At 44.6% G+C, this 115343-nt stretch carries 102 protein-coding genes, 3 pseudogenes, 1 riboswitch and 1 other annotated feature (2 of these 107 cut by a window edge); of the genes and pseudogenes, 89 read left to right on the top strand and 16 right to left on the bottom strand.

The genetic code is table 11. From position 1 onward, the window contains the following. The 8 genes from NFR88_RS04210 to NFR88_RS04175 all read left to right on the top strand — a co-directional run. A protein-coding gene (locus NFR88_RS04210) for a TIGR03943 family putative permease subunit (RefSeq protein ID WP_161907670.1) crosses the window boundary here: on the top strand, positions 1-481 show its 3' portion. The gene continues 461 nt to the left of window position 1, outside the view; the window shows 481 of its 942 coding nt (coding positions 462-942); the start codon falls outside the window, past its left edge; it ends in the stop codon at positions 479-481. A 175-nt stretch (positions 482-656) separates the two neighbouring features. Beyond that, entirely contained in the window at positions 657-1169 is a 513-nt protein-coding gene (locus NFR88_RS04205; protein ID WP_160201544.1) for a CarD family transcriptional regulator, read from the top strand. 195 nt (positions 1170-1364) lie between these two features. Beyond that, a complete protein-coding gene (locus NFR88_RS04200; protein ID WP_160201545.1) occupies positions 1365-1898 on the top strand; it encodes a helix-turn-helix domain-containing protein in 534 nt (177 codons plus the stop codon). A gap of 21 nt (positions 1899-1919) precedes the next feature. Next, positions 1920-2993: an ABC transporter ATP-binding protein gene (locus tag NFR88_RS04195; RefSeq protein WP_161907669.1), complete on the top strand. Its 1074-nt coding sequence runs from the start codon at positions 1920-1922 to the stop codon at positions 2991-2993. Continuing rightward, positions 2986-3798 (top strand): ABC transporter permease, encoded by an 813-nt coding sequence (locus tag NFR88_RS04190; protein ID WP_251613713.1) that lies wholly within the window; start codon positions 2986-2988, stop codon positions 3796-3798. Before NFR88_RS04195 ends, NFR88_RS04190 begins: the two co-directional genes overlap by 8 nt. Beyond that, positions 3795-5630 (top strand): extracellular solute-binding protein, encoded by a 1836-nt coding sequence (locus NFR88_RS04185; protein ID WP_251613711.1) that lies wholly within the window; start codon positions 3795-3797, stop codon positions 5628-5630. Before NFR88_RS04190 ends, NFR88_RS04185 begins: the two co-directional genes overlap by 4 nt. A gap of 158 nt (positions 5631-5788) precedes the next feature. Next, positions 5789-6658 carry a hypothetical protein gene (locus NFR88_RS04180; RefSeq protein ID WP_251613709.1) on the top strand — a complete coding sequence of 290 codons (870 nt, stop codon included), beginning with the start codon at positions 5789-5791 and terminating at the stop codon, positions 6656-6658. Next, positions 6648-8354, top strand: a complete 1707-nt coding sequence (locus NFR88_RS04175; protein WP_251613707.1) for an AMP-binding protein — start codon at positions 6648-6650, stop codon at positions 8352-8354. The genes NFR88_RS04180 and NFR88_RS04175 overlap by 11 nt, the downstream gene beginning before the upstream one ends. Before the next feature lie 104 nt (positions 8355-8458). Here NFR88_RS04175 and NFR88_RS04170 read toward each other — a convergent pair whose 3' ends face one another. Next, positions 8459-10678: a GH25 family lysozyme gene (locus NFR88_RS04170; RefSeq protein WP_251613705.1), complete on the bottom strand. Its 2220-nt coding sequence runs from the start codon at positions 10676-10678 to the stop codon at positions 8459-8461. 109 nt (positions 10679-10787) lie between these two features. Between NFR88_RS04170 and NFR88_RS04165 the strand changes: the two genes are divergently transcribed. Then, positions 10788-11678, top strand: a complete 891-nt coding sequence (locus tag NFR88_RS04165) for a DUF5685 family protein (protein WP_251613704.1) — start codon at positions 10788-10790, stop codon at positions 11676-11678. Next, on the top strand, positions 11662-12282 hold the full coding sequence (locus NFR88_RS04160) for a J domain-containing protein (RefSeq protein WP_251613701.1): 621 nt from the start codon (positions 11662-11664) through the stop codon (positions 12280-12282). The genes NFR88_RS04165 and NFR88_RS04160 overlap by 17 nt, the downstream gene beginning before the upstream one ends. Before the next feature lie 312 nt (positions 12283-12594). Here the strand turns inward: NFR88_RS04160 and NFR88_RS04155 are convergent, their stop codons facing one another. Further along, a complete protein-coding gene (locus NFR88_RS04155; RefSeq protein WP_251613699.1) occupies positions 12595-13620 on the bottom strand; it encodes a 1-aminocyclopropane-1-carboxylate deaminase/D-cysteine desulfhydrase in 1026 nt (341 codons plus the stop codon). A 149-nt stretch (positions 13621-13769) separates the two neighbouring features. On the opposite strand from NFR88_RS04155, the gene argH reads away from it, so the two are divergent. Next, positions 13770-15152: an argininosuccinate lyase gene (gene argH, locus NFR88_RS04150; RefSeq protein ID WP_251613696.1), complete on the top strand. Its 1383-nt coding sequence runs from the start codon at positions 13770-13772 to the stop codon at positions 15150-15152. 76 nt (positions 15153-15228) lie between these two features. Here argH and NFR88_RS04145 read toward each other — a convergent pair whose 3' ends face one another. The 5 genes from NFR88_RS04145 to NFR88_RS04125 all read right to left on the bottom strand — a co-directional run bounded on the left by NFR88_RS04145 (position 15229) and on the right by NFR88_RS04125 (position 20237). Continuing rightward, complete coding sequence (locus NFR88_RS04145) at positions 15229-15951, bottom strand: hypothetical protein (RefSeq protein ID WP_251613693.1); 723 nt, start codon at positions 15949-15951, stop codon at positions 15229-15231. A gap of 268 nt (positions 15952-16219) precedes the next feature. Further along, positions 16220-17002, bottom strand: a complete 783-nt coding sequence (locus NFR88_RS04140; protein ID WP_160200615.1) for a CorA family divalent cation transporter — start codon at positions 17000-17002, stop codon at positions 16220-16222. A gap of 70 nt (positions 17003-17072) precedes the next feature. Further along, positions 17073-18206, bottom strand: coding sequence for an alanine racemase (alr, locus tag NFR88_RS04135; protein ID WP_251613690.1), 1134 nt, complete (start codon positions 18204-18206; stop codon positions 17073-17075). A gap of 12 nt (positions 18207-18218) precedes the next feature. After that, positions 18219-19061: a uroporphyrinogen decarboxylase family protein gene (locus NFR88_RS04130; RefSeq protein ID WP_251613687.1), complete on the bottom strand. Its 843-nt coding sequence runs from the start codon at positions 19059-19061 to the stop codon at positions 18219-18221. A gap of 84 nt (positions 19062-19145) precedes the next feature. Then, positions 19146-20237 (bottom strand): alanine/ornithine racemase family PLP-dependent enzyme, encoded by a 1092-nt coding sequence (locus tag NFR88_RS04125; RefSeq protein WP_251613684.1) that lies wholly within the window; start codon positions 20235-20237, stop codon positions 19146-19148. Positions 20238-20580: 343 nt separating this feature from the next. On the opposite strand from NFR88_RS04125, the gene NFR88_RS04120 reads away from it, so the two are divergent. The 5 genes from NFR88_RS04120 (at position 20581) to NFR88_RS04100 (ending at position 26080) form a co-directional block, all read left to right on the top strand. Beyond that, positions 20581-22080 (top strand): trimethylamine methyltransferase family protein, encoded by a 1500-nt coding sequence (locus NFR88_RS04120; RefSeq protein WP_160200611.1) that lies wholly within the window; start codon positions 20581-20583, stop codon positions 22078-22080. 121 nt (positions 22081-22201) lie between these two features. After that, positions 22202-23671 (top strand): Na+/H+ antiporter NhaC, encoded by a 1470-nt coding sequence (gene nhaC, locus NFR88_RS04115; protein WP_160200610.1) that lies wholly within the window; start codon positions 22202-22204, stop codon positions 23669-23671. A 165-nt stretch (positions 23672-23836) separates the two neighbouring features. Continuing rightward, on the top strand, positions 23837-24631 hold the full coding sequence (locus tag NFR88_RS04110) for a transporter substrate-binding domain-containing protein (protein WP_160200609.1): 795 nt from the start codon (positions 23837-23839) through the stop codon (positions 24629-24631). 18 nt (positions 24632-24649) lie between these two features. Beyond that, complete coding sequence (locus tag NFR88_RS04105) at positions 24650-25309, top strand: amino acid ABC transporter permease (RefSeq protein WP_160200608.1); 660 nt, start codon at positions 24650-24652, stop codon at positions 25307-25309. An 18-nt stretch (positions 25310-25327) separates the two neighbouring features. Continuing rightward, the gene (locus NFR88_RS04100; protein ID WP_251613897.1) at positions 25328-26080 is read left to right on the top strand and encodes an amino acid ABC transporter ATP-binding protein; all 753 of its coding nucleotides are present in this window, start codon (positions 25328-25330) and stop codon (positions 26078-26080) included. A gap of 390 nt (positions 26081-26470) precedes the next feature. On the opposite strand, the gene NFR88_RS04095 is transcribed toward NFR88_RS04100, so the two are convergent. Continuing rightward, positions 26471-27760 carry an AraC family transcriptional regulator gene (locus NFR88_RS04095; protein WP_161909207.1) on the bottom strand — a complete coding sequence of 430 codons (1290 nt, stop codon included), beginning with the start codon at positions 27758-27760 and terminating at the stop codon, positions 26471-26473. Positions 27761-28046: 286 nt separating this feature from the next. On the opposite strand from NFR88_RS04095, the gene NFR88_RS04090 reads away from it, so the two are divergent. The 18 genes and pseudogenes from NFR88_RS04090 to NFR88_RS04005 all read left to right on the top strand — a co-directional run bounded on the left by NFR88_RS04090 (position 28047) and on the right by NFR88_RS04005 (position 47339). Continuing rightward, a complete protein-coding gene (locus tag NFR88_RS04090) occupies positions 28047-28694 on the top strand; it encodes a cobalamin B12-binding domain-containing protein (protein WP_160200605.1) in 648 nt (215 codons plus the stop codon). Between the two features lie 51 nt (positions 28695-28745). Continuing rightward, positions 28746-30230, top strand: a pseudogene (gene mttB / locus NFR88_RS04085) ([trimethylamine--corrinoid protein] Co-methyltransferase). Between the two features lie 23 nt (positions 30231-30253). Further along, positions 30254-31690 (top strand): annotated as a pseudogene (gene mtbB, locus NFR88_RS04080) ([dimethylamine--corrinoid protein] Co-methyltransferase). A gap of 356 nt (positions 31691-32046) precedes the next feature. Beyond that, positions 32047-32724 (top strand): cobalamin B12-binding domain-containing protein, encoded by a 678-nt coding sequence (locus NFR88_RS04075; RefSeq protein WP_251613681.1) that lies wholly within the window; start codon positions 32047-32049, stop codon positions 32722-32724. 17 nt (positions 32725-32741) lie between these two features. Next, complete coding sequence (locus NFR88_RS04070) at positions 32742-34109, top strand: uroporphyrinogen decarboxylase family protein (protein ID WP_160200600.1); 1368 nt, start codon at positions 32742-32744, stop codon at positions 34107-34109. Between the two features lie 73 nt (positions 34110-34182). After that, positions 34183-34893, top strand: a complete 711-nt coding sequence (locus tag NFR88_RS04065) for a hypothetical protein (protein WP_251613678.1) — start codon at positions 34183-34185, stop codon at positions 34891-34893. Between the two features lie 12 nt (positions 34894-34905). Next, complete coding sequence (locus NFR88_RS04060) at positions 34906-36723, top strand: ASKHA domain-containing protein (protein WP_161909205.1); 1818 nt, start codon at positions 34906-34908, stop codon at positions 36721-36723. 49 nt (positions 36724-36772) lie between these two features. Further along, a complete protein-coding gene (gene pylB / locus NFR88_RS04055) occupies positions 36773-37795 on the top strand; it encodes a methylornithine synthase PylB (RefSeq protein WP_251613676.1) in 1023 nt (340 codons plus the stop codon). After that, positions 37792-38910 carry a 3-methylornithine--L-lysine ligase PylC gene (gene pylC / locus NFR88_RS04050; protein WP_251613674.1) on the top strand — a complete coding sequence of 373 codons (1119 nt, stop codon included), beginning with the start codon at positions 37792-37794 and terminating at the stop codon, positions 38908-38910. The genes pylB and pylC overlap by 4 nt, the downstream gene beginning before the upstream one ends. Positions 38911-38998: 88 nt before the next feature. Next, complete coding sequence (gene pylSc / locus NFR88_RS04045; protein ID WP_161909202.1) at positions 38999-39841, top strand: pyrrolysine--tRNA(Pyl) ligase large subunit; 843 nt, start codon at positions 38999-39001, stop codon at positions 39839-39841. Positions 39842-39868: 27 nt separating this feature from the next. Continuing rightward, positions 39869-40684, top strand: a complete 816-nt coding sequence (pylD, locus tag NFR88_RS04040; RefSeq protein ID WP_160200594.1) for a 3-methylornithyl-N6-L-lysine dehydrogenase PylD — start codon at positions 39869-39871, stop codon at positions 40682-40684. 611 nt (positions 40685-41295) lie between these two features. Beyond that, complete coding sequence (locus tag NFR88_RS04035) at positions 41296-42213, top strand: CobW family GTP-binding protein (RefSeq protein WP_161909200.1); 918 nt, start codon at positions 41296-41298, stop codon at positions 42211-42213. Further along, positions 42213-42539 (top strand): pyrrolysine--tRNA(Pyl) ligase small subunit, encoded by a 327-nt coding sequence (gene pylSn / locus NFR88_RS04030; RefSeq protein WP_160200592.1) that lies wholly within the window; start codon positions 42213-42215, stop codon positions 42537-42539. Before NFR88_RS04035 ends, pylSn begins: the two co-directional genes overlap by 1 nt. A gap of 9 nt (positions 42540-42548) precedes the next feature. Then, complete coding sequence (locus NFR88_RS04025; RefSeq protein WP_160200591.1) at positions 42549-42923, top strand: PadR family transcriptional regulator; 375 nt, start codon at positions 42549-42551, stop codon at positions 42921-42923. Positions 42924-42996: 73 nt separating this feature from the next. After that, complete coding sequence (locus tag NFR88_RS04020) at positions 42997-43995, top strand: LysO family transporter (protein ID WP_251613672.1); 999 nt, start codon at positions 42997-42999, stop codon at positions 43993-43995. A 35-nt stretch (positions 43996-44030) separates the two neighbouring features. Then, the gene (locus NFR88_RS04015) at positions 44031-44855 is read left to right on the top strand and encodes an AAA family ATPase (protein WP_251613671.1); all 825 of its coding nucleotides are present in this window, start codon (positions 44031-44033) and stop codon (positions 44853-44855) included. Continuing rightward, positions 44845-46035 (top strand): vWA domain-containing protein, encoded by a 1191-nt coding sequence (locus NFR88_RS04010; RefSeq protein ID WP_251613669.1) that lies wholly within the window; start codon positions 44845-44847, stop codon positions 46033-46035. Before NFR88_RS04015 ends, NFR88_RS04010 begins: the two co-directional genes overlap by 11 nt. Positions 46036-46118: 83 nt before the next feature. Then, on the top strand, positions 46119-47339 hold the full coding sequence (locus tag NFR88_RS04005; RefSeq protein ID WP_251613667.1) for an ATP-binding protein: 1221 nt from the start codon (positions 46119-46121) through the stop codon (positions 47337-47339). 69 nt (positions 47340-47408) lie between these two features. Here NFR88_RS04005 and NFR88_RS04000 read toward each other — a convergent pair whose 3' ends face one another. Next, positions 47409-48782, bottom strand: coding sequence for an MFS transporter (locus NFR88_RS04000; protein ID WP_161909195.1), 1374 nt, complete (start codon positions 48780-48782; stop codon positions 47409-47411). A 246-nt stretch (positions 48783-49028) separates the two neighbouring features. Next, a complete protein-coding gene (gene lexA / locus NFR88_RS03995) occupies positions 49029-49691 on the bottom strand; it encodes a transcriptional repressor LexA (protein ID WP_160200585.1) in 663 nt (220 codons plus the stop codon). Between the two features lie 188 nt (positions 49692-49879). Here lexA and NFR88_RS03990 point away from each other — a divergent pair, with 188 nt between their 5' ends. Next, positions 49880-50797: an AEC family transporter gene (locus NFR88_RS03990; protein WP_160200584.1), complete on the top strand. Its 918-nt coding sequence runs from the start codon at positions 49880-49882 to the stop codon at positions 50795-50797. A 4-nt stretch (positions 50798-50801) separates the two neighbouring features. Here the strand turns inward: NFR88_RS03990 and NFR88_RS03985 are convergent, their stop codons facing one another. Next, the gene (locus tag NFR88_RS03985) at positions 50802-52166 is read right to left on the bottom strand and encodes a sigma-54 interaction domain-containing protein (protein ID WP_160200583.1); all 1365 of its coding nucleotides are present in this window, start codon (positions 52164-52166) and stop codon (positions 50802-50804) included. Positions 52167-52344: 178 nt separating this feature from the next. On the opposite strand from NFR88_RS03985, the gene NFR88_RS03980 reads away from it, so the two are divergent. From NFR88_RS03980 to citC, 27 genes and pseudogenes are all read left to right on the top strand, one after another. Beyond that, the gene (locus tag NFR88_RS03980) at positions 52345-53277 is read left to right on the top strand and encodes an MBL fold metallo-hydrolase (RefSeq protein ID WP_160200582.1); all 933 of its coding nucleotides are present in this window, start codon (positions 52345-52347) and stop codon (positions 53275-53277) included. Further along, a complete protein-coding gene (locus tag NFR88_RS03975) occupies positions 53274-54659 on the top strand; it encodes a YfcC family protein (RefSeq protein WP_160200581.1) in 1386 nt (461 codons plus the stop codon). The genes NFR88_RS03980 and NFR88_RS03975 overlap by 4 nt, the downstream gene beginning before the upstream one ends. A gap of 15 nt (positions 54660-54674) precedes the next feature. Then, positions 54675-55847: a M20/M25/M40 family metallo-hydrolase gene (locus NFR88_RS03970; RefSeq protein ID WP_251613665.1), complete on the top strand. Its 1173-nt coding sequence runs from the start codon at positions 54675-54677 to the stop codon at positions 55845-55847. Between the two features lie 76 nt (positions 55848-55923). After that, positions 55924-56052: a sequence feature (ribosomal protein L20 leader region), on the top strand. A gap of 14 nt (positions 56053-56066) precedes the next feature. Then, complete coding sequence (infC, locus tag NFR88_RS03965; protein WP_160200579.1) at positions 56067-56591, top strand: translation initiation factor IF-3; 525 nt, start codon at positions 56067-56069, stop codon at positions 56589-56591. A gap of 33 nt (positions 56592-56624) precedes the next feature. Then, the gene (gene rpmI / locus NFR88_RS03960) at positions 56625-56825 is read left to right on the top strand and encodes a 50S ribosomal protein L35 (RefSeq protein WP_160200578.1); all 201 of its coding nucleotides are present in this window, start codon (positions 56625-56627) and stop codon (positions 56823-56825) included. A 19-nt stretch (positions 56826-56844) separates the two neighbouring features. Continuing rightward, positions 56845-57204 (top strand): 50S ribosomal protein L20, encoded by a 360-nt coding sequence (gene rplT / locus NFR88_RS03955; protein ID WP_160200577.1) that lies wholly within the window; start codon positions 56845-56847, stop codon positions 57202-57204. Positions 57205-57727: 523 nt separating this feature from the next. Then, on the top strand, positions 57728-58588 hold the full coding sequence (locus NFR88_RS03950) for an alanine-tRNA synthetase second additional domain-containing protein (protein WP_243150974.1): 861 nt from the start codon (positions 57728-57730) through the stop codon (positions 58586-58588). A 14-nt stretch (positions 58589-58602) separates the two neighbouring features. Then, entirely contained in the window at positions 58603-59442 is an 840-nt protein-coding gene (locus NFR88_RS03945) for a fumarate hydratase (protein ID WP_251613662.1), read from the top strand. 18 nt (positions 59443-59460) lie between these two features. Beyond that, a complete protein-coding gene (locus NFR88_RS03940; RefSeq protein WP_251613659.1) occupies positions 59461-60018 on the top strand; it encodes a Fe-S-containing hydro-lyase in 558 nt (185 codons plus the stop codon). Positions 60019-60020: 2 nt separating this feature from the next. After that, positions 60021-61010, top strand: coding sequence for a GntR family transcriptional regulator (locus tag NFR88_RS03935; protein WP_251613657.1), 990 nt, complete (start codon positions 60021-60023; stop codon positions 61008-61010). Between the two features lie 507 nt (positions 61011-61517). Continuing rightward, complete coding sequence (locus tag NFR88_RS03930) at positions 61518-62117, top strand: TetR/AcrR family transcriptional regulator (RefSeq protein WP_371874436.1); 600 nt, start codon at positions 61518-61520, stop codon at positions 62115-62117. A gap of 4 nt (positions 62118-62121) precedes the next feature. Continuing rightward, positions 62122-63003, top strand: coding sequence for an ABC transporter ATP-binding protein (locus tag NFR88_RS03925; RefSeq protein ID WP_251613651.1), 882 nt, complete (start codon positions 62122-62124; stop codon positions 63001-63003). Continuing rightward, positions 63000-63785, top strand: a complete 786-nt coding sequence (locus NFR88_RS03920; RefSeq protein WP_251613646.1) for an ABC transporter permease subunit — start codon at positions 63000-63002, stop codon at positions 63783-63785. Before NFR88_RS03925 ends, NFR88_RS03920 begins: the two co-directional genes overlap by 4 nt. Continuing rightward, a riboswitch (cobalamin riboswitch) is annotated at positions 63772-63963 on the top strand. It overlaps the preceding gene by 14 nt. A 134-nt stretch (positions 63964-64097) precedes the next feature. Further along, a complete protein-coding gene (locus NFR88_RS03915; protein WP_330588332.1) occupies positions 64098-65468 on the top strand; it encodes a radical SAM/SPASM domain-containing protein in 1371 nt (456 codons plus the stop codon). 132 nt (positions 65469-65600) lie between these two features. Further along, positions 65601-66200 carry a TetR/AcrR family transcriptional regulator gene (locus tag NFR88_RS03910; RefSeq protein ID WP_160200547.1) on the top strand — a complete coding sequence of 200 codons (600 nt, stop codon included), beginning with the start codon at positions 65601-65603 and terminating at the stop codon, positions 66198-66200. Between the two features lie 23 nt (positions 66201-66223). Beyond that, on the top strand, positions 66224-67342 hold the full coding sequence (locus NFR88_RS03905) for an aldo/keto reductase (RefSeq protein WP_160200546.1): 1119 nt from the start codon (positions 66224-66226) through the stop codon (positions 67340-67342). Positions 67343-67452: 110 nt separating this feature from the next. After that, positions 67453-67788, top strand: a complete 336-nt coding sequence (locus tag NFR88_RS03900) for a nucleotidyltransferase family protein (RefSeq protein WP_160200545.1) — start codon at positions 67453-67455, stop codon at positions 67786-67788. A gap of 79 nt (positions 67789-67867) precedes the next feature. Further along, positions 67868-68181, top strand: a pseudogene (locus tag NFR88_RS15160) (HEPN domain-containing protein). A 175-nt stretch (positions 68182-68356) separates the two neighbouring features. Next, positions 68357-68773, top strand: coding sequence for a methylaspartate mutase subunit S (gene glmS / locus NFR88_RS03890; protein WP_160200542.1), 417 nt, complete (start codon positions 68357-68359; stop codon positions 68771-68773). A 15-nt stretch (positions 68774-68788) separates the two neighbouring features. Then, positions 68789-70183 carry a methylaspartate mutase accessory protein GlmL gene (glmL, locus tag NFR88_RS03885; protein WP_160200541.1) on the top strand — a complete coding sequence of 465 codons (1395 nt, stop codon included), beginning with the start codon at positions 68789-68791 and terminating at the stop codon, positions 70181-70183. Further along, positions 70167-71621 carry a methylaspartate mutase subunit E gene (locus NFR88_RS03880; RefSeq protein WP_251613643.1) on the top strand — a complete coding sequence of 485 codons (1455 nt, stop codon included), beginning with the start codon at positions 70167-70169 and terminating at the stop codon, positions 71619-71621. The genes glmL and NFR88_RS03880 overlap by 17 nt, the downstream gene beginning before the upstream one ends. A 300-nt stretch (positions 71622-71921) precedes the next feature. Next, a complete protein-coding gene (locus tag NFR88_RS03875; RefSeq protein WP_251613642.1) occupies positions 71922-73169 on the top strand; it encodes a methylaspartate ammonia-lyase in 1248 nt (415 codons plus the stop codon). Then, entirely contained in the window at positions 73162-74133 is a 972-nt protein-coding gene (locus NFR88_RS03870; protein WP_251613640.1) for a triphosphoribosyl-dephospho-CoA synthase, read from the top strand. Before NFR88_RS03875 ends, NFR88_RS03870 begins: the two co-directional genes overlap by 8 nt. Then, positions 74130-74402: a citrate lyase acyl carrier protein gene (gene citD / locus NFR88_RS03865; protein ID WP_201759497.1), complete on the top strand. Its 273-nt coding sequence runs from the start codon at positions 74130-74132 to the stop codon at positions 74400-74402. Before NFR88_RS03870 ends, citD begins: the two co-directional genes overlap by 4 nt. Next, a complete protein-coding gene (locus NFR88_RS03860) occupies positions 74403-75275 on the top strand; it encodes an HpcH/HpaI aldolase/citrate lyase family protein (RefSeq protein ID WP_202620424.1) in 873 nt (290 codons plus the stop codon). Further along, a complete protein-coding gene (gene citF, locus NFR88_RS03855) occupies positions 75272-76684 on the top strand; it encodes a citrate lyase subunit alpha (RefSeq protein ID WP_160200537.1) in 1413 nt (470 codons plus the stop codon). Before NFR88_RS03860 ends, citF begins: the two co-directional genes overlap by 4 nt. Positions 76685-77221: 537 nt before the next feature. After that, the gene (gene citC / locus NFR88_RS03850) at positions 77222-78238 is read left to right on the top strand and encodes a [citrate (pro-3S)-lyase] ligase (protein WP_160200536.1); all 1017 of its coding nucleotides are present in this window, start codon (positions 77222-77224) and stop codon (positions 78236-78238) included. A gap of 32 nt (positions 78239-78270) precedes the next feature. On the opposite strand, the gene NFR88_RS03845 is transcribed toward citC, so the two are convergent. Beyond that, positions 78271-79290: an aldo/keto reductase gene (locus NFR88_RS03845; protein ID WP_251613638.1), complete on the bottom strand. Its 1020-nt coding sequence runs from the start codon at positions 79288-79290 to the stop codon at positions 78271-78273. Positions 79291-79595: 305 nt separating this feature from the next. On the opposite strand from NFR88_RS03845, the gene NFR88_RS03840 reads away from it, so the two are divergent. The 8 genes from NFR88_RS03840 to NFR88_RS03805 all read left to right on the top strand — a co-directional run bounded on the left by NFR88_RS03840 (position 79596) and on the right by NFR88_RS03805 (position 89536). Continuing rightward, entirely contained in the window at positions 79596-80267 is a 672-nt protein-coding gene (locus tag NFR88_RS03840) for a response regulator transcription factor (protein WP_161908995.1), read from the top strand. Between the two features lie 2 nt (positions 80268-80269). Then, positions 80270-81265, top strand: coding sequence for a sensor histidine kinase (locus tag NFR88_RS03835; protein ID WP_251613636.1), 996 nt, complete (start codon positions 80270-80272; stop codon positions 81263-81265). 80 nt (positions 81266-81345) lie between these two features. Continuing rightward, the gene (locus tag NFR88_RS03830; protein WP_160200532.1) at positions 81346-82113 is read left to right on the top strand and encodes an ABC transporter ATP-binding protein; all 768 of its coding nucleotides are present in this window, start codon (positions 81346-81348) and stop codon (positions 82111-82113) included. Beyond that, the gene (locus NFR88_RS03825; protein WP_251613634.1) at positions 82106-84085 is read left to right on the top strand and encodes an ABC transporter permease; all 1980 of its coding nucleotides are present in this window, start codon (positions 82106-82108) and stop codon (positions 84083-84085) included. Before NFR88_RS03830 ends, NFR88_RS03825 begins: the two co-directional genes overlap by 8 nt. A gap of 50 nt (positions 84086-84135) precedes the next feature. Beyond that, positions 84136-84909, top strand: a complete 774-nt coding sequence (locus NFR88_RS03820) for an acyl-[acyl-carrier-protein] thioesterase (RefSeq protein WP_160200530.1) — start codon at positions 84136-84138, stop codon at positions 84907-84909. Positions 84910-85218: 309 nt separating this feature from the next. After that, positions 85219-85527 carry a metal-sensing transcriptional repressor gene (locus tag NFR88_RS03815; RefSeq protein ID WP_160200529.1) on the top strand — a complete coding sequence of 103 codons (309 nt, stop codon included), beginning with the start codon at positions 85219-85221 and terminating at the stop codon, positions 85525-85527. A 5-nt stretch (positions 85528-85532) separates the two neighbouring features. Continuing rightward, positions 85533-88076, top strand: a complete 2544-nt coding sequence (locus NFR88_RS03810; RefSeq protein ID WP_251613632.1) for a heavy metal translocating P-type ATPase — start codon at positions 85533-85535, stop codon at positions 88074-88076. Positions 88077-88336: 260 nt separating this feature from the next. Then, a complete protein-coding gene (locus tag NFR88_RS03805) occupies positions 88337-89536 on the top strand; it encodes an AI-2E family transporter (RefSeq protein WP_161908991.1) in 1200 nt (399 codons plus the stop codon). Here the strand turns inward: NFR88_RS03805 and NFR88_RS03800 are convergent. After that, the gene (locus NFR88_RS03800) at positions 89533-90324 is read right to left on the bottom strand and encodes a hypothetical protein (RefSeq protein WP_251613630.1); all 792 of its coding nucleotides are present in this window, start codon (positions 90322-90324) and stop codon (positions 89533-89535) included. The two genes, NFR88_RS03805 and NFR88_RS03800, sit on opposite strands and share 4 nt — an antisense overlap. A 129-nt stretch (positions 90325-90453) precedes the next feature. Here NFR88_RS03800 and NFR88_RS03795 point away from each other — a divergent pair, with 129 nt between their 5' ends. Both NFR88_RS03795 and NFR88_RS03790 read left to right on the top strand, forming a co-directional pair. Next, positions 90454-90705, top strand: a complete 252-nt coding sequence (locus NFR88_RS03795; protein WP_160200525.1) for a GIY-YIG nuclease family protein — start codon at positions 90454-90456, stop codon at positions 90703-90705. A gap of 43 nt (positions 90706-90748) precedes the next feature. Next, a complete protein-coding gene (locus tag NFR88_RS03790) occupies positions 90749-92686 on the top strand; it encodes a bifunctional metallophosphatase/5'-nucleotidase (protein WP_251613628.1) in 1938 nt (645 codons plus the stop codon). A 127-nt stretch (positions 92687-92813) separates the two neighbouring features. Here the strand turns inward: NFR88_RS03790 and NFR88_RS03785 are convergent, their stop codons facing one another. The 3 genes from NFR88_RS03785 to NFR88_RS03775 all read right to left on the bottom strand — a co-directional run bounded on the left by NFR88_RS03785 (position 92814) and on the right by NFR88_RS03775 (position 95311). Then, a complete protein-coding gene (locus NFR88_RS03785) occupies positions 92814-93071 on the bottom strand; it encodes a DUF1653 domain-containing protein (protein ID WP_160200523.1) in 258 nt (85 codons plus the stop codon). Between the two features lie 30 nt (positions 93072-93101). Continuing rightward, positions 93102-93947 carry a hypothetical protein gene (locus NFR88_RS03780; protein ID WP_160200522.1) on the bottom strand — a complete coding sequence of 282 codons (846 nt, stop codon included), beginning with the start codon at positions 93945-93947 and terminating at the stop codon, positions 93102-93104. Between the two features lie 302 nt (positions 93948-94249). Beyond that, positions 94250-95311, bottom strand: a complete 1062-nt coding sequence (locus tag NFR88_RS03775; protein ID WP_251613626.1) for a hypothetical protein — start codon at positions 95309-95311, stop codon at positions 94250-94252. A gap of 304 nt (positions 95312-95615) precedes the next feature. On the opposite strand from NFR88_RS03775, the gene mraZ reads away from it, so the two are divergent. The 17 genes from mraZ to NFR88_RS03690 form a co-directional block, all read left to right on the top strand. Continuing rightward, positions 95616-96047, top strand: coding sequence for a division/cell wall cluster transcriptional repressor MraZ (gene mraZ / locus NFR88_RS03770; protein WP_160200521.1), 432 nt, complete (start codon positions 95616-95618; stop codon positions 96045-96047). An 8-nt stretch (positions 96048-96055) separates the two neighbouring features. Further along, positions 96056-96991 carry a 16S rRNA (cytosine(1402)-N(4))-methyltransferase RsmH gene (gene rsmH, locus NFR88_RS03765; RefSeq protein WP_160200520.1) on the top strand — a complete coding sequence of 312 codons (936 nt, stop codon included), beginning with the start codon at positions 96056-96058 and terminating at the stop codon, positions 96989-96991. Positions 96992-97003: 12 nt separating this feature from the next. Continuing rightward, positions 97004-97330: an FtsB family cell division protein gene (locus NFR88_RS03760; RefSeq protein ID WP_160200519.1), complete on the top strand. Its 327-nt coding sequence runs from the start codon at positions 97004-97006 to the stop codon at positions 97328-97330. 126 nt (positions 97331-97456) lie between these two features. Then, on the top strand, positions 97457-99457 hold the full coding sequence (locus tag NFR88_RS03755) for a penicillin-binding transpeptidase domain-containing protein (RefSeq protein ID WP_160200518.1): 2001 nt from the start codon (positions 97457-97459) through the stop codon (positions 99455-99457). A 30-nt stretch (positions 99458-99487) separates the two neighbouring features. After that, positions 99488-100975 carry a UDP-N-acetylmuramoyl-L-alanyl-D-glutamate--2,6-diaminopimelate ligase gene (locus NFR88_RS03750; RefSeq protein WP_307726231.1) on the top strand — a complete coding sequence of 496 codons (1488 nt, stop codon included), beginning with the start codon at positions 99488-99490 and terminating at the stop codon, positions 100973-100975. Next, positions 100947-102326, top strand: coding sequence for a UDP-N-acetylmuramoyl-tripeptide--D-alanyl-D-alanine ligase (locus NFR88_RS03745; protein WP_251613622.1), 1380 nt, complete (start codon positions 100947-100949; stop codon positions 102324-102326). The genes NFR88_RS03750 and NFR88_RS03745 overlap by 29 nt, the downstream gene beginning before the upstream one ends. A gap of 5 nt (positions 102327-102331) precedes the next feature. Continuing rightward, on the top strand, positions 102332-103297 hold the full coding sequence (mraY, locus tag NFR88_RS03740) for a phospho-N-acetylmuramoyl-pentapeptide-transferase (protein WP_160200515.1): 966 nt from the start codon (positions 102332-102334) through the stop codon (positions 103295-103297). A gap of 84 nt (positions 103298-103381) precedes the next feature. Continuing rightward, complete coding sequence (gene murD / locus NFR88_RS03735; RefSeq protein WP_251613620.1) at positions 103382-104758, top strand: UDP-N-acetylmuramoyl-L-alanine--D-glutamate ligase; 1377 nt, start codon at positions 103382-103384, stop codon at positions 104756-104758. Continuing rightward, positions 104758-105915, top strand: a complete 1158-nt coding sequence (locus NFR88_RS03730; protein ID WP_161908984.1) for an FtsW/RodA/SpoVE family cell cycle protein — start codon at positions 104758-104760, stop codon at positions 105913-105915. Before murD ends, NFR88_RS03730 begins: the two co-directional genes overlap by 1 nt. A 31-nt stretch (positions 105916-105946) precedes the next feature. Beyond that, entirely contained in the window at positions 105947-107053 is a 1107-nt protein-coding gene (murG, locus tag NFR88_RS03725) for an undecaprenyldiphospho-muramoylpentapeptide beta-N-acetylglucosaminyltransferase (RefSeq protein WP_161908983.1), read from the top strand. After that, complete coding sequence (locus NFR88_RS03720; protein ID WP_160200511.1) at positions 107040-107813, top strand: cell division protein FtsQ/DivIB; 774 nt, start codon at positions 107040-107042, stop codon at positions 107811-107813. Before murG ends, NFR88_RS03720 begins: the two co-directional genes overlap by 14 nt. A gap of 71 nt (positions 107814-107884) precedes the next feature. Then, positions 107885-109021 (top strand): cell division protein FtsZ, encoded by a 1137-nt coding sequence (gene ftsZ / locus NFR88_RS03715; protein ID WP_160200510.1) that lies wholly within the window; start codon positions 107885-107887, stop codon positions 109019-109021. A gap of 12 nt (positions 109022-109033) precedes the next feature. Beyond that, a complete protein-coding gene (locus tag NFR88_RS03710; protein ID WP_251613618.1) occupies positions 109034-109858 on the top strand; it encodes a TrmH family RNA methyltransferase in 825 nt (274 codons plus the stop codon). Positions 109859-109905: 47 nt separating this feature from the next. Next, positions 109906-110928 carry a phenylalanine--tRNA ligase subunit alpha gene (gene pheS, locus NFR88_RS03705; RefSeq protein WP_160200508.1) on the top strand — a complete coding sequence of 341 codons (1023 nt, stop codon included), beginning with the start codon at positions 109906-109908 and terminating at the stop codon, positions 110926-110928. A gap of 13 nt (positions 110929-110941) precedes the next feature. Next, complete coding sequence (pheT, locus tag NFR88_RS03700) at positions 110942-113389, top strand: phenylalanine--tRNA ligase subunit beta (RefSeq protein ID WP_251613616.1); 2448 nt, start codon at positions 110942-110944, stop codon at positions 113387-113389. A 305-nt stretch (positions 113390-113694) separates the two neighbouring features. Then, on the top strand, positions 113695-114159 hold the full coding sequence (locus tag NFR88_RS03695; protein WP_160200506.1) for a cell division protein ZapA: 465 nt from the start codon (positions 113695-113697) through the stop codon (positions 114157-114159). 10 nt (positions 114160-114169) lie between these two features. Next, a protein-coding gene (locus tag NFR88_RS03690) for an endonuclease MutS2 (RefSeq protein WP_251613614.1) crosses the window boundary here: on the top strand, positions 114170-115343 show its 5' end (the start). It continues 1208 nt past the right edge of the window; the window shows 1174 of its 2382 coding nt (coding positions 1-1174); the start codon lies at positions 114170-114172; its stop codon lies off the right edge, out of view.

Genomic DNA, 115343 nt, shown 5'->3' with positions numbered 1-115343 from the left:
ATTTCATAAAATTGTTCGCGGAGTTAACCGAAAGAGCCAGATTCTTTATGAATATGATAAAGACGATGTGGAGCTGGATCAGATTCCGGATCCTTTGCCTTTTGATCTCAATGCGCCGCTCATTGAGATTGCAGACAATGCCTATGCGGAGTGGTATAGAGATATCAACGAGGAGCAGGACAAGTATGACGGCAAGGTGATTACTGTAAAGGGTCGCAGCGTTCTTGGCGGCGGTATGCCGGACGACAAATTTGTCTTTGGTCGTCATGTGATGACATGCTGTGTAGAGGATATTCAGTTTGCAGGACTTGTATGCAGATGGGAAAATGCAGCAAATTTGCTGGAACACGGCGGCTGGGTAACGATTATAGCTAAAGTGAAAGTAGAAGAAGATGAAACTTATGGTGAGGTGGGACCTGTGCTCTACTGCACAAAAGTGGAAGAGACAGAAGAAGCCGATCCTGAAGTAGCACAATTTTAAACTGGCAAGAATTTAGGGAACAGACGCATTTGTGCTGTTCCCTTTTGGTTGCAAAAAATGGTATGATAAAAATATTTTGGAATTGTATACAAAAAACTTACATTTTCTTTCAAAAACGTGTTATAATAATAAATGAGATAGAAATAATGGAAGAAGAAAGGAGATGTGAGCCGAAATGTATAACATTGATGACCTGATTATGTATGGCACGACAGGCGTTTGCAAAGTATCGGATATTCGTAAGTCGGATTTTGCTGGTGGAGATGAGGACAGGCTGTATTATGTGCTGGAGCCTCTTTATCAAAGCGGCGTCATTTATGCACCAGTAGATAATCAGAAAGTGTTTATGCGTGCGGTAATCTCCGAAGATGAAGCGAAAGATCTGATTGACAATATTCCGCAGATTCACACGGAAATTTACAAAAACAGTAGCATGCAACAGCTTACGAAGTATTATCAGTCAGTCATTGACAGCCATAAATGTATAGACTTGCTTAAACTGACCAAGTCCATACATCAAAAAAAGCTGGATGCACTTGCTCAGAATCGCCACCTTGGGCAGATTGACAAAAAATTTATGAAACGTGCAGAAGACCTTCTTTTCGGAGAGTTCGCAGCAGCGCTGGGAATTTCCAGAGATGATGTACAGGATTATATCCGAAACAGGCTAGGTGATGAGGAGCTGTAAGTAAATATAAGAAATAGATCGGAATACCAGACAATGCAAATTGTTTTGACATCCGATCTTTTTTTGACAAAAAATTTGTAAAAGTTAAATCACCTATTGACATGTTATCAAAAACGAGTATAATAATCTTGCACTACAGTTTAGAAATACTAAACTTGAAGTTTAATGTTTGTGACACAGTAAGGGAGTAGGAATATGGAGATTGGTTCCAAGATTAAAGCCCTGCGCATTGTCAATGGACTGACGCAGGAGGAACTAGCTGACAGGGCGGAGCTTTCTAAGGGCTTCATTTCTCAGCTGGAACGAGATTTGACATCTCCATCTATTGCAACACTTTCAGACATATTGCAGTGCCTGGGAGTATCTGTTTCAGAGTTTTTTGCAGAGGACAGCGATGAACAGATTGTATTTGCAGATGAAGATTATTTTGAGAAAATAGACCTTGAATTAAAGAATAAAATAGAGTGGATTATTCCAAGTGCGCAAAAGAACGTTATGGAGCCTATTCGCCTGAGCCTTGAGGCGGGCGGCCAGACATATCCTGACAATCCGCACGAGGGAGAAGAGTTTGGATTTGTACTGAAAGGTGAGATTACCATTCATATAGGAAAGAAAATCCATCAGGCAAAGGCCGGCGATTCATTTTATTATACACCGGCAAGAAAACATTATATTTCGTCGAAAGCAGGCGCAGAACTGATATGGGTAAGTTCGCCGCCAAGCTTTTAAGATGTAAAGAAAGGAACTTAAATGACATCATCACTCATCGAATTAAAGCATATTTACAAGTCTTTTGAAGATACACAGGTGCTGGATGACTTCAATTTAACGGTAAATGAGAACGAATTTATCACACTGTTGGGACCTTCTGGATGTGGAAAGACTACAACGCTTCGTATTGTAGGCGGTTTTGAAAAGCCTGATGCAGGGCAGGTGTTCTTTGAAGGAAAGGATATTACCGATGTGCCGCCGAATCAGCGCCATCTGAATACTGTATTTCAGAAGTACGCGCTTTTTCCACATATGAATGTGGGACAGAATATCGCCTTTGGCCTTAAGATTAGCGGGAAGAGCGAATCGTATATTAAAGATAAAGTTGAATATGCGCTGAAACTTGTCAATCTGGACGGCTATGAGAAACGAAAAATCGATCAGCTTTCCGGCGGTCAGCAGCAGAGAATTGCTATGGCAAGAGCTATTGTCAATGAACCGAAGGTGCTTTTGCTTGATGAACCTTTGGGAGCATTGGATTTGAAATTGCGCCAGGATATGCAGTATGAGTTGATTCGCCTGAAGAATGAACTTGGCATCACCTTTATTTACGTTACTCACGATCAGGAGGAAGCCCTGACTATGAGCGATAAAGTAGTGGTAATGAACGGTGGATATATTCAGCAGATGGGTACGCCGGAAGAGATTTACAACGAGCCGGAAAATGCTTTCGTTGCAGATTTTATCGGTGACAGCAATATTATTGATGGCACAATGATGGAAGATTTTTATGTGAAGATCTGTGGTACAGTATTTCCTTGTATTGACGACGGCTTTGGCAGAAATAAGCCAGTCGACGTTGTAATCAGACCGGAGGATCTGATTATTGGAAAACCGGGTGCAGGCAGGCTAGATGGTGAAGTGACTCACAATGTATTCATTGGTGTACACTATGAAATGGAAATTGAAGCAGGCGGATTCACCTGGCTTGCACAGAATACCACCAGCTATCCGGTAGGAACTAAGGTTAGTCTGGATGTGATTCCGGAAAATATTCAAATTATGCATAAACCACAGTCCAAGGAAGAGGAGGCGATAGAAATCGATGTCTAAAAAAAGTTTTGCAACGCCATTTCTCTTGTGGATTATCTGCGGTACTGTGATTCCTTTGGCAGTTGTTGCTTATTATGGTTTTACAGACAGAAGCGGCACATTTACTTTTGCTAATTTGATTGCAATGCTGAGCGCAGAGCATGCGCAGGCGCTTTTACTGTCTCTTTTGCTGTCATTAATCAGTACTGTGATTTGCTTTGTGATCGCTTTTCCGCTGGCGCTGATTTTAAAAGGGAGCAAGCTTGGACGGCAGGGCTTTATGGTGTTCATTTTTATCTTGCCGATGTGGATGAACTTTTTACTGCGAACGATGGCGTGGCAGGTAATTCTGGAAAAGGGCGGATTGATCAACGGTCTGCTGGGACTTTTACATCTGCCGCCTCTTGCGCTGATCAATACACCGGCAGCAATTGTACTGGGAATGGTTTATGATTTTCTGCCTTTTATGGTACTGCCGATCTATAATACACTGATGAAGATAGATGATCATATTATAGAAGCTGCTTACGATCTTGGAGCGACCAAGCGGAAGGTACTGACAGATATCCTGCTGCCTCTCAGCATTCCGGGTATTGCCAGCGGTGTTACCATGGTGTTTGTACCGTCCCTGACCACTTTTGTAATCTCCAACATGCTGGGCGGAGGGAAAATCAATCTGATTGGAAATATCATCGAGCAGGAATTTACGACAAGTTCCAACTGGAATCTGGGCTCGGGCCTGTCTCTTGTCATGATGGTATTTATTGTTATCAGCATGGCAGCGCTCTCTAAATTAGACAAAAATGGGGAGGGGACGCTGATATGAAAAAACTTGGAAAAAGCATTTATCTGATCCTCGTTCTGCTGTTTTTGTATCTGCCAATTCTGATCCTGATGTTTTTTTCCTTCAACGAGAGCAAGTCTATGTCTCTGTGGACGGGCTTTTCTTTGAAATGGTACAAGGAAATGCTGTCAAATACCATGATTATGGAAGCAATCTGGAACACATTCACGATTGCGCTGGCAGCTGCCGCCATAGCAACCCTCATCGGGACTGCTGCATGTATCGGGATTATGGCGATGAAAAAGCGCTCTGAAAATGTAATCATGGCGCTGAACAATATTCCTCTGCTCAATGCAGATATTGTTACAGGTATTTCTCTGATGATGGCATTTATTGCCTTCGGTATTTCACTGAGCTGGGGTACAGTACTGCTTGCGCATATCACTTTCAGCATTCCTTATGTGATTCTGTCGGTGATGCCAAAATTTAAACAGATTTCTGGAAATACTTATGAAGCTGCACTGGATCTTGGAGCAACGCCGCTTTATGCGTTTTATAAAGTCGTTCTTCCTGATATTAGACCGGGCATTGTCAGCGGATTTCTGCTGGCGTTCACCATGTCTGTAGATGATTTTGTAATTACACACTTTACAAGAGGCGCTGGCATTAATACGATTTCGACTTTGATTTATAGCCAGGTGAAAGTAGGAATCAGACCGACACTTTTTGCACTGTCTACAGTTATTTTTGTTACCGTGCTGCTGGTTTTGACTACTTCCAATGTTGCGTCGGCCAAGGCAGGCGGAAAGACGAAAAAGCGTATTATGGCAGTGCTGACAGCGCTGGTGATTTGTTTGCTTTGCGGAACTCTTTATCTCAGCGGTTCCACAGGAGGCAACACCGGAAAGGAAGTCCATGTCTATGCTTTTGGAGATTATATTGATCCTGCGCTCATTAAAGAATTTGAACAGGAAACAGGGATATCTGTGGTCATGGACACTTTTGACACAGCAGAGGAAATGTATCCTGTCATAAAAAATGGTTCGGTTAATTACGATGTGATTTGTGTTTCCGATTATATGATTGAAAAACTTATCAGCGAGGATTTGCTTGCAGAAGTAGATTATTCTTCGATTCCAAATATCTCTAATTTGGAGAAAAAATATCTGCAGCTTGCGGAGTCTTTCGATTCGGGAAATAAATATGCGGTTCCTCATACATGGGGCACGCTGGGAATTTTATACGATACGGATAAAATTCCTGAAGGAGAGATCACTTCCTGGAATGATCTTTGGAAGACGGAATATGCGGGCAGAATTGTTATGCCTGATAGTATGCGTGACACTATGGGAATTGCGTTGAAAGCAAAGGGATATTCGTTAAATACTGTCAGCGAGGCGGAACTTTCTGAAGCAGCAGCTTATCTGACAGAGCAAAAATCTCTGGTATACAAATATGCCAATGATTCGGCGAGGGATATGATTCTCGGCGGATCTGCGGATATTGCAGTCATCTGGAATGGTGAAGTTTTGTATTGTCGCGAAGAAAAAGAAAATTTAGCTTATGTCGTTCCAAAAGAAGGCAGTGAGTATTTTACCGATGCCTGGGCGATTCCGAAAGCTGCGAAAAATCGGGATAGTGCCCACGCCTGGATCAATTTTATGCTGGAAAAGGAAACGGCGATGATAAACTTCGATTATTTGACATACTCAATTCCAAATATCAGTGTTATAGATAGTGTTAAGGGTGATTCGGTCAAGATGGATATCCTGTTTCCGGATGAAATAGTGCTGAAACAGTGTGAGTCTCTTAGAAATCTTGGCGCAGAAGCGGACGATTTGTTCACCAAATACTGGAAGAAATTTAAGTCGTAGGATTTCCTCCCTGCGCCTTAGAAAAAACCGCAGATCAGAAGGTCTCAGAAATTCCTGAGTCTTCCGGTTTGCGGTTTTTATTAAGAGGGCAGGATTTGACTTTTTTCCTCAAAAAAAGTACAATATAATGCAAAGTAATTTTTGAAAAGAGGACGAGGATGTCTAAGAATTATAAAAAGAAACGCGGTGACCGCAAGGATGGAAGATGGCTGAGAGAGCTGGATTCCCTTCATGGTATCATGCCATATATCTATCCCAATCGTGCGGATAACGAGGCTTACATCTGTGAGCGAATTGATTTAACCAATGTGAATGCCTATATGGAAAAGAAAAACGCCGAGAACCCTGAAATGAAGTATAAACTATTTCAGGTTCTTATTGCTGCTTTTGTCAAGACTGTAACGCTCAGACCGAACATGAATCGCTTCATCAAGGGCGGCAGAATTTTTCAGAGAGATGATTTGACGGCTGCTTTTGTGGTAAAGAAGGAGTTTTCTGACGACGGCGGGGAAGCCCTCGCTTATCTGTCTTTTGATGAGGATACCACCATTGAAATTGTTAGAGAAAAGGTCTATGATATTATTAATCGATACAGAGGAAGCAGTGAAAAAGCGGCGGAAACCGATAATACGACAGGCGCTATGGATATGCTGATGAAACTGCCAAGACCTGTACTTCGCTTTGTCATGTGGATTTTGCACAAGTTGGATTACTATGGGAAAGTGCCTGATGCGCTGATCAAGGAAGACCCCAATTTTGCGACGGTTTTTATGACGAATCTGGGGTCTATTGGACTGAAGTCAGGCTACCATCACCTGTCAAACTGGGGTACCAATTCCATTTTCGTGGTGCTGGGTGAGAAAAAGATAGTAGATGGCAGGGAGATCATTGATATTGGTTTAACTTTGGATGAGCGAATCGCTGATGGCTACTACTATTCTAAAACTGTGAAACTGCTGAAATATTTATTGCAGAATCCGGAGCTTCTGGAGACTGCAGCAAGGGAGGAAGTAGATTATGACAACTGAGTTAAAAGCGCCTTGGATTAAAAATTTAGGCGGTGTGCCGGCAAGCTTGACCTATCGCCAGTGTTCCATGTACGAAATGGTGGAAGCTGTTGCCGAGAAGTATCCGGATTACATTGCCTATGATTTTATGGGAAGCAAGACTACATATAAAACTTTTATCAAGGAAATCAATGATTGTGCAAGAGCTTTGAAAGCCATTGGTGTGCAGGAGGGAGAGTCCGTTACAATTTGTATGCCTAATGCGCCTCAAACCATGATAATGTTCTATGCGGTAAATCTGGTAGGCGCTATCGCCAACATGGTACATCCTCTTTCCAGCGAAAAGGAAATTGAATTTACCATTAGAGAATCAGGAAGTGCAGTCTGCCTAACACTGGATCAGATGTACGGTAAGTTTGCAAACATCAGACAGAATGTACCGCTGCGCAGTCTGATTATCACCAGTGTAAAGGATGTGCTCAGCCCGATTAAAAAGAAGGGCTATTATCTTATGGAAGGTCGCAAAATCAAAGTGCCTAAGGATGCTGTGATTATCTGGTGGGAGAATTTTTTGAAAAACGGTAAGGGCTACAAGGCGCCGTATGAACGGCAGCGCGTGGGAGAAGATCCTGCGGTTATTCTTTATAGCGGCGGCACCACTGGCATTATGAAGGGAATTCTCTTATCCAATCTGAATTTTAATGCTTTGGCGGCACAGATTTTGGCAACCAATAAAATGTTTAAGCCTGGTGACAAGATGCTGGCAGTTATGCCGATGTTTCACGGTTTTGGTCTTGGTGTAAGCATCCACTCTATGGTAGCTAACGGCGGCAGATGCATTCTGATTCCGCGATTTACACCGGAGAGTTACGCCAAGCTGATTAAAAAGCACCAGCCTAATTTCATTGCAGGAGTGCCTACCCTCTATGAGGCGCTGCTTCGCCTGCCGACTTTAGATAAGGTGAATCTGGCATGCCTGAAAGGCGTGTTCAGCGGCGGAGATTCTCTGTCGGTAGAGTTGAAAAAGCGGTTTGACGCATTTTTAAAATCTCATGGTGCCCATATCGTTGTCAGAGAAGGCTATGGCACTACTGAATGTGTCACTGCAAGCTGTCTGACGCCGGTACATATGGAAAAAGAGGGAAGCATTGGCTTGCCGTTTCCGGATACCTACTATAAGATTGTTAAAGTGGGAACGACGGAGGAAGTGCCTTACGGAGAAGAAGGTGAAATCTGCCTTTGCGGACCTACGGTTATGATGGAATATATCAACCACCCGGAGGAGACAGCAGATACGCTGAAGACCCATGAGGATGGTCACACGTGGCTGCATACGGGGGATTTGGGTTTGATGGATGAAGACGGATTTGTGTATTTCCGTCAGAGAATTAAGCGCATGATTGTTACCAGTGGATACAATGTATATCCGTCTCAAATCGAAAATGTGCTGGACGCTCATGATGCGGTACATATGAGCTGCGTTATCGGTGTGCCTGACCCGCTGAAAATGCAGAAAGTAATCGCTTTTGTTATGCTGAAACCGGGTTTTTCGCCGAGTGAAGAAACCAAGATCAGCATTATGAAGCACCTTGAAAAAAATGTAGCAAAATACGCCATGCCAAAACATATCGAATTTCGGGATATGCTGCCGACGACATTGGTTGGAAAAGTAGCATATCGGAAATTAGAAGAAGAAATGGCAGGAAAAGAAATATAAGAACGTTTATATACGATATATATAAGGGCAAAGGGCAGTCTCAAAAGAAATCATTTCTTTGAGACTGCCCTTCGCGTTTATAGAAAGCGTTAGTTAATTGCTCGTTAATTGTAAGTTCTGTATGCCTGATTAGACCATTTGGAATAATAAGTGATACCATCAATGGTACGCACGCCGCGAATTCTGAAATAGTAGCGGGTGCCTTTTGTTAGGCTTTTGGTATTTTTGTAAGTCAGTACAGTACCGCTGGCTGTCTTAAAGAAAGGGGTACTGTCATAGGTCCCCGACTTTGTGGATCTATAGATTTCGTAATAGTCCATCTTGTATCCTGCAGATTTTTCCCAGTTGATGCGGATAAAACCGCTGCCCAATTCAGATTTTGCTGTTATCGTGGTTGCTTGAACCCCCGCAATCAGCTTCTCGTTTGAATTCGTATTTGCCGGAGCTTGATAGGTCCTGTATGCTTGATTGGACCACTGCGTGTAGTATTTTTTACCATCGATGGTGCGTACACCTCGGATCCTATAGTAATACTTGGTACCATTAGTCAAGCTTTTTGTATTCTTGTAAGTGACAGCAGTACCAGACGTAGTAATGTAGAAAGGTGTGTTGCTGTAGCTTCCGGATGCTGTGCTTCTATATACTTCGTAGTAATCCACCTTATAGCCTGCGGATTTGGTCCAGTTTAGCTGGATAAATCCACTGCCTAAAGCAGAACTTGCTTTGATTGTCGTATTTTCGACGCCTGCAATTGTGCCATTTGCAGCAGGAGGCTGCGGTGTAACCGGATCTTCTGGCTGAGCGGCAGCGGTTACTTTTATATTGACCTGCCTGGTTGCTTTTTCGTAGTTGTTGGTTTCCGCGGAGGTTACGGTAATGACCGCTGTACCGGTGCCTCCTTTTAGGGAAACTTTACCTGTATTGCTGACTGTAGCGATGGAAGTATCACTGGATTTGTAGGTCAGCTTTCCATCGCTGTCGCACTTGGTGTTGATGGTGAAATCATCTCTGTCAGTGGTCCGGTTATAGGTGGTGTATCCGGTAAACTTTGGAGTTGCTTTTTTGATTTTAAAGGTCTTGGTTAAAGTGCCGTGATAATTTCTTTTTCCTGTAATTTTCACTGTTGCTGTACCTGCGTTCTTGTTGTTGGAATAGGAAACGGAGTAATCACAGGTTTTAAGCGTAGTGCCTTTGTACTGAACTTTTACAGTCGGCTTTTTTGCGCTGCCGCTGTAGGTTACATCGGCAATACTGCCGACAGTGCCGCCGTCTGCAATATCGGTGGTAGTAATGGTAAATGGAACCATTTTTACGTTGGAATACTTGCCGATACCTTCAATGCGTGCATAAGCAGTGCCAGCCAATACGTTTTTGATGTAATTGACTTTATAGTCGACGCCTTTCGTCAATTTTGTGCCGTTGTAGGTAACGGAGACTGAAGGGTATTTTCTGTATTTTGTATATTCGTAGGACGTTTTTCCGAGAGAAACGGAAGCGTTTTTTATGGATTTCGTGCCAGATTTTGTTTCTTCGGCATTATTATCATAGTACCAGAAGTTGCAGTCCACCCGACCGCTGATACCGGTGATGCTTCCGCTGGAAGTGTACTGCCAATATTCGTAAGGTCTTTCGTAGCTATTGTCAGTGGAGTACTGTGCCAGCCATACCTTGAATTTATTGTCAATTAGATTCATGTTTATTTTGTTGCTGCTGGGATTTCCGTAGGGGGAGGTGATGGCGCGATAAGAGTAAAACATGGACTCATAGTCGGAGTTCTTTTTTATGTAGTTTAGAAAAGCAAGGGAGTTGGTCGCAGCCTTGTCCTTTCTGGTGGAAGAGGACCAGCTGTTATATGCACTGGTGAGTCTGCTGCCAGAAGGCATCTCAAAGTCATAAGCAACTGGTAAATCCAATTCTCTGCCGTCCAGCACATCCAGCACATACTTGGCTTCCTTCTGTGCTTCTGTCGGGGAAGTTGCTGTGGAATAGTAGTATACGCCGACCATGATATCGTTGGCACGGGCTTCTTTATAGTTGTATTCAAAATATGAGTCAGTGTTAGTGCGGTGAGGTGAGGCAAGATAAGAAAAACCGACGCGAATGTAGGCGTAGTCGATACCTTGTCTTTTCACCTTGGCCCAGTCAATCTGCTGCTGATACTCGGATACATCAATGCCGTCGATGACCAGGGTGTTTCCGAATTTGGAAGCATGGGAATAACCGCCGGAATCCACAACGGCGCTGCTGGCAGAGGCGACTATGCAGGTGGCAAAGAGAGCGGCAATGGATAAAACCGCAGTTAATAGTAGTTTTTTTGTATTCATTTCATCTCTCCTAAAATTATAATTTTACTATGCCCTTCTATCTTAACAAATTTGTCCGAATTTGTCGACAGCATGAGTAGAATTTTCACATAGACTTCTTGAAAACTTCATGAAAATGGTTTATTATCAAGATATTATGTTGGGTTATGTTACCATAGAGAAAAATGAATTGAAGGTGCGGGATTATACCTTGTACCAGGGCTATTACTGCGGTATCTGTAAATCCATAGCCAGAAGAATTGGCCAGATTCCAAGGCTTGGGCTCAGCTATGACGCAGTATTTCTTGCACTGGTTTTGGCGGGCTTTGAAGATACAAAAGATACGCTGAAACTGGAGCATTGTATCACTCACCCCATAGAGAAAAAACCTGTGATTTACGATAATGCTGCTATTGACTATGGAGCGGACGTTATGGTAATTTTAACGTATCATAAATTTTTAGACGACTGGAAAGACGAAAAAAGTGTTGCAGGCTTTGCGGGAAAAACCGCTTTGCGCCATGCCTACAAGAAACTAGAAAAGCGTTATCAGAACCTTTGTACAAACGTTGAGAAAGCACTGACAAAGCTATCTTTGTTGGAGGAGGGAAAGTCAACCTCTGTAGACCAGACCGCGGAGGCTTTTTCTGATTTGATGGAAGTGCTGTTTACCGGATTTTTGGAGGGAAGTTCTCTATCCGCGAAAGAAGAGAAGCAGACCAGAGTGCTTGCCCAGCTGGGTCGTGCGCTGGGGCGGTGGATTTATATCATAGATGCATTGGATGACTATGAAAAGGATATGGAAAAAGGCTGCTATAATCCTCTAATTTACAGAAAAAATCACCTTGAGGGCATGGACACTTTGCTATATCAATGTCTGGGGGAAATTGCGATGACATATGACTTACTGGAACTAAAGCAAAATACAGAGATTGTCGAAAATATTATTTTTATGGGACTGCGCGCATGCACAGACCAGATTCTTAGAGAAAGGATAGATACAGATGAGCAATCCATATGAAGTACTGGGCGTTTCACAGAACGCTTCAGATGAAGAAATCAAAGCGGCGTATAAAGCGCTTGTAAAAAAATATCATCCGGATAAATATCAGAACAATCCCCTTGCAGATTTAGCAGAGGAGAAGCTGCAGGAGATTAATGAGGCGTATGATGTGCTGATGAAGGGAAGAGCCGGCGGTGGCTCTGGTAGCTGGTCCGGCACATGGGCTTCAGATTCTGGCAGGGGGTATGCAGGTGGCTCAAATAGCCGTGCTTCTGGCAGCAGTGATTATTATGCAGTTCGCCAGGCCATTGACCGAGGTGATTTTATAGGAGCGGAACAAATGCTGATTCATGCACCTATGCGAGATGCTGAGTGGTTTTTCTTAAGTGGAGTGCTATCTTATCGGAAAGGCTGGATTGATGATGGAATCAGCAATTTGCGCCAGGCTATTGATATGGATCCAAATAATTTTGAATATCAGAGAGTTTATCAGCAGATGATAGCGCAGGGAAGTATGTATAAAAACCGTTCTGACGGGCAGGGATATAATCGAAGTGATGACTGCTGCGCAAATTGCTGCACATTTTATTGCCTTACGACCTGGTGCTCACCTTGCTGGTAAAAAATGGAATTTTATTAAGCCTTAAGAGAACATTTACAGGGGTTATTTTCCAGTATTTTTAGCCATTTGTAAGGGGAAGAATCTAAATTGCAGAACTTTGAGGATCTCACCCCAAGAGACTGGTAGACAGTATAATTGTGTGCTATGATGAAGTCACCAATTTAGCAGACGAGAAAATGGCGCCAATCTATAATCGTCTCAACCAAATTGAAGAGCGTCTTGTTAGAATATAAACCTAAAAAGCTGACTTGCTGAAGAAGGCGCCTTGCGGCATACCTTTCCGGCAGATCAGCTTTTTCGTTTATTAGGCGATTAAATAATATGAATATAATCTTTCAGTTCTTTTTCCATCTCAACACGGTGGTGTGCAGTGTAAATACCAGGAATGCCACCGGTATGCAGCATGATGACATTTTCGCCATGCGCGATTGTGCCTTTTTTTATCATATCCAAAATGCCTGCAAAGGTTTTTCCAGTATAGCAAGGATCTAAGATTACGGCTTCTTTGCGCCCCATGTAATAAATGGCTTCGCGCACTTCCTTAACCGGGTTATTGTAAGCACCGCAGTCGTATTCAGTCGTGATATCAAAATCAGATTTGTTCATTTCCTTTGGCAGATTGAAAAGAGTTTTCATACGATCATAGTAATTAGCCGCCATGGCGTAGATATCTTTCTTTGGAGAAATGCTGATACCAGTTAGCCGAAGGGGCAATCCTTCGTTTTTGATGGCACAGGCAAGACCCATGTAAGTACCCATGCTACCTACAGTAGAAATCAGACGAACGTCAGAAAGCTGCATTTCTTCTACCTGTGCAGCCAGCTCTAAAGCACAGTCATAGTAACCTAACGCACCGATTTCGTTAGAGCCGCCAACCGGAATAAAGTAGACTTTTTCACCCTTTGCCTCCCACTCTTCTGTCACTTTTTTAACTGTTGCTGCCTCAAGCTCGTCTGCGGTATGTACGCCGTCGTCCTGCACCAGATAAACAGGACAGCCCATGATACCGTCAAGAAGAAGATTAGCTGATATTTCGCCTGGATAAGGGTCAACGGCTACGATGGCAGCTTTAAGACCGTATTTTGCAGCGACAGCAGCAGTTAGTCTGCCGTGATTGGTCTGTGCGCCGCCGACGGTCAGCAGCATAGTCGCATCCTGGTCCAATGCATCTTTTACCAGATATTCCAGCTTACGTAGCTTATTGCCGCCGGTACCGAAATTGGTCAAATCGTCTCTTTTCAGATAAAAATTGACGCCTAGTTCTTTTGAAATATTTTCGAGATAGGTAATCGGGGTTGGTGAATTGAGAAAATGTAATTTCTCACGTCCTAAAGTCATATAAAATCCTCCTGTTCATTTACTGAAAGATATTGTACCACATATTTGAAAGAAAAAACAGGGGGAAAAGGTTGTATATTTATGAATTATCTAGTATAATAATGAGAATCGAGCAACAGTGCGTATAAGAAATGAAGGAGGAATACAATATGGCGAGCTTATGGGGTGGCAGATTTGAAAAGGAAATGGATGAAATTGTAAAGGTGTTCAATGCATCTATCGGATTTGATCAAAGAATGTATAACGAAGATATAGACGGCAGTATTGCGCATGTAACAATGCTTGCGGCGCAGGGGATTGTCACAAAAGAAGAGAGTGGGAAAATTATCGCAGGTCTTGAAACCATACGTGAAAAAATTAGAAGCGGTGAAATTATATTTAACGTAGAAGATGAAGATATTCATATGGGAATTGAAAGCCGGCTGATTGCTGAGATTGGCGATGTGGGTAAGAAACTGCACACAGCTAGAAGCAGAAATGACCAGTGCCAAGTCGATGGCAGAATGTATCTAAAGAAAGAAATTGGAGAGATTCTGGACAGACTCTATTATCTGGAAGAAGTAATTTTGGAAAAAGCTGAGAAATATGCGGATTGTTTGACCGTGGGATTTACCCATATTCAGCATGCGCAGCCAATTACCTTAGGATTTGTGTTCATGGCGTATTTCCAGATGTTTAAAAGAGATATCGAAAGGCTTCATGATACTTACCACAGAATGAACTTATGTCCTTTAGGAGCAGGTGCTCTTGCAGGGACGACTCTTCCCATTGACAGGCATAAAACCGCGAAGCTTTTGGGTTTTGCAGCGCCAACAGAAAATGCCATGGACAGTGTCAGCGATCGGGACTACAGTATTGAATTTTTAAGCGATGCGTCCATTTCCATGATGCATCTATCCAGATGGGCGGAAGAGTTTGTATGGTGGAACTCTCAGGAGTTCAGTTTTATTGATATCGATGACAGTTACTGTACAGGCAGCAGCATTATGCCGCAGAAAAAGAACCCGGATATGGCGGAACTGCTTCGCGGAAAAGTGGGCAGAGTCTATGGAGATTTGATGCAGCTTCTGACCGTGATGAAGGGGACGCCTCTTGCCTATAACAAGGATTTTCAGGAGGATAAGGAAAGCCTCTTTGACGCGGTAGACACATGGAAGGCCAGCATTACCATCTTTGCTAATATGCTGGAAAAGACGGAGTTCAGATTGGATCAGATTGAGGCGCAGATGGCAAAGGGATTCCTAAACGCTACCGATATTGCGGAGCATTTCGTTAAGCAAAACATTCCATTCAGAGAAGCACACGAAATTGTTGGGCGCATGGTGAAAGTCTGTGAGGTTAATGGTTGTCAGCTTGAGGATTTAACCGATGAACAGCTCAGCGAAATCGACGGCAGAATTTCGAAGAAATCCCTTGGCGATATCAGTATTAAGGCCTGCGTCGACGCCAGAATTTCTTTTGGTGGGACAGCGCCGTCAGAGGTCAGAAGACAGATTGCAGCGGGAAGGGCATTCCTTGAAAGTTTAAAATAAGTAGTAATAGATAAAAAAAGGTTTAAAAGAACGAGAATTTGGGAAATCTCGTTCTTTTGCACGTTTTGAGAGAGGATTACAACAGATATAGTTTTATAATGCGGTCAATATAATCGGCATTCAGACTGCCGTCAGCTAGATCAAAGGTAATAATCAGATTATCCCAAAGGTTAATGCCTGCATTGTGGTAGTCCTGCAGCTTAAAAAATATCTTGCGCACATATTCTTCATCGTCGATTTTTCCAAAATGTTCCCAGAGGAATATTTTTTTATCGCGGGGACGCTCTATGAGAAAATCAGGATAATATTTAAAACCGTTTACTGTGTATTCAACCTCATATTTGAAACGAAATTGGTAAGAGGTCAGTATGGAAGCAATAAGTGTCTCGGATTTAGAGCGGTAATAGACACCCTGATAAAGATGTTTTTTATCCTGCTTCCAGCCAGTATTCTGCTCAGCGGCAAAGTTGTGCCAGTCGTTCTCAAGAGGGATAATTGGCTGGTAAGTATTTAACAATTTTTTTAACAGGGGAATATCAATTTGTAGAGAGCGAAGTTGCTGCAGGAGTGCTTTTTTACTTTTGTATTGCTGGTATAATTCAGGGCTGTTTTTCAAACTGACAAGTGCAGTGCCGGTATCTATGTAATAGTATTCTTTTCCCTTGCTGCTTTTCTTTACTAGATTTCCCATAGGAAGGTCAGATAATTGATTTTTACAGTATTGTTGCTGTCTTTTTAAAAAATCAAGTTGTGCGGTAGCTGTATCGACGAAATTCATTTTTGAATCATCTCCTTTCATGTGCAGGTATGTCGTGTAATTGTCTTCCAGTTTTCAGCTTTTTAGAAGAAGGTTTTCAAAAGTGCCCAAAAAGGTTTCTTTTTGCGAATGAAATCGGGATTTTGAAAACCGATTGGAGAAAATCTGAAAACTGGTAAAAAACGGTTTCAAACTGGAACGGACATACCGTAATTTAATCCGATTATACCATGAATAAAATGTAAAATACAATAAAAATTTACAAATAATAGAAATTAATACAAAAAATAGAATTAAATTGCCGGAATCCTCAAAACCATTTCTTCTTTCGAAAGAAAATCAAAAGACCTACGACCAGTCCTAATGATAGAGAAACCACAAAAGGGTAGCCATAGGACCACTGATATTCGGGCAGAGAGAAGTTCATACCGTACCAAGCAGCAATCAGGGAAAGAGGAAGGAAAATTGACGTGACTACAGTGAAAACTTTCATGATGTTATTCTGCTCAATATCGATTTGGGACTGATAGGCCTCCCGCACCGATTCCAAATAAGTCTGCAGATGAAAGGTGAACTCCAAAAGACGGTCAAATTTTTTGTCAATATAGGCAAAGCTGGAATCTACCGCACATAGCGCATCTGTGAGAAATTCCATCTGTTCATAATAGCGCTTAACCTTGATTAAATCCTTGCGGACTTTGACGATGTCGGAAATGCCATCCTTTCCTGGTGTGCTATCCATGAGCAGCTTATCCTCAAGGGAAATGATCAGGTTTTCCAGAGATTCCAGCTTGTGTACATCGCTTGCAGTCATTTCCAGCAGAAATTCGTGAAGCTGCAAAACTCCGTCAAAAGGGGTATCTATGTTTTGTGCAAATTCACAAATGGCAGTGCTGTCGCTGGCAATGAGCAGATGATTTTTGTCCGCGAAGATGGTGACCTTCTTTCCATCCATCCAGTAGAAGGTCAGAAAATATGTCCGTTCTGAAAGTACTGTAAAAAAACTGCGGCTATCATCTAAACGGCGGATGATGTCATCATTCACATATTCTTTTAACGTTGAGACATCCTTTTCTTCTAAAATTTTAATCATCGTGCACCTCTTTCAGTATAAAAGACGGCAGAGTTTAGAATCTGCCGTCAATAGTATGTGCAACTTTTCTTTATTTATAAATTCTTGCGACTCTGTGTCCCAGCGTGCCGTACAAAAATTCAAAGGTATTTTCACAGAATTGTTCCATCTCCCACGTTGTAATCTGCTCATCGCCATCGCGTCCCACCATGATTACTTTATCCCCGATCTCACAAGGAATACCTGTTACATCGATAAAAGCTTGATCCATACAGCAGCCGAGGAATCGTGTGCGGCGACCATTTACCAGGACAGGTCCTTGTTTTCTCATCCAGCCAGGATAAAATCCATCGGCGAATCCTACTGAAAGTGTAGCAATTTTCATCGGTTCGCTGGCAATGAATGCGCGGCTGTAACCTACACTGTCGCCCGTATCAATCTGGTGTACGTTGGTGATATAGGTGCCGATTTCTACAGGTTCTGTAAGTCCTAGAGGCTCTCTGCCGTCTTCCATGGCCATATGCCCTAGAATCGAAGTACAGGAACGGACATGGGTGCTGTAGTCTATAGCTTCCCTGTACCATGAAGTAGCAGCGGAATTGCAGCAATGCACGTACTGCAGCGAAAAGCCAGCCGCCTTTATTTGAGAAACGCCTTCCTGAAAGCGTGCAAACTGTTCCAACGTGAAGGGATCATAATAATCGGCAGTCGAAGATACAAAGTGGGTATAAGCGCCGACTACTTCAATGTTGTCAAAAGATTTTACCAAATTCAAAAGATTTTCCAAATTTTGACCAGGTTTTACGCCAAGCCGGTTCATGCCAGTGTTAATTTTGATATGGACTTTGGTCTTTTTTCTTGCTTCGCCAGAAAGAGCATTGAGCCGGCGGGCGGTGACTTCTTCAAAGAGTGGAATCTGCAAATCGTATTCGATTGCACCGTGGAGAAGATGCTGTGGGATGCCGCCAACGATGAGAATCTCGCAGGAAAGACCTGCATGTCTGAGCTCTACAGACTCGTGCATCGCTGAGTTTGCAATCAGTTTAGCACCGCAGCGCTCTACAAAAAGTTTTGCCATAGGTACAAGACCAAAACCGTAGCAGTTGCCTTTGACGACAGGGATAATATCCGTATCAGGACCGATGTGTTTTTTTACAATCTTATAATTGTTCACAACAGTGTCCATATCTACTTTAAAGTAGGAGTTATAGTAGTTGTTTTCCATAAGGATGCCTCCTTATTCGTTCAGATGCAGATAATTGATATGGGAAACGGTAATATTGTCTGCTTTGCGACAGCGCTGCCCCAGAATGCGAACCTTTCCCAAAGCAAATAAACATGCGTCCTTGTATGGCATCTTTTCGTCAAGCTCAAACTTTCGCCACTGCGCTTTTTCAAAGCCGGTCAGAAGGAATGAAGTCTTGGGGCAGAGATGTACGATGCAGTCTGCCGGAAGCGTTTCATCCAGTTTTCTCAAGAACGGAACAGTGAAGTTTTCTGTGATTTGCTTTGCAAATTTTGGACCGAGTATATTCAGACTTCCCGGAGAATCGGTATAGTAGATGATGCGGCAGCCGGCATCGTAAGCCGCCAGCGCAAAATCTACAAGTCCATCAGAAACTTTCGTGAAGAACTGATCCATGACTTCCGGCTTTTTTCGCCAGCCCATAAGTATTTTCATTAGATCACTGACGCCGTTGATGATGGTAACTGGTCCGTGAAGCTCCACCGTTGCATTGCCGCCGGCTTCATTGATCGCTTTGACTGCTTTCAGGGTTTCGCTGATTCGTCTGCTGGTAATGTCCATAGGAGAAAGGTTTGCAAGCTCATCGATTTTTGTGACAATATCGGTGTCCTTGCGGGGGCCCAGTGGGGAATCGTCAAACTTAATTTTTGCGCCCATGCTTTCAGCCTCAAGAACTGGGTCAAAGGGCAGCACTGCATTTTCGCCTGCCAGGGCGGCGATTGCTTCTGCGCTAAAATATGCCTCAGGAAGAGAAAGTCCCTTTGCTGCAGCTTCTTCCTTTGACATGCCGATGTACTCTGCGTATTTACAGCTGTAATCGATTAGTTTTGCCATTGCTTGTTACCTCCTTTATAAAAATCCCGGCAAACAAGGCTTTCTTGCCGGCCGGGGATTTTATGCGTCGTGGATAAGAATATTTTATACGAATACAATCTGTACGTTTTTACAGTTGGTCAGATATACGATAGAAGCGTAGTTGATGCCGAAGGATACGATATCACCAGGCTTCAGATCTCTTTCGGCATCTTCGATATCTAAGATAGTGTGGTCGGAGGAAGCGCCAATGACCTCAACACCTTTATCTTTCGGGAAGATTTCGTCGATACTGCCGTAATCCACCTTACCGATACCAAGAAGGGCTCTCTTTCTGATGCCTCTGTCAACATATTCAGGTGTGTGTCCAAAAGCATCAATAGAAATTTTGCCAACCGGGTGGGACGGTTTGTCCTTGACTTCGATGACTTCAGCTTTCAGCGTATAAGTGTCCTGGTGCATCCAGCTCATGTCATAACCGTAAAATACATCTAAATCTCTTGCGAGAAGAATACCTTCGCCGACTCTGAGCAGATTGATTCTCTTTGGCATGTCGTGATTGATAATTCTAGGCAGGCTTGTAGTAGCGCCACCGGAGATGTATTCCAGCTGTCTGCCGATTTTGCCTTCGATTCTTTCTGCGATAGCAACCAGTTCGTCCAGTTTGTCAGCTGTTGCTTCGATGGAGCCGTAGCAGCCCAGATTGGTGCCGACGCCACCTAGTTCCAGATTCTTAAGCTCATTTTCTACCATGACAGCAACATCAACCATTTCGTCCTTGTCCCAGAATCCTTCACGAAGGTCTCCAAGGTCAGCCATCAGAATGACTTTGTGTACCTTGTTCTGCTTTGCAGCTTCTTCGTTCAAAGCTTTCAGTACGGAGACCTCACTGTTTAAGCTGACATCGCAAAGTCTTACAACTTCTGGAAGTTCGCTGAGCATAGGAACACGCAGCAGCAGCATTGGAAGATCAATACCGCAGTCAATAGCGTCTTCAATCTGCTCCAGTCTGGAGGAAGCGATTAGCTTTGCACCGCCTTCAGCAAACATTTTAGCACATTCAGGAATACCTGTTGTTCCTTTGATAACGCCGGCAATGTCAATACCAAAAGGTTTGCACTTTTCAACGACTGCGGCTACATTTTCTTTTAGATACTGTAAGTTGATTTCAACTCTCGGATAAATTTGTTTTACCATGGTGTTCTCCTTTTTTATAAGCGCGTATCTTCATTTTCTATTCTAATGGATCTATTTTACCATGGGAGAAGCAGGGAAGTCCATATAGAAAGATTATTTCCTTTGGTATTTTTTTGAGGAAAAATTAAGTATAAGACAGGAAAATAGACTTTGTCTAATAATTGACAATGTGTGATAAATGTTGATAAATCAGGGAGGAAGGACATGCAGAAGCACTGTATAAAAAGGCTATATTGAAATGGCAATTTTTTTTCTAAAATATCTGAAAAAAGACCTAAAATGATATTCAGAAATTATGTATAATTTAATAGATAAACAAAGTATGAAAGGTGAAGGAAAAAGAATGAACAAATTTACATTTGACAACATGCCCCAGCTTAGAGTACTGAGCAACGAGCAGGTAAAAGAAATGCATGAAAAGGCATTATATGTGTTGGAAAATTTAGGAATCATTTTTGCTTATGACGAGGCACTTGATTTACTTGAGGGAGCAGGCTGCGAAGTAGACAGAACAACGCAGAAAGTTAAGTTCCCGAGAGAAGTAGTCGAGAATGCAATCAAATCTGCGCCGAGCACTTTTGATTTATATGACAGAAACGGCGAATTTTACTGCACATTCGGCGATGGCAAGACCCGTTTTAATCCGGGAAGCAGTGCCGGCAACGTACTGGAAAGCGACGGCGAGACTGTTAGACTATCCGGCGTAAAGGATCTGAAACTTTTGACGAAAGTTGCACAGAGCCTGCCGCACATCGACTTTGTATCTTCTTCCATCGTTTGTGAGGAGGCGCCGGGAGAGCTTGGATCTCAGTATCTGTATTACACCGAAATGCAGAATTCTATCAAACCGATTATCGGCGGTTCTACTGATGCAGAAGGCGTACCTAGAACCTTCAAGCTGTTAAAGGCTGTTTTAGGGTCGGAAGAAGCAGTCAGAACCAAACCGTATACACTCTTCGATATCTGCGTGACATCTCCGCTGAAGTGGTCCCATATCGGAGCAAGAAATATCATCGACTGTGTCAGAATGGATATCCCTATTAATCTGATTTCTGCACAGATTGCGGGCGCAACTGGTCCAATTACCCTGGCAGGCTGCATCCTGAACCACACCGTAGAAATTCTGGCAGGTCTGGTACTTGCACAGGTTACGAAACCGGGACATCCTGTTTCCTACGGCGGTGCACCTTGCATCTTCAACATGAAGACCATGTACACCCCGATGGAATCCATGGAATGCAGCATGGTAATGGCAGGCTATGCGCAGATGGGTCACTACTACGGACTTCCGGTACATACTTATGCTGCAATGTCTGACGCAAAGATTGTAGATTATCAGGCAGGCAGTGAATCTGCAAGATCCGGTCTCATGGCTATGATGGCAGGCGTATCCAACGTATCCGGTCCGGGCGGACTCAACGTAATCGCAGAAATGTCCATCGAAAAGCTGGTTATCGACAACGACTATATCGGTACATTGAAGCACTTGCAGAAAGGCATTCGCTTTGATGATGAAGCGCTGGCTGCAGATCTGCTTTTGGAAGTTGGTTCCGGCGGAAATTTCATGACTCAGAAACACACATTAAAGAATTATAAAAAGGAACAGAACTACAGCAATATCACCATGAACTATCAGGAAAGAGCTGCTTGGATCAAAGAAGGCAAGAAGTCCATCATGGACAAGGCGAGAGAGTATGTACAGGAAATCGACAAACAGACTATCTGCCCGCTGTCCGATGAACAGAGAAAAGCCCTCGATGCTGCTTTCATTGAAGTTTGTGCTGACGCTGGACTTTCCGAAGAGGTCGCAAAGGACCTGATTAAAAAGTATGATGAAGCTTAATCGCTAGTAGGGTAGACGTTTAGGTTTTTGTCATAAAAGAAATTATACTTTACTTAAATTATAAGAAAGGAAAAGTACGACTTAGAAGCCCCTATCTTCTATGTTGCACTAAGGTAAACTTATGGGTAGACGAGTTCCTATGTGGCAAGTGTTACTATGCGTGGTATTTACGCTAGGCGTAATTTGTTACTCCATCTTCCTTACACCGGATTATGGTGAAGCACATATGCCGATGATTCTGGCAGCTGCTTTCGTAGCGATTGTTGGCGCCCTCAATGGCTGGAAATGGAGTGTCATGGAAAAAGGTATGGTTCAGGGTATCAGCCGCTCTATGCAGGCAAACCTGATTCTGCTGACAGTAGGTATCCTGGTATCCACCTGGAAAGCAGGCGGCATCATTCCTTCCATGATTTACTATGGACTGGACATCATCAGTCCTGCACTGTTCTTAGTAACTGCGGCTCTGCTGTGTACGATTATTTCTTTCGTAATCGGATCTTCTTACACCACTGCAGGTACCATCGGCGTAGCGATGATTGGTATTGCAGTTGGTCTTGGCATCAATCCGGCGCTGGCTGCAGGCGCAGTCGTATCCGGCGCATACACCGGTGACAAGATGTCTCCGATGTCCGATACTACAAACATGGCACCGGCTGTATCCGGTTCTAACATTTTCGATCACATTAAGCACATGGTGTGGACTGTAACACCATCTTATGTCATCGCACTGGTTCTGTGGTTCATCTTAGGAAGAAGTGCAGCGCCGAGCGGCGGAATTCAGATGGAAATGAAGGATATCCTCCAGGATGCAATTCAGAATGAATTTACAGTAAGTCCATTCCTGATGCTGCCGGTTCTGTTCCTGCTTGCAGCAGTAGTGCTTAAGATTCCTGCACTGCCGGCAATGTTTGTTGGCGTAGTTATGGGTATCTTCTGCATGGGTGTTGTGCAGGGAATTGATGCGGATCAGTGGTTCTCCATCATGCACTACGGCTATAAATCCTCCAGTGCTGACATCGTTCTGACTGAAGAATATTCCGTAGCTGACGTAGTCGGCGGCGGCGGATTTGACGGCATGCTGTGGACTGTATCCATCGTACTTTGCTCTATGTCTTTCGCGGGCGTACTGGAAGCAACAGGTATGCTGGGACAGCTGGTAGAAAAGATTCTGAAGGTTGCAAAGACCAACGGACTTCTGATTATGACTACCGTACTGACTTGTCTGTTCATCAACCTGCTCTGCGCAGACCAGTACTTGGCAATCATTCTGCCGGGCAGAATGTACAAGACTGCTTTCGAAGACAGAAAGCTGAAGAACAAGAACCTGTCCAGATGTCTGGAAGACTCCGGTACACTGACTTCACCACTGATTCCTTGGAATGTGTGTGGCGCAACGATGACAGGCTTCTTGGGACAGCCGACAATCGCATATGCACCATATGCCTTTGTTAACTATCTGTGTCCGATTATTTCTATCATCTACGGATTCACCGGATTTACCATCGAAAAGATGACCGACGAAGAATACGAAAAGATGTTAGAAGCTAGAAGAGCAGAAGAAGAAGCGACAAAGAGAGAATTAGAAGCATAATCTTAGCTATTTGAGCTGATATAAATACTTCTTTCAAAAGGAAAGGAGCCAGCCTGCGGGCTGGTTCCTTTCCTTTTTTGCATATTTTTGAAAAAAGTACTTTACTACTTTACTAAAGTAGAGTATTATAGTAATGCTACGTTTTTAAGAAAGGAAATTTACGACATGAAAAATTTTAAGAAAGTATTTATTTTAATGATGGCATTGGTGATGACTTTTGTCATGGCAGCATGCGGCGCAGACGATGCCCAGTCCGATATGGAGTATGTAAAGGAAAAGGGCACGCTGGTTGTCGGCATTACAGAATATGAACCGATGGATTACAAAGCTGAAAACGGCGACTGGATCGGTTTTGATGCAGATATGGCAAAAGCCTTTGCGGAGAGCCTGGGCGTAGATGTGGAATTCACTGTCATCGACTGGGACAACAAGATTGCTGAGATTAAAGGCAAGAGCATTGACGTGGTTTGGAACGGCATGACCCTTATAGACGAAGTAACTTCTGCCCTGGGCACTACCAATCCTTACTGCAAGAATGGTCAGGTAGTAGTTGTTAAGAAAGAGAAAGCAGATCAGATTCAGTCTGAAGAAGATTTGCAGGGTCTGACCTTTGCTGCAGAAGCAGGTTCTGCAGGAGAAAAGACGCTGAAAGGCATGGACTTTGAGGTGACTGCCGTGCAGACACAGGCTGACGCTCTCATGGAAGTATCTGCAGGCACATCTGATGCTTGCGTTATCGACCTGATCATGGCAGGAGCTATGATTGGCGAAGGCACCAGCTACGAAGATTTGACTTACACTGTACAGCTGAATAACGAAGAATATGGCGTGGCATTCCGTCCGGAATCCGACCTTGTGGAAGCTTTAAATCAGTTCTTTAAGGACAGCTATGCTGACGGCACTATGATGGAAATCGCTAAGAAGTACGGTGTACAGGAATCTATCATCGAACAGAAATAAAGGAAGTTTATAGAAATTATGATGCAGGAAGTAATGCTGGCGCTGTCCAGTGGATTTTTAGTCACAATTAAATTATTTGTGCTGACGCTGATTGGGTCGCTTCCTCTGGGACTTTTGATTGCTTTTACCTCTATGAGCAGAATCAAGGTAATCAAGGTGCTTTCCAGAACGGTTGTCTGGATTGTCAGAGGAACGCCGCTTTTGCTGCAGCTGATTGTAATTTATTACGGTCCGGGTCTGATGTTTGGAAATAACCTCTGGGGCGGCAGCAATGCAGGCAGATTCATTGCTGCGCTGGTTGCTTTCATCTTTAACTATGCCTGCTACTTTTCTGAGATTTACAGAGGCGGCATCGAAAGTATTTCCAAGGGACAGTACGAGGCAGGTCAGGTGCTTGGTCTTACCAAACGGCAGATTTTCTTTAAAATCGTGCTGCTGCAGGTAATCAAGAGAATCATACCGCCTATGGGGAACGAACTGATTAACCTTGTTAAAGATACTTCCCTGGCCCGCGTCATTGCGGTTTACGAGCTGATTTGGGCAGGACAGGCATTTATCAAGAGCAGCGGTATCATTTGGCCGCTTCTGATGACCGGTGTATTTTATCTGGTATTCAGCGGCATTCTGGTGCTGGCATTTAACGCTCTGGAAAAGAAACTGAGCTATTTTGAAAGTTAAGGAGGAAAGGATATGTCGATTTTAGAAGTCAAGAATCTGAAAAAGAGCTTTGGCAAAGTCAGTGTTCTCAAAGGCATCGATTTTTCTCTGGAAAAGGGCGAGGTTTTGGCAATTATCGGCTCTTCCGGCGGCGGAAAGACTACGCTGCTTCGCTGTTTGAACTTCCTTGAGTATGCAGATGAGGGAACTATTTCCGTTGGCGGAGAGGTGATTTATGAGGGCGGCGTGACCAATCGTTATAACGAAGCCGAAATCAGAAAGAACCGGCTTCACTTCGGTTTGGTATTTCAGTCTTTCAACCTGTTTCCGCAGTATAACGTGCTGCGCAACGTAACCTTGGCGCCGGAACTTTTGAAGATCAGCACGGCGGCAGACATTAAAGAACATGCGCTCAAAACCATTGAACGGGTCGGTTTGACCGATAAGCTGGAAAACTATCCTTGCCAGCTCTCTGGCGGACAGCAGCAGCGTGTGGCAATTGCTCGCGCTCTGGTGATGGATCCAGATATTTTGTGTTTCGACGAGCCGACGTCGGCGCTGGACCCGGAACTGACTGGCGAGGTACTGAAAGTAATCAAAGGACTCAAAGGCAGTGACAGCACTATGATTGTTGTTACCCACGAGATGGAGTTTGCCAGAAGCGTGGCGGATAAAGTCATCTTTATGGCGGATGGACTCATTGAAGAAATGGGCACGCCAGAGGAAGTCTTTGATCATCCAAAGTCTGCGCGCACCCGCGCGTTCCTGCAAAAGTCGCAGGAAAAAATTTAATACATATTTAAAATGAGCCGCCGGTGGTTATGCCGGCGGCTTTTGGACTTTTGCAGATGGGCGCCGTGGGGCGTCCGCGGAACTCTTTGTTGTGAGAGAACGTGCATATTTTTAGTGATTTTGCCGGTAATATGCACAATCGTGTGCATATTTTTGTAGGAAACACTTCTTATATGCATAATGACATCGCAAAAACGGAGAAAGCTGGCAAAGAAACAGAAAAATCGTCCTTTTCCAGCTTTAAATGTACATATTTTAAGGATTTTTTCAAAATATATGCAGAGCGCTGTGCATATTTTGGGGGATTTTTGCAAATATATGCATTTCCGCTAACTATGACCGCCCCATGCTCAGTTGCTCCGGTTGTAACTAGCTGTTAGTTGCCAGCCCTTAAATTTCTTCCACTATGCCGTGGGCGGCACGATAAGCTTTCGGTGTCATGCCCTTGGCTTTTTTAAATACTTTGGTGAAATAGCTCTGGTCATCAAAACCTGTGGACAAGGAAACATCGATAATGCTTAAATTGGTATTTGCCAAAAGATTGCATGCATGTTCTATCTTTAAGGTGTTAAGATAATCAGTAAAGGTCACACCCATTTCTTGTTTGAACAAGGTGGAAAAGTAAGAAGAGTTGACATGGAGATTGGTCTCGATGTCCTTTAGGGAAATTTTCTCCTTGTAGTTTTTGTTGATGAACTGCAGTGCTTTGGTTACTATCTGGGAACGTCCATTATAAATAGAAGTCAGCATGTTCTTTGTAATCATCTCGATTAGAGACTCTGATACAGAAAGCAGCTCATTGTAGCTGTCAGTTTCGCTGAGTCTGTTGATGATGTCAAGGTCGGTGTCGATGACCTGATTGAGATTGCTGTCGCTTTCGCTGGCGATTCGGATAATGATGGCAAAGAGCCAGAGAACTTTTGCCTTGATTCCTTCCATATTGCCCGCTTCCAAAATGGAGAAGGTGCTGAGCAGTTTGGCTACATTTTCTTTTGCGGCAGCAACCTGTCCGTTGCTGACATTGTCGATTAGGACTTTTTCTAAGTCGTAAGGGTATTCTACAGTGAGATGCTCTTTTTTATAGTGTTGAATGTCGATATTAATCTTATTCTGCTCACTGTATTGGTTGCGCAGTGCACTGTAATCGTCGCTGCCAGATACTGATGTGATGATACAATTGTAAAACAGCAGTGCAATTTGTGAAATCTGACTAGGATGATATACTTTCATCTTGCCTGCGAACATCTTTGCCATAGCGGCAGCCTGCTCGTCCAGCGCATTGAGGTTGGCGAAGCTAGATGCAGTGCTGTTTCGGAGTTCCCCCATGATAACAGGACCTGCAACGAAATAACCGGCGAATACTTCGTCGATAATCAGTGAAATTGCGATGTTAGCAAGACCGGCTTTGCAAAGAAAGATATAGGGTTCTCCGAGACGAGAGGCAAATTGTCCGGCGGAAGCTAGGTTCTTTCGACATGGACTGTCTTCTTTTTTATAAATACTGAAGATATTACAAATTTTATCTTCAGTTTTGAATTCTTTTATAATTTGGTCGTGGTTGTTAAAATAGGTAACAGGTATGTCTGTAATATCTGAAAAAGCTTCTAAAGAAGTATTCAAGTACTCTGACAAAGTTTCTGCATTGGGTGTGTCAAGGCTTGGAATTACAAAGTTTTTCATAACAAATACACTCCCTTTCGTCGGTTTCACATTATGTAAAAAATATACAATTTTTTATAAAAATTTTCATTCACATTATAGCACAGGCAGAAAGTAAAAACAATTCCAATTTATATAAGGCGGCAAAGAAATATAAAAATATTACTTTTTTGAGGGTGACAAAAATAGTACTAAAATTTCTAAAAAGTTCTATATACCGCACTCGTTTAAAACCTGTACAATGAGAGTATAAAAAGCATAGTCTTTATTATTTTAGTTTTTAATTAATAATTTGGAGGTAACAAGAATGAGCAAAGAAGCAATCATGGAAAAAGCAAAGCAGTCAATCGTTGAAGCTGACGAAGATATCGCTATGGAAGCCCTGGCTGAAGCTGAAGCTGAAGGTGTAGATCTGGTTGAATTACTGAGCGACGGATATTCCGCAGGTATGAAGGAATTAGGCGACCTGTTCGGAATGGGAGAAATCTTCCTGCCAGAACTGATCTTCGCAACAGAAGTTATGAAGGCAGTAAGTGCTGAAATCGAAGGCAAGATGGACATGTCCGAAGTTAAATCCGCTGGTACTTTAGTAATCGGTACTGTAGAAGGAGACGTACACGACATCGGTAAAGGTATCGTTGCATCCCTGGTTAAGACCAATGGTGTAGAAGTGATTGACCTAGGAAGAGAAGTTCCTGCACAGAACTTTGTTGATGCTGCAATCGAGCACAACGCTGAATTTGTAGGAAGCTCTGCTCTTTTAACTACTACAATGACAGTACAGAAGGACATCGAAGATGCGCTGAAAGAAGCTGGCATCAGAGATAAAGTTAAGACTATGGTAGGCGGCGCTCCTGTAACCAATCGTTGGGCAGAAAAAATCGGTGCTGACGCTTATTGCGAAGACGCTTCCGATACAGTAAACTTCATCATGGACTGGATTGCAAAACTGTAAGCCGGACAACCGTAACTGATAGTAACTGAATAAATATTGGAGGTAAGTGAGATGGGTAAATTTATCCACGAAACTGACATCACAGGATATAACATTTTATCCAATGATGATTTAGACGCACTTCACGAAGCGACCCTCCAGCTGATGGAAGACTACGGCCTTCAGATGCATGGAAAAGAAGCGTTAGACATCTTAGCCGGCGCTGGCTGTGAAGTTGATTATGAAAACGACAGAGTAAAATTCCCTAGAAATCTGGTAAACGATGCAATCGAAAAATGTCCTGCAGAGTTCACTCTTTGCGGTAGAACTCCTGACAAAGATACTTTGATCGGTGGTAAGAAAGTTGCATACAAGAACTTTGGTACAGGCGTATTCATCTTTGACCCTTACACAGGAGAACTGAGAGAATCCACCAAAGAAGACCTGGGGAATGTAGCAAGATTTATTGACGCGATTCCAGAAATCGACGTATTCTCTATCGCTGTAACCGCAGGTGATGTAAACCAGAAGGTTCGTTCCCTGCACGAAGCAGAAGTTGTATTCAACAACCTGACCAAGAACTTTGCACACGACCTTGAGGGTGTAAAGAATACACAGAGATTTATCGACATGGCTGCAGCCATTCAGGGCGGTTATGATAAGCTGAGAGAAAGACCGATCGTTGCGATGGGCGCTTGCCCGAACAGCCCGCTGGAAATCAATGAAAATGAAACCAGCATCATCATTCTGTCCGCTAGACACGGTCTGCCAATCGACATTCTGTCCATGGGGCTTTGCGGTGCTACCACACCGGCAACTCTTGCAGGTACACTGGTTTGCACCAACGCAGAAATCCTGGGAGGTATCGTACTTGCACAGATCGTAAATCCAGGAAACAAGATTCTCTACGGATCTTCCACGACTATCATGGATATGAAGACTGCACAGTCTCCAGTCGGTGCGCCTGAGCACGCAATGTGTTCTGCAGCAGTAGGACAGCTGGGTCACTACTACGGCATTCCTACCAATGTAGGCGGCACGTAGGCTGACGGTAAGTGCTTCGACGTTCAGTTAGGACATGAAAAGACCATGACTAACATGCTGCCTGCACTGACAGGAAGCAACGTCATCTATGGTATGGGTATGATGGAAATGGGTATGACCATGAGCTATGAGCAGCTGTTGACTGATGCAGAAATCGTAAGAATGACCAGAAGAATTCTGCAGGGAATTCCTGTAAATCAGGATACAATGGCGCTTGACGTAATTAAAGCAGTAGGACCTGCTAACAATTACTTAGCACATAAGCATACCAGAAAGTACATGAGACAGGAACTGTCTACGACACAGTACATCGACCGTACACAGAGAGAAACCTGGGAAAAGAAAGGCGCTATGACGATGACCGAAGCGACCAGAGCTAAGGCAATCGACATCTTAGAAAATTATAAGCCAGAACCACTTCCAGAAGATGTTAAGAAGAGGATTCATGACATCGTAGTTGAAGGGGAAGAAGAAGCTGAAGAATTAGCTAAGTTTGAAGCGAAGAAACACTAATCCCGTTTAAGATTTTTTTTCAAATGAATATCACAGGAAAGGAAGGATTCGATATGGCTGAAGAAAAGAAATACTTTACCCGTATGGGTGACGGTTCCGTCGTATATATGACAGAAGCCGAAATCCGTGCGGACATGGCTGAAGGTATTGCAGATGCTGTAAAGAGAGGCAAAATTGACCCTCTTACTGATGAAGAAGTCGAGCATCTTTACGATATCATCACAATGCCGGGCAGCATCGTTGGTGTAGAACCTGGAAAACAGATTGTACTGACCAATGACTCCGGCGCTTACAAATTGAACATCAAGAGCCAGATTCCTATCGTAAAGGACAATGAGGTTCTCATTTACGAAAGATGTCTGGGTGTTGACTCTGTAGACGTTGGTAACTCCGACTACAACTACAAGACTGCAAAAGGCGTTGCGCAGCGTGAAGCTGGCGCCCTGAAGCAGGCTTTGAACATCAGTACTATGCCGTTGTTCTACGGTGCTATGACTAACCTTGGTTTCTACACGAAACCAGATGGTCCTGTAGAAAACTGGGCAGAACTGTTGCCGCTGGGACAGATCAAAGAAGCAATGGCTGCGCAGGAAGATGCAATTCCGCACGCAGTAAAAGATATCGTATACGTTGCAAAACAGATGTACGATGTTGGTGCTGATGGTATCAACTTAGATACTTCCGGAGCTGCTGGCGACGCAGACTTCTTAGCTGCTCTGCAGGCTTGCGAAGAGATTAAAAAACAGTTCCCAGATATGGGCGTTGAAATCGGTATGGCGGGCGAATTCGTACTGGGTATGCACGGCAAACTGAAATACGACGGAAAGAGACTGGCTGGTCTTTATCCGCATGACCAGGTTAAACTGGTAGAAAAAGCTGGCGCAAGCATCTTTGGTGCAGTAGTAAACACCAACTGCAACAAGACTTTCCCTTGGAACATTGCAAGAGTTTGCACATTCATCAAAGCTTGTACTGCTGTTGCAAACATTCCGGTACACGCAAACGTTGGTATGGGTGTATGCGGCGTTCCAATGGTAGAAAATATGCCTTCTGATATGATTTCCAGAGCCGACAAAGCCTTAGTAGAAATAGGCAAAGTCGACGGGTTCTAGGTAGGCGTAGGTGACCCTGTAGGAGCTGAAGCTACACACTCAATTTGTGCTGGTATGGGCGGCGTTCGTACTGCCGGAGATCTGGTATTACGTATGCAGCTTGCTGAAAAGATGAAAATCGACGAAGCCAAAGCGTATGTAGCTGAAAAACTCGGCGTATCTCTCGATGAATTACATGACATCGTGACTATGACCGATAAGAGAACTGACCTTGGTCTTGGTCTGACACACGTTGAGCCTTGCGCAGAAGAAAACAACGGTATGGCAGCTAAGTTCAGAATCGCTGAAGTTCTTGACATCAAGATCAACTCCGTTGAAAGATTCAAAGAAAGAGCCGGCATTAAATAATCAGAAGTTTCTTTGACCGAACAGTCTGCAAGGAGTAGGCTGGACGCAAAACAACAGTCTGATTGAGTAGACGACTCAAATTACAAAAAATATAAAATGGAATAGGTTTGCAAGGAGTAAGCCTATTCCATATTATTAAACTTGAAATTACTGAATTTTAGAATAGTTCAAATTCAGTAACCTGTTGCAATATGATAAGATATGTGAAGATAAAACGCAGCTGCTAAAATAATCAGCAGAAAACAGAGAATAATCTTACAAAAATTCTATAGCAAATTCTAAATTTGTGTGATAGAATAAGAAAGACTATAAATTTGTTATTTTTCTATTCACACGTATGTAAAGGAGGCGCATATTTGGATAAGCAGGATTTATTCAGAAGAGCGAAAGATGCCATTGTTGATGCTGATGAGGCAAAAGCTCTGCGTATTATCGAGGAGGCAAAGAACGCAGAATTTGATCTCCTGGATTTACTGCTGTCTGGGTTTGGTGCCGGCAATGACGAGATAGGTTCACTATTTGATAGAGGTGCTCTGTCTCTGCCTGAATTGATCTACGCGGCAGAAGTGATGAAGAGTGTGACAAACACAATTCTAGATTTATTAAATGAAAATGAAAGACCGGTTCCTGAGAAAAGAGGAAGAATCTTACTGGCTACCGTAGCGGGTGATGTACACGATATAGGCAAAGGTATCGTGGCTTCTACCTTGCGGACAGCGGGATTTGAGGTAATCGATCTTGGGTGCGAAGTTCCCGTTGAGACGATTATTGAAGAGGCCAGACGATATAAAGCAGATATTATAGGCACCAGTGCGCTGCTCACCTCTACTATGACAGAACAGAAGAAGCTGGAGAAGCTTCTGATGGAAACCGGCGAAAAAGAAAGCTTTATTACCATGGTTGGAGGAGCGCCGTGTACACCGCGCTGGGCTAAGAAAATTGGCGCCGGCGGCTACAGTGAAGATGCCATTGAAGCGGTTAAGGTAGCACTTCAGCTTATGAAAGAAAAAGAAGAGCAAGAAAAGAATTCGTAAATGTGGAGGAAAATAAAATGGGCAAAGAACTTATTTTTCAGGCGCTGAGACATGAAGAAACCAAGGAACTTCCTTGGGTGCCTTTTGCAGGTGTGCACGTTGGTAAACTGAAGGGCTACACTGCAGAAGAAGTTTTAAGAGATGAAGACAAATTGGTAGAATGCTTGATTGAAGCAAACAAATTATATACACCGGATGGACTTCCTGTCATCTTCGACCTGCAGGTTGAAGCAGAAATTCTGGGATGTGACCTGATGTGGGCTGAGAACAATCCGCCTTCAGTAAAGAGCCATCCGCTGGCAGCAGAAAAGACTATCCCTTGCAAATGCAAGATTCCTACAGAAAATGACGGCAGACTTCCTATGATTCTGTCTGCTATGAGAAGAGTCAAAGAAGCAATTGGTGAAGACACTGCTCTGTATGGTCTGATTTGCGGACCATTCACTTTAGCATCTCACCTGCGTGGTACTGATATCTTTATGGATATGGTAGGTGACTCCAACTACGTAAAGGAACTGGTAAACTATTGTGCTGAGGTTTCCATTGCTATGGCTAAGATGTACATCGATGCTGGTATGGATGTTATCGCAGTAGTCGACCCGCTGGTATCCCAGGTATCCCCTAAGCACATCGAAAAGATGCTGTCTGATGGATTCAAAGCAGTATTTGACTATGTAAGATCCAGAGGTGCTTACTCTGCATTCTTCGTATGTGGTAATGCTACTAAGCAGATCGAAGTAATGTGCAAGATGAACCCGGATGGCGTTTCTGTTGACGAAAACGTTAACTTGGCAGAAGCTAAGAAAGTTACTGACCAGTACAACGTTACTATTGGTGGTAACATTCCACTTACTACTACCATGCTGCACGGTAATCAGGAAGACAACATGAAGGGCGTTATTGATCTGATTGACTCCATTGATAACCATAAGAACTTGATTATTGCTCCGGGATGCGACATGCCTTATGATACACCGATTGAAAATACAATCGCTTGCGCACAGGCAGTGAAGAATCCTGACAGCACCAGAGAATTAATTAAAAACTACGAAACTGTCATCGATGATTCCAACATCGAAATTCCTGACTATGAAAACCTGGATAAGGTTCTCATCGAGTTGTTCCTGCTCGACCCTGAACAGTGCGCAGCCTGCACCTACATGCTGGCTTCCGTAGAAGACAACTGGGATGATCTGAAGGATATGGCAGAATACAGAGTATACAAATACTTCATCAAAGATGATATCGCAAGAACCAGAAAGATGGGCATTGCAAATCTGCCGACTATGTGCATTAACGGTGAGCAGAAATATATTTCCATCATCCCTTCCAAGGATGAATTAGTTGCATCTGTAAAAGAAGCACAGGCTAAATTAAAGAAATAAATCACTTTGAATGATTGGTAAGGTGGTAGGCCGGTGGTCTATCACCTTATTATTTTGTTCAGCGAGGCAAGGTATGAAAAATCAAAAAATATCTATAGAAGAGGCGAAAGCGTTTCCGCTGGCAGAGAAGCGCTTTATCAGAACTTGCGGGTTTAATCTGGAAACCGAAAAGCATCAGCGCATGATGAAGATGGGCATGGATGTGAGAAACCAGGGGATAGACGGCATCAAAATCGATGCCCTGGTGTCGTATTATGGCAGTGAAGTTTATCACGACAGCAAGGTGCAAATAGGAGATACGCAAATCTACTGCAACTATTTCGAACAGATTCCCAAAGAGTGGGTAGAGGGTGTTTACTTCTATATGCTCACCGTTGGTGAATGTCTTTTTTCCAGTGAAGAAAATATAATGGATTTTTTATATGCTGATATTTGGGGAACGAATTATGTAGATGCTGGAGTTGAAATCTTGAAAACAAGACTTCTAGAGGATTTGAAGCAGAGGTTTCCAAAGCGAGATCTGTATTTATCCGATGAGTTTGGTCCGGGATACTTCGGTATGCCGGTCATAGAATCCAAAAAATTTTTTAATATATTGGACGGAGATTCCATCGGGGTTTGGGTGAAGGACAGCGGACTGATGATTCCGCAGAAAACTTGTGCTGGTTTATATTTGGTACTGAATAGGCAGGGCGTAAAGGCAGAACCGGAGTGTATGCAGTGTAGGGGCAATGCTTCTGGATGTCAATTTTGTGCAGTTAGAGCGGAAGCTGAGACGAATTAGAGGGAGGTAGCTATGAAAATTACTTTTTTACCACAGAACATAACTTGGGAAGCAGAAGCTGGCGAAACCATTTTGCAGGCAGCGGTGAAAGCCGGCGTAAATATAGACGGAAACTGTGCAGGTATGGGAACCTGCGGAAAGTGCAAAGTAAAGATTATTGAAGGCGATAGACAGACCGTAAATGACCATCACCACAAACTGTCTGAAAATGAAATTGAGGCAGGGTGGAGACTGGCATGCTGTCATCCCGTATCTGAGGGCATGATCATCGAAATGCCGGAGTCTGAAACTACAGCTTCCAGAAAGAAAAAGCTGATTCATCTGCCGGAAGGCTTTGAAAAAGTGCCGCAGGTAGAAAAAATCTGTGTGGAAGTGCAGGCGTCTGACATCAACGATCAGAGAAGCGATGCGGAGAGAATGATTGAAGCGCTGGGCTTTGAGAACCTCAGCTGTACTTTTTCTGTAACGAAAAAAATCCCGGAAGTGCTTAAAGCTGGCAATCTGGTTACAGCAACTCTTCGCGGCGATGAAATGATTGATTTGGAAGCTGGAGACACCACTTCTGAAAATTACGGCGTTGCAGTGGATATTGGTACGACTACAGCGGTTGTTATGCTTTGGAATGTACAGACAGGTGAGATGATGGATGTTTCTGCATCTACTAACCCGCAGGGGGCATACGGTGCCGATGTTATTTCCAGAATCACGTTTGTAATGGAAAAAGAAGGCAATCTGGATGTGATTCACGACGTTATTATCGATTGTATCAATAAGGCGGTGGAAGGCTTTGCTGCGGAGCACCACTTTAACCCTGCAAATATATATCAGTACGTGGTAGTAGGCAATACGACAATGAGCCATATTTTCCTCGGTGTAAATCCTGCCCAGCTGGCGGTATCGCCGTTTACACCAGTATTTACTGAAGGTCTCTCTGCAAGATGCGAAGAGCTGGCGCTGACAGGGCATAAAGATGCGCAAGTACACGTGGCTGGCAATATTGCAGGTCATGTGGGCTCCGATATTACAGCGGGCATTATCACAAACGATTTGATGGACTGCGATAAAGGACACCTTTTTATCGATATCGGCACCAACGGTGAAATCGTACTGACCGGAAACGGAAGAGCGGTAGCTTGCTCCACAGCGGCAGGTCCTGCTTTTGAGGGAAGTTCCATCAAACAGGGTATGCGTGCTGCAAGAGGCGCCATTGAGAGAGTGGACATTCTAAAGGATCGTGTAGAGATTGCGGTTATTGGCGATGCAGAGCCAATCGGTATTTGCGGATCCGGCATTATCGATGCTGTAGGTGAGCTGATTCGTACCGGTATCGTGGATAAATCAGGCAGACTTCTTGGAAGAGAAAAGCTGGCAAAGAAGGGCATTTCAGAAAATATCCTGAAACATATAAAAGAGGACGACAAGTCCAATGATTTTGTGTTATACTTTAGTAAAGACGGCAAAAGTGATGTAGTCATCACCCAGAAGGACGTCAGAGAAGTGCAGCTTGCAAAGGCGGCTATTTCTGCTGGCATTACGATCATGATGAAAGAAATCGGAATCACCAAAGATACTCTTGAAAAAATCAGTATCGCAGGTGCTTTCGGCAACTACATCAGAAACACCAGTGCAATCAATATCGGTCTGCTGCCGAAAATTGCAGAGGAAAAGATTTACTCTCTTGGAAATTCCGCAGGTATCGGCGCTTCCATGATTCTCCTTTCAGAAAGAAGCAAAGAAGAAGCAGAGGTGGCGGCAAGAAGAATCGAGCATATCGAGCTTGCAGCAAGAAGCGATTTTCAGGATCAGTATATGATGGCAATGATGTTTTAATGCTTGCTTGTGAGAAAGGATTGACAAAAAAGACGAGACGGAGGAAATCATGTTAGATTTTAGCAGAAAAGATTATTCCAAAGAAGAACTGCTGCGTATCATGGCTTCAGATGATCCTGAGATTTTACAGGCTTTATTCAGTCATGCGCGGAAAATCCGAAAGGAAGTGCAGGGTAATAAAATCTTTGCATATGGATTTGTGTATTTTACGACCTATTGCAGAAATAACTGCAACTTCTGTTATTACAGAAATTCTAACAAAATCGAGAGATACAGAAAGAATAAAGACGAGGTTCTTGCTATTTCAAAGTCCTTGATTGACTCCGGCGTCAATCTCATTGATTTGACCATGGGAGAGGATCCGCAATATCATGCTGAGGACTTTGAAACTGTCTGTCAGATTATTAAAGAGATAAAAGATGTTTATGATACGCCGGTGATGATTTCACCGGGTGTGGTAAATCACAATATTATCGATAAATTTGCAGAAGCAGGAGCGGATTTTTATGCGCTTTATCAGGAAACCCACAACAGAGAACTTTATGCGAAGATGAGAGTTGGACAGGATTACGATGCTCGTATGAATGCGAAGCTTTACGCGAAGGAGAAGGGGATTTACATCGAAGAGGGGCTTCTTGCAGGCATTGGCGAAACGAGCGAGGATATCGTGGATTCTCTTTTGACTATGGGTGAAATCGGCGCGAGACAGGTGCGCGTCATGAGCTTTATTCCCCAAGAGGGAAGTCCGATGGAAGACTGCAAGACTCCAGACCGAATTGAGGAGCTGAAGATTATCGCTCTGATGAGACTTTTGTATCCGAGTGCCCTGATTCCGGCGTCTTTGGATGTGGACGGCATAAGGGGCTTAAAGGATCGGATCAATGCAGGCGCTAATCTGATTACTTCCATTATTCCTCCTAAATCCGGCTTTATGGGGGTTGCCCACAGTACTATGGATGTAGATGAAGGTGGTAGAACTGTGGAAGAAGCAGCTTCTATTCTGGATGAAATGGGACTGCGCATTGCAAGCAAAGAAGAATACGAAGCATTCCTTCGGCAGGTGCGCCCATGAAGGTCGCAATTATCGGAGGAAAGCTGCAGGGAACAGAGGCGGTATATCTAGCCTCTGCCTGCGGTTTTGAGAGCATTTTAATCGATAGTAATCCGAATGTTCCCGCTGCCGGTCTTGCAGACCGCTTTATCTGCGGGGATATTACGGCCAGCGATGAAGCTGTGATAGCTGCCATGATGGAAGCGGACTTTGTGCTACCTGCCAACGAAAACGACCGAGTGCTTGAGGCGGTTTGCAGAATTTGCGAGGAAAAGGGTCTGCCCCTTGCTTTCGACAAAGCAGCCTATGAAATTACCAAATCCAAGAAAAAGTCGGACAGACTGTTTCTGGAAAACGGCATTCCGGCACCTCGCTATTACCCAAAAGGAAAGGCGCCGTATATCATGAAACCTTCAGGGGAAAGCGGTTCAGTAGGTGTGACATATGCTCGCTGCCGGGAGGATGCAGAGGCGTTTTTAGCAAAGTGTACGGATCCTGAAAACTGGATTGTACAGGAGTATTTGGAAGGACCGTCCTATTCTATTGAAGTCATCGGTATTCCGGGCAATTACAGAACCTATGCGGTGACGCAGATTCATATGGATCAGTTCTACGACTGTTGCAAAGTGACCTGTCCGTGTCCAATTACAAAGGAGCAGGAAGCGAAATTTTCTGTACTGGGTAAAAAACTGGCGGAACTTGTCAAGCTGCACGGCATCATGGATGTGGAAGTCATCGACGACGGCGAGGACTTTAAGGTACTGGAGATCGATGCCAGAATTCCGAGTCAGACGCCAATTGCGGTGCTGTACGCATCGGGAATAAACGAACTATCGGAACTTGCAGACATCATCGTAAAAGGCGAATTTATGACGCCGCAGTGCGATCTGGGAAGATTCAGTGTCTATGAGCATTATCGCCGTGAGAAAGATGCAGTTGTGCAGGAAGGTGAACATATGATGAGCGATGCCGGACCGCTGGAGAAACGAATAGACTTTTGCGGCAGCAAAGTGAGCCTTCTTGACGAAAAAGAAAACGGAGATTTCTGCGGCATTTTTGTAAACTGGGCTGATTCAAAGGAGAAATTGGAAGCACAGAGAGAACAAATTTTGAGAAATCTAAAAACCTTACCATAAAATTAAAAAATATTGTTAACAAAACAATATTGGCTATGATACAATACTGGTAGAATGAATTTTGAAAAGTTGCAGAGGAGTGCTGATTATGGAGAAATTTACCGTAACACAGGCAGAAAGAATCGGAGAACTCAACGGCAGCAAAGAACTGATTGAAGCTGAGTTTGAAACAAAGGCAGAGCGTGACCAGGCTTTTCGCAAGGCTGAGAAAGAGTTGGTTCGTGAGAGTCGTGCCAAGATTAAGTCGCTCCTCGATGAGAAGCATATCACACAGAATATTCTAGTTGGCAGAAGTCTGGAAGACTGGCTGATGGGTGAAGGTTTTACCAAGGTGGTGACGCCTACCATTATCACCAGGGATATGCTTGCGAAGATGACGATTGATGAGTTTCACCATCTGTCAGAGCAGGTGTTTTGGCTGGACAAGAAGAGATGTCTCAGACCTATGCTTGCACCGAACCTCTATGTAGTGATGAGAGAACTTCATCGGATTACGGGAGAGCCTGTTAAGATTTTTGAGCGCGGCTCCTGTTTCCGAAAGGAATCTCAAGGAGCGCAGCACATGAACGAGTTTACCATGCTCAACTGTGTGGAGCTTGCCGCCATTCCAGAAGGCGGACAGCTTGAGGAAATGAAGCGCCTGGCAAGATGTGCCATGGAAGCACTGCAGGTGCCGGAAGATGAATATGAGTTTGTTGTGGAGGAATCCACTGTTTACGGGCATACTTTGGACATTGAGATTAACGGCATGGAAGTCGCTTCCGGCTCCTATGGTCCGCATTTTCTCGATGCGCAGTGGGGCGTGTTCGATACATGGGTGGGAATCGGCTTTGGCATTGAGCGTCTGACCATGGCGCTAAACAAAAGCAAGACCATCAAACGTTATGGCGGAAGTATCGCCTTTATTGACGGTCAGCCGCTGAATGTATAATTTTGAGATAGATAAGAGGAATTTCTGATGACAAGACTTAGAACCGAATGGATTACTTACATGCTGGATGGCATGGAGGAATATAACAGGGATTTAGCTGCTAAGACAGGCATGGATCTTGCTGCACTTATGGCGGATACTTTCTGTGTCAGCAAGTTCGATTTAGCTGCGGCACAAAAGAACATAAAAGTTGCTGTAGTTCCAATCACCCAAGGTGAAGGGATTATCGGAAGTTTCAGCGAGTCTGTGGCAGCCATTGTGAGATCCATGGGATTTTGCGCAGACGTAATGCCTAATACCGATGTAGACGGAATTTACGATGCAACTCTCGGTGGCTATGACGTACTGTTCTTTGCTGATGATATCCGATACTTAGCACTGAATATCCGTTCTGGAAAGGCGTCTGACAATAATTATGCTACAGCGTTGGGCTTTGTTAAGACTCTGCTTGCAATGATGAAAAGACAAGGTGAGAATATTGCTGAGGCAAAGATTCTGCAGATTGGCTACGGTATCGTAGGAAGAGAATCTGCAGCAATTTTAAAAGCAATGGGCATAGATTTTGACTTATATGACAACAATCCTGCTGCGATTACTGATTTTGAAGGAAAGACTATTTCTACAAAGGAAGAAATCAAGGATTATCAATATATTTTGGATTTTACCAATGAAGGTGAATGGCTGCACAGAGAAGATCTGCGTGCGGATGTCATTTACGCAAGCCCGGGCGTGCCATATTCCATGGATGAAGAGACAGCTGCAGCTTTTGAAGCGCAGTCTGTTCACGACAATCTGGAAATCGGCACAGCAATTATGCTCGGAGAAAGTTTGTTTGGTAAATAAAACTGATGTGGGGTGCGGATCGTATGGATCACATGGACTCTAAATCCATGCAGCCGGGTGAGACTCCCGGGCACCTCGCCATTATGACCTAACCCGGTTTGCTATAAGGCAAACCGTTGGCAGGTCTCACATCAGGCTTTCCCAAGAGTGCGAGCACTGAAAGTGCGAAGCATGATTGGAAGAAAGCTACGGTGAAAGCCGATTTTCATAAGGTTGTGCAAAATACGCTGGAGCCATTTGAAATGCAAAACTTTGAATGTAAGGGTTGTGCAAAATGAACAAGATTAGTTTAAAATGCACAACGCAACGAATCAAGGTTGTGCCAAAATGAGTGAAAACACCTAGCAATGCAAAACTTTATACACTGGGAATGGCGTAAAACGGACTAAATGTGCCTAATTGTAAATGCTAGCAGGGATAAGGTTGTGCAAAATGAATATAATTAATCCGAAATGCAAAACTTTGAAAGCTGGAATTGTGCAAAATGTACGAGATAAGCTGAAAATGCACAACACGGCAGCGCAGGATTGTGCAAACTAAGTGAAAATCATCGAATATGCAAAACTGTTGCCGAAGAAAAGCGGCATTCTAACATAGAAGGAGAGTAAACCATGATTCAGATTGTACTGCTCAGTGGATTTTTAGGTGCAGGCAAGACCACGCTGATGCAGCGATTGTTAGACACCTATCAGGAACATAAAATCGGCGTCATTATTAATGAATTTGGAGAAATTAACATCGACGCAAAGCTTGTAAGCAGAGATGGTATTGATATTGCGGAACTGTCAAATGGTTCTATTTTCTGTGCTTGCATTAAAGACAAGTTTGTAGATGGGTTGATTGAGATGTCGAAAACCGACATTGAATATCTTTTCATTGAGGCGTCCGGTCTTGCAGATCCTTCCAACATGGGTGACATCGTTGATGGAATTAAGAAGGATACCAACGATAATTACCTGATTAAAGGAAATATCTGTGTGGCTGACTCCTGCAACTTTTTGGAACTGGTAGAAGTGCTGCCAGCGCTGGAGAGACAGGTGAAGCATGCCAATGCAGTGATTGTCAATAAAATGGATTTGATTGATGACGAAACTTTTAAAGAAATTGCTGAAAAAATTGCTGAAATCAATGAGAGCACTAAGATTTATGCGGCAACCCACTGCGACGTAGATATTAAAGATATTGTAGATAACTTTGCGCCGAGCCTGGTGAGAAGCGAAGATACAACCAACACTTATGAGAGCAGACCGCAGACTTTTATCGTCAAGGCAGATCAGCCTGTGGAAAAAGAAAAACTCATCGCTTTTATCAAGTCTATTTCTGACAGCAGCTATAGAATCAAGGGGTTCTGTCAGACCATCGAAGAAGGCACGGTGGAAGTCAGCGGTGTGGTCAATAACTTGATTATTACACCGTGGAAGACTGAGGAAAAAACAGAAATCGTCGTAATTTCATCGGTAGGGATTAAGATGATGAGTCTGATTACAGAGAACGCAAAGAATATTCTGGAAGGAAGGTTCTATATTTAATGGCAGAGGCAAAGAAGAGGTACTATCGAAAAAACGTAGAACTCTTTGTTTTACTCAATAAGATGAAGCTATGGCCGGCGAGAAGCGGTCAGCTTCATGGAATTAGAGAGATTGATCTTGCGGGAAAGTACATTACCATTACGACCCATTGCGGAAAAAGCATGCGTCTTTACAATTCTCGTAATTCCAGGGCGGCAAGGTGGCTGAGGAATAAATGGGCACTGAAGCCGTGCAAGCAGTGTAAAGTTCCTGAGTGGAAGCTGGAAAAGTATTCTAAGACCATGTTTGATTCTCATTATGGAAGCGATTTAGTGCATAAAGAATAGGAGATTTTCATGTATATTGATATGGACTGCCCTTGTCAGGGCAAGAATTTGGATAAGTTATTACAACCATTGATCCTTTGCATTTTACTGCAGGGTGGCGATATGCACGGTTTTGCAATCCTGAAAGAAATCGGGAAGATTCCAAGGTTCGCAGACAAAGTACCTGATGCGACAGGTGTGTACAGATATTTGAAAAAAATGGAAAGCTCCGGACTTTTGACTTCCAAATGGGAGCTTGAGGATTTGGACGATGCGGGAAAACCTAAACGAATTTTCAGCATCACACCCGAGGGAAAGGGTTGTCTTGCCAACTGGGCGCAGGCGCTTTCTGATTATGAAAGCTATATTCATCAGCTGATTGAAATGATTCACCATTCGATTTAAGTGCATATAAAAAATTGAAAACGGAGCGCAATGCTCCGATTTTCGCTATATGAGTAAAAATAGGAGGAATTTTATGGCATACGTTTTACTGTATCTGACATGTATGATTATTTGTTATTTTGTTGCCAGCAAATTGCGCAATCACAGAGAAATCCTCAGTAAGATTATTAATGTGGTAACTTTAGCCAGCGTTTTTATGCTGGTTTTGATGATGGGGATGCGCATGGGCTCTAATGAAGAGATTATTGCCAGTCTTGGCACCATTGGACTGCAGGCTTTCATCTTTACTATTGTAGTTGTAATCGGCGGTGTTTTTTCAGTCATGGCGGCTAGAAAGCTGCTGGGAATTGATAAGCTCGGCAGATTAAAAGCGCAGGCAAAAGGTCAGACTAATGATGAAATCGCAGAGAGTGAAGCAGAAGCGGATACAGAAGAAGGCGGTGGTTCAGCGGCTTTGATGACCTGGCTGATTATCATTGCTGTGGTGCTGGGACTTTTGTTCGGTTACTTCTATCTTCGTGTCAATGTAGCAGATATTGATGGCTTTAATGATAAAGTGGGTAATGTAATGACTTTAGGGCTTTGCATTATGATAGGAAGCATTGGATTTGATATGGGGCTTTCGGGAACAGTCATTGCGCAGGTGAAGCATATTGGATTTCGGGTGCTGATATTTCCGGCGGCGGTTATCGTTGGAACGGCTGTTTCTTCTGTGATTATAAGCTTTTTTTTGCCGCTTTCGGTTCGTGAGTGTATTGCAATCGGTTTTGGATTTGGCTGGTATACCTTTGCACCGGTGGCGATTTCCAGTGCAGGTTACGTTATGGCGGGAGCAGTGTCCTTCATGCACAATGTCTTTAGGGAAACCTTTGGCATTATTCTGCTTCCGATTCTAGCAAAGAAAATCGGCTATATTGAGGCGTGCAGTCTGCCCGGTGTGGCAGCGGGGGATATGGGCTTATCGCTGGTGGAGAAGGCCTTGCGACCTGATATCGTAGTGTATTCCTTTGCTATCGGCATGTCGGAAAGCATTTTGATTCCGCTGCTGGTTACGATGGCGATCGGTGCATAAGGTAATTTGTAAATATATGTAGGAGTAAGAAATAGATGAAAGAAAGAAAAAGATTTACGGGAAGTGAAGATTATGTCGCTTCAAAAGAGTTGATGAATGCAGTCAATGTGGCTATTGCACTGGAAAAGCCTTTGCTGATCAAGGGAGAACCGGGAACTGGTAAAACCATGTTGGCAGAAGCAATCGCAAAAGCGCTGGAAATGAAATTAATCATATGGGGTATTAAGTCCACCACCAAGGCACAGGAAGGGCTTTATGTCTACGATACTGTGCAGCGTCTATATGACAGCCAGTTTGGCGAGGGGGATGTGTCCGACATCAAACAGTATATTAAGCTGGGCAAACTAGGCGAGGCATTTACGGCGAACGAACAAGTGGTGCTTCTCATCGATGAAATCGATAAGGCGGATTTGGAGTTTCCAAACGATTTGCTTTGGGAACTTGACAAAATGGAATTCTACATCAATGAGACAAAGGAAACGATTAAAACGAAACACCGGCCTATTGTCATTATTACCTCCAATGCAGAAAAAGAATTGCCTGACGCATTTTTGCGCCGGTGCATTTTTCATTATATCGATTTTCCTGACAGTGAAAAAATGGAAGAAATCATCAGGGTTCACTTTGGTGACATGGACAAGAAACTGGTGCATGCTGCCATGGAAGCTTTTTATGCAATTAGAGACATGCGGCAGATTCAGAAGAAGCCGAGCACATCAGAACTGCTCGACTGGGTACAGGCACTTTCTATCAGCGGCGCTTCTGTGGATGAAATCAGAGAACGGATTCCTTATATCGGCGTGCTTTTAAAGAAAAATCAGGACATCGATATAGTTAAAGGATACAGACATGTTTATTAAGTTCTTTTATTTACTTCGAGATAGAGGACTGAACATATCCTTGGATGAGTGGCTGTGTCTCGTCGAGGCTTTGGACAAGGGGCTTGCTATGAACTCTTTGCTGGAGTTTTATTATCTGTGTCGCAATGTACTGATAAAAAATGAGGCAGACTACGATAAATTTGATCTGGCATTTGCAGAGTATTTCCAAGGCGTAGAGACAGTAGAGGAAATCCCAGATGAACTTTGGCAGTGGCTGCATACAGAGGAGCGGGAGCGGGATATTCTGGACAGACCTGACTGGGCAAAGGAATATGATTTCGACAAACTGATGGAGATGTTTCGGGAAAGACTGGCTGAGCAGACAGAGAAACATGACGGCGGAAATTACTGGATTGGAACCGGCGGTACCTCTGCCATGGGGCATGGCGGCTACAATCCGTCAGGCATTCGTGTAGGCGGTTACAGCCGCCATCGAACAGCGGTGCAGGTTGCTGGAGATAGAAACTTCCGCGATTTCCGGCAGGATCAGTCGCTGGATACCAGACAGTTCCAGATGGCATTTCGAAAACTGCGTCAGTTTTCAACCAGAGTGGATATGGCAAAGACGGAACTTGACGTAGAAGGAACCATTGATGCAACTTGTAATAATGCGGGGATGCTGAAATTGGTCTATGAGAAGCCTCGAAAAAATACTGTAAAACTACTGCTGCTTATGGACTCTGACGGCTCTATGTCGCCTTATACCAATCTTTGCAATCAGCTGTTTCAGGCAGTGCATCAGTCGACCCATCTGAAAGACTTGAAAATCTACTATTTTCATAACTGTATCTACGATTATCTTTATACAAGTCCAAGGTGTCAGCATGGAGAGTGGGTAGAAACTGACTGGATTTTCAATAATCTGGACAGTGAATATAAAGTGATTTTGGTAGGCGATGCCGCTATGTCACCTTATGAGCTCATCGCAAAGGGCGGCAATAACGATTGGAGTCTGTATAATGAAGAGCCGGGTATTCTCTGGCTGCAGAAATTTCCGAAGCGATATAAGAAGTGTATTTGGCTGAATCCAATCAAAGAACAGCGGTGGGAGCATGCTTATGGAAGTAGGACGATTCAAATGGTTCGTCAGGTTTTTCCTATGTTTGAGCTGACTTTAGATGGGCTGGATAAAGGGATACAGAGACTGCTGGTGAGATAAAAACCAAATAAAAAGATTCCCATTTAGGAATATAATTTGAAAAAAGAATAAAATATGCTATATTTAGAAAAGGAGGTGCGGCTATGGTAAAAAGAGAAGTGTATTTGGAGCAGCTGTTTTCATGGAAAGATGAACAGGTTATTAAGGTAGTAACGGGCATTCACAGGTGCGGAAAATCCACACTGCTGAAGCAGTATCAGGCAGAATTGACTGCCCAGGGTGTATCGCAGGAGCAAATTGTTTCTGTGAACTTTGAAGAATTAGAATATGAGCACCTTCTTGACTATCAGGCATTATATCAATACTTGAAAGAACGTCTATGTGCTGATAAAATCACGTATATTTTTCTAGATGAAATTCAGAAAGTACCTTCTTTTGAAAAAGTGGTAGACAGCCTTTATGTAAAAGAGAACACAGATATCTATATTACTGGTTCTAACGCATATATGCTTTCTGGTGATTTGGCAACATTGCTGACCGGGCGCTATGTAGAAATATCTATGCTGCCTTTTTCTTTTCGAGAATATGTTGAGGTTACAGGGCTTTCTGATGAGCAGGCTTTTTCAGAATATATGAAAACCGGAGGCTTGCCTTATGTTGTTGCCATGAATCGCACCGATGAAAAAGTAGAAACATATTTAGAAGGCATTTATAATACTGTAATTATTAGAGATATTGAAGAGCGGCAGAGCCGCAAAGAAAAGTATTGCGGCATTCGCAAAATTACTGATATCGTATTGCTGAAAAGTATTGCTCAGTATCTTGCAAGTGTAATCGGCAGTCCGCTTTCTATTAAGAAAATAACAGATTATCTGATATCTTCCGGACGCAAAGTATCGCCCAATACAGTGAGTGATTACGTGGAGGCTTTAACGGAGTCGTTTATTTTCTACCCTGCAGAACGGTTTGACATAGTAGGTAAGCAGCTTTTAAAGGTCAATAAAAAGATGTACATGGTAGATTTGGGATTGAGAAACCATATTTTACCGAGAAAAAGATATGATATAGGCTTTTCCATAGAAAATATCGTATTCTTTGAACTGCTCCGAAGAGGATATAAAGTGACCATCGGAAAGAATGGGATGATGGAAGTTGACTTTGTAGCTCAAAAACAGGGTGTCATAACGTACTATCAGGTTACAGCGGATATGACAGCGGAGGTAACTTTTGAGCGGGAAATGAGAGCACTTAGGAGTATTCCTGATTATTATGAAAAGATAGTTCTCACGCTGGATCGTTTTTCTACGGGAAATTATGAGGGGATTAAAGTCGTCAATGTGCTGGACTGGCTTTTGGAAAAATAAGAAAAAAGGCATTATGCAAAGTGAAATAGTTTTACCTGCATAGTGCCTTTTTTATGAGATTTTGCACAATTATTCTTTAGTTACGCAGACCGCCAGGATAAGTCCTACTGCAGCAAAGGCTGTAGCAAGGAAGCCCACAGCGGGGAATCCCTGTGCTTCAGAAGCAAAGAGTCCGAAAACACCTGAAAAGAGGGAGGAACCGATACAGCCCGCAATCTGAAAGCCTGTACTCATTACGGTGACACCATGAGGATTCTCCTGCGGAGAAAGTTTTGCCAGAGCAAAGGACTGTACAGGACCGATGATCAGTGCACTACCGCAGATAACAGGAATGTACAAAATTGCCAGCAGAATCGAAGATTCTGTGTGAACCAGAGAGAGTGCAGCGGTGCAAACTCCGATACAGAGGAAACCCAGCGGCAGCAGTACTTTTCCGCCTTTTTTATCATAAATCTGTCCTGCAATCGGTGCAATCACACAAGATAAACAAATAGCAGGGAACAGCACCATTGACGCATTGAACGGTGACATACCTATGCCGCTTTGCATAAACAATGGTATTACAATGTTCATTGCGAAGATAACCAGCAGGGAAATCATGTTGATGATAACGCCGATGGAGAATGCTTTGATTTTAAGCGGACTTAACTGAATAAGCGGCTCAGTCAGAGTTCCCTGTCTTTTAACAAAGAAAATCAGGAAGATAATGCCGATAATTGCAGCTAAAAGAGCGATGGTCACATTACCTGCTAAAACAGTAGAAATACCGTAAAGTATACCGATCAGTGCCAGACTGATGAAAATGACCGACAAGACGTCCAGCTTTGGATGGGTTAGTTTTGCGATATTCGGCAGAAGTACTGCGCCGCAAAGGAAGCAAAGCAGAGCTAAGCCGCCGAAGACCCATAATAGCACATGCCAGTCAAAGAATTCTAACAGTGCGCCTGCAACGATGACACTGCTGGAAGGTCCCAGTGTTGTCATGGCTCCCATAATACCCATGAAAGTACCCAGTTTTTCTTTTGGAGCGACTTCCAGCGTGATATTCATGCCGATTGGAATCAGCATACCTGTACCCAGAGCCTGGACGATACGTCCAATGAGAAGAACTGAAAAATTGCTGCTGACAGCGCCAATAACACTGCCGACAATGAGAAGACCTACGGTAAATAAGTACAGTTTTTTAGTCGGAATGCTTTTATATGCAAAAGCAGAGACCGGAACCATGATTGCAGCGCCGAGCATATATGCGGCTGCCAACCATTGTACAGTGCCGACACTGACATGAAAATCTTCCATGACAGCAGAAAATGATACATTTAAGAACGTTTCGTTAAACGTTGCGAGAAAAGCAGAAAAGGCAGCAACAAAGATAATTAGTTGATACTTGGTTGTTTTTTCTTTGGCGCCAGATTGCGTCTTTGGGTTGTGTGTTTCAACCATTTCAAAACTCCTTTCGATTTTGACAAGAATAAACACACAAAACTAAACGCTTTTCAAAACTTCGGAAAGGCGCAGCGTGAGACAATAAAAAACACACGCTTAGCCTGTACCGTAATCAGATTTACGAGCGCTTGCTCTACGTGTGTCGTTTGCCATTTATATAATTGATAATATTATTTTAACAGATTTTAAAAATCGGGTCAAGTGTGGAAAAAATTGTAAATTCTTCCTGCGATATGATTGGGTTTAACTAAAATATCGGAAGACACCTTTGACCTTGCCAAGAACCTTGACGTCCTGCACGATAATAGGACTCATAGTGTCATTCTCCGGCTGCAGTCTGATGTGACCGTTTTCTTTGTAGAAGGTTTTGACTGTGGCTTCGCTTTCGAAGCCGTCAATCATAGCGACTACGATTTCGCCGTTTCTGGCAGTGCTTTGCTGTTCAACGAGAATCAGGTCGCCATCCATAATGCCTACATTAATCATACTCTCGCCGCAAACTCTGAGCATGAAATTGGAACCGCCTGCATACTGGGCAGGAATCGGAAAGGTTTCTTCTATATTCTGTTCTGCAAGGATCGGTGTACCTGCAGCAACTCTGCCGACTACAGGAACATCGATAATATCTTCGCGATGAAAGTCCTCTGCATAAGATGGTGCAGTGGAAGTCGAAGATTCTGATACCTCTTTCTCCATGTCGACAACCATAAGCGCTCTCGGTTTGGACGGGTCCTTCTTCAGATAACCCTGCTTGACAAGGCTTGCGATGTCCTTGTGAGCGGTAGAGGTGGACTTGATATTCAGAGCACTGCAGATTTCTCTGACCGTAGGAGGGTAGCCCTTGGTTCTGATCTCATCCTTCATAAAATCTAAAATCTTCTGTTCGCGTTCTTTAAGCTGATTCATAATACCCTCCGTTTATTTGCTTAATTGAAATTCTTTGTTCGTATTATATCATAAAACGAACAAAAAGTAAACATTTGTTCACGATTATTTAAAAATGATTTTGCAATTATGCAGAATAGATGATAAAATAAAAAAGCTGGCATTTGCTGCCGATACATTTTATCAGGAAATATATAAAGGAAAATTTTATGATTATCGTTACTCTTTGCAAATTACTGCTAGCGCTTACAGTTGGCTACTATTTGAACAAGAAAGACATATTTACAAAGGACGTGAATCAGAAGCTTTGCACTTTTGTCATTGATGTCTGTCTGCCGCTGGTGATTCTTACTTCTCTCAGTGAGGCGGACGGCGCCATGGGCAAAGAACTTTTGATTCGATTTGTTCTGGTCGGCGGTGTTTTTTACTGTTTGCTTCCGTTTATTGCAAAGGGAATCAATGTGCTGACAAGAATTCCAAAGGAAGACAGACCTGTCTATGAACAGTTTTATATCTTTGGAAATACGATGTATATGGGATATCCTGTGACAGCGTCTCTTTACGGCAGTGGCTGTATTTTTCAACTGAGTATTTTTCATCTGGGATTTGACATTTTATACTATACTTATGCTAGATGGCAGATTTGCAAAGGCGCTGGTACGACAAAGGGAAAACTCTCTGTGCGGGAACTTTTGAACCCCGGTACAGTCGCTTCTCTTTTGGCGCTTGCTATGTTCTTTGGCGGTGTGAAGCTGCCCGACGGTGCAGCGGAGGTTTGCAATTTCATTGGAGAAATGGCATCTCCGCTTTCTATGGTGGTCATTGGCGCAGGCATTGGTACCTATTCTATCAAAAGTGTTTTTTCCTGTGATAGGAAGCTGTATTTGGTTGCTGCCATTCGTCTCTTACTCTTTCCCGCGGTGGTTTACGTTGTGATGACTTTCCTTGGTTTTGATGGAGTCCTTCGAGGCGCTGCGGTCATTTCTCTGGGGATGCCTGTTGCGGCAATGGTTTCTATGGGTTGTACGGAACAGGGCTATAAAGAAGAATTGGCGTCTGCCGGCGTGATTCTGACAACTTTGCTGTCACTACCGATGATACCAGTGCTGCTGACGTTAATGGGCTGAGGATTTATTTCAAACCCAGACTGGTCAGCTTGTAGTTGAGGGCCTGTTTTGTGATACCAAGTGCTTTAGCAGCCTCAGTTTTTGTCGGATAAGAGGCTAGGGTTTTTGTTAGAAGTTGTTTTTCGAAAGCTGCCAGGTATTCCTGATAGGTGCAAGGCTGCTTACTGCTGTTTTCAGGTGTGGTGCTAGCACGGTCTCTCATGTAGTCCGGTAGGTCATCTGCAGAGATGAATGCATTCTCAGTTATAGCAAAGGCTCCCTCAAGCATATTTCGCAGTTCACGGACATTGCCGGGCCAGTCGTGCAGATGGAAAAGACGTATCGCTTCTTCAGTAAGGCCGCAGATATCCCGGTTGAATTTTTTATTAAATTGATCAATATAGAATGCCGTCAGGTGGTCAACATCACCCTGACGGTCTTTTAATTGCGGAAGTTTGAAGGAGATGATGTTGAGTCTGTAGAACAGGTCGCTTCGCAGATGCCCTGCCGCAATTGCCGCAAAGGGCTCTTCGTTGATGGCAGCAATGATACGAACATCGACATGAATTGGCTGATGGCCGCCAAGGTGAAGCACCGATTTTTCTTCGATGGCTTTTAATAGTTTTGCCTGCAGCGCAATATCTAGGGAGTTGATTTCGTCGAGAAACAGCGTGCCCTGATCTGCAAGTTCGATGAGTCCTTTGCGTGTAACGGCGCCGGTATAACTGCCCTTTTCTGTACCGAACAATGTGCTTTCCAGAAGATTGGCAGGAATTGCGGAACAGTTCAGGGAGATAAAGGGCATGGGTGCACGGTTGCTGGAGTAGTGCAAAGCTTGTGCAATCAGTTCCTTGCCGGTGCCGGTGCTGCCTTCAATCAGCACTGATGAATCCATATTACGTACTTTTATAATCTTCTGTTTTAGCTTTTCCATATCCGGGTCGATGGTAATAATATCATCGATCGTGTAGTTTTCAGCGCCTTTGCTTCGCCTACTGGAAAAATCCTGCACGCTGATATATTCGTTCTTGTATTCGTTGCCGATAAATTTAAGCGCAAGCGCAGCGCCAATGAGTTTTTTTTTATGATATAGCGGAAATACGCTGCTATAGCCTTTTACGTGGTCGCCTTTATAGGTGATGCCGTTTTCTTCATAGCCAATGATCGGCTGACCGGTCTTTACAACACTGTATACTTCGCTATTTTCTTCGCTGGCAGATGGGAAAATTTCAAAGAGATGTTTGCCGATGATTTCGTCGGCAGTAAAACTGTAAGTATCTGGATTGGTGATTTCACAATATCTGCAGATACAATCTGTATCAAAAATGGTAAGCTCATCGAAAAAATTCTGCATTTGAAAGACAGAACGAGCGATTTCTTCATAACGCATATCAGCAACCTCCGATTCGATCAAGAGTAAAAAATTATATTACTATTATAAAGAAAATTGATACGAAAGTAAACGGATATCTCAAGATTATGGCTGAAAATACTGATTTTTTGTTTGGCACGGAATTTGCTCTATATTACAGTAACGATATCGTAAACCAGCGAAAGGAGATAATAGTATGGAGTGGAAAGATATGCCCAGACGGGCGTATTACGAGAAATACGAGAGAATGGATGTAAAAAATGATGGGGGCTGGTATGAGGTTTATCGTCTGCCTAAGAATGTCTATGCGATTGCGGAACCGCGGCATTTTCAGGAAGTAAATTTCTTTCTGATTGTAGGAACAGACAGGGCGGTTTTATTTGATACCGGTATGGGAATTGTTCCTGTAAAGCCGCTGATTGATGAGCTTTATCAAGGGGAAATGATTGCGGTAAACAGCCATTTTCACTTTGATCATATTGGAAGCAATCATATTTTTGAACCAGTTAACAGCTGTGTGGATTCCTATGTGTCTGGGATTGCAAAAAGAGGACTGACTTGCGCAGATGTAGGTGCGCAGATGGATGAAGATATGTTTAAAGGAGGCTATCCGCAAGGTTTTGCACCGGACCGATATGCAGTGCCGTCGTATCAGGTAAAAGCTGTCAGGGAGGGGTATATCTTTGATTTAGGAAATCGTAAACTGCGCGTTCTGCATACACCGGGGCACAGTTTCGACTCCCTTATGCTGTATGATGAAGATAATAAAATTCTTTTTACAGGAGATACGTTCTATATGGGTGCATTGTACGCACACTTTCATTGTGCGCAGTTTGGCTGTTCGGACATATCTATGTATTGGCAGACGATGGACAGACTCAGCAGAGAGATTCCAGAAGATGTGCAGCTTTACTGCTCTCATAACGATTTTATTGCACCGGCAGCAAAGCTCAGAGAGACTGCAGAAGTGCTCCGCACGATTATAGAAAAGGAATCTGTACCGGATGGAGAAAAAGGTGTCGGCAAAGGTCATCAGTATCTGGAGGAAGAAAGCATTTTGTGTGAGAAAAAGGGCGATGGATTTTCTGTCGTATATACCAATGAAAAGGTAGAGGAGAAAAAGAAATGAACGAGAAAAAGAAATTTAAGATGCCTCACGTGTACATTTTATTGATTGGAATTGTTTTTGTTTGTGCGGTATTATCTTATATTATTCCGGCGGGTGCTTATGATATGATTACTCTTGAAAACGGAAAGGAAGTGCTGAATCCGGAAACTTATCACAGAATTGATCAGACACCTGTATCGTTAATACAGTTTCTGACTGCAATTCCAAGAGGATTACAAAGCAGCGCGTCCATTATCTTTCTGATTTTTATTGTGGGCGGAAGTTTCAATGTGCTGACTGAGACCGGTGCTGTAGAGTCAGGCCTTGGCAAGCTGGCAAAAGTAGCAGCCAGAAAAGAAATTTTACTGATTCCTATCGTGATGATTGTATTTTCTCTGGGTTCTGCTTTTGTGGGAATGGCAGAAGAGCTGATTCTGTTTGTTCCAATTATGGTTGGACTGGCAAAAGCACTGGGCTTTGACTCTATTACAGGTATGGTGATGGTTATGTCAGCGACCAGTGCCGGTTTTGCAGGTGCTGTAACAAATCCGTTTACGGTCTGTGTGGCACAGGACATTGCAGGGGTTCCGCTTTTCTCCGGATCTTCGTTTAGAATCGCAGTTTTTGTTGTAATGGTTGGGATTTCAATCATTTGTACGATGCGGTATGCGATGAAAGTAAAGAAGAATCCGCAGCTGTCGTCCATGTATGAACAGGATCGTTTGGAAATGGACAATGATGCAATGGCGAAGTTAAAAGAATTTGGAGGAAAGCAAAAACTGATTTTGCTTGCGTTTATTGCGTCTCTGATTCTGCTGGTTGTTGGTGTCACCAAATGGGGCTGGTATCTGGACGAAATTTCCGGACTCTTTTTCGGCATGGGAATTGTTGTTGCTGTTATTGAAGGTATGGGCTTTAACAACTATGCAAAGGCGCTGGGGAAAGGCATGGCGGAAATCGCAGCCGGCGCGCTGGTTGTGGGCTTTGCCAGTGCTGTTATGGTTACACTGACCGATGGAAATATCATGCACACAATTCTATATTATGTTGCAGGCGCAATGGAAGGGCTGCCGGCGGCAGTCAGTGCAGCATGTATGTTCCTGTTCCAAACTTGCCTGAATTTCCTGATTCCATCTGGAAGCGGTCAGGCAGCCGTTTCCATTCCGATTCTGGCGCCGCTGGGTGATATGGTGGGAGTATCCAGACAGTCGGTTGTTCTTGCATATCAGATGGGCGATGGTTTATCCAACATTATTATTCCAACAGGCGGAATCATGATGGCGGCTCTGTCTCTTGCAAAAATTCCTTACGAGAAGTGGGCAAAATGGATTTTGCCGGTTTTCCTCTTGCAAGTTTTAGCGGGCGTGATTATTATGGTAATTGCAGGTGTCATCGGGTATTAAAATGGAGGAATTGACATGTGGTCAGAGAAAACACATAAAAAGCTGCTCCGTGAAGGTCTTGCAGCTTTTGAAGAGGAAGCGTATGCTCTCAGCGATTGTATGGCGGCAAATCCAGAGCTTGGATTGGCGGAGTTTGAATCTTCAAAGAATATCGTAGCATTGCTTGAAAAGTATGGAATAGAGGTGGAATATCCTTTTGCCGGCATGGCGACAGCATTTAAAGCGTCTATCAATCCTGGAGGCAAGAAAAAAGCGGTCTTTCTGGCAGAGTACGATGCCCTGCCGGAAATAGGACACGGCTGCGGTCATTGTGCATCGGGAGCAGCAAGCGTTCTGGCGATTTTGGCAGTCAATGCAGTGAAGGCGCAGCTGGGTGATGTGCAAATTGATATCATCGGTACGCCGGACGAAGAATGGGGCGGCGGCAAAGTAATTATGCAAAGACAGGGCATCTTTGACCAATATGATTTTGCGGCAATGGTGCACATGATGGGCGAAAATCAGTCTGCGGTGCAGTTTTACGCCTTGGACGGCATGGAGTTTGTGTTTAAAGGTGCGCCGGCGCATGCGGCGGCATGTCCGGAGAAAGGAAGGAATGCGCTGAATGCAGTGCGTCTGTTATTTGAAAGTACAGATATGATGAGACAGCATGTCATTAAAGAAGCGATTATTTCAGGCTATATTTCCGATGGAGGAAAGGCAGCGAACATCATACCTGACAAGACCCGAGCGGTTTTTATCACTAGAGCGCCCAGAAGACATCAGCTCAACGATATTACAAGCTGGGTGAAAGATTGCGCAAAGGCGGCAGCAATGGCAACACGCACAGAAGTGGAAATTTTGCCGGCGGGCGAAGACTATGACGATTATTTTACGGGACCTCTAAAGGAAGAAGTGATGGACACTTGTTTTCATAGTTTGGGACTTGAAGTAGTCAGACCGGAAAATCAGGGCAATGGTTCTTCTGATATCGGGAATGTGGCGACCGCTTGCGCAGCATTCCACCCATGTATGGGCATTGGGAAAGGACTGGTACCACATACCTATGAATTTGCAAGAGCAATGACGACGCCAGCTGTCCATAAGGCTATTTTAAACAGTGCAAAGTTTTTGTTGGAATTGACCTATAGGCTGTTTACAGATGAGGAACTTTTGGATAAAATCAAGAAAGAACACTTTTCACTATAAGGAAAATTTCTTGAAAGTCGTTGGAAATCCAAAAACTTTCCTTGACACAGGCGTGGAAATATGATAACCTATTTCAGTAATGAAGAAGAAGTTATCCGCTTCTCACCTTTCAGACAGTCAGTTTGCTGGGTTAATAATTTTGAAACATGCGCGTTTTAGCGTGTTTTGAGGCGGGTACATGAAGTGCCCGCTTTCTTGTTTGTGTAGAAACCACAGGAGGTGCGAACCATTAGTAAGGAGAACAAGATCAACGAAGAAATTCGTGACAAAGAACTGCGTGTCATCGATGAAACCGGTCAGATGCTCGGTATTATGAGCAGAGACGAGGCGCTTGCTTTGGCAGATGAGAAGAAGCTTGACCTGGTCAATATTTCACCTAACGCCAAGCCGCCGGTATGTAAGATTCTCGATTATGGAAAGTACAGATACGAAATCCAGAAGAGAGAAAAAGAAGCCAAGAAAAAGCAGAAGAACATGCAGGTAAAGGAAATCAGACTGAGTACCTTTATCGAAGATCATGACATTCAGGTGAAGGCTAAGACCGCTTGCAAATTCCTGCAGGATGGGGACAAAGTCAAGGTGAGTCTCAGATTTAGAGGAAGAGAAAAAGACTATACTGCAAAAGGCCGCGAAGTTATGGATAAGTTCGCAGAATGCTGCAGTGAGGTCAGCACCATTGATAAGAAGCCGACATTTGAAGGCAGAAGCCTTACCATGTTCCTGGCACCGAAAACTGATAAGTAAAACTTTGTATTAACATAGGAGGAAAAAATCATCATGGCAAAGAATAAGATGAAGTCCCACAGAGGCGCATGCAAAAGACTGAAATTAACCGGAACCGGTAAAATCAAGAGAAACAAGGCATACAAGAGCCATATTCTTACTAAGAAGACTCCGAAGAGAAAGATGGGTCTTAGAAAATCCACAATTTTAACCAGTGCTGACACTAAGAGAATGTTAAGATCAATGGCAAAATAGTTTTAGGAGGTAATGAATCATGGCAAGAGTAAAGAAAGGCGTAAACGCCCACAAGAGACATAAGAAAATTTTAAAATTAGCAAAGGGTTACTATGGACAGAAGAGCAAGGTCTTCAGAGCAGCTAACCCTGCAGTAATGAGAGCGCTGAGATCTGCTTACGTTGGCAGAAAGTTAAAGAAGAGACAGTACAGACAGATGTGGATCGCAAGAATCAACGCTGCTGCAAGAATGAACGGCATGTCCTACAGCAGACTGATGGACGGTCTTAAGAAGAGCGGTATCGAAATCAACAGAAAGATGCTGTCTGAACTGGCTATCCACGACGCAGCTGCATTTGCACAGCTTTGCGAAACTGCAAAGAAGAACTGCGGAAAATAAATCATATAATAATTTGAGAAGATGGAATGAAGTCATCTTCTTTTTTTAGGAGTTTCTGTCGCGTTAGCCCAGTGTGCATATTTCAGGCGATATTTCCTAAAATATGCACAAATGTGTGCATAAAATCAAAGAAACTGTCGAAAATATGCACAATCACAGGAGTTTGCGCCGTTAAAAGCGTGTTGATAGACCTGTCTGCAGGCAAAAAGTGCATACATTCTATGATTTTGTAAGAAATATGCACAGACTTTCTGAAGAACGTGCATATTTTGAGGGAAAACTTGAAATTTATGTACAGAGGGCATTGCTAGCGGGCATTGTCTGCGGGAGAGAAGCGGGAAAAGCAAATTGCACCAAAATTGTATCTGATACAAAATAGTAGATGTATCATAAAAAATGTGATACAATGATGACAATGAATACGTAAAGAAAGTAGGTTGGAAAAATGCCGAAACAAAGAAATTATATGGTCAATTCTCCTCATTTATATAGCGTGTTTTTTGCACCCCGAGGAAACAGGCGTATGCTGGAGCTGGGGATGCAGATTGCGCAGCAGTATTTGGATCCGGAAGATAAACTCATTGGAATTATCGGTGAGGCAGGCGCCGGAAAGAGCATGCTGATTAAGGGCATGTTTCCGGGTCTGGACCTCTGCAATGATGACAGCGGCGTCAATGTAAGACCACTGCCGATTTTAGATGTAGACGAAGACGAAGGGTTTTATGCACCTCATACTTATCACATGGATGTGCGCTTTGAGTCTGCATTTACACAAATGCACGAACTGGCAGAAGCGACCGAAAAAGCCATTAAGAAAGGGCGCAGAGTCATCATCGAGCACTTTGAACTACTGTTTCCTTTCCTGAAAACCAACGCACAGCTTTTAATCGGTGTAGGGGAGCAGATTATCATTACCAGACCGAACTTATTTGGACCGCTTCCTCAGGATATTGCGGAGACTGTGCACAAGTCCGTTCGTTATCGTAAGATGGCGCATACCGCAGAAGACCTTGTGGAGCACTGCATGCCCCAGGAGCTTTTCCAAAAGTGCTATCATGGAGATATCAAGAGAGGCTTTTCTTTGGGCTTTAAGGAAAAACCGGATATCGACATCGATGCGCTGAAAAATGCAGTCAACGAATACATCGCTCAGGATCTTTCTGTCAGCTTTTTTGACGAGGATCACGTGAAAATCGGCGAGTTGGTACACCCTTGCACGGGTCCTAGAATCCACGTCCGTTCTACCGGCGAGATTGAAAACTTCCGCCTGCTGAAAGAAATCTTTTATGACTCCATGCAGGAGATGTATTTGATTATTGGGCTTGTAGGCGAGCGCTGGGATGTGGAAACGGGTGACTTGAACAGAATTAAGCTGCATATTTAAGGAAGGAATATATCATGAGAGAAATCAAAGCAGAACAGATTACGCAGACGGTCAGAGACCTTTGTATCGAGGCAAACTGCCATCTGCCGGAGGATATCAAAGGGGCTATTGCAGGGTGCAAAGCCTGTGAGCCTTTTGACATTGCAAAAAATATTTTAGATAAAATCGAAGAGAACTATCAGATTGCAGATACAGACAACGTGCCAATCTGTCAGGATACCGGCCTTGCCTGCGTTTTTCTTGAGATTGGGCAGGAGGTGCACATCGACGGAAATTTGAAGGAGGCTGTAGACGAAGGCGTGCGCCGGGGCTATACTGAAGGTTTCCTGCGCAAATCCTGCGTCAAGGATCCCATCGATAGAGTCAATACAGGAGACAATACGCCGGCGGTGATTTACTATGACATCGTGCCAGGCAACGCCTTAAAAATTACCGTTGCGCCAAAGGGCTTTGGCAGTGAAAACATGAGCCAGATTAAGATGTTGAAACCCTCTGACGGTCTTGCCGGTGTAAAAGAATTTATTCTGAAGGTGGTAGAGGATGCAGGACCTAATCCATGTCCGCCTATCGTGGTGGGCGTAGGCATTGGCGGCACCTTTGACAAAGCGGCATTTCTTGCGAAGAAAGCACTTATGCGTCCGGCAGATGAGAGAAATGCAAATCCGTTCTATGAAGACCTTGAAAAAGAAATGCTGGAGAAAATCAACGCACTTGGTATTGGACCGCAGGGCTTTGGCGGAAAAACCACGGCGCTTGCAGTCAACATCGAGACCTTGCCAACCCATATTGCAGGGCTTCCGTGCGCAGTCAATATCAACTGCCATGTAACCAGACATAAGAGTGCAGTATTATAGAAGGAGAGGCGGAAAGATATGGAGAAGAAAATTACGATGCCGCTGACGGCAGATAAGACAAAAGACCTGCGCGCAGGAGATAATGTACTGATTAGCGGCGTGATTTATACGGGAAGAGATGCTGCTCACAAGCGACTTTGCGAACTTTTGGCAGAGGGAAAGACGCTTCCCATCGATGTGAAGGACAGTATTATTTACTATGTAGGTCCTGCGCCGGCAAAACCGGGTCAGGTGATCGGTTCTGCGGGGCCAACCACCAGCTACCGTATGGACGCATATGCACCGGCGCTTTTGGATCTGGGACTTAAGGGCATGATTGGAAAAGGCAAGCGTTCGCCAGAGGTAATCGAGGCCATGAAACGAAACGGTGCGGTATACTTTGGCGCCATCGGCGGAGCTGGGGCGCTCCTTGCCAAGTGCATCAAAAAAGCGGAAGTAGTCTGCTATGAAGATTTGGGCGCAGAGGCGGTGCGCCGTTTGGAAGTGGAAAACCTTCCGGCAGTTGTGATCATCGATAGTCAGGGAAATAATTTGTATGAAGACGGCAGGAAAGCATATCTTGCCGTGGAGAAATAGCTATGTTTGTGGATTTTAAGCTGGATACGGCAAGTCAAAAGCCGATTTACAAGCAAATTGCGGAGCGGATTTCCGATGCAATTAAAGACGGGAAGCTGGCTGCGGGGTTTAAATTGCCAACGGTGCGGGATCTTTCCGGAGAAATCGGTGTAGCGTGCGGTACCATCAAACACGCTTATGAGTATCTGGAAGAACAGGGTTTTGTAGAAATGGTGCAGGGCAGCGGTTCTTTTGTCATAGATCAGAAAGAGGATTTTGCCAGCCGTAAAGAAAAAGCCATGATAGCAATCGACCAACTCTTCACCAGACTGGAAAGTCTGGGGTTTACGCCGAGAGAAATGGAAATCTATCTAGATCTGAAGCTGAGGGGGCTTGCGGAAAAATACGATGTGGTGAAGGTTGCTTTGGTGGACTGTAATCCTGAGACGCTACAGATGATTGAGGGGCAGCTTTCCCAGATTGGCTATGCTGAGACGGCAGCCTTTGATCTTGATAGAATCGAGGAAGCAGCGGAAAGTCTCAATGCGGATTACGATTTGATTTTAACTACGTCCACCCATTTTACAGAGGTGGAATCCTACCTAAGAAGCAATAAACCGCTTGCGATGGTTGCCATGACGCCGTCGGTGCATACCATTGTCCGTCTGGCTAAAATTGGAGATACGCAGAAGGTGGGCATTTTCTGCGCCAGCGACGCATTCGCGGGTGTAGTCAGAAATAACTGCCAGGGGCTGGGCAGCTGGAGTGAAGGGATGGCGACGCAGCTTGCGGGGTTCTTTGGAAAAGAGGAACAGTTCTTTGCTGAGAACGATGTAGTCATCGTGCCGGAAGGCTATGAAACCTTTATCGCGTCTAAGGAAAAGCAGTTTTTGCGCAGCTTTTGCGAGCGGGGCGGGGAACTGGTTTCCTATAGTTATAAGGTGGACAAGGGGTCTTTTCTCCACGTGGTAGATCAGATTAAACGGGTGATGAACAAGAAGCGGAGCATGTGATTGCGTTATCTGTGATATTTAATCGCAGGGTCAGAAGAATGTATTGCGGGAGATACGCGTTTTCAGATTGCGGTTGTGCAGATGATGCGATAAAAATTGTTTCTACACAACTTTTTGTTGGTTCGGTTGTGCAGGGAAAGCTTGAAAAAAGTAATTTGCACAACTTTTACGAAAATCGTGGCGTTTAATATTATGTATGTTGTGCAAAGCAAGATAAAAATGACTCGTTTTGCACAACTTTTTTGATGAAAAAAATGTTTTTTCGCGTTACGGAGCGCAAAAGTTGTGCAAGAGGCAGCGTGGGCAGTAGGATTTGCACAACCAGCAGGAGTGGAAGTTGTGCAAATTAGTGATGAAGTGGCGACATATGCACAATCATATGCAAAACCTGCCGTAGAAAAATACCAGGAAACTGGATAGAAGGAATTGCACCCTTCTCAAAATCGGTCAACGGCTTTATAATAGAATAAAGTCGGTCGGGAATGGAGGAGTTACCGTGAACGAAAAATTTTTTTCTTTGCCGGAAGAAAAACAGCAAGCAATCATCAATGCAGGTTACAAGGTTTTTCGCAGAATACCTATCATAACAGTCCTATGCGTGAAATCGCAGAGGCAGCGGGAATCAGCAAATCGCTGCTGTTTCACTATTTTCACAACAAGAAGGAATTATATCTGTTTTTGTGGGATACTTGTGCAAAGAAGACCATTGCATATTTGACTGAATGCGAATGCTACAGTCAGCAGGGGTTGTTTGAGAGTATGGAACGGGGCATGCGGGCAAAAATGGAACTGATCAGTCAGTATCCGGACATGGCGAATTTTACCATCAAAGCATTTTACGAAAAGGACCCGGAAATCTGCGCAGCTGTTTCTGAAAGCTATCACCGGTATTTTAACCTGAAAGCGGATCGCGCCCGTATCAACTTTGATCCGGCGCAGTTTGTGCCAGGACTGGATATTCCCATGATGTACAGGGAGATGTACTGGGCGTCGGAAGGATATCTGTGGGAGATGGTGCAGCGAGGACCTGTGAATACCGCAGAAATGGAAAAGGATTTTACCAGACTGATCGCATTTTGGAAAAGTATTTATCTTCGGAAGGAGTGACGAGATGGATGCAATCAAGTTAGAAAATTTGACTAAATATTATGGAAAAAACCGGGGAATCTCTGGCGTCAGTCTGACCGTTTCCGAAGGAGAATTCTTTGGATTCATCGGTCCCAACGGCGCAGGGAAATCTACGACAATCCGCACGATGATGGGGCTCATAAAAAAGACCGGAGGAGACGCCTGGGTGAGCGGACTTGCTGCTTGCGAAGAAAGAGAGCAGATTCTTGCCAGGACTGGATATCTTCCGTCGGAAGCAATTTTTTATCGCGGAATGCGGGTGAAAGATATCTTGAAGCTGTCTGCGGACTTGCGAAAAAAGGACTGCAGAAAGGAAGCTGTGCGGCTTTGTGAAAGATTACAACTTTCTGAGAAACGAAAAGTGGAGGAACTCTCTTTTGGTAACAGGAAAAAAGTCGCCATTGTCTGCGCGCTGCAGCATCAGCCGGAAATTTTAATTCTGGACGAACCGACCAGCGGTCTTGACCCACTGATGCAGAAAGAATTTTTTGAAATTCTTCGGGAGCGCAATGCAGATGGAACGACTATTTTTTTGTCCAGTCATATTTTGTCGGAGGTGCAGCGAAATTGCAGCCGCGCCGCCATCATTCGAGCAGGAAAGATCATTGCCTGCGATCGGGTAGAAGCCCTTTCTCGCACCAGCGCCAGGCGTGTTGCGGTTTGCGGCAGCGTAAATCTTGACGGACTTTGCGGAATTCGTGACCGGAAAGAGATTGCGGGGCAGACCAGCTTTCTTTACAGCGGCGATATGAACAAGTTGCTGAGAAGGCTTGCGGATGGACAGATTGCGGATCTCGCCGTATCTGAGCCGGATTTGGAAGAGGTATTTCTTCACTATTATGAAAAGGATGGTGAGGCGCTGTGATATTGGTTAGACATGAGCTGAGACAGGGTCGCGTTTCGTTTTTGATTTGGACCGCGGCGATTTCTTTTCTTCTGGCAGTTTGCATCTTCCTCTTTCCGGAGATGAAAGGACAGATGGAGAGTGTTGGCGATGTGTTTGCTTCCATGGGCTCTTTTTCCGACGCTTTTGGAATGGACCGTCTGAACTTCGGCAGGCTGACTGGGTTTTATGCTGTGGAATGCGGTAATGTGCTGGGGCTTGGCGGCGCATTCTATGCCTGTCTGTGCGCGGCTGGTATTTTGAGCAAGGAAGAAAAAGATGGAACGGCTGAATTTCTGCTGACCCATCCGATTAGCCGCAGGCGGGTCGTGACAGAAAAACTCCTTGCGGTATTGGTGCAGGTGACGGCGATGAATCTGCTGGTTTATGGGATTTCTGTGTGCGCTATAGCGGCGGTAGGTGAAGCGATTCCCTGGAGGGAAATCAATTTGCTGCATCTTGCGTATTATCTGCTGCAACTGGAGCTGGCGGGGATTTGCTTCGGGATTTCTGCTTTCACACGTAAAGGCAGCGTGGGCGCCGGACTTGGCATCGCTTTTATGATGTATTTTCTGAATCTCATTGCCAACATTGCGGAAGCGGCGGCGTTTTTAAAATATGTGACGCCTTTCGCCTACTGCGAAGGAGCGGATATCGTGACAGCGGGCAGTCTCGATGGGACACTGGTCGCAATCGGGATGGTAATTGGGCTGCTTGGGATTGGAGCCGGCTATTTGCGGTATGTAAAAAAAGATATTTATTAAATCATGTTCTCCCGATTGGATTGGGCGCTAAGATGGAAGCAGGTGAGAATCCTGCACGGTACCGCCACTGTAAGGGAGAGTTCTTGTTCGAGGGTTTTAGACTAGCCCCTGGAAACGGGAAGGTGAGTAAGAACGATGCCCTTTGAGTTAGGAGACATGCAGAAAATACGGGCTGCACCATTTTGGTGCAGCTTTTGATTAGTCAAATCCAGGAAATTGTCTAGTTCTAATTTTTGAAAAGTGCAGTATAATATGTTACGAAAAAAAGGAAATATATCTTCATAGAGACGAATAAACTGGAGGTGGAATATTTTGGTAAAGGATGTAAAACATATCATGGAAAGAAAAGCCTTCGAAAAAGGCTTGGAGTCGATTATCAACAAGGGACAGGAAAAGGATTTGACCGAAGTTATGCTTCCTATGATTAATATGCTGGAGAAAATTTTAGGAGACGCATGGGAAGGTTCTTCCTATGAACTTTTGAGAAAGCTGGCAAAAGACCCGAATAGCAAGTGGACCCATTATACACAAAATATTTTGCGCAATGTGGATCCGCATATTTTGAAGACCTTTGCTTTAAATGCCGGATATGAGTCTGGTTTTCGTGGTTACAAGACTTCTCTGAAAATGTCTGAAAGATACCAGTGCAATATTCCATGGATTATTCTGATGGACCCTACAACAGCGTGCAATATGCACTGTACCGGTTGTTGGGCTGCGGAATATGGCGATAAAATGAACCTTTCTTTTGAGGATATGGATAGAATTATCACAGAAGGTAAAGAATTGGGTATTCACGCTTTTCTGTTCACCGGCGGCGAACCGCTGATTAAGAAAAAGGAAATTATCCGTCTGTGCGAAAAACACAGCGATTGTGCATTTCATGCGTTTACCAACGGTACACTGATTGATGAAGCATTCTGTGACGACCTTCTTCGAGTAGGTAATTTCTTTGTATCGGTTAGCATTGAGGGTTTTGAAGAAAGCAACGACGGGAGAAGAGGAGAAGGCCATTTCCAGAAAGCCTTGGCGGCGATGGATTTGATGCATGAAAAGAGAATTCCTTTCGGTGTGTCGATTTGCTATACGAGCAAGAACTATTTGACTGTAACCAGTGATGAATTCCTGGATATGCTTATCGATAAAGGCTGTGTTTTTGCATGGTATTTCCATTATATGCCGGTGGGTGTCAATGCGAGTACAGAACTGCTTTTGACACCGGAACAGAGAGTTTATATGCACGATAAAATCAGGGAAATCCGCGGTATTACAGGTGGTAAAGAGATATTTGCGATTGACTTTCAAAACGATGGAGAGTTTGTACATGGCTGCATTGCGGCAGGGGAAAGGTATTGCCATATCAATGCCAACGGAGACGTGGAACCTTGTGTATTTATTCACTACTCCGGCGCTAATATCAAAGAAAAGTCACTTCTTGATTGTTTGCGTCAGCCGCTATTTCTTGCATATCGTGATGGACAGCCGTTTAATGACAATCATCTGCGGCCTTGCCCTATGCTGGAAAACCCAGGAATTCTGCAGGAATTAGTAAAGAAGACCGGAGCAAAATCTACGGATTTAGAAGCGCCGGAATCCTGTGAGCATCTTTGTGGAAAGTGCACAGAATATGCAAAGAACTGGGCGCCGGTGGCAGATAAACTGTGGGAGCAGGATAGGAAATAAACATATGCTGCAAGAGATAAGCTGCGCTGTTTGATGAGGAAATATCAAGCAGTGCAGTTTTTTTAAAATTGACTATAAGTCATTGACTGATAGTCAATTATACAGTATAATAAAGAAAAAGGAGGCACGCTTATGACGAGCAGACAGATTGCTGCCCTTGCAACAAAGAAAAAACTGCTGGATGCAGGCAGCAAAATTATCGCAGAGAAAGGACTTTCTCAGGCGACAGTTGACGAGATCACTGCACTGGCAGGTGTTTCGAAGGGCACCTTTTATACTTATTTTAAGAAGAAAGAGGATATTGTATTTGCGCTTGGATATGGTGCTTTCAGCGAGGTTTTGGATAAGGCCATGAGCCTGCAGGATACTTTCATAGAAAAAATCATCTATTATATGGTGCATTTTTCGGCATGTATTGAAGACAGCGGATATAAGCTTTCTCAGGAGTGGATCAGAAGTTTGTCTGATATTTCTTCTTCGGAGGAGACAGGTCCCCGTGGAAAGCTCAAGTTTGATCTGGATTCGATCAGCCGATTGATTCAGGCAGGGGTAGAAGAAGGAAATCTGGCAAAAGATACGCCGGCAGAAGTTTTAACCCATACTTTGGCGGATATACTTTACGGGCAGATGTTCTGCTGGAGTGTAAGTGACGGCAGCTACAGTCTGAGAGCGCGCACAGAAGAATTTTGCGAGACCTGTCTGCCAGAGATTTTCAAAGCGTACGCACTTTAATTCAACAAAAAGGAGGAAATGTGATGAATGACCTTGGGAAAGACATTAAGAAGCTGGGATTCGGATTGATGAGACTGCCGCAGAAGGACGGCGTCATCGATGTAGAGGAAACCAGTAAAATGGTCGATTTGTTTATGGAAGCGGGATTTACATATTTTGATACAGCCTGGGCTTATGCTGGTTCGGAAGATGCGATTCGCAAGGCGCTGGTTGAAAGATATCCACGGGAAAGCTTTCAGCTAGCCACAAAGAATGCAGCATGGATTAATTGCAAGACCAAGGAAGAAGCCTATGAACAGTTTGAGGTTTCTTTGAAACAGACAGGCGCAGGATATTTCGATTTTTATTTGCTGCACAATTTGGGAGAGGGCAGAAGCCGTTATTTCGACGAGTATGATATGTGGAACTGGGTGCAGGAAAAGAAAAAGGCGGGACTGATTAAGCATGTCGGATTTTCTTTTCATTCTACCCCGGAGGAACTGGAAGAGATTCTGACAGCCCATCCGGAGATGGAGTTTGTGCAGCTGCAGATCAACTATGCGGATTGGGAAAATCCGACTGTACAGTCCAGAGGCTGTTACGAAGTGGCAAAAAAACACGGCAAGCCGGTTATCGTTATGGAACCAGTAAAAGGGGGCATGTTGGCAACACCGCCGGAATCTGTCGTTAAGATTTTTAAAGAAGCAGAACCGGATTCATCGGTTGCTTCGTGGGCAGTTCGCTTTGCGGCTGATTTAGACGGGGTGATGACAGTACTTTCCGGCATGAGCAATGTAGCGCAGATGGAAGATAATCTGTCCTACATGAGGGAATTTACAGGACTTACTGCAGAGCAGAGAGAAACGCTGAAAAATGCGCAGGAGGAACTGGCGAGGATACCGATGATTCCGTGTACTGTCTGTAATTATTGCGCAAAGGTCTGCCCGATACAGATTGGCATCTCCGGATCCTTTACTGCCATGAACTACCTGACCCTTTATCGGGACAAAGCCATGGCGCAGCATCAGGAAAGCTGGCTGGTTTCCGGTCACGGTCTGAAACAGGCGAAGGAATGTATCGGTTGCGGTAAATGTGAGGAGGCATGTCCGCAGCACATCGCAATTAGAGAAGAGTTGAAAAAGGTAACGGAAGAGTTGTTATAAGAATTAAAGCAGCTGTAGGTAAAAGATGCCTGCAGCTCTTTATAATTTTGTATGGATTTTCTATAATGGAAATAGTATAATAGGGATAAATAAGCAAGGAGGTGGTGCAAGTGAGAATCCTGGAACTGAATCATATTTTAGAAGAGCTTCGCAGCGCACTGTGCCATATTTTTGGGAACAAACTAAATCATATTTGGCTTTATGGTTCTTATGCTAGAGGGGATAATGATGAAGAGTCAGATTTGGATATTCTGGCACTTGTGGATCTTTCAAAAAATGAGCTGGCAGCTTACAGGAGAGAAGTCAGTGACTTGTCTTCGGAACTTGACTTGCAGTATGGCGTACTGCTTTCGATTAAGCTGCAGGATACAGAAACCTTTCATCGCTATTCTGATTCTTTGCCTTTTTTTCAGAATGTAATAAAGGAGGGAATCAGTATTGTATAGTGAGGAGCAAAAGGACTTATGCTTATACAGATTGTCAAAGGCTGAACGGTATTTGACTGACGCTAGGCGAACTCTGGAAATGGGGATGTATGATACTGCAGCAAATCGTTCTTATTATGTAATTTTTCATGCAGCACGTGCAGTACTTGCTTTAGATGGGTTGGATTTCCGCAACATTCAGGAGTGATTTCCAATTTTCAAATGAGATATATAAAGACGGGTGTATTTGAAAAGCAGCTCTCTAATATTATTAAGAGCGCATTTTCTTTAAGAACAGAGAGTGATTATGGGGATTTCTTTGTGATTGAAAAGGAAGATGTAAAGCGTCAGGTAGACGAGGCGGAAGTTTTCTTTCATGCAATAGAGGCATATATAAAGTCACAAAATTTATAGTGAAATGACTATGACGCAGACCCGAATAGGGTCTGTTTTTTCGTGCAAATTTTTCACAAAATGCATATTGAATAAGAAGTGCCAAAAAAAAACAATCTGGTTGTAGACAAATGAGATATAACAATGTACTATAAAGATGTAATACATTTATCGATTTTGAATTTCGAGGTGAATCATGGAAGAAAACAAAAAGAAGTTAGTCATCGGCGTCATTGGCGCAGATGTTCATGCAGTAGGGATCCAGATATTGAATCACGCCTTTGAAGAAGCGGGGTTTGATGTGACTAATTTGGGCGTCATGGTATCCCAGGAAGAATACATTGCTGCAGCAGTAGAAACTGATGCAGATGCTATCATGGTATCTTCCCTTTACGGTCACGGTGAGCTTGATTGCCGCGGTCTTAGAGAAAAGTGCAGCGAAGCAGGTCTTTCTGATATTCTGCTCTATGTAGGCGGCAATATCGTAGTCGGCAAGCAGCCTTTTGACGAAGTGGAAGCAAGATTTAAGAAAATGGGCTTTAACCGGGTATTTGGACCGGGAACAGCACCGGAAGACACCATTTCGTGTCTGAAGGAGGACTTGGGGCTGTAATGGGTCGGTGAAGTCATGAAGAACATACTATTAATAGATTTCGGCAGCACCTATACTAAGGTAACTGCCGTGGACCTTGCAGAAGAGCGGCTTTGCGCAACAGCGGCAAGCTACACCACTGTAAAAACCGATATTAATGAAGGACTGGCAAATGCGCTGGCACTTTTAGAGGAAAAAATCGGTCCGGTGGATTTTGATGCAAGGTATGCTTGCTCCAGTGCCGCTGGCGGTCTGAAAATGATCAGCTGCGGATTGGTGCCGGAATTGACTGCCGAGGCAGCAAAGATGGCGTCTCTTGGGGCAGGGGCGAAGGTCATGAAGGTTTATTCCTATCAGCTGACCGAAGAGGACGCAGAAGAAATCGAAAATCTGAAACCTGACATCTTCCTTTTAACGGGAGGTACTGACGGCGGCAATAAGGACACCATTATAGAAAATGCACAGATGCTGGCAGGAATTTCCGCAGAATTTCCAATCGTCGTTGCGGGCAATCGCAATGCAGCAGGTGCTTGCAGAAAGATTTTAGAGGAAGCCGGAAAGCAGGTAATCGTAACAGAAAACGTGATGCCGCGGTTTGGGGAACTGAACATCGAGCCGGCACAAAACTGCATTCGGGAAATTTTCCTTGACAGAATCATCAAGGCAAAAGGACTTTCTAAAGCCAGTCAGCTGATTTCGGGCATTATGATGCCGACACCGGCGGCGGTGCTTTCCGCTATGGAGCTATTGGCAAAGGGCACAGATAAGGAGCCAGGACTGGGAGATTTGGTTGCCGTAGATGTAGGCGGCGCTACCACAGACGTTTACTCCATGAGTCTGGGCGAGCCAAGCGGTGTCAATACGGTCATCAAAGGATTGCCTGAGCCTTATGCAAAGCGAACCGTGGAAGGGGATATCGGCATGCGCTACAGTGCAGCAGGCATTGTAGAAGCTGCCGGAATAGGCGCAGTTTCCCGGCTTTCGGGGTTGTCTGCAGAGAGGGCGCAGCAGCTGCTTACTCTGATTACAGATAAAACAGATACACTGCCTGAAAATGAAGAACTTGCGGCGCTGGATTTTGCGCTGGCATCTTTGGCAGTCAAGGTGGGCATGACCCGCCACGCAGGACGCGTGGAAAAAGTTTATACGCCGGTTGGTGAAACATGGCTGCAGGAAGGTAAAGATCTGACAGCTGTAGAAAAAGCGGTCATCACGGGCGGATCTCTCATTCACGCAAAGAATATAGAGAAAATCGCAAGAGGGGTGCTTTACGATGTGGCAGAAGCCGCATCCTTAAAACCGAGGCAGGCGGAAATCCTGCTGGACAAAGCATATATTTTATCGGCCATGGGCCTTCTCGCCAAACATGCGCCGGATACAGCACTAAGAATCATGAAAAAGGAGTTGATATCCTATGGAATTGAAAAATAAGAAACTGACAAACGATGACTTCTATGGAATTCAGAAAGAAATTTTGACCCAGTGGCCGACCGGCGCAGATGTAAATTTTGAGAAGGCAGTAGAATTTCATCAGAGCCTGCCGGAAAACAAAAACTTTGGAAAGAAGCTGGTAAAGGCAAAGAAAGAGGGCAAGACTTTAGTGCAGCCGAGAGCTGGTGTTGCTCTAGTGCAGGAGCATATCGACCTCTTGACTTATCTGCAGGACAAGGGTGGCGCAGACCTGCTGCCGACTACAGTAGACAGCTATACGAGACAGAATCGCTACAAAGAAGCGGAAGTGGGCATTCAGGAATCGGTTAGAGAGAGCAAGTCCATGCTCAACGGTCTTCCCATCGTAAACCACGGTGTAGATGCATGCCGCTCCATTATCAATGAACTGAACACACCGGTACAGGTGCGTCACGGCACACCTGACGCAAGACTTCTGACGGAAATCTCCTACGCTGGCGGTTTCACAAGCTATGAAGGCGGCGGTATTTCCTATAATATTCCTTATGCAAAAAATGTCAGCCTGGAAAAAACCATCAGGGACTGGCAGTACTGCGACAGACTGACCGGTATTTATGAAGAAGCTGGCGTCAGCATTAACAGAGAGCCATACGGACCACTTACCGGTACTCTGGTTCCGCCTTGCATTTCCCATTCTGTAGCCATCATCGAGAGTTTGCTGGCTGCTGAACAGGGGGTAAAGAACATAACAGTCGGCTACGGTCAGTGCGGCAATCTGGTGCAGGACGTTGCAGCCATCCGTTCCCTTGGCAGTCTGACTGAAGAATACCTTAAGAGATACGGTTATAATGATGTAGAAGTAACGACTGTTTTACATCAGTGGATGGGCGGTTTCCCGCAGGACGAAGCTCAGGCGTTTTCCGTTATTTCCTGGGGCAGCGCCATCGCAGCGCTGTCAAAGGCAACAAAAGTTATCGTAAAGACACCGCACGAAGCAATCGGCGTTCCGACCAAGGAAGCAAACGCACAGGGACTGCGCTGCACTAAACAGATGATCAACATGCTCTGCGACCAGCAGCTTTCCAACACCAGCCATGTTGTAAATGAAATGATGATTATTTCCGCAGAAACCCGCTGTATTGTAGATAAGTGCTTTGAACTGGGCGAAGGCGATTTGGCAGTGGGCACTGTTAGAGCATTCCAGGCAGGTGTTTTAGATATTCCGTTTGCACCGAGCAAACTAAACGCAGGAAAAATGCTGCCGGCAAGGGACAATGACGGCGCAATTCGTATCTTAAATGCTGCCAATGTGCCGCTTTCCAAAGAGTTGATCGATTTCAACAGAGAAAAAATTGAAGAACGTGCACAGGCAGAAAAGAGAGATGCTTCTTTCCAGATGGTAATCGACGATGTTTACTCCATCAGTAAAGGAAAACTGGTCGGCAGACCTTGGAAATAATCGAGAGCCGTTGGTGGGCGTTGGTGGGCGTTGGTGATGCTAGGCGAAAAAACGGGCGAACGTTGACAAAACTGACAAAAAATCGGTTTTTTGTCTAATCTGTCAGCAGTTTTGGGAAAAATGCTGACAAAACTGACATTTTCTTTGGATTTTGTCTGGTTTGTCAGTGTTCAGACAGAAAAATTCATGTTTTTGCGGTAAAAATCGCAAAAAGACTGACAAAAATGCAGTTTTTTTGGAAATATGTCAGCGCAGAAAATTGTGTAAATGGTAGTTTGAAATATAGACGAGGGAATTGAAATGAAAATTAAAAAAATAATTTGTTCTGGCGGAAGAACCGGATTCTTCTTTGACGACCAGAGAGCGATTAAAAAAGGTGCAAAGTCCGATGGTTCTGCATATATCGGAGAGCCGGTAACTGACGGCTTTAAGGCAGTAAGACAGGCTGGTGAATCCATTTCTGTTATGGTAGTTTTGGAAGATGGTCAGGTTGCCTACGGTGACTGTGCAGCTGTACAGTACAGCGGAGCAGGCGGAAGAGATCCGCTGTTCCTTGCAGAAGACTTTATTCCTGTTATCATGGAACATGTAGCTCCGGTTTTGGAAGGAAAGGAATTGAATTCTTTCAGAGAACTGGCAGCGGAAGTAGAAGCCGTAGAAGTGGACGGCAAGCGTCTGCACACTGCAATTCGTTACGGTGTGACCCAGGCAGTGCTGGACGCAGTGGCAAAGGCAAAGAAGCTGCTGATGTGTGAAGTTATCGCAGACGAATACGGTCTCACGCCGGAATATCGCCAGATTCCAATCTTCACTCAGTCCGGCGATAACCGTTACGATAACTCCGACAAGATGATTATGAAGGGCGCTGATGTTTTACCTCATGCTCTGATTAACAACGTAGATACAAAACTGGGAAAAGACGGTAGTATTTTACTGGAATATGTAAAATGGCTGAGAGACAGAATTATCGCTCTACGTCATGATGAGGACTATCTGCCGGTGCTGCATATCGACGTGTATGGTACTATCGGTATGGCATTCGGTGTCAACAATTATGAAGTGATGGCAGACTATATCGCTACTTTAGTAGAGGCAGCAAAACCTTTCAAGCTGCGTATCGAAGGCCCGATGGACGCAGAAGAGAGAGAAGCCCAGATGAAAGCGCTGGCAGCGCTGACTGCAGAGGTTGATCGCCGCGGAATCGACGTGGAACTGGTAGCAGACGAATGGTGCAACACTTTAGATGACATCAAATATTTCGCTGATAACAAGGCAGGTCACATGGTACAGATTAAGACCCCAGACCTTGGCGGAATCAACAATATCGTAGAAGCAGTTATCTACTGCAAAGAAAAAGGAATCGGCGCTTACCAGGGCGGCACCTGCAACGAAACAGACCGCTCTGCGCAGGTTTGCGTCAACCTGGCTATGGCAACCCAGCCTGATCAGATTCTGGCAAAACCAGGCATGGGCGTAGACGAAGGATACATGATTGTGTACAATGAAATGCAGAGAATCCTTGCACAACTGTCAGCAAAAAATGCGTAATGAGATAGAAGGTGGACTGCTCGCGGAACTGTTTGGCGGAGTAGACTTGCGGGACGCAAAGGGGCAGTCGGCGCTATCGCTGCTTACAGCAGAACAAATTGGAGAACTGGCGGTGAACGCCCTGCGAATTGAGGCAGCGGTGACACCAAAGCCGGGACTTGTAGACAGAGAAAACAGCGGAGCCCATGACGACATGGACTATCCGCTGTTTCTGGCAAGCAGCGCGGCGCTGCTTCCTTGCTTTACAGCCTGTGCCAAAGCCGGCATTGACGGATACAAAAAAAGTCCGGCGCAGTTGGTTCCTGTATTACGCCGTATCGGCAGATGTGGAGAAACCGCCATGTATGCGGCGACAAAAGGGGTCAATACCCACAAAGGAGCTATTTTCTCTATGGGGATTTTGTGCTGTGCGCTTGGCATGCTTTTAGCTAAAGTAACAAAGGGAACGCATACTGCGGTCCTGGAGCCAAAGGGGCAGGCAGATCTAAAAGAAGCTGAATTACAGGCGCTTTGCGCTCAGCTTTCAGCCGCCCTGCTGCGGCAGGATACTGCCGCAGCAACCCACGGGCTGCACGCCCGTGGTCACGCCGCCTGCGGCGGCGTGCGGGCGGAGGCTAGCTCCGGATTTGCTACTGCATTTCAGGTAGGATTGCCTGTTCTCAGAAGCGCCCTCTACGAGGGTCTGGTGAAGGAAACAGCACTGGTAAAAGCCTTGCTGGCGCTGATAGAGCGGGCAGAAGACAGCAATGCGGTCTACAGAGGCGGCGCCGAAGGTCTCGCTTTTATGCAGAAGAAAGCAGGTGAGATTTTGCGAAAGGCAGATTGGAAGAGTGAAAAAAGTTTAGACATGGTGAGAGAGTTTGACCGCGCATGTGTCCAGCGAAATTTAAGTCCTGGCGGCAGTGCGGATTTGCTGGCGTTTTGCACCATGTTATATATGATTTTTGATGAGGTATCGCTATGATTAAAACAAATGCGTGCGCTGGAACCCTTGAATCCAGCGATATTTATGTAGAAATTGCACCCTTGCCTTCTGGCAGCGGCGTTGTGCTTTCAGTAACATCTGTGGTTTACGAGCAGTTTGGCGCTGAAATCGAGGCAGTCATCAGACAGACCCTGGAGGAACTGGGAGAAACCGACGTAAAGGTCACCGCCAGTGACAGAGGTGCGGTGGACTGCACGATTCGTGCAAGAGTTGAAACGGCAATATGCCGCGGGAAAGGAGAGCAGTAAATGAGAAGAAGTATGCTATTTTTTCCGGGAAACAGTGCAAATATGCTGCTCAATGCAGATTTTCTCGGCTCTGACAGCGTGATTTTGGACCTTGAGGACGCAGTTGCCCAGACCGAAAAGGATTCTGCAAGAATTTTGGTGAGAAACGCAATCCGTTCTCTTGATTTTACAAAAGAAGTCATCGTTAGAATCAATCCAATCGACAGTCCTTACTGGGAAAAGGATCTTGATGCCATCGTACCCGTCAAACCGGACATGATTATGCCGACCAAGGTCAGCAGCGCAGATGATGTAAAGACCATCTCTGACGCAATCGCCAAGGTGGAAAAGACCAGCGGTATGGAAGTTGGCACAATTAAGCTGATTCCGTTGATTGAAACAGCTTTGGGTGTGGAAAAATCTTTTGAAATTGCAACGGCAGATTCCAGAGTTGCGGCGATTTTCCTTGGAGGAGAAGACTTGACTGCAGATTTACAGTGCAAGCGTACCAAGGAAGGAACAGAAATTTTATATGCTCGCTCTCGTATGGTTATGGCGGCACGGGCTGCAGGAATCGACGTTTACGATACACCTTGGACTGATGTGGAAGATTACGAAGGTCTCATTGCCGACGCGAAATTTGCAAAGAGCCTTGGATTTTCTGGAAAGTCCTCTATTTCACCGCGCCACGTGCGCTTTATCAATGAGATTTTTAGTCCGACAGAGGAAGAAATCCGCTACGCCCGTGATGTCTTTGAGGCAATCGAAAAGGGAAAAGCCGAGGGTAAAGGCGTGGTATCTCTGCGGGGCAAGATGATTGATGCACCGATTGTAGCTAGGGCAAGACAGGTCCTTGCGGCGGCAGAGGCAATGAAGGGAGGTCCTGTAAAATGAAAACAAAATTAGTAAAAGATTTGAAAGAGGCGATTAAACTTTCGGGACTTTCTGACGGCATGACGATTTCCTTTCATCATCACCTGCGCAATGGCGACATGGTAGCAGTGATGGTGCTGGATGTCATCAGTGAGCTTGGCATCCGGGATTTGAATGTCAACATCAGCTCGATTTTTGATACCCATGCGCCTTTTATCGAATACATTAGAGACGGTGTAATTACCGGCATTGAAACAGACTATATGGGCGGCGTTGTGGGCAGGGCTGTCAGCGAAGGGATCTTGGATAAGCCGGTGATTTTCAGAACCCACGGAGGCAGACCTTCTGACATTATCAGCGGTGTGTCGCCTATCGACGTGGCATTTATCGCGGCGCCGACCGCAGACCCTATGGGCAACTGCACAGGTAAGTACGGAAAATCCGCCTGCGGTTCCTTGGGATATGCTTTTGCGGATGCGATGTATGCGAAAACTTCTGTGGTAATTACAGATAATCTGGTAGACTATCCTTTGACGGATTTTTCCATTGCGGAGGATTACATCGATTATGTGGTTTGTGTCGACAAGATTGGAGAGCCATCAGGCATCGTCTCTGGCACAACCAAAATCACAAAAGACCCGGTAGGGCTTGTGATTGCCGATTACGCGGCAAGAGCCATTGAAGCATCCGGTCTTCTGGTCGATGGATTTTCTTTCCAGACCGGTGCAGGCGGTGCCTCCCTTGCAGCTGCAAAATACCTGCAGGACATCATGCTTGCCCGCGGTATCAAAGGCAGCTACGGTCTTGGGGGAATCACTAGTTACATGGTAGATATGATGAAAAGCGGTTGCTTCAAAGCTCTGCTGGATGTGCAGTGCTTTGACCTTGGTGCGGTGGAGTCCATCAGAACCAATCCAAATCATAGGGAGGTGAGCGCATCTCACTATGCAAGTCCTTCTGCTGCTAGCAGCGCTGTTGACAGCTTGGATGTGGTAATTTTAGGCGCAACTGAAATCGACACTAATTTTAATGTCAACGTTCATACCGATTCCAATGGCTATATCATGGGCGGCAGCGGCGGCCACAGTGACACAGCTGCCGGCGCAAAGATGTCCATGATTGTTGCGCCTCTTTCCCGTGCCCGTCTGCCAATCGTAGTGGACGAGGTTCTCTGCAAATCCACACCGGGCTCCACAGTCGATGTGCTGGTAACCCAGCGTGGCATCGCAGTAAATCCGCTGCGTCCAGAGCTTTCTGAAAAATTTGCAGCGGCAGGACTTCCAGTAGTAGATATCAGAGAATTACGGGATGCAGCTGAAAAGCAAAACGGAAAAGCAAAGAAACCGACACTTGGAAACAAGGAAGTAGCGAAGGTTTTATATCGAGATGGAACGCTGCTGGATACTATTTACAACGTGCCGGTGAAATAGAAGTCGCAGAATTTGTTTGCGGAGACGGGCTTTCGCAAATGTGTTAGATATAATTCGATTTGTACAACTTCCGCAGTGCGGATTAGTCCGCAGTTGTGCAAACCCTCCTGATTTAGACAAATCTGCACAATCCGGTCGCATGCGATTCCCAAAAGTTGTGCATTAGAAGTGGTAATAGGGTTTGCTTGCACAACTTTTTCACCGTCACTTACTTGGCGGTTGTGCAAATCCTTCTATAAAAGAACTGTCTGCACAACTTTTACGGCAAAAGACTGTTTTGGGTTTTGCAAAGTTGTCTGTAAACAGTCTAATCTGCACAACTCTGCACAGCTTTCTCAGCGCAGATTAGTCCGCAGTTGTGCAAACCCTCCTGCTTTAGATGAATCTGCACAACCTGGTCGCATGCGATCCCCAAAGGTTGTGCAAATGCCCTACTCAAAAGTGGGATTGCATAACTTTCCTATTGCGAAAGCTGTCGACCGGCAATGAGCTGACAGTTTTCTGCAAAATTCACAAAAATGGAACGGAATGAGAACCATGTTTTATATTGAAACCGTCAACATAGAACAGGCGGAAAGCCTGCTTTCCCTTTGCGGACTTACACTGCCCCAAGCGGTGGACTATACTGCTGGGATATTTTTCCATGACAGGCTGGTCGCCTGCGGCAGTCTCAAGGGTGATATGATTCAGGGTATCGCTGTCCATCCTGAATTTCAAGGTGAAGATTTAACTGCTAAGGTGATAACCCATCTGGCGCAGAAAGCCGCAGAGCAGGGGCTCCGCAGCCTGTATCTTTTCACCAAACCAGAAAAAGTAATGCAGTTTACTGGTCTTGGATTTCGCCTTGCAGCAACGGCAAGACCCTATGCGGCGTTGCTGGAATGGGGCGAGGCAGGGATTGCGCAGTATGTAGAAAAATTGAAAACTTACAGACAAGAGGCATCCGCTGCCTTCGACGATGCATTTTTTGTCGGTGCGCTGGTGATGAACTGTAATCCGTTTACGAGGGGGCATCGTTATCTGGTGGAGAAAGCTGCCTCAGCCTGCAGCCATGTATTTCTTTTAGTAGTAGAAGAAGATGTTTCGCAGTTTTCCTTTGCGGATCGTTTTGCCATGGTAAAGGCAGGAACAGCAGATTTAAGGAATGTGACCGTAATACCCGGCGGCCGCTATGCGGTATCTAGCCTGACTTTTCCCAGTTATTTTACGAAGGAAGAAAATCTGGCTTTTGCACATGCTGCCATAGATGCAGAGCTGTTCGCAGAATATATCGCTCCGGCGCTGGGCGTATCGGTGCGTTTTCTGGGGACAGAGCCTTTTTCTCCGGTGACAGAAATCTACAATGAAACTCTGAAAAAAAGACTGCCTAAAGCAGGAATCAGCGTGGAAGAAATTCCTCGCCTGACCGCGGGTGGAGAGGCCATCAGTGCCAGCAGAGTCAGAGCACTTTTGAAGAGCGAAGGCGCAGAAAGCAAAGAACTTGCGCAGTTGCTGCCAGAAACGACCTTAAAATATCTGCAAAGAGAACTAAATACAGAAAATGACCGCAGCTAGCATAATTTGATAGCATGCGGTCATTTTTGTAATTATTTCTTCAATTGCTCCCGATAATCCTTTAGATTCTTTTCAAGTAATGCCGGTGTATCCAGTCCGTAAGGACAGCGTTCTTTACACTGATTGCAGTGAAGACACTCTGCAATCTGTTCCATATCCTCCTGATGAGCTTGATCCATGTAGATACCTGTCGGCGCGCGGCGAATCATCAGTGACATACGGGCGCAGTCGTTGATTTTAATGCCTGCAGGACAAGGCATGCAGTAGCCGCAGCCGCGGCAGAAATCACCTGCAAGTTCTGCTCGCTCCTGCGCAATAAAATCCTTCATGGCAGCATCCATCTGCGGCGGATTTTTCTCACAGTCCAGAAACTGTTGCAGTTCCTCCTGCCTTTGTACACCCCAGATTGGAAGTACATTTTCGTACTGCGCACAGAACGCATAAGAGGCGTCTGCGCGGGTAATCAGCCCGCCGCCCATAGCTTTCATAGCGATAAATCCCATATCCGCTTCTTTGCATTTTTCTACCAGCTGGACTTCTTCTTTGCTGGCAAGGTAACTGAACGGAAACTGCAGTGTTTCGTAAAGCCCGGATTCGATGGCTTCGTGAGCCACAGCCAGTCTGTGATTGGTAATGCCGATGTGGCGAACTTTCCCTTGGGCTTTAGCCTCCAACATTGCCTCGTAAAGCCCTGTGCCATCGCCAGGTTTTGGACAGAAAGCGGGATTGTGAAACTGATAGAGATCCAGATAATCGGTCTGCAGATTAGTGAGGGTGGTTTCAAGCTGCGACCAAAATTCTTCAGTGCTATTGCACATGGTTTTGCTGGCGATGTAGACTTTCTGACGAAGTCCCCGCTCGCTCAGCGCTTTTCCCAGTTTAGCTTCACTGTCAGTATAAAATCTGGCAGTATCAAAGAAAGTGATACCTGCCTCGTAAGCCTTCATAATCAAAGCATCGGCTTCTTCATAAGAAATTCTCTGAATCGGCAGTGCGCCGAATCCGTTTTTATTTGTAATAATTTCTGTTTTTCCAAGTCTGATTTGTGTCATAAAATATCACCTCAATCTTTTTCTAAAAGCATTCTATGGAAGTATTATACCATCAATTGGCGGGTTTGTTTATACTATCTTTTTGATGACCGGCGTCATTTCGACCGCCATTTCAGCGCGGCGTCTTAACCTAAAATCGACTTTTTTACAGAAAATCGAGATTTGGGTTAAAGATATACCCTGTGCCCGTCTTTTAAGAGAAGCGTAGCAGGGCGTCCGCACACTGCTCCCCCCCCGTGCGTTTCCTTTTCTTGCAAAGAAAAAAGAAGAATGGTAAAATAGAATCAAAAAAGGGGGAAGAGAACATGCACAAAATACTCATTGTAGAAGACGACGTGGTGATTGCAAAATCTATCGCCCATCATATAGAAACATGGAATTGCAGCGCCCACTGTGTGGAAAATTTTAAGGATGTGATGGGAGAATTCGAAAGCTTTGAACCGGATTTGGTTCTGCTTGATATCGGGCTGCCCTTTTTTAACGGCTATTATTGGTGCACCCAGATTAGGGCGGTTTCCAAGGTTCCAATCATCTTTATTTCCTCGGCTTCAGATAATATGAATATCGTCATGGCTATGAATATGGGTGGAGATGATTTTATTGCAAAACCTTTCGACCTTGCGGTGCTGACTGCAAAGGTGCAGGCGCTGCTTCGCAGAACCTATGATTTCGGTGTGCAAAGCCCTGTTTTGACTCACATGGGCGCGGTGCTGAATATGGGGGATGCAAGCTTAACCTATGAGGGAGAAAAGATCGACTTGACCAAAAACGAGTTTCGCATTTTGCAGATTCTGCTGGAGCGAAAAGGAAATGTCGTCAGCAGAGATGATATGATGGAGCGGCTTTGGGAGACCGACAGCTTTGTAGATGAGAACACACTTACCGTCAATGTGGCAAGACTTCGCAGAAAGCTGGAAGCCAGCGGACTGAATGATTTTATTAAGACGAAGAAAGGTATGGGATATCTGGTAGAATAATTATGATTGGAAAATATATTAGAAGCAAATGTAAGACGGCGCTGCTGTTTTTGGTGTATCTGGGGATATTTTGTCTGGTGGCATTTCTCTTTGGGATGCCGTATGACGCCCTCATCTATGCGATTGTGCTTTGCCTGTTTTTTGCCTTAGTGTTCATGATTTACAGCTATGCAAGATTTCGGCAGAGGCAGGAAGTTTTGCAGGATATCAGGGCGAGAATCCAGTTTGGACCGGAGCAGCTGCCAATGCCTGCCAATGCCATTGAAGAAGAATATCTGAAAATTATCAAATCCCTGTATGCAACGACTTCGGCGGCGGTGTCGGAAAGAGACAAGGCTATGAGCGATATGATTGAGTACTATACGCTGTGGGCGCACCAGATTAAAACGCCGATTGCTGCTATGGATTTACTGCTGCAGAGTGAAATGCCTGGAGTGTGCAGAGATCAGCTTGTTATGGAACTGTTTAAGGTGGAACAGTACGTGGAGATGGTGCTGCAGTATTTGCGGCTGGGTGCGGATAGCACGGACTTTCGCATTGAACGGCAAGATCTTGACAGGATTATCCGTGAAGTAGTAAAAAAATATTCTACAATCTTTATTAAGAAAAAGATATCTCTGGATTATCAGGGAGTCGATGCAAAGACGATTTCCGATGAAAAGTGGCTTTCCTTTGTGCTGGAGCAGGTGCTTTCCAATGCGCTGAAATATACACCGTCCGGAAAAATTTCTATTTATATGGACAAGGTGCTGCCTTGTACGCTTGTGATTGAGGATACGGGAATCGGTATCCAGGAGGAAGATCTGCCGCGGATATTTGATAAAGGATATACTGGCTATACTGGACGCAAGGATAAGAAGTCAACGGGTATAGGGCTTTATCTTTGCAGGATGATTATGAATAAGCTGGGACACACTATGACCATCGAATCGCAGGTGGGCAAGGGCACGAAGGTGAAGCTGGGGCTTGGGACTTACGAAAATGTAAGATTTGAATAAAGGATTGTAAGGGAATGTATAGGACTTATGTTCCCTTTTTTGCTATCATAGAGCCATGTTCATAGAAAGGGGTTCAAAAAATGACCATTTTAGAAGTTAAAAATTTGAAGAAAATCTATACGACCCGCTTTGGAGGAAATCAGGTGCAGGCACTTTCCAATGTGTCTTTTTCTGTTGAAGAGGGTGAATATGTGGCAATTATGGGGGAATCAGGTTCCGGTAAAACCACGTTGCTCAACATTTTAGCGGCGCTGGATAAGCCGACCAGCGGCGAGGTGCTCCTTGCCGGCAGAAATATCGTAACGATTTCTGAGCGGGAAATTTCCGCATTTCGCCGTGATAATCTTGGATTTGTGTTTCAGGATTTCAATCTGCTGGATACCTTTTCACTGCAGGACAATATTTTCCTGCCTCTGGTGCTGGCGAAGAAAAATTATAAAGAAATGGCAAAGAAGCTTGCTCCTATTGCGGAACATCTGGCAATTAAAGATATCCTGAAGAAATATCCTTATGAAGTATCTGGCGGACAGAAGCAGAGAGCGGCGGTTGCAAGAGCGTTGATTACAAGTCCGCAGCTGATTTTGGCAGATGAACCGACAGGGGCGCTGGACTCTGCTGCATCCGACAGTCTGCTCAAACTTTTTGGTGAGATCAATGAAGCGGGACAGACGATTCTGATGGTGACCCACAGTACCAAAGCGGCAAGTCACGCCAGCAGAGTGCTCTTTATTAAAGACGGTGAAGTGTTCCATCAGATTTACAGAGCAAATATGACCGAAGATGAGATGTTCGCAAAGATTTCGGACACACTGACGGTTTTGCAGTCAGGTGGTGGTAAACGTGGCTAAAAATTTTTCATGGAAGCTTGCGCTGACCAATATTAAAAATAATCGAAAGTTTTATCTGCCGTATTTTTTGGCTTCAGCAGGAATTACGGGGATGTTTTATATCATTTGTTTTCTTGCCATGAATGAGGGAATATCGACTATGTCTGCCAGTCTCAGCATGATTATGGGACTGGGCGTAGGAGTTATGGCAATATTTTCCTTTATCTTCCTGTTCTATACCAACAGCTTTCTTATGAAACGGAGAAAAAAGGAAATCGGTCTTTACAATATTCTCGGTATGGAAAAGCGACACATCGGCAGAATTCTGGTGATAGAAGGGATGCTGATTTCGATGTCATCCTTTATCTGCGGCATGTTCAGTGGAATTCTGTTCAGCAAGCTGGTACACTTGTTTCTAAACTGGGTCTTTGGCGCAGAACCACCTTTTGGAATTGAGATTTCTAAAGATGCCATCATCTACAGTGCGATTCTCTTTGGTGCGCTTTTTGTGCTGACGACACTGGCAAACCAGATGAGTATTCGCCTTGCAAAGCCGATTGAACTTCTTCACGGAGGAAATGTAGGGGAGAAAGAACCGAAGGCAAAAGGCGCATTGGCTCTGGTAGGATTTTTATGTCTGGGGGCAGGATATTACATTGCAATTACTACAGAAAATCCGCTGAAGGCGTTAATGCTTTTCTTTGTGGCGGTGGTGCTTGTTGTAATCGGCACCTATTGCCTTTTCACTGCGGGAAGTATCGTCATTTTAAAGGCACTGCGTAAGAATAAAAAGTTTTACTATAAGTCGGGTAATTTTACGGCAGTTTCCGGATTGATTTACAGAATGAAGCAAAATGCAGTGGGACTTGCAAACATCTGCATTTTATCTACTATGGTGCTTGTCATGGTATCTGGCACGGTCAGCCTGTTTTTCGGTATGAATGATACCGTTGACAAGATGGCTCCGGGAGATATTAATATTCAGGAGTGCACGGCAAAAATAAACGATGATATGGGAAAACTTGAAAATGCCGCAAAAAATCGTGCTGACAGCATGGGTGTAAAAATCGAAAATATTAGGGCGTATCAGTTCCTTCCCTTTGTTGCAATAAGAAGCGAAGAAAACTACATTTTTGAAAGGGGAACAGAGGAGAATATAAAAGACATGGTAAGCTTTGCAGCTATGACAGAGGATTCATATACTAGGTTGACAGGCAAAAAACTGGGACTTACCGGAAACGAAGTTGCTATGTATACAACTCTGTCTGATGTTTCTGAGGATTTCAAAGTGGGAAACATACAGTTTCATCTGAAAGAGAAAGTAGACGGTTTTCTGGAGCTGGCAGAGATAGAAAATGGTATGACCGATGTCAGCTATTTAATTCTGGCAGATGACGAAGCACTGCAGAATCTTCTTACAGTGGTAAATGGTGGATACGAAAACAGCTGTTACCTCTATACCCACCTGAACATTTATACTGACTGCGATGAACAGCTGAATGCCAACTATGCACAGGCGCTTAGAGAAGATGACAGTGAGCTTGGTTTGCACTACGAAATGCTTAGGGTTGCCACGCAAGAAGAAGAAACAGGTGATTATGTAGAGATGGTTGGCGGCTTTCTGTTTCTGGGCATCTTCCTGGGGATTGTATTCACATTTGCGGCAGCGCTCATCATCTACTATAAACAGATTTCCGAGGGCTACTATGATAAAGAGAAATTTGAGATTATGCAGAAGGTAGGCATGAGCAAGAAGGAAGTAAAAGCGACCATTCGTAAACAGGTGCTGATGGTGTTCTTCGTGCCTCTTGTCATGGCAGGCATTCATATTGCTGCGGCATTTAAGATGATTACTAAGCTGCTTTTAGTATTTGCTATGACCAATGTGGGGCTCTTTGCAGTCTGCACTCTGGTGACTTTCCTGATTTTTGCAGGGATTTACGCTCTGGTGTACATGGTGACGGCGAGAGAATATTACAAGATTGTGGGATAAAAAAAATTATGTTATAATACCTTTCAGACTGAATAGAAAGAAGGGTGGAAATGAGATACACGGACAATTATGTAATCACCAGTCATGATGTGGATATTAATAATCATCTGCGGCCGTCTCTGGTACAGCGGTATATGATTGAGACTGCAGACCATCAAATGCGCGACCGCAAACCGACTTATTACGAGCTGTTTGTGGACGGCAAGGCTTTTATCCTGACGCGAATTTCCATTGAAATTTACAAACAGACGGAAAAGTACGATGAGATTACGGTACAGACTTGGCGCTGCCCGGAAAAGGGTGCAACCTTTATCAGATGTTTTGTCATGGTCTGCAAAGGTGAAATCGTGGCAAAGGGCTATAGCGTCTGGGCAGTTGTCAATCATGAGACTGGAAAGCTTTGCAAAGCCTCTGAGGTGGATCTTAGCAATTATGAGATGGAAGAACCTCACGAGATGGGGCTGAAAGACAGGTTTCGCCTGCCGAAGGATTTGAAATTTGAAAAAGTCGGTACGAAGCAGGTGGCTTACAGCGATGTGGATATCAATCTGCACATGAACAACACTTACTATCCTGACATGCTTTGGGGACTTATTCCTGATATTCAGGAAAAAGAGGTTACATCGGTGAACCTTCGTTACCAGAAGGAAGCACCCCTTGGAGGTGAAATTACCATTTATATGGCAAAGCTGCCTGCACCGGTGCCAGAAGACAGCCGTGCGGAGGAAACCTACTGCTTCTATACAGAGGTAGAGGCGGGAACCAATGTGGAAGCTATGATTGGTGTTCGGAAAGTAAACCGATGCATTGCTGCCGGTGGGTGACTCTAAGGTGTACATAGAATCGCCATTTTCTTTAAAAATATGCATAATTTTCTCGGAGAATGTGCATATTTTCGGACTATACAAGAAATATATGCATTTTTGGGAATGAAATATCGCAGATTCAGTAGATGAATCAGCGTGAAACAGCTCAAAAGTGCATATTTTTTTGCTTTTTTCTAATTCTATGCACACCTGCGTGCATAGTTAGAGGATTTTTACGAAATATATGCACAGGCGAGAAAAAATACTTGATTTAATATACCCTACAGGGGTATACTATATGTATCACGAGAAAACAGGAGGCGCATTATGAGCGAAAAATCATGCTCTGCTTGCTCTGAGCGTGTCAAACACAGAGAAGAAGCAGAATTAAAGGATTTAATCAATAGATTAGCACGGATAGAGGGACAGATTCGCGGAATCAGAAAGATGGTAGAGGAAGACAGATACTGTATTGACATTGTCAATCAGGTAGCTTCCGTCAGCGCTGCAATCAATTCTTTTAATAAAGTTTTGCTTTCTGCACATATTAAATCGTGTGTAGTGGAAGATGTGAAGCAGGGCGGCAGCAAGATGGTCGACGAGCTTTGCGATACCCTGCATAAACTGATGAGGTAATAGTTATGAAAGAAAAATTTAGAGTGACGGGAATGACCTGCTCGGCATGCTCATCCAGAGTAGAAAAGACTGTGACGAAGCTTGCGGGCAGTCAGGAGGTCAGCGTTAATCTTTTGACAGGCACTATGCAGGTCGAATACGATGAAAACCAACTGGATACGGAAGGAATTATTACAGCAGTTGAAAAAGCCGGCTATGGCGCATTTGTTGACGATGGAGGGAAAAGTGCTGAGGGCGGTGCAGGAAACGGCGCAGCCCGCGGGGGCAGTAATGGCAGTGCATCTAAGGCTGCGCTTGATGAAACCAAACAGATGAAGCAAAGATTAATTTGGTCGGTGGCGCTTCTGATACCCATGATGTGTTTTTCCATGGGGCCAATGCTGACAGGTCATCATATGGATATGGAGCATCCTTTGACCAATATACTGGCACAGGTGCTGTTTCTCATACCGATCGTGTTTTTGAACCGGAAATACTTTCTCAAGGGATTTCCAAGTCTTTTCAGAGGAAGCCCCAACATGGACAGTCTCATTGCTATGGGGGCTTCGGCAGCGATTCTTTACGGAACCTTTGCAATCTTTCGTATTGTTCACGGCTTTGAGACGGCAGATATGGCGCTGGTACATCACTATGCAGGGGATATTTATTTTGAATCTGCAGCCATGATTCTGACCTTGATTACAGTAGGGAAATATATGGAAACCCGTTCCAAAGGAAAGACCAGTCAAGCTATCGAAAAGCTGATGAATCTGGCACCGAAAACAGCTACAGTAGAGAGGGACGGAAAAGAAATCAGTATTGAAACCAGTGCACTGATGCAAGGAGATATTCTGGTCGTAAGACCGGGCGAAAGCATCGCTGCAGACGGTGAAATTATCAGTGGAACAACCAGTGTTGATGAGTCTGCTATTACAGGAGAGAGCATTCCGGTAGAAAAGCAGCCTGGTGACAGAGCAGTTTCTGCGACAATCAACAAAACCGGTTTTATCAAAGTGCGCTGTGACAAAGTGGGGGAAGATACCACCATCAGCCAGATTATTCGTTTAGTTGAAGAGGCCAGTGCCAGCAAAGCGCCTATCGCCAGAATGGCGGATAAAATCGCAGGAGTTTTTGTACCGACAGTTATTGCTATCGCTGTCATTGCTGCAGTTATATGGATGATTGCAGGGTATGGCTTTGAGTTTGCGCTGTCTATCGGCATTTCTATTCTGGTGATTTCCTGCCCGTGCGCACTGGGTCTTGCAACGCCGGTAGCAATCATGGTTGGAACCGGAAAAGGCGCCGAAAACGGCATTCTCATCAAATCCGGTCAGGCGCTGGAAACGGCGCACAGTATTGACACTGTTGTTATGGATAAAACAGGCACCATTACAGAGGGAAAACCAAAGGTAACGGATATTGCTGCCTTTGGTATGAGCGAGGAAGAACTTACAAAAATTGCAGCGACTTTAGAGGCAGGAAGCGAACATCCACTGGCGGAAGCTGTGATGGAGTATGCAAAAGAAAGACAGGTGCAGCAGGAAGCAGCCGAAGGCTTTGAGGCGGTATTTGGAAGAGGCGTAAAGGCTGTCATCGACGGAAAGAAATACTTTGCGGGAAATGCTGCACTGATGAAAGAGTCTGGAATTTCAACAGAGGGTATTGAAGATAAACTGGGCGTTCTTTCCGACCAGGGAAAAACGCCGCTGATTTTTGCTGAAGAAAAGAGTATAATCGGCATCATTGCTGTCGCCGATGTGGAAAAGGAAAGCAGTAAAGCGGCGATAGATGCTTTTGCAGAGATGAAGATTGATGTGGTCATGCTGACGGGAGATAATAAACGGACGGCGGAAGCCTTACGAAAAAGGCTGCAGATTCCAAAGGTTATTGCAGAGGTTTTGCCTAGCGACAAAGAAAAGCATATTGCAGGACTGCAGGCTGAAGGTCATAAGGTTGCCATGATTGGTGACGGTATCAACGATGCACCAGCGCTTGCCAAAGCAGATATCGGTATCGCTATCGGTGCGGGAACCGACGTTGCTATTGAAAGTGCGGACGCTGTGCTGATGAGAAATGATCTTTTGGATGCAGTGACTGCCGTAAAGCTTTCCAAAGCGGTCATTCGAAACATCAAAGAAAATCTGTTCTGGGCATTTTTCTATAACGTTATCGGTATTCCTGTTGCGGCAGGAATTTGGTATCCGATGTTCGGTCTGAAACTGTCGCCGATGATTGGGGCGGCTGCCATGAGCCTGTCCAGTGTATGTGTAGTGCTCAATGCACTGCGTCTTAGAAATTTTAAAGTAAAACGATTATCCGCACTGGCTGCTTCTTGCACAGGTGCTGAGGAAATAAGGAGGAAAGAAAAAATGAAATATGAACTGATGATTAAAGGCATGATGTGTCAGCATTGCCAGAAACACATGGCTGATGCTCTTAACGCAATGGAAGGTGTTACGGCTGAGGTTAATCTGGAATCCGGTATTGCCAGCGTAGAAAGCGAAAAGGAAATTTCCATGGATGCTTTTGAAGCAGTGGTAAAGGATGCGGGCTACGAGCTGGTAAGATAGCATCGCGCCGCTTGCGGAAAAATGAAAGAAAGCAGCCTTTTGGTGACGGGAAGAACCGCCTGTCAGAACGGCTGCTTTTTTCTTGTGCGCCCTGCGGGCTGCTTTGAAGCAGAAGGAACTCAAAATCTTGGGAAAATAGTATCGAAGTTGGCGCAGAACCCCTTTACTGATTCCCTGCCTCTGTGCTAAAATATATTATATTGTGTATGAGGCTGTGAACAAGGTTAATAAGCCAGGAACGAAACGAGGGGGAATAAAATTTGGACTGGAATAAGAAAAACATAAAAACGACCATACTCATTGCATTTGCGTGCATTTTGTTTTATTTGGGTGTGAAAAATATTGGACTTGTAATGGAATCTTTGGGCAGTGTTCTTGACGTTACATTTCCGTTTATATTGGGTGCTTGTATTGCATTTGTGCTTAACGTGCCTATGACAAAGATTGAGAACAGACTTTTTCGTGGTGAAAGCAGAAAGAAAAAGGGCAGCAGAGCAGTTTCTTTTCTGGTGACGCTGACGCTGGTTCTTGGCATTATTGTAGTTGCCATGTATATCATCATTCCGCAGCTTTCGGAAACCATGATGAGTATTGCAGAGCAGCTGCCAGTAGCGTTTAATACAGTACAGGAATGGATTAGTGCAAATATGGGCTACTTTCGTGTGGTACAGAATATTTCAGAGCAGCTAGCGGTTGACTGGGGTGAAATTGTGCAAAAGGTTTCTGTACTGATTCAAGATGCCGCAACAACTATGATAAACAGCGGAATCAGCACCGTGAGCAATATCATCGGGGCGCTTGTCAGCTTTTTCATTGGCTTTGTCTTTGCGGTATATATTCTTATGGCAAAAGAAAAACTGGCAGGACAGGGCAGGCAGATTCTCTATGCGTTTTTGAAAGAGCAGACTGCAGACAAGGTTCTTTATGTACTGGGCCTGTCCAGTAAGACTTTTTCAAAATTCATTTCCGGACAGTGCCTGGAAGCCTGCATTTTGGGTCTGATGTTTTTTGTGACGATGACAATTTTCGGGCTGCCGTATGCTATGCTGATTTCTGTACTGATTGCATTTACAGCACTCATTCCTATGGTGGGAGCGTTTATCGGCTGTGCAATCGGTGTGCTTCTGATTCTCATGGTAAGCCCGCTGAAAGCTCTGATTTTTTTAGCTATGTTTTTGGTGCTGCAGCAAATAGAAGGAAATTTGATTTATCCGCACGTAGTAGGCGGTTCCATTGGCCTTCCGTCGATTTGGGTTCTGGTTGCTATTACTGTAGGTGGAAACCTGATGGGTGTTGCCGGCATGATTATCTTCATTCCGATTTGCTCTGTGCTGTATGCCCTGTTTAGACTTTACGTGAAGAACAGGCTGGCTGAAAACAATGTATCGCCAGAAAAATGGCAGGAAAAAGCTGAATTTGCTGAAGAGGTCCTTCTGATAAAAAAGGACAGGCAGGTCTAAATCGGCTGTACTAAAACCAGTCTTCTTTTCCAGGCGTGAAAGACGCAAAAGGAAGAGACGACAATGAGAATCAAAAGACTCAAAAGGAAGGACGCCGGACTTACTGATTTTGACCAGTCACTGATGTAGAAATATCTAAAAACTCCCCAGCAAAGGGCGGCGCTTGCCGCTGAGACGGGATACATGCGAAGAAAATTCTCTTGTCCGTAGAATGCAGAAAAAAGCAAAGGCATGAGCACGAAAAAGCCGGAAATAGAAAAAGATAGAAGAAAATTTCCGATGACAAAGAGCAAAGCGCTGCTTTGAGCGGTTCCGGCGAAAAGGATGGAAAGCTCTGCCGACAGGGAGAGAAAAACTGCGGCGCTGAAAGGTCCTTTGCGGTCACACCGATTTCCAAGAACAAGAGGACCTAACAGAAGACCAAAGCTTGCACACTGTTTTCCCAAGGCAAGGATTTTTTCATCTAGTGACAGAAACAACCCATAGTGATAGAACGCATCTCCAAAAGCGCAGAAAATTGCCATAGAAATGAGAAATATAGTCATCATAAAGGAAAAAGGATTTTTTACAAAGGCAGATTGCTCTCTTGCAGGGACTGCCCTTTTTCTTTCCATGAAAAAAAGAAATACAGCGCTGCTGATAGGAATGATAAGCGTCAAAAGACTGCCATTTCCCAGAAAGAGTAGCAGTATAAACAGGCTTGTAACGAGACCTTTCCGGAAGGTGCGCAGCCTGCCCAGAAGAAACGGAACAGAAAAAAGAGCAATCAGAAGTGGGTAATCAGTCATAAATCCTCCTATACAATAGAATTTTCAATAGCGTATTAGTTGTTTCTATTGTCTGAAAGTTGGAGGAAAATATACCAGGTCTTTTTTGTTATTTTGTGATATACTGTGTAGAGAGTACGAGGTGGATTTATGAATTATACCTATATGGTGCGGTGCAGCGACGGCAGCCTGTATACGGGTTACACTACAAATCTTAAACGCAGAGAAAAAGCTCATAACAGCGGAAAGGGCGCTAAGTACACAAGAGGAAGGCGCCCAGTGACCCTGGTATACTTTGAAGAATTTGAAACCAAGGAAGAGGCTATGCGCAGAGAGGCTGCTATCAAGAAGCTTTCTAAAGAGAAGAAAGAACTACTGGTGGCACAATTCGACAAACTGTGATAAAATAGACAAAAAATCGGATAAAATCCGGTAAACAGAGAATATGAGGCAATATGATGAAAAAAATACTGGCAAAAGCACTGGTCCTTTGTATGACCCTGATGATGATTGTTCCGTCGACAGCTTTGGCGGACACAGTGGAAATGATGCGATTTCCATCGTATTTTCCCACGACATGCATTCCCATCTTGAAAAATTTGCGAAGATCAAGACTGTTATCGATGGGAAAAAGAAAGAAAATGCCCAGACTTTCGTTTTTGATGCGGGAGATTTTTCCATGGGCACACCTTTTCAGACCATTTTCAAACAAGAGGCAAGTGAACTTCGGATGATGGGAGCTGTGGGATATGATGCGACTACCTTTGGTAACCATGAGTTTGACTATCGTTCAAAAGGTCTTGCAAAAATGCTCCGCACGGCAAAGACTTCCAAAGATAAAGTGCCGGCGCTGGTGATTTCTAACATAGACTGGGAGAAAACCCTTGGGGAAGAAGCTTTGCGCGCTGATGGAGAAAATCTTCAAAATGCCATGAATGAATATGGGGTCAATCAGACGTATCAGGTCTTTGTTCGCGGCGGTGTCAAAGTAGCTGTTTTCGGTATTTTCGGAAAGGAATCGGCAAGCTATGCGCCGGAAAGCGGTACTTATTTTAAGGATCCTGTGGAAACCGCGCGGGCTGTCGTAGAGCAGATAGAGAGCAAGGAGGAGGCTGATCTGATTGTATGCATTTCCCACAGCGGTACCTCAGCAAATCCGGAAGCTTCCGAGGATGAAATCCTGGCAGAATCAGTAGATGGCATTGATTTGATTATCAGTGGACACAGTCACACTGAGTTTTCGCAGCCAATTATAAAGGGTGATACAGTAATCGCTTCCTGCGGACAGTACAACGAAAAATTGGGTGCCGTGACCTTTGTGAAAAAGGGAGACGACTACCAACTTGATGACTATGAACTGATACCTCTTGATAACAAAATTAAGGAGAATAAGAAAACTGCAGATGCAGTAAACAAATTCAAGAAACTGGCAGACAGGAAATATTTCAACCTCTACGGTTATAGCTGGGATCAAACTTTAGTCAGCAATCCAGTAGATTTTACGGAGATTGACGTTTTTGGACAGGAGCAGGGAGAGGATGCTTTGGGCAATCTCATTGCCGATTCTTATGTGTATGGTGTGCGCAGGACGGAGGGTAACAATTATGTACCAGTAGATGTTGCGGTGGCACCGGCTGGTGTTATCAGAGGCTCTTTTTCGAGAGGAAGAGTTACTGTAGCTGACGCATTCAACGCGCTGTCTTTAGGCACGGGAAAAGATGGTGTTGCAGGCTATCCGCTGGTCAGCGTGTATTTGACAGGGGATGAACTGAAACTGGCGGCTGAAATCGATATATCCGTTTCTGAAATCATGAGCCCTGCAAGACTTTATTTCAGCGGTTTGACCTACACGTATAATCCGAATAGACTGATTTTGAACAGAACCTTTGATATTAAAGTGCTGGACGAAGAAGGAAATATCACTGAGCCCGAGTCCGACAAGTTGTACCGGGTGGTTGCAGACCTTTATTCTGCGCAAATGCTGGGCACGGTTAACTCTATGTCTTACGGTCTTTTGTCGGTTGTGCCAAAAGATAAAAATGGAGTGGAAATCACTGATTTTGAAGATCACATTATTTACGATAAAAATGGAAGTGAGCTGAAAGAGTGGTATGCGTTGGCATCCTATCTGGACTCTATGGATCCCCAGGACATTACTGAAAAGTATGGGGCGCCTGAGGGGAGAAAAGTGCTTGAGGACAGTAAGACTCTGGAGGATATTTTCAAGAAGCCTAATAAATTTTTCAGAATGATGATTGCAGCAGCAATACTGGTTATAGCTATTATAGCACTGATTCTTGTGCTGATTGTCAAACTGATTAAGCGACTTCGATATGGGAAAAACCCAATTCGAAAGAAAGATATGATGTTCAGTCGAAGATAAAAAGGAGCGTGCTGACGATAATTCGTCGGCACGCTCTTTTTTATAGAAAGAAAGCCCAGCGTTTCATATGGGAATTATTTTTGGGGGACAGTATTTGCGGAAAAGCGCAGGCGAAAGCACTGGCGTTTTAACGGTTATTTTCGTCTCTTACGCTGCTTATCTCCTGAAGCTGAAATCGATATTTCTGCTTCACATCAGGATATTTTTCATGATCGACTTCTTCCAGAAACATGTCCAAAGGTCGAATCCAGAGCCCGCAGTCTTCGTATAGTTTTCGATAAACCGCATAGGTCTCCCCAGTCTCTGAGTGGTTGGCCGTGCCAACCAGTAAATAGTAGTCGCCTTTGAAGTGGCGATATATACCGTTGATTTTTATAGTATTCATCTTCATTTCTCCTCGTTGTGTGTGATAAATTCACTGCAGAATGCTGCGGGATAAAATATTCCTGTCACAGTTTTCCAGTACTTCTTGATTGGAAGCAAGCACGTAAAAGAAAATTGACGTGTCCCATTCTGCAAAGTACCTGCCGTACAATCTGCCTATCATATCCACCGGCGCAAAGTCTGCTTCTGGCGGGATATCCGGCAAAGGGTATCCCGGCGGACCATACTGCAGATAGGATCTGCGGAAATCTTCTTTTTGGTGCTGCATCCCGTTGACCGTCAGCCTTGCATCTGTCTGCGTCCAGCCATCAATTCCAAGATAAGCTACCTTCGTCCGGATTTTTTCTATTTTCCAGTCAAAGACCAGCGTATCTGTTTTGATGCCAAAATCCTGCAAAACCAGTTTCTGAAAGTCAAACCGGGGCACTTGTGCAGCAGCTTCAGGGTCCAGGCTTCCGTCAGGCAGGAAGCCGTAAGGCACGGTTTCGTCTTCTCCGCGGCAAACCAGATAAGCGCCGTAAAACCCGTTGTAATACGGCGAAGCTGAATCATAGACCATGCTGCAGCCTTTCCAAAGATTAAAAGCCGGAAAGTTGTACAGGATGGTCAGCTTCAGGTTCGACTCTCCCGTAAATCGCTGGAATCCTGCATCGGCATTGAAAGTCATCACAAAGGGATACCAATTCTTCTCTTTCGCGGCACTGCCGCCGGGAATATGAAGCTTGATTCCCTTTTCTTCCATGATGCTGTCACGCGCATGGATTTCGCTGTAGATTTTCATAACCGCCAGACTTACCGGATAATTTGACAGAGGCGACCGAATAAACACAGCCAATGCTACGAGGCTTACAACTATTGTCAGCAGTTTCTTCTTCATGCCGGCTACCTCCGTTTTGCAAGCTTTTCTTTATGATATCTATTATATCCCGATTTCTCTGTATCATAAAGGGAATTTTGCCCGAACATGTATGGTAGAGTCTTCTTTTTTACATGGAAAGTCTATGATTTTGAAAACCGTTTGCTGAAAAACTGAAAACTGGAAAGAATATACATAGATTTTCAATATCCAAAATACCGACATAAAAGTGCCGGTACAAAGGTGCTGTAGTGCTAGGTTCAAAATGTCGGCACAAAACCGCCAGCGCGAAGGCGCTGGCGAATTGTTTTCATATTAGCAAATTAGAAATTACAGCCGTTACGACCGTTGAACTGACAGGCGATAGAAGTGGTGCGGTTTTCTCTGGAAGCAGTAGTGCAGCCACAACCACAACTGCAGCTGTCGGCTTCCTGCTCTGTACGCCTACCGTCATCACAACATCTGTGTCTCAGAGAAAATGCGTTGCTGTCATCGTCAGCAAGACCGCATTCGCCTATATTCTGTCTGCATTTTTCGATATCATCACAAGGTACAGGAAGCGCCTCTGCATCCAGTCTGAATAAAGTCTGTCTTGTAACCTGTACGCTTGCGATAGGTTCTGTTACTAGGCAGCCGGTGACAGACAGGTTGCAGTTTCCGTTTGTCTGGCAGGCAGTAATCATAGGATTCAAAAGGGTGCCGTTTGCGGAGAAGGAGAAATTGATAATCGGGGCAATTCCGCCAGTTGTGCAAGGCAGGCACAGCTGGGACGTAGCGAAAGTTGACTGTCCTGGGATATTGAAGCAAATGTTGTTTCTTGTGGTAAAAACTAATTTAAACTTTTTGCAGCATCCACCGCTGAAAACGCTGCCTCGCAGAATGATGGAAAGCTTTGCGTGGAAACCGCCTACGCCGGAAATCAGCAGATATCCTTTGGTTGAATTTCCGCTTTCCATGCAGGAGCAGTCGCCGATTCGGCTCATTAAATCATTGGTTGCTGCCATGTATCTTTCGTTGAACACTTCCAGCATATCTACAGGAATGCCGTCTACTGTGACGTTGCAAGGTTCAATAGAAGATGGGCACGATAGGTCGAAATCACTGATGATAACTTCGGTGCTGTCAACAACAAAATTCAAATCGGAGCAATCAAGATCGGAAGCGCATCCACAGGAACATCCACAAGAACATCCGCAGTTATGGCAGCAGGAGCAGTCGCCGCAGGAACAGTCGCTGCAGCCGCAAGTTTCTTCCTGTGGATCAAAGACAGACAGCTGCTGCTCGAAGGTTTCAGGTGTTGTGCAAACCTGAGTCATCAAAGGACAGGATTTTATCTCAAGATCGGTGAAAACCTTGTTCAGGTATACCAGAGATTCATTGTTCATATTTCATTACCTCACTTTATATTTTAAACGACTTCGGAGAAGATTCGCCGAAGGCATAGCTGTCGCTATGTAAGTTTAATATATCCTATGCGAAAGGCAACATTTAGGTGCAAAGAAAATGGGTAGTACAAGATGTAGTTAAGCTGTTTTTTTTCGTGAATTGAAAGGTGAAAAAATCAAAAAAATGGGGGAGAAATTCAAAAAAGTGGGGAACAAATCTTGAAAAGTGGAGGGAAGTGGTGTAAAATGGGGTGTGTAAAATCGTAGTAGTATATCGTATTTGTATAAAACTGGAGGAAAATCCATGTTCATGGGGACTTTTAACAACTCAATAGACGCCAAGAACAGAATGATTGTTCCTTCCAAACACAGGGATCAGCTGGGCGGCAGGTGCGTACTGACTAAGGGTATGGACAAGTGCCTTTACATCTACTCTATGAATGAATGGGACAAGCAGATGGATAAGATTGAGGCGCTGCCTGAATCGGATCCAAAGGTTAGAGCATTTATTCGTCACTTCTGTGCAAATGCGGTTGACTGCGAATTTGATAAACAGGGGAGAATCGTTATACCGGCGGAACTAAAAGAATACGCAGGCATCGATAAGGAACTGGTGACAATGGGCGCTATGCGAAAGATTGAGGTCTGGAGTAAAGAAGTCTGGGACGCACCGGATAACGAAAACAAAATGGATTCTGAAGAATTTGCAGAGTCCTTGGCGCAGTATAGATTTTAGGGGATAAGATGGAGTTTAAACACACTTCAGTTCTGTTGGAAGAATGTATTGAAAATCTGAATATCAAACCTGATGGCGTTTACGTGGATGGCACTCTTGGCGGCGGCGGACATGCCTCCGAAATTTGCCGCAGGCTGTCAAAGGACGGACTCTTAATCGGGATTGACCGTGACAGAGACGCGCTGGCAGCTTCCCAGCTCAGACTTTCCGGCTATCCGTGTAAAAAACTCTTTGTGCAAACCAACTATTCAGACATCAGACAGGTATTGCAGGAATTTGGGATTGCTAACATTGATGGCGCATTGTTAGATTTAGGGGTATCATCCTTCCAACTGGACAATTCCCAAAGAGGTTTTTCTTACATGCATGATGCACCGCTGGATATGCGGATGAGTCAGGACGATAATTTTACTGCCTACGATGTAGTGAACAGCTATGATCAGAAAGAACTGAGACGTATCATTTCCGGATACGGCGAAGAAAAGTGGGCCTCTCGCATTGCGAGTTTTATCGTAAATGGAAGAAAGGACGGGCCTATCGAAACAACCGGTCGGTTGGTGGAGTTGATTAAAAGCGCCATTCCAGCAAAAGCAAGAAGAGAAGGTCCTCATCCTGCAAAGAGAACTTTTCAGGCAATTCGCATTGAGGTAAATGATGAACTGGGACAGCTAAAGGACGCAATTTCAGAGTTTTGTGATGTTTTGGCGCCGGGCGGCAGGCTTTGTGTGATTTCCTTCCATTCGCTGGAGGATCGCATTGTCAAAGAAACTATTGCGCAAAGGGCCAATCCGTGCACTTGTCCTGCAGAATTTCCAGTATGCGTTTGCGGAAAAAAAGCAGATATTGACAAAATTACTAAGAAACCAATTCTTCCCAGCAAGGAAGAACTAGAGATAAATCCGAGATCCAGAAGTGCAAAGCTTAGGGTCTGCGAAAAAATTTGATGGGGAATACTGATGAGAAATCAAGACAAAAGAAGAATATTAACAGGAGCATTGATGATTGGACTGATTTGTATTGTGATGGTCGTAGTGACCGCATACTCTGCTGAACTGAAGGTAGAGAACAACAGCCTGGTTTCATCTAATGAGGCAATCCAGGGAGAAATTGATACTCTCAACATCAAAATAAAAAGTGCCAATAATGTAGAACATATAGAAAAAGTTGCCAAAGGGAAGCTCGGTATGGTATATCCGACAGATGGGGAGTGTGTTTATGTGACGGAGGATGACAGACCATCAGAAAATTTTGCTATGGCGATCAAAGAACAGGCATACAACTAACGGAGAAACCGTATACTATTTTTGGGAATAATTTCATAGAATGCAGCCGGACAATTGAATAATCTAGAACGTCTGGCTCTTTTTGCTATCTATGGAGAAAATATCAGACAGGAGTTATAAAGGAATATGGCGAGAGTTAGCGGAAAAAATAAAAAGAGAGTGATTATCACCTTTGGCATCATCAGTATATTGATCTTGCTGCTGTCTTTTCGTCTGGCATGGATTCAGGTAGTAAAGGCGGAAGAATACAGTGGTATGGCAATTGATCAGCAGACCAGCGATATTCCAATTGAAGCCAAACGCGGCTCTATTCTTGACCGCAACGGAGAAAAGCTGGCTACCAGCGCTGCATGCTATACTGTCTGGGCAAGACCTTCCGATGTGAAAAAAGCCTACACTACTGACAAAGAAATCAAAGAGATAAGCGGTAAGCTTGCCATGGTTTTAGATATGGAAGCTGCTGAAGTCGAAGAGAAAATCACGAAACAACAGGCGCTGATTAAAATTGCCAAGTATTTGGATAAAGAAACAGCGGATAAAATCAGAGAACTGGAAATTTACGGAATTGAACTTGCTGAAAACGCAAAACGCTATTACCCTCTGGGGGATTTTGCTTCTCAGCTTCTGGGCAGTGTCAACGATGATAACGAAGGCCGCAGCGGCGTAGAATTTCAGTATGATGAATATCTCAGTGGCGTAGCTGGCAGATGGATTAAGAATACTGATCTTAACGGAAATTCTCTGGCTTATGGAGAAGAAAAATACTATCAGGCAGAAGACGGGCTTAACGTGGTTCTTACCATAGACGAGGTGCTGCAGCACTATGCAGAAAATGCTGTGGCAAACGGTATGAAGGAAACCAACGCCAGCAGAATTATGTGTCTTGTCATGGATCCTGCAACTGGCGACGTTCTCGCCATGGCGACCAATCCAGGCTTTGATCCTAATGAACCTTTGACGCCTGTTAAGAAAAGCGAACAGAAAAAATTTGACAAGATGACAACGGAAGAACAAGGCACTTACCTGAACCAGATGTGGAGAAATCCTATCATCAGTGACACTTATGAGCCGGGTTCAACCTTTAAACTGCTTACCACATCATCTGCACTGGAAGAAGGTGTAACATCGCTTACCACTAAGTATCAATGTAACGTAGGTTACGAAGTGCCCGGCACGCATGTTACGCTCCACTGCTGGAGCAGTGTACCTCATGGAACTGAAACTTTGAAAGAGGCTGTAGGAAATTCCTGCAACCCAGTACAGATCCAGATGGCGATGAAGCTGGGCAAAGAGAAGTACTATGATTATTTGGAAATGTTTGGAATTACCAGCGTTTCTTTGACTCATATTGATTTGCCAGGAGAGGCGACAGCGCAGGTACAGCCGGAAGATTTGATCGGACCAGTTGAACTTGCAACCATCTCCTATGGGCAGGGAGTTGCGGTAACACCGATACAGCTGGTTTCGGCGGTCTGTGCTATCGGAAACGATGGTGTGCTCATGCAGCCCAGAGTGGTAAAAGAATTGACCGATTCCAACGGGGATACGGTGAAGACCTTCGAAACGAAAGAGGTCCGCAAAGTTATTTCCTCCAAAACAGCAGATGAAATGAAGGAAATTATGGAGTATGTCGTATCCGAGGGTGGCGGCGGTAAGGCAAAAGTTGCAGGTTATCGTATCGGCGGCAAGACAGGTACAGCAGATAAGCCATCGGCTACAGGAGGCTATTCAGAAGATACTTATTCTTCCTTTATTGGTATGGCGCCGATGGATGACCCTCAGTTTGTCATTCTGGTTGTTGTAGACAGCCCGAAAGGCATTCAGTTCGGAAGTACCACAGCAGCACCGATTGCCAAGGAATTCATGGAAAATGCACTTCCTTATTTAGGCGTCAATCCGAAGTACACCGAGGAAGAAGAAAAAGCGCTTAAGTCCGAATACGTCTATGTACCGAATGTAAAAGGCAAGAGCTACAGTGCAGCTATCGGCGTTTTAGGAAAATATGATTTGGAATACCAGGCAATACCGAAGGAATCTGAGAACGAAGACTTTACAGTCGTAGAGCAGTATCCGAAGGCAGGTAAGAAGATAAAGAAAGGCGGAAAGGTATACTTATATAGAGAATAGACTGAAAGCAAAGAATCGGGGAGATTTGAACTGAAACTTTTTGAGCTGCTGCAAAATGCAGATTATGAGTGTATGCAAGGTTCTTTGGAACTTGCGGTTACAGGAATTTTCTACCATTGTGATAAAGTCATAGAGGGCTGCGTCTTTGTCTGCATTGAAGGTGCGGAAGATGATGGCCACGACTATGCAGAGGAAGCAGTTAAGCGAGGGGCGAGGGCAGTGGTCTGCCAGAAAGCTCTTAGCTTGTCAGATGATATTACGGTTGTCAGAACTACAGACAGCAGACAGCTGATGGCGGAAATGGCAGGCGCGTTTTATGGCTATCCTGCCCGAAAGCTCTGTCTTATCGGGGTAACCGGTACTAAGGGAAAAACGACGACGACTTTTATGATACAGGCAATACTGAAAAGAGCAGGACAAAAATGCGGGCTGATTGGAACGGTGCATACGGATACAGGAGAAGAAATCATTGAAAGCACCCATACGACGCCGGAATCGGTGGAGCTGCAGGCGTACCTTAGAAAGATGGCAGACTGTGGCTGTACCGCTTGTGTGATGGAGGTGTCGTCTCAGGCGCTGAAGCTTAAGAGAGTACACGGACTATATTTTGACTATGCCGTGTTTACTAATCTGTCAGAAGATCATATCGGGCGCGGTGAACATCGGGATTTTGCTGAATATGCGGGTTGCAAGGCGCAGTTGTTTCAGACCTGTAAGGAAGCGGTGATAAATGCAGATAACCCATATGCACAGCGAATGGTAGAGGACAGTGCTTGCAAGATTGTTACTTATGGAATGGAGAAGCACTGCGGTTTTAAGGCAAAGAACTTGGATTATGTCAAAATTCCCGGAAAATTAGGAGTGGAATTTGAGATTACAGGCGATTATAATATAGACTTGGTTGTGGGATTACCCGGGAAATTTTCTTGTTACAATGCTATGGCAGCAGCGGCGGTTTGCAGCAGGATGAAGATAGGCAAGGAAAGCATTCGTACGGCACTGCGTGAAATCTTGGTGCCGGGCAGACAGGAAATGTTTGCGGCAGGTCCCGGTAAAGTCATCATGGTGGACTATGCACATAACGGCGTAGCCCTTGAAAATTTACTGAAGTCTTTGCGGGATTATCACCCGAAGCGTCTGACTGTGGTTTTTGGCTGCGGTGGGCAGAGAGACAAAAACAGACGAACAGACATGGCGAAAGCGGCAGCTGCCCTTGCAGATTTCTCAGTGGTCACTTCCGACAACCCGAGAAAAGAAGAGCCGGAGGTAATTATCAGCGATATTACCAGAGTTCTTGCAGAACAGAGAAGCTGTTTTACGGTGATTGCAGACAGAAGAGCGGCGATTCGTTATGCGGCGGAGCATTTGCAGGATGGTGAAATAGCCATCATTGCAGGTAAAGGACACGAAAACTATCAGATTATTGGAGAAGATAAAATACATTTTGACGATCGTGAGGAAGTTCTGGCGTCAATAGAAAAGGTGAAACATGAACACGATAACTTTAGGAGAGATTGAAAAGGCGACGGACGGAAAGATTATTTCTGGACAGAGCAAAGAAGAGATTTTTGCAGTTTGCACAGACTCCCGCACGGCAAAAGCAGGAGACTTATTCGTCCCCATTGTGGGAGAGGTACATGATGCTCATAAATTTATACCACAGGTAAAAGAAAAGGGTTGCACGGCGGTGCTTACTGCAAGAGAAGATGCAGTGCCCGAGGGAATCAGCGCAGTTCTGGTTTCCGATACCACAAAAGCATTGCAGCGGCTAGCTGCCTGGTATCTTGAGAGGTTGCAGCTGAAAACGGTTGCTGTTACTGGCAGTGTGGGCAAAACCAGTACCAGAGATATGGTGCATGCTATCTTAAAACAAAAGTATTGTACCGGTGCCACAGTAGGAAATTTCAATAATGATATCGGCGTTCCACTGACGATTTTTTCCTTTGATGATACAATGGAAGCTGCGGTTTTGGAAATAGGAATGGATCACTTTGGTGAAATCCATCGCCTTGTAGACATCATTAGACCTGACATCGGCATTATTACCAATGTGGGGATTTCTCACATCGAGAATTTGGGCAGCAGAGAAGGCATTTTCTCCGCCAAGATGGAGATTACCGATTACTTCGGGAAAGAAAATACTCTGGTTGTAAACAGCTCCTGCGATATGCTGCAGAAAGCAGAATTTAGGGGTGACTATGATGTGATTAAGGTTTCTCTGGAAGAAGATCAGGGAGACTATACTGTAAAGGATATAGAAGATTTCGGGACGGAGGGCATTGCTTTTACTTTGGCGGCGGAAGGACAGACGTACAGAATTTCTCTGCAGGTTCCAGGCGCGCATAATGCGCTTAACGCAAGCCTTGCCGTTGCGGCATGCAGAGAGCTGGGTGTTTCTATCGAGGAAGCAGCAAGAGGCCTTGTAGCTATGGAACTGACTGGAAAGAGGCTTTCCATCAGGGAAGCCGGAGGAATTAAGGTGATTGATGACACCTACAATGCGGCGCCTGACTCCATGAAGTCAGCCTTGAACACTTTAGTCAGCGCTAAGGGAAACCGTAAAATCGCTATTTTAGGCGGCATGAATGAACTGGGAGAAAACTCTGCCGCTTATCATCACGAAATCGGTGTTTACGCCGCAGAAAAAAATATCGATCTTTTGATTGCTGTAGGAGAGAAAGCAGGAGATATAGCTTTGGGGGCAAACCACGCAGGGATGGATACGAAGGTGTATTTCTATAATACAAAGAATCAATTCTATGAGGAAGCTATGGGACTCTTTAAACCAGGAGATACCGTTCTGGTAAAAGGTTCCAGAGCCATGGGCATGGAGGAGATTGTGGATAAAATTTTGAAGGAACAGGAGTAACACACATGCAGATTTTTCAACTCGTATTTTTAGCAGCTTTAGGAATGATTGCGGGCACGATATTGACCTCACTGGAAATTCCTATTCTCAAACATAAACAGTTTCAGCAGTTTATCAGGGAAGAGGGCCCGCAGTCTCATCTTTCTAAGGAAGGAACGCCTACCATGGGCGGCATCGCTATCTTTGCGGCACTGGTTTTAATGACTTTTATCGGTGGGTATGTGTCCACGGACACTTTCGTTATGTTAGCGGTGACACTGCTCTTTGGATTAATCGGCTTCTTTGATGATTACATCAAGGTTGCAAAAAAACATAATCTGGGACTTCGTGCATGGCAGAAGCTGGTGCTGCAAATTCTTTTTGCAGGGGCACTGGCCGTATATATGGCAAATTATTCTGGTTATGGAACTGAGGTATGGATTCCGTTCATCGACAAGTATATTGATTTTGGCGCGCTATACATTCCTTTTGTCATCTTTGTCGTTGTTGCTATGGCAAATGCGGTGAATCTGACTGATGGACTGGACGGCTTATCTTCTGGCGTTACAGCGCTGGTAGCATTCTTCTTTGCCATCGTCGGCATGGAGTTTGGGCATAATAGCGCAGCGATTTTCTGTACAGCGCTGACCGGTGCATGTTTAGGTTTTCTGGTGTTCAACAGATACCCTGCAAAGCTGTTCATGGGAGATACCGGTTCTATGGCCCTTGGCGGTGCGTTGGCGTCTGCAGCGATTATTATGAAAGTGGAATTTCTTTTGCCGGTTGCAGGACTGATTTATGTACTGGAAGCACTGTCTGTTATCATTCAGGTGGGATATTTTAAAATGACCGGCGGCAAACGCTTTTTCAAAATGGCCCCGCTGCACCACCACTTCGAAATGTGCGGCATGAAAGAAAAATACGTAGTTGCTATGTTCTGGTTTATTGCACTGGTTTGCTGCGGCATCGCGTATCTTGTTGCAAATATCTAATCGCACGTATTTGACAGTGTATATATGATTTGAAAATGGAAAGATTAAACAGGAAAGAAAAATGTTAGGGTAAGAGGTAAGACGATGAGTGGAAATTTAAACAACATTCGAAATAAAAAAGTTTTAATCGTAGGTCTGGGAAAATCAGGAATTGCTGCAGCACAGGCAATGCTTTGCCTTTCCGCAGAAGTTTCCATTCAGGATTCAAAAAAGGAAGAAAAGATAGATGGACAGCTTCTTGCCTTCCTCAGGGGCAGAGGGGTAACCTGTTACTTTGACAGGGTGCCGGCTGATATGGGGCAGTTCGATATGCTGATTTTAAGCCCGGGTGTGAGCCCTGAGCTTGCTTTTATCAAGGAAGCCCAGGAAGCCGGTGTGGAAATCATAGGAGAACTTGAAATTGCTTATCGAATCGGACACGGTCGGTATGCTGCGATTACAGGAACCAATGGGAAGACTACCACAACCACGCTAGTTGGCGAAATTTTCAAGGCGGCGAAGAGAAAAACCTACGTGGTCGGCAATATCGGTGTGGCTGTGATTTCTGCTTCTATGGACGCAGAGGAGGACGCATGGCTGGTAACGGAAACCAGCAGTTTTCAACTGGAAACCACCAGGTACTTTAAGCCGGTGGTATCGGCAATTTTGAATCTGACCCCGGATCATTTAAATCGTCATCATACCATGGAAGCTTATGGAAAAGCGAAAGCGAAGATCTTTGAAAACCAGAGAGAAGACGGTTATCTGGTCATCAATTACGATGACAAAGCCTGTTATGCGTTGGCAAAGGACTGCAAGGCAAATATCGTGCCTTTCAGCAGAAAAGAAGAACTGCCTTTTGGCGCATTTGTCAAAGACGGGCAGATTGTCATGAAAACGAAAAATGGAGATATAATAGAAATATGCGCAGTTGATGATCTTTTAATCATCGGCAGTCACAATTTGGAAAATGCGCTAGCGGCAGCAGCGATTTGCTATTTTGCGGGGATTGAACCTAAGGTGATTGCAGATACTATCAAAAGCTTTGGCGGTGTTGCCCACAGACTGGAATACTGCGGTGAGGTAGACGGCGTAAAATACTATAACGATTCCAAGGGAACCAATGTGGATGCGGCAGTGACAGCAATCAGGGCTATCAAAAAGGATATCCTGCTCATTGCAGGCGGTGATGCCAAGGGACAGGATTTCGCAGAACTGGTGAAGGAATTTGACGGCAGCATAAAACAGTTAATTCTTCTTGGTAGAGATGCGCATATGATTAAAGAAGCGGCGGAAAAGGCGGGATTTACCGACTTTGTAAGCTGCAAGAATATGGACGAATGTGTGCGCATGGCGGCGCAGATGGCAGAGCCGGGAGATACGGTGCTGCTTTCCCCTGCTTGTGCAAGCTGGGATATGTATGATAATTTTGAACAAAGGGGAGACCACTTTAAGCAGTGTGTCAGCGGGTTAGACAGATAATGAAATTAAACTTATGGAGCAGGAAAAACTTAAGAGCGAGCGATTTTGTAATTATTGCTATGGTGACAATTTTAGTCATCTTTGGGGTAGTTATGGTTTTCAGCGCTAGCTATTATAAATCTATCAACGAGTCAGGCTCTCCTTATGATTACCTGATCAGGCAGGGTATCTTTGCCCTCAGTGGATTTGTGATTATGGCGGTCTGCTCCTATTTGGATTACCACCTTTTCAGGCGGCTTTCTATCCTGATTCTTCTTGCCAGCTTTATCCTTCTGCTTCTGGTATTGACTCCACTGGGCAGAGAGGAAGGCGGTGCGACGAGAGCCCTTTACATCGGCTTCACCATTATGCCGGGAGAAATTGCAAAGGTTGCCGTGATTATTTTTACGGCGTCATTTCTGGCAAGCGATACAAAGCTGATATTGTCTTTTAGTAAAGGTGTTTTACCGCTGCTGATACTAATGGGGGTCTTTGGCGGTCTGATTATCAAGCAGCCGAACCTTTCTACGGCTATCACGGTGTGCGGTATTATTGCGGGAATCATGTTTCTTGCAGGACTGCAGTGGAGATACGTGATTGGTGCAGCAGTCGCCGGAAGCGCGGCTGTGGTCGGACTGATTGCTATCGGAGACGACATCGGTATGCGGCATTGGAAGAAGAGAATTGTAGCTTTTACAGATCCTTTTGCAGACGCTCTCGGCGATGGCTTTCAGGTAGTACAGTCTCTGCTTGCTCTCGGTTCCGGCGGATTATTTGGTCTGGGACTTGGCAAGAGCATCCAAAAGAATTTGTACCTGCCTGAACCGCAGAATGACTTCATCATTGCTATCATCGGCGAAGAACTGGGGCTCATAGGGCTTCTGATTTTACTGGCTGTTTATGCGGTGCTGATTTGGAGGTGCTTCCACGTATGCCTCAATGCGCCAGACCGTTTCGGTATGCTTCTTGCGGGCGGAATCACCATCATGATTGGTCTGCAGGTTGTTTTAAATATTGCGGTTGTGACTTCATCTATGCCGGCAACAGGTATCGCCCTGCCGTTTATCAGTTACGGCGGTAATGCCCTCTGGATTTTCATGGGGTGCTCGGGGATTATACTGAACATTTCCAGACAGAGCGGCAGCAGTGAAGAGAGCGGCAAGACAAAAATGCATTAAGACAGGTTAAGGCAGATTGAGGAGAGAAAAAATGAGAGTGATTGTAACAGGCGGCGGCTCCGGCGGACATATTTATCCTGCCATTGCCATTGCAGATAAAATAAAAGAAAAAGAACCGGATTCAGAAATTCTCTATATTGGAAATGACATCGGACTTGAAAAGGACATCGTGCCGGGTACGGGCTATCCGATGGAGCTGGTATCAGCAAAGTGGCTTGATCGGCGTAACATTTTTAAGATTTTCGACACTGGACTTTCTACGATGCGCGGGATTGGTCAGGCGCTTAGGATTATGAAGAAGTTTAAGCCTGATGCTGTGGTAGGAACCGGCGGCTTTGTCTGCGTGCCAGTCATGTATGCAGCGCATAAATACGGTGCAAAGTGCTATCTTCACGAGCAGAATGCTTATCCGGGTGTAGCAAATAAGACGCTGGAAAAATTTGCGGATAAAATTTTCCTGGGATTTCCGGAGGCAAGTCATTATTTTCATCAGCCGGAAAAACATGTGAATGTAGGAAATCCGGTACGTCAGCGGTTTTATGATGTGGATCAGCGGGCTGCAAGAGAAAAACTTGATATTGGAAGCAATGATTTTGTAATATTTTCCTTTGGCGGAAGCCAAGGCGCTGAAAAAATCAACGAAGTAGCTTTTGATTTGATGGAAGCGGTAAACGGTCATAAAGGTGTGACCTTTATCTTTGGAACAGGCAGTCAGTACTATGATGAAATTTTGAAAAAAGCTGAAGAAAAGAATATCGAGATACAGCCCAACATTCGGGTGAAGTCCTATATCAATGACATGGAAACTTATCTGGGTGCGTCAGACCTTATCATAAGCCGTGCAGGGGCTTTGTCTGTAGCTGAAACCACGGTCTGCGGAAAGGCTTCGATCCTGATTCCGTCACCAAACGTAACGGGCAACCACCAGTTCTTTAATGCAAAATCTGTAGCGGACAAGGGCGGCGCAGTTCTTATCGAAGAAAAAAATCTGACTTCGGAGCTGCTTCTTTCTGAAGTGATGAGACTTAGAAATAATCTAACGACTCTTACTGAGATGAGCAATGCAAGCAAAGCCTGCGCACCTCTTGAGGCAACTGAACTGATTTATGCGGAGATGAAAAAGGATGAGCGAGTATAAGGATATAGAGTTTAAAGAGGTTGAACGAAAAAAGAAGGTCAGAAAGAAGAAAAACTATTTGCTGCGGTTTTGTGTGTTCATTGGGATTTTTGCAGCGGCAGCTTTATTTCTTTCGTCCAGTTTTTTCGACGTCAAGACTATTGAGGTAGACGGAAACGGATATTACGATGCAGAGGAAGTGAGAAACCTGGCAGTAGCAACCACAGGCAACAATATTTTCTGGGGCGGTGATGTTAGCACAATTGAGGACAACCTTTTGAAGGATCCTTATTTTGAGGAAGTCAGTGTAAGGCGGAAGCTTCCGTCGACGCTGATTATTGAGGTTAAGGAGCGGACTCAGATTGCGGCTATTGTTTATGGCGAGCAGTATGTGGTCATCGATAAAGATGGACTAGTTCTTAGAAAAAGCAAGGTCGATCCTAAGATTACGCTGCTTACGGGACTTACTATCAGTAAGTTGTCAGCAGGTGAAAAAGTGGAGGCAGAGGAGGCAGCGACGCTGAAAACCACGCTGACTATGCTTCACGCAATGCAGAATGGAGATGTTTATTTTAAACGTATTGATGTATCCAGTATCGTGCTGCGGGCTTACATATACGACACACTTGTGGTAAAGGGCACTGCAAAGCAAATTTTAAGCGGACTGGAAAGCGGAGACTTACAGAAAGTAATTAACAATTTATTGAAAAGCGACACCACGAGAGGCACAATTCATCTGGGAGAGCATAATTATATGCCGTTTTCACCAGAATTTGAATAAAAAAATGGTGCAAAGAAATAAATTGTGTGATAAAATAAAATATATTATGGGATGCAAGGAGGCAATTTAGCATGTTGCAATTTGAGACAAGTCAGGATAATGCAGCAGTCATCAAGGTCATCGGGGTCGGTGGCGGCGGCTGTAACGCAGTCAATAGAATGATGGAGGCTGATTTGAAGGGCGTGCAGTTTATCGCAGTCAATACCGATAGGCAGGCGCTGAATAGATGTAAGGCAGAAACCAAAATTCAGATTGGTGAGAAGCTGACAAGGGGTCTTGGAGCAGGAGGAAATCCAGAAGTTGGACAGAGATCTGCAGAAGAGACTTTAGATGAGATTACAAGCCTTTTAGAAGGTTCCGATATGGTCTTTATTACCGCCGGTATGGGCGGTGGTACTGGCACAGGGGCAGCGCCGATTATTGCCAAGGCTTCCAAAGATCTTGGAATCCTTACTGTAGGCGTTGTAACCAAGCCTTTCTCCTTTGAAGGAAAGAAGAGAAAGGATCAGGCTGAACTGGGGCTGGGCTTTTTAAAGAAGTATGTAGACTCATTGGTTGTTGTACCAAACGATAAATTGTTACAGAACTGCGAGAGAAACACCTCCATGCTGCAGGCATTTACTATGGCAGACGACATCCTGAGACAGGGTGTACAGGGTATTTCTGATTTGATTTCGGATTTTGCATTAATCAACGTAGACTTCGCCGATGTCAAGAGCGTCATGACGGACAGAGGTATTGCACACATGGGTGTGGGCAGAGGAAGCGGCGAGAACAGAGCCAAGGATGCAGTTACATCCGCCATCGAAAGTCCGTTGCTTGAGACTACCATTGCAGGTGCAAGAGCTATCCTGCTGTACGTATCCGGCGGATATGACCTGGGTATGCTGGAAGTCAACGAAATTGCAAGTCTGGTAGAAGAACAGGCAGATAGAGAAGCAATTCTGATCTTTGGTGCGGCTGTCAGCGAAGAAATGAATGATGAGGTTGCAATCACTGTTATTGCAACAGGCTTTGGAGAGGGTCTTGATGAGGCTCCCGTAAACTATAGCAATTTCCAGAAGAAATCACCGCAGGAGGTTGTGACCACTGAAAATGGATTGACAGGAAGAAGCGTAACCCTTGGTGAAATCTTTGAAGAGACCAAAGACGAGGATCAGAGCAATTCCAGATTCGATTTGCCTGACTTCTTAAGTGGGCAGAAATAAGACACAAGCGCTATGTTTAAAAGCCGGCATTTTTTTGACCGGCTTTTTCGTGTAATTACTATGATAAAAGAAATTAGTTCTAAGGAAAACAGAATATTCAAGGAATGCCAGAAACTATCTCAAAAGAAATATCGGGATAGAGAAGGACTTTATCTCGTCGAGGGAGAAAATCTTTTGGCGGAGACACCTTCTGAGCAGATTCATTACATAGTGAGCAAAAAAGGGAAGGAATCACTGGTTCCGCCAGCATTAAAGACGCAGCAGATTTATGTCATGGATGAGAGACTCTTTGACAAAATTGCACAGACTGAGACCAGCCAGGGCATTATGGCCGTCATAGAAAAGCAGACCTATAGCGCAGAAGAGCTGGGGAGCCTATGCGGTGCAGGTACCAATCTGGTGGTTTTGGATAGATTACAGGATCCGGGCAATATCGGCACCATTTTGCGGACTGCCGAGGGTGCAGGGTACGCTGCTGCTGTGATTGTCAAGGGCACAGGTGATGTCTATTCGCCGAAGACCATTCGCAGTGCAGCTGGATCTGTCTTTAGGATCCCTATTATTCATGTCGAGGATAATAGGGAGCTTAGAAAGCTTGTGGACAGTCTGGGCAAACGCCTTACGGTCACCTGCTTTGATACCGACAATGATTATTTTGATGTGGACCTTTCCAAAGACACAGCCCTGGTCATCGGAAACGAAGGCAATGGCGTATCTTTGGAACTGATAGAAATGGCGGACATCAAAGTCAAGATTCCGATGAAGGGCAGATTGGAATCTCTCAATGCTTCTGTAGCGGCGGGCATTCTAATGTACGAGGCTGCGAGGCACAAATAAATTTAGTATATAAGGGCAAAGAAATATTTGAAAAGAGGTTTAAGAACATGCAAGAGAAACTGAAGCAAATGCTGGAAGAAGCAAAATCGCAGCTTGAAGCTGCCACTTCTTTAGCAGATACGGAAGACGTAAGAGTAAAGATTCTCGGTAAAAAGGGAGAACTGACAGCAATCCTGAAATCCATGGGCAAGCTTCCGCCAGAAGAAAAGAAAGCGCTGGGTATGGCTGCCAACAAAGCAAAGGCGGAGTTTGAACAGCTCCTTTCCGAGAAGGCTGCCGAAGTAAAAGAAAAGGCAAGAGAAGCTAGGTTCAAGGCAGAAAAAATTGACGTAACCGAGCCGGGCAAAGAAGTCGTATTCGGTGTAAAACATCCGATTACGCAGGTAATCGACGAAGTAGTAGAAATCTTTAAGGGCATGGGCTACTCCGTTTACGAAGGGCCGGATGTAGATACGGTGTATAACACATTTGATGCGCTCAACTCTCCGGAAAACCATCCGGCAAGAGATATGACCGATACATTCTATGTAAGCGAAGATACGGTATTAAGACCTCATACCTCTTCGGCAGAAATCAGAGCAGAGCACGATTTGGCGCTGCCATATAAAGTTTTGATTCCGGGCAGATGTTACAGAGTAGATACCCCGGACGCTACCCATTCTCCGACTTTCCATCAGATTGAAATGATGGTTATCGGTGAGGGCATTAATATGGGCGACCTAAAGGGGTCTCTTGACCATATGGCGAAACAGCTCTTTGGTCCGGAGACAAGAACCAAGTTCCGTCCGAGTCACTTCCCGTTCACCGAGCCGAGCGCAGAAATGGACGTTTCCTGTTTCAAATGCGGCGGCAAGGGCTGCCCTGTTTGCAAAGGCAGCGGCTGGATTGAAATTTTGGGCTGCGGCATGACGCACCCGCACGTACACCAGGCAGGCGGCATCGATACAGAAAAGTATACCGGCTTTGCAGTAGGTATGGGTGTAGAGAGAATCGCTATGCTGAAGTACGGAATCGATGACATTCGTTACCTCTATGAAAACGACATGAGATTCATCGAGCAGTTCAAATAGGAGGTTATATACAATGTTAGTATCATTAAATTGGTTAAAAGATTATACAGATGTCAATGTGCCAATTGAGGAATTTTGCAACCGCATGATTATGTCCGGCTCTGATATGGAAACTTGTGATGAGCTTGGAACTGGTATTGAAGGTGTTGTGGTTGGCAGAATCGATAAAATCGAACAGCACCCTGACGCAGACAAACTGGTCGTTTGCCAGATTAACGTAGGAGAAGACGAGCCGCTGCAGATTGTAACCGGAGCGACCAACATTTACGAGGGCGGTTACTGCCCGATTGCAAAGCATAACAGCCATATTCCGGGTCCGCTTCATGGTCAGCCAAAGGTAGAAGGCGGTGTAAAGATTACCAAGGGCAAGCTGAGAGGTATTGTTTCCAATGGTATGATGTGCGGTCCACAGGAGCTGGGAATCGAAGATAAGATTGCGCCGTATATTTCTAAAGACGGTATCTGGATGCTGCCAGGCAACTGGGACGAACATCTGGGTGAAGACTTTGTGGAAGCGTTGGGACTTCACGATTATGCCATCGACTTCTGCATTACGCCAAACCGTCCGGACTGCCTGTGCATGCTGGGTATGGCAAAGGAAGCAGCTGCAGTATTTGAAGAGAGAATGACTTATCCGGAAAATCAATGCGAAAAGACTGATGAAAATGCGTCCGACTACATTTCCGTAGAAGTCAGAAATGAGAACTGTCTGCGTTACACTGCAAGAGTCATTAAAGATGTAAAAATCGAACAGTCTCCGTGGTGGCTGCAGCAAAGACTGATGGCAGCTGGCATGAGACCGATTAACAATATGGTAGATATCACCAACTTTGTCATGATGGAATACGGTCAGCCACTTCACGCATTTGATATTAGAAGCGTTGCGGGCAGAAAAATCATCGTTGACGTGGCAAAGGACGGCGACAAATTTACCACCCTGGACGGACAGGAAAGAGATATTTATTCCGATACGCTGATGATTAACGATGCTGAAAAACCAATCGGTATCGCAGGTATCATGGGTGGTCTCAACTCTGAAATCGTAGATGATACCAACACAGTACTGGTAGAGTCCGCATGCTTCCACAAGAATTCCATTCATCGCTCTATGAAGAAGCTGGAAATGAGAACGGAGGCCTCTGCAAGATACGAAAGAGGACTGGATCCGAACCTTGCTGAAGCAGCAGCTGACAGAGTTTGCAAGCTGGTAGAAATGCTGGGCTGTGGTAAAGTCTTAAACGGCAGCGTGGATGTGTATCACAATCCGCAAAAGCCTGTAACTATCAGCTGTAGAGTCAGCAAGGTGAACAAGGTGCTTGGCACTGATATTCCTAGAGAAGAGATGGAAGGATATCTGAGAAGACTTGACATGCAGGTAGAAGGTGAAGGCGATATCATGCTGGTAACTCCGCCGACTGTTCGTCAGGATATGAAGGAAGAAATTGACTGTGTCGAAGAAATTGCAAGATTGTATGGATTTGATAATTTACCGCTGACACTGCCGAAGGCTGATACCGTTGGAACCGTTTCCAAGAGCTGGGGACTGCGTGATATGACTAGAAACCTGCTCTGCGGCATGGGTCTTAATGAGATTCAGACCTATTCTTTCTCCAACAACAAAATTTTAGATAACATCGGAATTGAAGAAGATTCCTGGGAAAGAAATCTGGTTGAAATCATCAATCCGATGGGAGAAGAAACTGCTGCCATGAGAACCCTTCTGACACCAGGTATGTTAGAAGTTCTGGGCAGAAACTATGCAAGAAATATCGAAAGAGTAGGAGCCTATGAGCTTGCTTTGACCTTTATGAACAATCTGATGGATCCAAAGGCTCTTCCGATTGAATCTTATAACTTGTCTCTCGGTCTTTACGGCAAAGATGAAGATTTCTTTACACTGAAAGGAATCATCAGTACCATGCTGGAGAGACTGGGAATTAAAGAACTGGATTTTGTAGCTGAATCTGACTACAAGGTATATCACCCGGGCAGATGCGCTCGTATTATCACCAAAGACGCAAATGGTCAGGAGGTTGAACTGGGCATCATGGGTGAAGTACATCCGGACGTAAGCGAAAGATACGGAATTGGAACACGTGCATATATCAGTGAACTGTTCTTTGACGTGATTGTAGAACTTTCAAATAGAGAAATTCTGTACCATCAGCCGCCGAAGTATCCGTCAACTTCAAGAGATATCGCGATGATTGTTGACGAGGACTTACAGGTGCGTGACATTGAAAAAGTAATCAGGGAATCTGGTACAGAGATTCTCAGAGATGTGAAACTCTTTGACGTTTACAGAGGTCAGCAGGTGGATGAAGGCAAGAAGAGCGTTGCGTTCAGCTTGACCTACAGACACGACGAAAAGACTCTGACCGACGAAGAAACCGACAGCGTACACAGCAAAGTTGTTGAAGCGCTGAAAGACGCATTCAAGGCTGTAATAAGGGAGTCCTAACCCGGCGAGTCGAGCCGGAAGAATGACGGCGAAGAGGAGTCGTAGGTAGGACCCCCGTCAGGAGTGCAGCACCAAGAAATGGTGCGTGGCACTCTACGGCGAGAGTCCGAGGTCCGGCGGGAGGGCCGGAAGAATGACGGCGAAGAGGAGTCGTAGGTAGGACCCCCGTCAGGAGTGCAGCACCAAGAAATGGTGCGTAGCACTCTACGGCGAGAGTCCGAGGTCCGGCGGGAGGGCCGGAAGAATGACGGCGAAGAGGGTTCTAACTGATTTAGCAATACACAAGATACAGAAAAGGTGAACATATGGATAGCAAAGTAACTGTAAAAATTTACGGACAGGAATACACAATCGCAGGAGATAAATCCGAAGAAGAAATTACGAGAATTGCCGAGTATGTCGATAACAAAATGCGTCTCATCAGCAGAGCTTGCGGAGACGCAATGCAGGGCAATATCAGTATCCTTTCTGCCATAAATATTGCAGAGGAGTACTTTGAGGCACTGCGTGAGGTGGAACTGCTTCGCACTGCCAAACAGCAGATGGAAAACGACTCCAAGTATTATCTGAAGATGTGGGAGGACGCAAAGAAAAACTTTGCCCAATATAAGGATAATATGGCGGAGATGAAAAACCAGAAGCAGGAAAGCGACGAACGCTTCAAAGAACTGCAATCCAAATGCACGGAGTTCGAGAATTCCTTTTTCGATTTACAGATGGAGAACATTCAGCTCAAGAGTGAACTTGAAAAACTGAAAAATAATCGATAGAGGATATATTATGAACAAAAAAGCACTGGATGTGTTAGAATATCACAAAATTATTGAGCTTCTGAAATGCGAGGCAGGTTCAGAGATGACCCGGGAAATCATCTCTGAACTTTCTCCCTATACCGATGAACGGGTAATTTCAGAAGAGCTAAGGTCAACCACGGAAGCGGTTGACCTTATTGTGCATAAAGGAGCGCTGCCTACAGGCGGTATCTATGATATCGTCTCAAGCGTTGAATTTTCAAGAAAAGGCGGCACATTGACCATGAAACAGCTTTTGCAGATTCTTTTCAATCTGCGCATTGCTGAGCGGGTCATTTCCTTTACTAAGGGGAGCGATTTGCCTCCTATGCCGCTAATTTCCTCCATGACGGAGCTGCTTGTGGCAATGCCCAGACTTTCTGAGAGAATTGACCGCTGCATTCTGTCTGAAGATGAGATGAGCGACAATGCGTCACCTGCGCTTAGGGATATCAGGCGCAGCATTGCAAGGCAAAATGACGCAATTAAAAACAAGTTAAACCATATTTTGAATACAGCAGATAACAGAACCTATTTGCAGGATGCGCTGGTTACCATGCGCGACGGCAGATATGTGATTCCGGTTAAGCAGGAGCATCGAAGCAGATTTCCGGGGATTATCCACGATCAGTCCAAGGCAGGGGCAACCCTCTTTATTGAGCCGCAGGTCATTGTCAACCTGAACAATGAGCTCAGAGAACTGGAGCTTGCCGAGGAAGGTGAAATCGCAAAGATTCTCAAAGAACTGTCTGAAGCAGTGGCAGAACACTACCACGATATTAAAAATAATCAAAAGCTGCTCTTGCAGCTGGACTTTATTATGGCAAAGGGAAAACTTTCTCGTAAGATGGAGGGAGAGGAACCCCTCATTGATTCGAAAGGCGTGCTTGATATCAGAAGGGGCAGACATCCGCTGATTGACAGCAAGAAGGTAGTTCCGATCAACGTATCGGTGGGAGATGGATACAGGACCTTGGTGGTGACAGGTCCCAATACCGGTGGCAAAACTGTCACTCTGAAAACTATCGGACTTCTTTCCATGATGGCGCAAAGCGGTCTGCACATTCCGGCAAGCAGTCAGAGCAGAATCCCAATTTTTACAGAAATTTTTGCGGATATCGGCGACGAGCAGAGCATCGAGCAGAGCCTGTCCACCTTTTCTT

Source organism: Senimuribacter intestinalis (genome assembly GCF_943192965.1).
GTDB classification, from domain to species: domain Bacteria; phylum Bacillota; class Clostridia; order Peptostreptococcales; family Anaerovoracaceae; genus Senimuribacter; species Senimuribacter intestinalis.
Note: the sequence above shows the minus strand (reverse complement) of the source record. Positions and strands in the feature narration are given on the sequence as shown.

Coding starts and splice junctions, on each gene's coding strand:
- NFR88_RS04205 (WP_160201544.1), top strand. CDS start 657: ATGTATAACATTGATGACCTGATTATGTATGGCACGACAGGCGTTTGC.
- NFR88_RS04200 (WP_160201545.1), top strand. CDS start 1,365: ATGGAGATTGGTTCCAAGATTAAAGCCCTGCGCATTGTCAATGGACTG.
- NFR88_RS04195 (WP_161907669.1), top strand. CDS start 1,920: ATGACATCATCACTCATCGAATTAAAGCATATTTACAAGTCTTTTGAA.
- NFR88_RS04190 (WP_251613713.1), top strand. CDS start 2,986: ATGTCTAAAAAAAGTTTTGCAACGCCATTTCTCTTGTGGATTATCTGC.
- NFR88_RS04185 (WP_251613711.1), top strand. CDS start 3,795: ATGAAAAAACTTGGAAAAAGCATTTATCTGATCCTCGTTCTGCTGTTT.
- NFR88_RS04180 (WP_251613709.1), top strand. CDS start 5,789: ATGTCTAAGAATTATAAAAAGAAACGCGGTGACCGCAAGGATGGAAGA.
- NFR88_RS04175 (WP_251613707.1), top strand. CDS start 6,648: ATGACAACTGAGTTAAAAGCGCCTTGGATTAAAAATTTAGGCGGTGTG.
- NFR88_RS04170 (WP_251613705.1), bottom strand. CDS start 10,678: ATGAATACAAAAAAACTACTATTAACTGCGGTTTTATCCATTGCCGCT.
- NFR88_RS04165 (WP_251613704.1), top strand. CDS start 10,788: ATGAAAATGGTTTATTATCAAGATATTATGTTGGGTTATGTTACCATA.
- NFR88_RS04160 (WP_251613701.1), top strand. CDS start 11,662: ATGAGCAATCCATATGAAGTACTGGGCGTTTCACAGAACGCTTCAGAT.
- NFR88_RS04155 (WP_251613699.1), bottom strand. CDS start 13,620: ATGACTTTAGGACGTGAGAAATTACATTTTCTCAATTCACCAACCCCG.
- argH (WP_251613696.1), top strand. CDS start 13,770: ATGGCGAGCTTATGGGGTGGCAGATTTGAAAAGGAAATGGATGAAATT.
- NFR88_RS04145 (WP_251613693.1), bottom strand. CDS start 15,951: ATGAAAGGAGATGATTCAAAAATGAATTTCGTCGATACAGCTACCGCA.
- NFR88_RS04140 (WP_160200615.1), bottom strand. CDS start 17,002: ATGATTAAAATTTTAGAAGAAAAGGATGTCTCAACGTTAAAAGAATAT.
- alr (WP_251613690.1), bottom strand. CDS start 18,206: ATGGAAAACAACTACTATAACTCCTACTTTAAAGTAGATATGGACACT.
- NFR88_RS04130 (WP_251613687.1), bottom strand. CDS start 19,061: ATGGCAAAACTAATCGATTACAGCTGTAAATACGCAGAGTACATCGGC.
- NFR88_RS04125 (WP_251613684.1), bottom strand. CDS start 20,237: ATGGTAAAACAAATTTATCCGAGAGTTGAAATCAACTTACAGTATCTA.
- NFR88_RS04120 (WP_160200611.1), top strand. CDS start 20,581: ATGAACAAATTTACATTTGACAACATGCCCCAGCTTAGAGTACTGAGC.
- nhaC (WP_160200610.1), top strand. CDS start 22,202: ATGGGTAGACGAGTTCCTATGTGGCAAGTGTTACTATGCGTGGTATTT.
- NFR88_RS04110 (WP_160200609.1), top strand. CDS start 23,837: ATGAAAAATTTTAAGAAAGTATTTATTTTAATGATGGCATTGGTGATG.
- NFR88_RS04105 (WP_160200608.1), top strand. CDS start 24,650: ATGATGCAGGAAGTAATGCTGGCGCTGTCCAGTGGATTTTTAGTCACA.
- NFR88_RS04095 (WP_161909207.1), bottom strand. CDS start 27,760: ATGAAAAACTTTGTAATTCCAAGCCTTGACACACCCAATGCAGAAACT.
- NFR88_RS04090 (WP_160200605.1), top strand. CDS start 28,047: ATGAGCAAAGAAGCAATCATGGAAAAAGCAAAGCAGTCAATCGTTGAA.
- NFR88_RS04070 (WP_160200600.1), top strand. CDS start 32,742: ATGGGCAAAGAACTTATTTTTCAGGCGCTGAGACATGAAGAAACCAAG.
- NFR88_RS04065 (WP_251613678.1), top strand. CDS start 34,183: ATGAAAAATCAAAAAATATCTATAGAAGAGGCGAAAGCGTTTCCGCTG.
- NFR88_RS04060 (WP_161909205.1), top strand. CDS start 34,906: ATGAAAATTACTTTTTTACCACAGAACATAACTTGGGAAGCAGAAGCT.
- pylB (WP_251613676.1), top strand. CDS start 36,773: ATGTTAGATTTTAGCAGAAAAGATTATTCCAAAGAAGAACTGCTGCGT.
- pylC (WP_251613674.1), top strand. CDS start 37,792: ATGAAGGTCGCAATTATCGGAGGAAAGCTGCAGGGAACAGAGGCGGTA.
- pylSc (WP_161909202.1), top strand. CDS start 38,999: ATGGAGAAATTTACCGTAACACAGGCAGAAAGAATCGGAGAACTCAAC.
- pylD (WP_160200594.1), top strand. CDS start 39,869: ATGACAAGACTTAGAACCGAATGGATTACTTACATGCTGGATGGCATG.
- NFR88_RS04035 (WP_161909200.1), top strand. CDS start 41,296: ATGATTCAGATTGTACTGCTCAGTGGATTTTTAGGTGCAGGCAAGACC.
- pylSn (WP_160200592.1), top strand. CDS start 42,213: ATGGCAGAGGCAAAGAAGAGGTACTATCGAAAAAACGTAGAACTCTTT.
- NFR88_RS04025 (WP_160200591.1), top strand. CDS start 42,549: ATGTATATTGATATGGACTGCCCTTGTCAGGGCAAGAATTTGGATAAG.
- NFR88_RS04020 (WP_251613672.1), top strand. CDS start 42,997: ATGGCATACGTTTTACTGTATCTGACATGTATGATTATTTGTTATTTT.
- NFR88_RS04015 (WP_251613671.1), top strand. CDS start 44,031: ATGAAAGAAAGAAAAAGATTTACGGGAAGTGAAGATTATGTCGCTTCA.
- NFR88_RS04010 (WP_251613669.1), top strand. CDS start 44,845: ATGTTTATTAAGTTCTTTTATTTACTTCGAGATAGAGGACTGAACATA.
- NFR88_RS04005 (WP_251613667.1), top strand. CDS start 46,119: ATGGTAAAAAGAGAAGTGTATTTGGAGCAGCTGTTTTCATGGAAAGAT.
- NFR88_RS04000 (WP_161909195.1), bottom strand. CDS start 48,782: ATGGTTGAAACACACAACCCAAAGACGCAATCTGGCGCCAAAGAAAAA.
- lexA (WP_160200585.1), bottom strand. CDS start 49,691: ATGAATCAGCTTAAAGAACGCGAACAGAAGATTTTAGATTTTATGAAG.
- NFR88_RS03990 (WP_160200584.1), top strand. CDS start 49,880: ATGATTATCGTTACTCTTTGCAAATTACTGCTAGCGCTTACAGTTGGC.
- NFR88_RS03985 (WP_160200583.1), bottom strand. CDS start 52,166: ATGCGTTATGAAGAAATCGCTCGTTCTGTCTTTCAAATGCAGAATTTT.
- NFR88_RS03980 (WP_160200582.1), top strand. CDS start 52,345: ATGGAGTGGAAAGATATGCCCAGACGGGCGTATTACGAGAAATACGAG.
- NFR88_RS03975 (WP_160200581.1), top strand. CDS start 53,274: ATGAACGAGAAAAAGAAATTTAAGATGCCTCACGTGTACATTTTATTG.
- NFR88_RS03970 (WP_251613665.1), top strand. CDS start 54,675: ATGTGGTCAGAGAAAACACATAAAAAGCTGCTCCGTGAAGGTCTTGCA.
- rpmI (WP_160200578.1), top strand. CDS start 56,625: ATGGCAAAGAATAAGATGAAGTCCCACAGAGGCGCATGCAAAAGACTG.
- rplT (WP_160200577.1), top strand. CDS start 56,845: ATGGCAAGAGTAAAGAAAGGCGTAAACGCCCACAAGAGACATAAGAAA.
- NFR88_RS03950 (WP_243150974.1), top strand. CDS start 57,728: ATGCTGGAGCTGGGGATGCAGATTGCGCAGCAGTATTTGGATCCGGAA.
- NFR88_RS03945 (WP_251613662.1), top strand. CDS start 58,603: ATGAGAGAAATCAAAGCAGAACAGATTACGCAGACGGTCAGAGACCTT.
- NFR88_RS03940 (WP_251613659.1), top strand. CDS start 59,461: ATGGAGAAGAAAATTACGATGCCGCTGACGGCAGATAAGACAAAAGAC.
- NFR88_RS03935 (WP_251613657.1), top strand. CDS start 60,021: ATGTTTGTGGATTTTAAGCTGGATACGGCAAGTCAAAAGCCGATTTAC.
- NFR88_RS03925 (WP_251613651.1), top strand. CDS start 62,122: ATGGATGCAATCAAGTTAGAAAATTTGACTAAATATTATGGAAAAAAC.
- NFR88_RS03910 (WP_160200547.1), top strand. CDS start 65,601: ATGACGAGCAGACAGATTGCTGCCCTTGCAACAAAGAAAAAACTGCTG.
- NFR88_RS03905 (WP_160200546.1), top strand. CDS start 66,224: ATGAATGACCTTGGGAAAGACATTAAGAAGCTGGGATTCGGATTGATG.
- glmS (WP_160200542.1), top strand. CDS start 68,357: ATGGAAGAAAACAAAAAGAAGTTAGTCATCGGCGTCATTGGCGCAGAT.
- glmL (WP_160200541.1), top strand. CDS start 68,789: ATGAAGAACATACTATTAATAGATTTCGGCAGCACCTATACTAAGGTA.
- NFR88_RS03880 (WP_251613643.1), top strand. CDS start 70,167: ATGGAATTGAAAAATAAGAAACTGACAAACGATGACTTCTATGGAATT.
- NFR88_RS03875 (WP_251613642.1), top strand. CDS start 71,922: ATGAAAATTAAAAAAATAATTTGTTCTGGCGGAAGAACCGGATTCTTC.
- NFR88_RS03870 (WP_251613640.1), top strand. CDS start 73,162: ATGCGTAATGAGATAGAAGGTGGACTGCTCGCGGAACTGTTTGGCGGA.
- citD (WP_201759497.1), top strand. CDS start 74,130: ATGATTAAAACAAATGCGTGCGCTGGAACCCTTGAATCCAGCGATATT.
- NFR88_RS03860 (WP_202620424.1), top strand. CDS start 74,403: ATGAGAAGAAGTATGCTATTTTTTCCGGGAAACAGTGCAAATATGCTG.
- citF (WP_160200537.1), top strand. CDS start 75,272: ATGAAAACAAAATTAGTAAAAGATTTGAAAGAGGCGATTAAACTTTCG.
- citC (WP_160200536.1), top strand. CDS start 77,222: ATGTTTTATATTGAAACCGTCAACATAGAACAGGCGGAAAGCCTGCTT.
- NFR88_RS03845 (WP_251613638.1), bottom strand. CDS start 79,290: ATGACACAAATCAGACTTGGAAAAACAGAAATTATTACAAATAAAAAC.
- NFR88_RS03840 (WP_161908995.1), top strand. CDS start 79,596: ATGCACAAAATACTCATTGTAGAAGACGACGTGGTGATTGCAAAATCT.
- NFR88_RS03835 (WP_251613636.1), top strand. CDS start 80,270: ATGATTGGAAAATATATTAGAAGCAAATGTAAGACGGCGCTGCTGTTT.
- NFR88_RS03830 (WP_160200532.1), top strand. CDS start 81,346: ATGACCATTTTAGAAGTTAAAAATTTGAAGAAAATCTATACGACCCGC.
- NFR88_RS03820 (WP_160200530.1), top strand. CDS start 84,136: ATGAGATACACGGACAATTATGTAATCACCAGTCATGATGTGGATATT.
- NFR88_RS03815 (WP_160200529.1), top strand. CDS start 85,219: ATGAGCGAAAAATCATGCTCTGCTTGCTCTGAGCGTGTCAAACACAGA.
- NFR88_RS03810 (WP_251613632.1), top strand. CDS start 85,533: ATGAAAGAAAAATTTAGAGTGACGGGAATGACCTGCTCGGCATGCTCA.
- NFR88_RS03800 (WP_251613630.1), bottom strand. CDS start 90,324: ATGACTGATTACCCACTTCTGATTGCTCTTTTTTCTGTTCCGTTTCTT.
- NFR88_RS03795 (WP_160200525.1), top strand. CDS start 90,454: ATGAATTATACCTATATGGTGCGGTGCAGCGACGGCAGCCTGTATACG.
- NFR88_RS03790 (WP_251613628.1), top strand. CDS start 90,749: ATGAGGCAATATGATGAAAAAAATACTGGCAAAAGCACTGGTCCTTTG.
- NFR88_RS03785 (WP_160200523.1), bottom strand. CDS start 93,071: ATGAATACTATAAAAATCAACGGTATATATCGCCACTTCAAAGGCGAC.
- NFR88_RS03780 (WP_160200522.1), bottom strand. CDS start 93,947: ATGAAGAAGAAACTGCTGACAATAGTTGTAAGCCTCGTAGCATTGGCT.
- NFR88_RS03775 (WP_251613626.1), bottom strand. CDS start 95,311: ATGAACAATGAATCTCTGGTATACCTGAACAAGGTTTTCACCGATCTT.
- mraZ (WP_160200521.1), top strand. CDS start 95,616: ATGTTCATGGGGACTTTTAACAACTCAATAGACGCCAAGAACAGAATG.
- rsmH (WP_160200520.1), top strand. CDS start 96,056: ATGGAGTTTAAACACACTTCAGTTCTGTTGGAAGAATGTATTGAAAAT.
- NFR88_RS03760 (WP_160200519.1), top strand. CDS start 97,004: ATGAGAAATCAAGACAAAAGAAGAATATTAACAGGAGCATTGATGATT.
- NFR88_RS03755 (WP_160200518.1), top strand. CDS start 97,457: ATGGCGAGAGTTAGCGGAAAAAATAAAAAGAGAGTGATTATCACCTTT.
- NFR88_RS03745 (WP_251613622.1), top strand. CDS start 100,947: ATGAACACGATAACTTTAGGAGAGATTGAAAAGGCGACGGACGGAAAG.
- mraY (WP_160200515.1), top strand. CDS start 102,332: ATGCAGATTTTTCAACTCGTATTTTTAGCAGCTTTAGGAATGATTGCG.
- murD (WP_251613620.1), top strand. CDS start 103,382: ATGAGTGGAAATTTAAACAACATTCGAAATAAAAAAGTTTTAATCGTA.
- NFR88_RS03730 (WP_161908984.1), top strand. CDS start 104,758: ATGAAATTAAACTTATGGAGCAGGAAAAACTTAAGAGCGAGCGATTTT.
- murG (WP_161908983.1), top strand. CDS start 105,947: ATGAGAGTGATTGTAACAGGCGGCGGCTCCGGCGGACATATTTATCCT.
- NFR88_RS03720 (WP_160200511.1), top strand. CDS start 107,040: ATGAGCGAGTATAAGGATATAGAGTTTAAAGAGGTTGAACGAAAAAAG.
- ftsZ (WP_160200510.1), top strand. CDS start 107,885: ATGTTGCAATTTGAGACAAGTCAGGATAATGCAGCAGTCATCAAGGTC.
- NFR88_RS03710 (WP_251613618.1), top strand. CDS start 109,034: ATGTTTAAAAGCCGGCATTTTTTTGACCGGCTTTTTCGTGTAATTACT.
- pheS (WP_160200508.1), top strand. CDS start 109,906: ATGCAAGAGAAACTGAAGCAAATGCTGGAAGAAGCAAAATCGCAGCTT.
- pheT (WP_251613616.1), top strand. CDS start 110,942: ATGTTAGTATCATTAAATTGGTTAAAAGATTATACAGATGTCAATGTG.
- NFR88_RS03695 (WP_160200506.1), top strand. CDS start 113,695: ATGGATAGCAAAGTAACTGTAAAAATTTACGGACAGGAATACACAATC.